This is a genomic window from Kitasatospora sp. MAP5-34, from assembly GCF_029894335.1.
GTDB lineage: Bacteria > Actinomycetota > Actinomycetes > Streptomycetales > Streptomycetaceae > Kitasatospora.
The window spans coordinates 112,270-226,422 of the sequence record NZ_JARXZC010000001.1 but is presented as its reverse complement, the minus strand read 5'-3'; the positions used below and the strand labels follow the sequence as shown (position 1 = coordinate 226,422).

At 71.3% G+C, this 114,153-nt stretch carries 98 protein-coding genes, 2 tRNA genes and 1 pseudogene (2 of these 101 cut by a window edge); 52 read left to right on the top strand and 49 right to left on the bottom strand.

The features are described from left to right. From P3T29_RS01060 to fdxA, 4 genes are all read right to left on the bottom strand, one after another. A protein-coding gene (locus P3T29_RS01060) for an aminotransferase class V-fold PLP-dependent enzyme (protein ID WP_280714266.1) crosses the window boundary here: on the bottom strand, positions 1 to 705 show its 5' portion. 429 nt of this gene lie to the left of the window's left edge; only the first 705 of its 1,134 coding nucleotides appear in the window; it begins with the start codon at positions 703 to 705; its stop codon lies beyond the left edge, outside the window. A gap of 146 nt (positions 706 to 851) precedes the next feature. Beyond that, positions 852 to 1,232 (bottom strand): cupin domain-containing protein, encoded by a 381-nt coding sequence (locus P3T29_RS01055; protein WP_280714265.1) that lies wholly within the window; start codon positions 1,230 to 1,232, stop codon positions 852 to 854. A gap of 38 nt (positions 1,233 to 1,270) precedes the next feature. Next, positions 1,271 to 2,704 carry an AmmeMemoRadiSam system radical SAM enzyme gene (amrS, locus tag P3T29_RS01050; RefSeq protein WP_280714264.1) on the bottom strand — a complete coding sequence of 478 codons (1,434 nt, stop codon included), beginning with the start codon at positions 2,702 to 2,704 and terminating at the stop codon, positions 1,271 to 1,273. Between the two features lie 89 nt (positions 2,705 to 2,793). Further along, entirely contained in the window at positions 2,794 to 3,132 is a 339-nt protein-coding gene (gene fdxA / locus P3T29_RS01045; RefSeq protein ID WP_280714262.1) for a ferredoxin, read from the bottom strand. A 313-nt stretch (positions 3,133 to 3,445) separates the two neighbouring features. Here fdxA and P3T29_RS01040 point away from each other — a divergent pair, with 313 nt between their 5' ends. After that, on the top strand, positions 3,446 to 4,204 hold the full coding sequence (locus P3T29_RS01040) for a type 1 glutamine amidotransferase (RefSeq protein ID WP_280714261.1): 759 nt from the start codon (positions 3,446 to 3,448) through the stop codon (positions 4,202 to 4,204). A 103-nt stretch (positions 4,205 to 4,307) separates the two neighbouring features. Here P3T29_RS01040 and P3T29_RS01035 read toward each other — a convergent pair whose 3' ends face one another. Further along, on the bottom strand, positions 4,308 to 5,147 hold the full coding sequence (locus P3T29_RS01035; protein ID WP_280714259.1) for a ParB/RepB/Spo0J family partition protein: 840 nt from the start codon (positions 5,145 to 5,147) through the stop codon (positions 4,308 to 4,310). A 314-nt stretch (positions 5,148 to 5,461) separates the two neighbouring features. After that, the gene (locus tag P3T29_RS01030; RefSeq protein WP_280714258.1) at positions 5,462 to 6,079 is read right to left on the bottom strand and encodes a LysE family transporter; all 618 of its coding nucleotides are present in this window, start codon (positions 6,077 to 6,079) and stop codon (positions 5,462 to 5,464) included. 320 nt (positions 6,080 to 6,399) lie between these two features. On the opposite strand from P3T29_RS01030, the gene P3T29_RS01025 reads away from it, so the two are divergent. Further along, positions 6,400 to 7,665, top strand: coding sequence for a GNAT family N-acetyltransferase (locus tag P3T29_RS01025; protein WP_280714257.1), 1,266 nt, complete (start codon positions 6,400 to 6,402; stop codon positions 7,663 to 7,665). Here the strand turns inward: P3T29_RS01025 and P3T29_RS01020 are convergent. The 4 genes from P3T29_RS01020 to P3T29_RS01005 all read right to left on the bottom strand — a co-directional run bounded on the left by P3T29_RS01020 (position 7,662) and on the right by P3T29_RS01005 (position 11,965). Beyond that, the gene (locus P3T29_RS01020) at positions 7,662 to 9,005 is read right to left on the bottom strand and encodes an MFS transporter (RefSeq protein WP_280714256.1); all 1,344 of its coding nucleotides are present in this window, start codon (positions 9,003 to 9,005) and stop codon (positions 7,662 to 7,664) included. The genes P3T29_RS01025 and P3T29_RS01020 overlap by 4 nt on opposite strands. Positions 9,006 to 9,117: 112 nt before the next feature. Further along, a complete protein-coding gene (locus tag P3T29_RS01015) occupies positions 9,118 to 10,476 on the bottom strand; it encodes a hypothetical protein (RefSeq protein WP_280714255.1) in 1,359 nt (452 codons plus the stop codon). A gap of 31 nt (positions 10,477 to 10,507) precedes the next feature. Further along, a tRNA-Arg gene (locus P3T29_RS01010) sits at positions 10,508 to 10,593 on the bottom strand. Between the two features lie 118 nt (positions 10,594 to 10,711). Beyond that, positions 10,712 to 11,965 carry an ATP-grasp domain-containing protein gene (locus P3T29_RS01005; RefSeq protein ID WP_280714254.1) on the bottom strand — a complete coding sequence of 418 codons (1,254 nt, stop codon included), beginning with the start codon at positions 11,963 to 11,965 and terminating at the stop codon, positions 10,712 to 10,714. Positions 11,966 to 12,559: 594 nt separating this feature from the next. On the opposite strand from P3T29_RS01005, the gene P3T29_RS01000 reads away from it, so the two are divergent. From P3T29_RS01000 to argS, 4 genes are all read left to right on the top strand, one after another. Beyond that, positions 12,560 to 13,705 (top strand): GNAT family N-acetyltransferase, encoded by a 1,146-nt coding sequence (locus P3T29_RS01000; RefSeq protein ID WP_280714253.1) that lies wholly within the window; start codon positions 12,560 to 12,562, stop codon positions 13,703 to 13,705. Then, complete coding sequence (locus tag P3T29_RS00995) at positions 13,705 to 14,958, top strand: MFS transporter (protein ID WP_280714252.1); 1,254 nt, start codon at positions 13,705 to 13,707, stop codon at positions 14,956 to 14,958. Before P3T29_RS01000 ends, P3T29_RS00995 begins: the two co-directional genes overlap by 1 nt. Positions 14,959 to 15,070: 112 nt before the next feature. Continuing rightward, complete coding sequence (locus P3T29_RS00990) at positions 15,071 to 17,335, top strand: hypothetical protein (protein WP_280714251.1); 2,265 nt, start codon at positions 15,071 to 15,073, stop codon at positions 17,333 to 17,335. Positions 17,336 to 17,397: 62 nt separating this feature from the next. Continuing rightward, positions 17,398 to 19,122 carry an arginine--tRNA ligase gene (argS, locus tag P3T29_RS00985; protein WP_280714250.1) on the top strand — a complete coding sequence of 575 codons (1,725 nt, stop codon included), beginning with the start codon at positions 17,398 to 17,400 and terminating at the stop codon, positions 19,120 to 19,122. 121 nt (positions 19,123 to 19,243) lie between these two features. Here argS and P3T29_RS00980 read toward each other — a convergent pair whose 3' ends face one another. The 3 genes from P3T29_RS00980 to P3T29_RS00970 form a co-directional block, all read right to left on the bottom strand. After that, positions 19,244 to 19,912: a rhomboid-like protein gene (locus tag P3T29_RS00980; protein WP_280714249.1), complete on the bottom strand. Its 669-nt coding sequence runs from the start codon at positions 19,910 to 19,912 to the stop codon at positions 19,244 to 19,246. 220 nt (positions 19,913 to 20,132) lie between these two features. Further along, the gene (locus P3T29_RS00975) at positions 20,133 to 21,128 is read right to left on the bottom strand and encodes a hypothetical protein (protein ID WP_280714248.1); all 996 of its coding nucleotides are present in this window, start codon (positions 21,126 to 21,128) and stop codon (positions 20,133 to 20,135) included. Between the two features lie 251 nt (positions 21,129 to 21,379). Then, the gene (locus tag P3T29_RS00970; protein WP_280714247.1) at positions 21,380 to 22,213 is read right to left on the bottom strand and encodes a hypothetical protein; all 834 of its coding nucleotides are present in this window, start codon (positions 22,211 to 22,213) and stop codon (positions 21,380 to 21,382) included. A gap of 110 nt (positions 22,214 to 22,323) precedes the next feature. On the opposite strand from P3T29_RS00970, the gene P3T29_RS00965 reads away from it, so the two are divergent. From P3T29_RS00965 to lepB, 3 genes are all read left to right on the top strand, one after another. After that, positions 22,324 to 22,397 (top strand) — tRNA-Cys (locus tag P3T29_RS00965). A 159-nt stretch (positions 22,398 to 22,556) separates the two neighbouring features. Further along, complete coding sequence (locus P3T29_RS00960) at positions 22,557 to 23,405, top strand: YhjD/YihY/BrkB family envelope integrity protein (RefSeq protein ID WP_280714246.1); 849 nt, start codon at positions 22,557 to 22,559, stop codon at positions 23,403 to 23,405. A gap of 152 nt (positions 23,406 to 23,557) precedes the next feature. Beyond that, complete coding sequence (lepB, locus tag P3T29_RS00955) at positions 23,558 to 24,457, top strand: signal peptidase I (protein WP_280714245.1); 900 nt, start codon at positions 23,558 to 23,560, stop codon at positions 24,455 to 24,457. A 94-nt stretch (positions 24,458 to 24,551) separates the two neighbouring features. Here lepB and P3T29_RS00950 read toward each other — a convergent pair whose 3' ends face one another. After that, positions 24,552 to 24,776 carry a DUF397 domain-containing protein gene (locus tag P3T29_RS00950; protein ID WP_280714244.1) on the bottom strand — a complete coding sequence of 75 codons (225 nt, stop codon included), beginning with the start codon at positions 24,774 to 24,776 and terminating at the stop codon, positions 24,552 to 24,554. Continuing rightward, entirely contained in the window at positions 24,773 to 25,588 is an 816-nt protein-coding gene (locus P3T29_RS00945) for a helix-turn-helix transcriptional regulator (protein ID WP_280714243.1), read from the bottom strand. Before P3T29_RS00945 ends, P3T29_RS00950 begins: the two co-directional genes overlap by 4 nt. Positions 25,589 to 25,703: 115 nt before the next feature. Between P3T29_RS00945 and P3T29_RS00940 the strand changes: the two genes are divergently transcribed. From P3T29_RS00940 to P3T29_RS00915, 6 genes are all read left to right on the top strand, one after another. Continuing rightward, positions 25,704 to 25,925, top strand: coding sequence for a hypothetical protein (locus tag P3T29_RS00940; RefSeq protein WP_280714242.1), 222 nt, complete (start codon positions 25,704 to 25,706; stop codon positions 25,923 to 25,925). Positions 25,926 to 26,094: 169 nt separating this feature from the next. Beyond that, positions 26,095 to 26,448, top strand: a complete 354-nt coding sequence (locus P3T29_RS00935) for a hypothetical protein (RefSeq protein WP_280714241.1) — start codon at positions 26,095 to 26,097, stop codon at positions 26,446 to 26,448. A gap of 333 nt (positions 26,449 to 26,781) precedes the next feature. Beyond that, entirely contained in the window at positions 26,782 to 26,964 is a 183-nt protein-coding gene (locus P3T29_RS00930) for a hypothetical protein (RefSeq protein ID WP_280714240.1), read from the top strand. After that, on the top strand, positions 26,965 to 28,149 hold the full coding sequence (locus tag P3T29_RS00925; RefSeq protein ID WP_280714239.1) for a methyltransferase domain-containing protein: 1,185 nt from the start codon (positions 26,965 to 26,967) through the stop codon (positions 28,147 to 28,149). It begins immediately after the preceding gene. A gap of 1 nt (position 28,150) precedes the next feature. Then, entirely contained in the window at positions 28,151 to 28,300 is a 150-nt protein-coding gene (locus P3T29_RS00920) for a hypothetical protein (RefSeq protein WP_280714238.1), read from the top strand. A gap of 72 nt (positions 28,301 to 28,372) precedes the next feature. Beyond that, the gene (locus P3T29_RS00915; protein WP_280714237.1) at positions 28,373 to 29,125 is read left to right on the top strand and encodes a metalloregulator ArsR/SmtB family transcription factor; all 753 of its coding nucleotides are present in this window, start codon (positions 28,373 to 28,375) and stop codon (positions 29,123 to 29,125) included. A 72-nt stretch (positions 29,126 to 29,197) separates the two neighbouring features. Here the strand turns inward: P3T29_RS00915 and P3T29_RS00910 are convergent, their stop codons facing one another. Continuing rightward, on the bottom strand, positions 29,198 to 31,219 hold the full coding sequence (locus tag P3T29_RS00910; protein WP_280714236.1) for an NADPH-dependent 2,4-dienoyl-CoA reductase: 2,022 nt from the start codon (positions 31,217 to 31,219) through the stop codon (positions 29,198 to 29,200). A gap of 110 nt (positions 31,220 to 31,329) precedes the next feature. Then, positions 31,330 to 32,712, bottom strand: a complete 1,383-nt coding sequence (locus P3T29_RS00905) for an amidase family protein (protein WP_280714235.1) — start codon at positions 32,710 to 32,712, stop codon at positions 31,330 to 31,332. Positions 32,713 to 33,110: 398 nt separating this feature from the next. Here P3T29_RS00905 and P3T29_RS00900 point away from each other — a divergent pair, with 398 nt between their 5' ends. After that, complete coding sequence (locus tag P3T29_RS00900; protein ID WP_280714234.1) at positions 33,111 to 34,052, top strand: ABC transporter substrate-binding protein; 942 nt, start codon at positions 33,111 to 33,113, stop codon at positions 34,050 to 34,052. 79 nt (positions 34,053 to 34,131) lie between these two features. Here the strand turns inward: P3T29_RS00900 and P3T29_RS00895 are convergent, their stop codons facing one another. The 4 genes from P3T29_RS00895 to P3T29_RS00880 all read right to left on the bottom strand — a co-directional run bounded on the left by P3T29_RS00895 (position 34,132) and on the right by P3T29_RS00880 (position 37,557). After that, the gene (locus P3T29_RS00895) at positions 34,132 to 34,359 is read right to left on the bottom strand and encodes a hypothetical protein (RefSeq protein WP_280714233.1); all 228 of its coding nucleotides are present in this window, start codon (positions 34,357 to 34,359) and stop codon (positions 34,132 to 34,134) included. 62 nt (positions 34,360 to 34,421) lie between these two features. Next, complete coding sequence (locus tag P3T29_RS00890; protein WP_280714232.1) at positions 34,422 to 35,333, bottom strand: oxidoreductase; 912 nt, start codon at positions 35,331 to 35,333, stop codon at positions 34,422 to 34,424. 251 nt (positions 35,334 to 35,584) lie between these two features. After that, positions 35,585 to 35,914 carry a hypothetical protein gene (locus P3T29_RS00885; protein WP_280714231.1) on the bottom strand — a complete coding sequence of 110 codons (330 nt, stop codon included), beginning with the start codon at positions 35,912 to 35,914 and terminating at the stop codon, positions 35,585 to 35,587. Continuing rightward, positions 35,911 to 37,557, bottom strand: coding sequence for a sulfite exporter TauE/SafE family protein (locus tag P3T29_RS00880; protein WP_280714230.1), 1,647 nt, complete (start codon positions 37,555 to 37,557; stop codon positions 35,911 to 35,913). Before P3T29_RS00880 ends, P3T29_RS00885 begins: the two co-directional genes overlap by 4 nt. A gap of 30 nt (positions 37,558 to 37,587) precedes the next feature. Here P3T29_RS00880 and P3T29_RS00875 point away from each other — a divergent pair, with 30 nt between their 5' ends. The 5 genes from P3T29_RS00875 (at position 37,588) to P3T29_RS00855 (ending at position 42,595) form a co-directional block, all read left to right on the top strand. Then, positions 37,588 to 37,728, top strand: a complete 141-nt coding sequence (locus tag P3T29_RS00875) for a hypothetical protein (RefSeq protein ID WP_280714229.1) — start codon at positions 37,588 to 37,590, stop codon at positions 37,726 to 37,728. A 272-nt stretch (positions 37,729 to 38,000) separates the two neighbouring features. Further along, positions 38,001 to 39,467, top strand: a complete 1,467-nt coding sequence (locus P3T29_RS00870) for a DUF4331 domain-containing protein (protein WP_280714228.1) — start codon at positions 38,001 to 38,003, stop codon at positions 39,465 to 39,467. Between the two features lie 124 nt (positions 39,468 to 39,591). Continuing rightward, entirely contained in the window at positions 39,592 to 40,953 is a 1,362-nt protein-coding gene (locus P3T29_RS00865; RefSeq protein ID WP_280714227.1) for a tetratricopeptide repeat protein, read from the top strand. Between the two features lie 175 nt (positions 40,954 to 41,128). Next, the gene (locus P3T29_RS00860) at positions 41,129 to 41,329 is read left to right on the top strand and encodes a ferredoxin (RefSeq protein ID WP_280714226.1); all 201 of its coding nucleotides are present in this window, start codon (positions 41,129 to 41,131) and stop codon (positions 41,327 to 41,329) included. Between the two features lie 36 nt (positions 41,330 to 41,365). Continuing rightward, positions 41,366 to 42,595 carry a cytochrome P450 gene (locus P3T29_RS00855; protein ID WP_280714225.1) on the top strand — a complete coding sequence of 410 codons (1,230 nt, stop codon included), beginning with the start codon at positions 41,366 to 41,368 and terminating at the stop codon, positions 42,593 to 42,595. Between the two features lie 45 nt (positions 42,596 to 42,640). On the opposite strand, the gene P3T29_RS00850 is transcribed toward P3T29_RS00855, so the two are convergent. Further along, entirely contained in the window at positions 42,641 to 44,980 is a 2,340-nt protein-coding gene (locus tag P3T29_RS00850) for a hypothetical protein (protein WP_280714224.1), read from the bottom strand. A gap of 374 nt (positions 44,981 to 45,354) precedes the next feature. On the opposite strand from P3T29_RS00850, the gene P3T29_RS00845 reads away from it, so the two are divergent. The 8 genes from P3T29_RS00845 (at position 45,355) to P3T29_RS00810 (ending at position 58,649) form a co-directional block, all read left to right on the top strand. Next, positions 45,355 to 47,274, top strand: a complete 1,920-nt coding sequence (locus P3T29_RS00845; protein WP_280714223.1) for a galactose oxidase early set domain-containing protein — start codon at positions 45,355 to 45,357, stop codon at positions 47,272 to 47,274. A 180-nt stretch (positions 47,275 to 47,454) separates the two neighbouring features. Further along, positions 47,455 to 50,379 (top strand): hypothetical protein, encoded by a 2,925-nt coding sequence (locus tag P3T29_RS00840; RefSeq protein ID WP_280714222.1) that lies wholly within the window; start codon positions 47,455 to 47,457, stop codon positions 50,377 to 50,379. Positions 50,380 to 50,410: 31 nt separating this feature from the next. Next, complete coding sequence (locus P3T29_RS00835; RefSeq protein WP_280714221.1) at positions 50,411 to 51,343, top strand: pseudouridine synthase; 933 nt, start codon at positions 50,411 to 50,413, stop codon at positions 51,341 to 51,343. A gap of 128 nt (positions 51,344 to 51,471) precedes the next feature. Beyond that, a complete protein-coding gene (locus P3T29_RS00830; RefSeq protein WP_280714220.1) occupies positions 51,472 to 54,261 on the top strand; it encodes a penicillin acylase family protein in 2,790 nt (929 codons plus the stop codon). A 183-nt stretch (positions 54,262 to 54,444) separates the two neighbouring features. Beyond that, entirely contained in the window at positions 54,445 to 55,545 is a 1,101-nt protein-coding gene (locus P3T29_RS00825; RefSeq protein WP_280714219.1) for a substrate-binding domain-containing protein, read from the top strand. A 58-nt stretch (positions 55,546 to 55,603) separates the two neighbouring features. After that, positions 55,604 to 56,383, top strand: coding sequence for an ATP-binding cassette domain-containing protein (locus tag P3T29_RS00820; RefSeq protein WP_280714218.1), 780 nt, complete (start codon positions 55,604 to 55,606; stop codon positions 56,381 to 56,383). 59 nt (positions 56,384 to 56,442) lie between these two features. After that, positions 56,443 to 57,711: a sugar ABC transporter permease gene (locus P3T29_RS00815; protein ID WP_280714448.1), complete on the top strand. Its 1,269-nt coding sequence runs from the start codon at positions 56,443 to 56,445 to the stop codon at positions 57,709 to 57,711. A gap of 155 nt (positions 57,712 to 57,866) precedes the next feature. Beyond that, positions 57,867 to 58,649, top strand: coding sequence for an SGNH/GDSL hydrolase family protein (locus P3T29_RS00810; RefSeq protein ID WP_280714217.1), 783 nt, complete (start codon positions 57,867 to 57,869; stop codon positions 58,647 to 58,649). Between the two features lie 59 nt (positions 58,650 to 58,708). On the opposite strand, the gene P3T29_RS00805 is transcribed toward P3T29_RS00810, so the two are convergent. Further along, on the bottom strand, positions 58,709 to 59,233 hold the full coding sequence (locus tag P3T29_RS00805) for a gamma carbonic anhydrase family protein (RefSeq protein ID WP_280714216.1): 525 nt from the start codon (positions 59,231 to 59,233) through the stop codon (positions 58,709 to 58,711). 215 nt (positions 59,234 to 59,448) lie between these two features. On the opposite strand from P3T29_RS00805, the gene P3T29_RS00800 reads away from it, so the two are divergent. Continuing rightward, a complete protein-coding gene (locus tag P3T29_RS00800; RefSeq protein WP_280714215.1) occupies positions 59,449 to 60,951 on the top strand; it encodes a M1 family metallopeptidase in 1,503 nt (500 codons plus the stop codon). 7 nt (positions 60,952 to 60,958) lie between these two features. Here the strand turns inward: P3T29_RS00800 and P3T29_RS00795 are convergent, their stop codons facing one another. Both P3T29_RS00795 and P3T29_RS00790 read right to left on the bottom strand, forming a co-directional pair. Further along, positions 60,959 to 61,882: a hypothetical protein gene (locus P3T29_RS00795; RefSeq protein WP_280714214.1), complete on the bottom strand. Its 924-nt coding sequence runs from the start codon at positions 61,880 to 61,882 to the stop codon at positions 60,959 to 60,961. 110 nt (positions 61,883 to 61,992) lie between these two features. Beyond that, a pseudogene (locus P3T29_RS00790) lies at positions 61,993 to 62,181 on the bottom strand (HGxxPAAW family protein); the annotation flags it as partial. 3 nt (positions 62,182 to 62,184) lie between these two features. On the opposite strand from P3T29_RS00790, the gene P3T29_RS00785 reads away from it, so the two are divergent. Continuing rightward, a complete protein-coding gene (locus P3T29_RS00785) occupies positions 62,185 to 62,472 on the top strand; it encodes a MarR family transcriptional regulator (protein WP_348532781.1) in 288 nt (95 codons plus the stop codon). A gap of 101 nt (positions 62,473 to 62,573) precedes the next feature. Here P3T29_RS00785 and P3T29_RS00780 read toward each other — a convergent pair whose 3' ends face one another. The 3 genes from P3T29_RS00780 to P3T29_RS00770 all read right to left on the bottom strand — a co-directional run bounded on the left by P3T29_RS00780 (position 62,574) and on the right by P3T29_RS00770 (position 65,973). Next, complete coding sequence (locus P3T29_RS00780; protein ID WP_280714213.1) at positions 62,574 to 63,332, bottom strand: transglycosylase family protein; 759 nt, start codon at positions 63,330 to 63,332, stop codon at positions 62,574 to 62,576. 497 nt (positions 63,333 to 63,829) lie between these two features. Beyond that, on the bottom strand, positions 63,830 to 65,128 hold the full coding sequence (locus P3T29_RS00775) for an MFS transporter (protein ID WP_280714212.1): 1,299 nt from the start codon (positions 65,126 to 65,128) through the stop codon (positions 63,830 to 63,832). A 269-nt stretch (positions 65,129 to 65,397) separates the two neighbouring features. Then, positions 65,398 to 65,973 (bottom strand): hypothetical protein, encoded by a 576-nt coding sequence (locus tag P3T29_RS00770; RefSeq protein WP_280714211.1) that lies wholly within the window; start codon positions 65,971 to 65,973, stop codon positions 65,398 to 65,400. 388 nt (positions 65,974 to 66,361) lie between these two features. Between P3T29_RS00770 and P3T29_RS00765 the strand changes: the two genes are divergently transcribed. The 4 genes from P3T29_RS00765 (at position 66,362) to thrS (ending at position 74,703) form a co-directional block, all read left to right on the top strand. Then, on the top strand, positions 66,362 to 67,309 hold the full coding sequence (locus tag P3T29_RS00765) for an ROK family protein (RefSeq protein WP_280714210.1): 948 nt from the start codon (positions 66,362 to 66,364) through the stop codon (positions 67,307 to 67,309). 72 nt (positions 67,310 to 67,381) lie between these two features. Beyond that, positions 67,382 to 71,110, top strand: coding sequence for a SpoIIE family protein phosphatase (locus tag P3T29_RS00760; protein WP_280714447.1), 3,729 nt, complete (start codon positions 67,382 to 67,384; stop codon positions 71,108 to 71,110). Positions 71,111 to 71,181: 71 nt separating this feature from the next. Next, on the top strand, positions 71,182 to 73,320 hold the full coding sequence (locus tag P3T29_RS00755) for an MMPL family transporter (protein ID WP_280714209.1): 2,139 nt from the start codon (positions 71,182 to 71,184) through the stop codon (positions 73,318 to 73,320). Between the two features lie 144 nt (positions 73,321 to 73,464). After that, entirely contained in the window at positions 73,465 to 74,703 is a 1,239-nt protein-coding gene (gene thrS, locus P3T29_RS00750; RefSeq protein ID WP_280714208.1) for a threonine--tRNA ligase, read from the top strand. 114 nt (positions 74,704 to 74,817) lie between these two features. Here the strand turns inward: thrS and P3T29_RS00745 are convergent, their stop codons facing one another. From P3T29_RS00745 to P3T29_RS00725, 5 genes are read right to left on the bottom strand one after another with little or no spacing between them, the layout of a single operon-like run. Beyond that, on the bottom strand, positions 74,818 to 75,585 hold the full coding sequence (locus P3T29_RS00745; RefSeq protein ID WP_280714207.1) for a 3-oxoacyl-ACP reductase: 768 nt from the start codon (positions 75,583 to 75,585) through the stop codon (positions 74,818 to 74,820). A 4-nt stretch (positions 75,586 to 75,589) separates the two neighbouring features. Beyond that, positions 75,590 to 76,963 carry an aldehyde dehydrogenase family protein gene (locus P3T29_RS00740; protein WP_280714206.1) on the bottom strand — a complete coding sequence of 458 codons (1,374 nt, stop codon included), beginning with the start codon at positions 76,961 to 76,963 and terminating at the stop codon, positions 75,590 to 75,592. Continuing rightward, positions 76,960 to 77,673, bottom strand: a complete 714-nt coding sequence (locus P3T29_RS00735; protein WP_280714205.1) for a gamma-glutamyl-gamma-aminobutyrate hydrolase family protein — start codon at positions 77,671 to 77,673, stop codon at positions 76,960 to 76,962. The genes P3T29_RS00740 and P3T29_RS00735 overlap by 4 nt, the downstream gene beginning before the upstream one ends. Continuing rightward, positions 77,670 to 79,028 (bottom strand): glutamine synthetase family protein, encoded by a 1,359-nt coding sequence (locus tag P3T29_RS00730; RefSeq protein ID WP_280714204.1) that lies wholly within the window; start codon positions 79,026 to 79,028, stop codon positions 77,670 to 77,672. Before P3T29_RS00730 ends, P3T29_RS00735 begins: the two co-directional genes overlap by 4 nt. Then, entirely contained in the window at positions 79,025 to 80,551 is a 1,527-nt protein-coding gene (locus P3T29_RS00725) for an amino acid permease (protein ID WP_280714203.1), read from the bottom strand. The genes P3T29_RS00730 and P3T29_RS00725 overlap by 4 nt, the downstream gene beginning before the upstream one ends. A 219-nt stretch (positions 80,552 to 80,770) precedes the next feature. Between P3T29_RS00725 and P3T29_RS00720 the strand changes: the two genes are divergently transcribed. Beyond that, complete coding sequence (locus tag P3T29_RS00720) at positions 80,771 to 81,517, top strand: FCD domain-containing protein (protein ID WP_280714202.1); 747 nt, start codon at positions 80,771 to 80,773, stop codon at positions 81,515 to 81,517. Between the two features lie 54 nt (positions 81,518 to 81,571). Here P3T29_RS00720 and P3T29_RS00715 read toward each other — a convergent pair whose 3' ends face one another. Continuing rightward, a complete protein-coding gene (locus tag P3T29_RS00715; protein WP_280714201.1) occupies positions 81,572 to 82,081 on the bottom strand; it encodes a tyrosine protein phosphatase in 510 nt (169 codons plus the stop codon). Between the two features lie 107 nt (positions 82,082 to 82,188). Here P3T29_RS00715 and P3T29_RS00710 point away from each other — a divergent pair, with 107 nt between their 5' ends. Next, positions 82,189 to 85,545 carry a hypothetical protein gene (locus P3T29_RS00710; protein ID WP_280714200.1) on the top strand — a complete coding sequence of 1,119 codons (3,357 nt, stop codon included), beginning with the start codon at positions 82,189 to 82,191 and terminating at the stop codon, positions 85,543 to 85,545. Between the two features lie 220 nt (positions 85,546 to 85,765). Here the strand turns inward: P3T29_RS00710 and P3T29_RS00705 are convergent, their stop codons facing one another. From P3T29_RS00705 to P3T29_RS00680, 6 genes are all read right to left on the bottom strand, one after another. Continuing rightward, positions 85,766 to 87,442, bottom strand: a complete 1,677-nt coding sequence (locus P3T29_RS00705; protein WP_280714199.1) for an ABC transporter ATP-binding protein — start codon at positions 87,440 to 87,442, stop codon at positions 85,766 to 85,768. Then, positions 87,439 to 88,428, bottom strand: coding sequence for an ABC transporter permease (locus tag P3T29_RS00700; protein WP_280714198.1), 990 nt, complete (start codon positions 88,426 to 88,428; stop codon positions 87,439 to 87,441). Before P3T29_RS00700 ends, P3T29_RS00705 begins: the two co-directional genes overlap by 4 nt. Then, complete coding sequence (locus P3T29_RS00695) at positions 88,425 to 89,399, bottom strand: ABC transporter permease (protein WP_280714197.1); 975 nt, start codon at positions 89,397 to 89,399, stop codon at positions 88,425 to 88,427. Before P3T29_RS00695 ends, P3T29_RS00700 begins: the two co-directional genes overlap by 4 nt. A gap of 85 nt (positions 89,400 to 89,484) precedes the next feature. Further along, positions 89,485 to 91,194 carry an ABC transporter substrate-binding protein gene (locus P3T29_RS00690; protein WP_280714196.1) on the bottom strand — a complete coding sequence of 570 codons (1,710 nt, stop codon included), beginning with the start codon at positions 91,192 to 91,194 and terminating at the stop codon, positions 89,485 to 89,487. 390 nt (positions 91,195 to 91,584) lie between these two features. Continuing rightward, the gene (locus P3T29_RS00685) at positions 91,585 to 92,244 is read right to left on the bottom strand and encodes a DUF3592 domain-containing protein (RefSeq protein WP_280714195.1); all 660 of its coding nucleotides are present in this window, start codon (positions 92,242 to 92,244) and stop codon (positions 91,585 to 91,587) included. Positions 92,245 to 92,484: 240 nt separating this feature from the next. Then, entirely contained in the window at positions 92,485 to 93,237 is a 753-nt protein-coding gene (locus P3T29_RS00680) for an AIM24 family protein (RefSeq protein WP_280714194.1), read from the bottom strand. 297 nt (positions 93,238 to 93,534) lie between these two features. Between P3T29_RS00680 and P3T29_RS00675 the strand changes: the two genes are divergently transcribed. Then, positions 93,535 to 94,305 (top strand): SAM-dependent methyltransferase, encoded by a 771-nt coding sequence (locus tag P3T29_RS00675; protein WP_280714193.1) that lies wholly within the window; start codon positions 93,535 to 93,537, stop codon positions 94,303 to 94,305. 102 nt (positions 94,306 to 94,407) lie between these two features. On the opposite strand, the gene P3T29_RS00670 is transcribed toward P3T29_RS00675, so the two are convergent. Then, positions 94,408 to 94,551, bottom strand: a complete 144-nt coding sequence (locus P3T29_RS00670) for a hypothetical protein (RefSeq protein ID WP_280714191.1) — start codon at positions 94,549 to 94,551, stop codon at positions 94,408 to 94,410. Positions 94,552 to 94,662: 111 nt separating this feature from the next. On the opposite strand from P3T29_RS00670, the gene P3T29_RS00665 reads away from it, so the two are divergent. The 4 genes from P3T29_RS00665 to P3T29_RS00650 all read left to right on the top strand — a co-directional run bounded on the left by P3T29_RS00665 (position 94,663) and on the right by P3T29_RS00650 (position 97,306). Continuing rightward, positions 94,663 to 95,043: a hypothetical protein gene (locus tag P3T29_RS00665; RefSeq protein ID WP_280714190.1), complete on the top strand. Its 381-nt coding sequence runs from the start codon at positions 94,663 to 94,665 to the stop codon at positions 95,041 to 95,043. Next, a complete protein-coding gene (locus tag P3T29_RS00660) occupies positions 95,040 to 95,747 on the top strand; it encodes a response regulator transcription factor (protein ID WP_280714189.1) in 708 nt (235 codons plus the stop codon). Before P3T29_RS00665 ends, P3T29_RS00660 begins: the two co-directional genes overlap by 4 nt. Before the next feature lie 99 nt (positions 95,748 to 95,846). Beyond that, a complete protein-coding gene (locus P3T29_RS00655) occupies positions 95,847 to 96,596 on the top strand; it encodes a Mut7-C RNAse domain-containing protein (protein WP_280714188.1) in 750 nt (249 codons plus the stop codon). A gap of 425 nt (positions 96,597 to 97,021) precedes the next feature. Further along, the gene (locus tag P3T29_RS00650) at positions 97,022 to 97,306 is read left to right on the top strand and encodes a hypothetical protein (RefSeq protein WP_280714186.1); all 285 of its coding nucleotides are present in this window, start codon (positions 97,022 to 97,024) and stop codon (positions 97,304 to 97,306) included. Between the two features lie 44 nt (positions 97,307 to 97,350). Here the strand turns inward: P3T29_RS00650 and P3T29_RS00645 are convergent, their stop codons facing one another. Both P3T29_RS00645 and P3T29_RS00640 read right to left on the bottom strand, forming a co-directional pair. Then, complete coding sequence (locus P3T29_RS00645) at positions 97,351 to 97,578, bottom strand: hypothetical protein (RefSeq protein ID WP_280714185.1); 228 nt, start codon at positions 97,576 to 97,578, stop codon at positions 97,351 to 97,353. A gap of 69 nt (positions 97,579 to 97,647) precedes the next feature. Continuing rightward, complete coding sequence (locus P3T29_RS00640; RefSeq protein ID WP_280714183.1) at positions 97,648 to 97,860, bottom strand: DUF2277 domain-containing protein; 213 nt, start codon at positions 97,858 to 97,860, stop codon at positions 97,648 to 97,650. A gap of 26 nt (positions 97,861 to 97,886) precedes the next feature. On the opposite strand from P3T29_RS00640, the gene P3T29_RS00635 reads away from it, so the two are divergent. Continuing rightward, positions 97,887 to 98,306, top strand: a complete 420-nt coding sequence (locus P3T29_RS00635) for a hypothetical protein (RefSeq protein WP_280714181.1) — start codon at positions 97,887 to 97,889, stop codon at positions 98,304 to 98,306. Between the two features lie 1,029 nt (positions 98,307 to 99,335). Beyond that, complete coding sequence (locus P3T29_RS00630) at positions 99,336 to 100,601, top strand: streptophobe family protein (protein ID WP_280714180.1); 1,266 nt, start codon at positions 99,336 to 99,338, stop codon at positions 100,599 to 100,601. Positions 100,602 to 100,661: 60 nt separating this feature from the next. Here P3T29_RS00630 and P3T29_RS00625 read toward each other — a convergent pair whose 3' ends face one another. Genes P3T29_RS00625 through P3T29_RS00615 form a run of 3 tightly spaced genes read right to left on the bottom strand, consistent with a single transcriptional unit; the run spans position 100,662 to position 104,518 of the window. After that, positions 100,662 to 101,633 (bottom strand): serine/threonine-protein kinase, encoded by a 972-nt coding sequence (locus P3T29_RS00625; protein WP_280714179.1) that lies wholly within the window; start codon positions 101,631 to 101,633, stop codon positions 100,662 to 100,664. Beyond that, a complete protein-coding gene (locus tag P3T29_RS00620) occupies positions 101,630 to 102,169 on the bottom strand; it encodes a hypothetical protein (RefSeq protein WP_280714178.1) in 540 nt (179 codons plus the stop codon). Before P3T29_RS00620 ends, P3T29_RS00625 begins: the two co-directional genes overlap by 4 nt. 12 nt (positions 102,170 to 102,181) lie before the next feature. Continuing rightward, on the bottom strand, positions 102,182 to 104,518 hold the full coding sequence (locus P3T29_RS00615) for an FHA domain-containing protein (RefSeq protein WP_280714177.1): 2,337 nt from the start codon (positions 104,516 to 104,518) through the stop codon (positions 102,182 to 102,184). A gap of 171 nt (positions 104,519 to 104,689) precedes the next feature. Between P3T29_RS00615 and P3T29_RS00610 the strand changes: the two genes are divergently transcribed. The 5 genes from P3T29_RS00610 (at position 104,690) to P3T29_RS00590 (ending at position 109,727) form a co-directional block, all read left to right on the top strand. After that, a complete protein-coding gene (locus tag P3T29_RS00610; protein WP_280714176.1) occupies positions 104,690 to 104,965 on the top strand; it encodes a hypothetical protein in 276 nt (91 codons plus the stop codon). Continuing rightward, complete coding sequence (locus tag P3T29_RS00605; protein WP_280714175.1) at positions 104,940 to 106,313, top strand: PQQ-binding-like beta-propeller repeat protein; 1,374 nt, start codon at positions 104,940 to 104,942, stop codon at positions 106,311 to 106,313. The genes P3T29_RS00610 and P3T29_RS00605 overlap by 26 nt, the downstream gene beginning before the upstream one ends. A 197-nt stretch (positions 106,314 to 106,510) precedes the next feature. Further along, complete coding sequence (gene dacB, locus P3T29_RS00600; RefSeq protein WP_280714174.1) at positions 106,511 to 108,133, top strand: D-alanyl-D-alanine carboxypeptidase/D-alanyl-D-alanine-endopeptidase; 1,623 nt, start codon at positions 106,511 to 106,513, stop codon at positions 108,131 to 108,133. A gap of 105 nt (positions 108,134 to 108,238) precedes the next feature. Continuing rightward, positions 108,239 to 109,231 (top strand): LysM peptidoglycan-binding domain-containing protein, encoded by a 993-nt coding sequence (locus tag P3T29_RS00595; RefSeq protein WP_280714173.1) that lies wholly within the window; start codon positions 108,239 to 108,241, stop codon positions 109,229 to 109,231. Between the two features lie 136 nt (positions 109,232 to 109,367). Then, the gene (locus tag P3T29_RS00590) at positions 109,368 to 109,727 is read left to right on the top strand and encodes a hypothetical protein (protein ID WP_280714172.1); all 360 of its coding nucleotides are present in this window, start codon (positions 109,368 to 109,370) and stop codon (positions 109,725 to 109,727) included. Positions 109,728 to 110,005: 278 nt separating this feature from the next. Here the strand turns inward: P3T29_RS00590 and P3T29_RS00585 are convergent, their stop codons facing one another. Beyond that, entirely contained in the window at positions 110,006 to 110,293 is a 288-nt protein-coding gene (locus P3T29_RS00585) for a dsRBD fold-containing protein (protein ID WP_280714171.1), read from the bottom strand. Beyond that, positions 110,290 to 110,460, bottom strand: coding sequence for a hypothetical protein (locus tag P3T29_RS00580; protein ID WP_280714170.1), 171 nt, complete (start codon positions 110,458 to 110,460; stop codon positions 110,290 to 110,292). Before P3T29_RS00580 ends, P3T29_RS00585 begins: the two co-directional genes overlap by 4 nt. 286 nt (positions 110,461 to 110,746) lie before the next feature. On the opposite strand from P3T29_RS00580, the gene P3T29_RS00575 reads away from it, so the two are divergent. Further along, on the top strand, positions 110,747 to 111,379 hold the full coding sequence (locus P3T29_RS00575) for a uridine kinase (protein ID WP_280714169.1): 633 nt from the start codon (positions 110,747 to 110,749) through the stop codon (positions 111,377 to 111,379). 49 nt (positions 111,380 to 111,428) lie between these two features. Further along, a complete protein-coding gene (locus P3T29_RS00570) occupies positions 111,429 to 112,373 on the top strand; it encodes a DUF2797 domain-containing protein (RefSeq protein WP_280714168.1) in 945 nt (314 codons plus the stop codon). Positions 112,374 to 112,399: 26 nt separating this feature from the next. On the opposite strand, the gene P3T29_RS00565 is transcribed toward P3T29_RS00570, so the two are convergent. Next, entirely contained in the window at positions 112,400 to 112,975 is a 576-nt protein-coding gene (locus P3T29_RS00565) for a phosphatase PAP2 family protein (protein ID WP_348532780.1), read from the bottom strand. Positions 112,976 to 113,170: 195 nt separating this feature from the next. Here P3T29_RS00565 and P3T29_RS00560 point away from each other — a divergent pair, with 195 nt between their 5' ends. Further along, a protein-coding gene (locus tag P3T29_RS00560; protein ID WP_280714167.1) for an NAD-dependent epimerase/dehydratase family protein crosses the window boundary here: on the top strand, positions 113,171 to 114,153 show its 5' portion. 73 nt of this gene lie beyond the right edge of the window; only the first 983 of its 1,056 coding nucleotides appear in the window; the start codon lies at positions 113,171 to 113,173; the stop codon falls past the right edge of the window.

Below are 114,153 nucleotides of genomic sequence, written 5' to 3'. Positions count from 1 at the left end.
CGGCAGCCAGGGAGCGAGGTCGAGCGAGTAGCTGCCCGGGGTCCAGTCGCGCTCACCCAGCCGTCGCACCGCTCGCTCGCTGAGCGCGAAGGTGGCGAGCCCGGGTGGCCCGGCCAGGCCCTTCGGCGGCCCGCCGAGGTAGACGTCCAGGCCCCAGGCGTCCAGCTCGATGTGCTCCGCGCCGATCGCCGACACACCGTCCACCAGGCAGAGCGCGTCCGACTGCCTTGCCAACCGGGCCAGTTCGGGAAGATCGGCCCGGACGCCGCTGCTGGAGTCGACATGTGCGACCAGCAGGGCCTGGTAGTGCCCACGGGACAGCAGCTTCTCCAGCAGCACGGGATCGGGCGCGCGGCCTACCGGGAACCTCGGTGCGTGCACCGGGACTTGGTGGCGCAGGCAGATCTCGCGCCAACGGTCCCCCCACATGCCGGTCGAGGCCACCAGGACGGGGACACCCGGACGCAGCAGGCTGACGACGATGCTCTCCATACCGTTGGTGCCGGTACCGGGCACCACCGCCACGCTCGCCGTCGTGGAACCGACCAGTGTGCGGAGCCTGGAGAGGCAGCGTCCGAACTCCGCGATGAACTCCGGATCGGTCAGCGGCGGTGCCGGGTCGCCCAGGCGTTCCAGGACCGAGGGCGCGGGGCGGGTGGGGCCGACCACCATCGCCAGCGGCGTCACCGGGTCCTTCAGGTCCATCCCCTGGGACGTTACGGACTCCGTTGCCAAGATTCCCCCTTCCGTGCAGGACAGGTGTCTGGATGGTTCTTGGTCAGTACTCGGAGGAAAGCCGGGGCAGTCGCCTGCCCCGGCTCCCTACGCACGGCGGACGACGGCGCGCAATGTCACGACGCCTCGTCCACCCATTCGGCGTAGTCCTCCCGATAGGGGGTGAAGATGTCCAGCGCGATCGACCTCTCGATGGCGTGCACCTGGTGCTCGATGCCGCCCCGCACCACGAAGCTGTCGCCCGCGACGGCCTCGAACTCCTCTGCACCGGCCCGCACCCGGATGTGCCCGGACACGAGGTAGGCGAGCTGCTCGTGCGGATGGCTGTGCAGGGGGAACACCGAGCCCTGTTCCATCACGTGCTCGACCAGCATCAGCTTGTCGTTGTGGGCCAGCACGCGCCGGGTCAGGTTCGGGAACGCCTCCCGGCCCTTGACATCGGCACCGTTCACGATGACGACATCGCCGAACTCCGGCGCGTTGTCGCTGGAAGTCATGATCGTCCTTTCGCTAGGGCCGCAACGCCCTCACCGGATCAGCCCCGCGTCTCGAACAGCGGCAGCGGCGTGACATCGGCGTTCAGCGAGCCGCTGTCCGCCATCGTGGTGGGGAAGTGCGCCCGGTCGAAGACCTGGTGGAGCGACGAGGTGCAGCCCGGCGGCACCGCGACCGCGACCCCGCGTTCGTCCAGCTCGGACTTGGCGGCGATGAACCGGTAGCTCTCCTTCGGCAGCAACTCCAGCACCGACCAAGGCGAGTTACTGGTACCGGAGCTGTTGCGCCGGTAGTAGACCTGCTGGCTCTCGGCGGAGTCGTTGCGCACCTGCACGTGCAGCGCGCGGACGTCGCCGTACCAGTCGAAGGTCGCCGTGTCGAAGCGGCCGCCCACCGGCAGGTCGGCGACGGTGCTCGGCCGGCGCCCAGCCCCCGGGATGCGCCGGATGTTGGCGTCCGCACCGCACTTGGTGCACCGTCCGTCAGGCGTGACGGCGAGAATCTGCGCGTTGAGGCCGTAGCGGGTGATCTGCAGTTCCTGGCAGTTGTGGCACCGGGTGCTGGTCGAGTCGGTGTCGTAGACGTTGCCCAGGTACACGTGGCGCAGACCCATGCCGAGCCCCACCCGGCGGGCGGCCTCCAGCCGGTCGACCGGCGTCCTGATCGTGTCCGTCATCTTGTAGTCCGGGTGGAACCGGACGTAGTGCGTCGGCACCTCGGGGCCGAGCCGGTCCAGCACGAACTTGGCCACGTCGGCGGCGGTCTGCTCGTTGTCGCTCAGGTCGGTGACCATCAGCGTCGACACCTCGACGTGCTTTCCGGCCCGGTAGACCTGCTCCGTCCCCTCCAGCACGGGCTCCAGCCAGCCCTTGGTGATCTTGCGGTAGTACTTGGGGTCGATCGACTTGATCGAGATCGAGAAGATGTCGATGACCGGTATCAACTCCTCGATGGCCTCCGGGGAGATGAAGAAGGCCGACTTGTACAGGTTGACGATGCCGGCCTCCTTGGCCAGCGCCGCCGTCTCCATCACGAACTCGTGCCACACCACCGGGTCGTTGTACGTCCACGAGATGACGTCGATCTGGTGCCGCTTCGCGATGTCGATGACCTCTTGCGGCGTGTAGTGGAACACGTCCTTGTCCTCGACGTACCGGGCCTGCGAGGTCTTCCAGTTGTGGCAGTAGTCGCAGTTGAGCATGCACCCGATGTTCCCCATCGAGAGAATGCGCGCACCGGGCTCGTAGTGGAACACGGCCTCGGTCTCGATCGTCTCCTCGGTGGCGTGCACCGAACGACCGTAGTTCAGGCTCACCAGACGTCCGTCACGGTTTGCCCGCACCATGCAGAAACCGTGCTGACCCGGTCTGATCCGGCAGTTTCGCGGGCTCAGATGACATTTGACGACATTGTCGGGGAGGCGCTCCTCGAGCCGCGCCGGATAACCGACTTCCTGCCACTTCTTATCCGCCATCTGATGTTCCCTTTCATCCTTCGAGAAGATGAGCGATCGATCAGGTCGATATCCGCGACCTTACCCGCCGGGCAGGGCCGGACAGGCGCCTATTCCTGGGATTGTGCCGCGAACGGCAGGTCCGCGACAGCACGGTGGTCGGTCGACTGCGGCGCTACTCCGGCAGCCCCGCCGGGGCTGCCGAGGCCGGTGACCTCGGTGAAGAACTCCCGGTTGATCTCCGCGTAGGGCGACCACTCCTCCGGCAGTTGATCAACCGGAAAGATCGCCTCCACCGGACACACCGGCTCGCATGCGTGACAGTCTATGCATTCGTCCGGGTGGATGTAGAGGGTCCTGCCGCCCTCGTAGATACAGTCGACCGGGCACACATCCAAGCAGGCTTTGTCCTTGATGTCGACACACGGTTGTGCGATCACGTACGTCACACGAAGTCCCCTATTTCCGGTAGGTCTCAGGAGGTCGGACGGATTTACGGGCCGACGCGGTCGAGCTGGCCCGACAGTACAGCGAGCGGAACGCGGTCGACAAGCAATCGGGGACGCCCCGGCCATTCCCGGGAATGGCCGATGGCGTACCCGGTTCCCGGCGGCCATGATGGCCTCCGGATCCGGCCGATTCCGGGCGGAATCGCGGTCCGGGTCCTGGCCGGACCCTGACGAATCATGGCCGAATCATGGCTGAATAAGAATCCACGAACCGGAAATCAGGGAAATCCGGACGAGTAGAGAGAAGGGCGAGTTGCGCGCACACGGCCGTACCGATGCCGACAGCCGACCGCGTATCGCGGTACTCCAACACGCGAGCTGGGAGAGACCTGGATCCTTCGGCCGACTGCTCGCCGAACGCGGCGTGACCCTGCTCCCCGTCCGGGTCGACCAGGGCGAACTGCCGCCCCCGCCGGCCTCGGTGGACGGCATCCTGGCGATGGGCGGGCCGATGAGCGTCAACGACCCGCTGGCCTGGCTCCCGGCGGAGCAGGACTACATCAGGCAGGCCGTCCGCCTCGGCGTCCCCTTCTTCGGAGCCTGCCTGGGGGCCCAATTGCTCGCAGCCGCCTTCGGGGCAGCCGTGACCCCGGGCGAACCGCACTACGGACTGCACAGCGCGCAGCTGGCCCCCGGGGCCTTCGACGACCCGCTCTTCGGTGGCCTGCCCAGAAGTCTCCAGGTCTTCCAGTGGCACGGCGAGAATCTCGACTGCCCGCCCGGCGCCACCCGGCTGGCCGGCTCACCGGGTTGCCCCAACGAGGCCATCCGGGTCGGCAGCTCCGCCTACGGGGTCCAGTTCCACCTGGAGATGGACGCGGAACTGCTCGCCGACTGGCTGCGCACCCCCGAGTGCGCGACCGAGCTGGTCGATCGATGCGGCCCGGAAAGCCCTCGGCACCTCACCGAGGAACTGCTGGCCGGCGCGGTCCGGACGGAGCGCTACGCACGGCGGATCTTCGGACGCTGGACGGACCTCGTCACCACACGGGCCGGTCTGGGCCCTGTCTGATCCGTCAGCCCCGATCTGATCCTCCGTCTACTCGGAGCGGACCGGACGTCCGGACGTCCAGCCGGCCGTCCGGTAGCGCCGGGAACCCCTGGGCTCACTGGCATCACTGGCACTCGCTCCTCCGTTGCTCAAGCCGGACGGCGAACCGATGACAGTCGTCCGCGCACTTCAACGCGAAGCCGGCGAGTGCGTCCAGGCAGTGCTCCGGGAGCATCTCGGCGATCTGGCGCAACTGGTCCGTCGCCGCCATGTGCGCGTCCAGCACCCGGAGCACCAGGCGGCCGGCTTCGGTGTACCGCAAGGACGGGTCGGTCCGCAGTCTCTGCAGGCTGGCCTTCCAGTCGGTGTCCGCCGAGGCCCGGATGCTCGCGGGCCCGGCGTCCTGCTCCGGGATGCCGGGGTTCCCGCTCGCCACGGGCAGGGCGGACCGGCGGCTCGCGATGGGCGGGAAGTCGCGGATCTCGGCACCGGGCGACTCGTCCCGTGCCTCCTCCTGCGGCCGGGCCTTCGGGCCCCGGACGGACGGCTCACCGAGCTCTCTCTTCCCCTTGCTCGTCCGCACCACCGAGCGCACCCTGCCGTCGCGGCCGACCCGGGCCTCCAAGTGGGGAACTTCCCCACTTGACCGCCGTATGGCGCCGACCGTCTTGTGCGCCAGCCCGGCCTTCGCCGCGACCGCCCGGTCCGACCAGTGCGGGTGAGTCCTGACGATCCGGAGTGCGGCGGCCTTCCGGTCGCTCAGCGAGAGCGGCAGGCCGTGTGCCGCGTTCGACTCGACGGCCAGGACGAAGGCCTCCTCCTCGTCACCGTCGAAGAATCGCGCCTTGATCGTGCGGGCCCCCCGGATCCTGGCGGCCTCCAGCCGGTGCATGCCGTCCACCACCCGCATCGTCTGCCGGTGCAGCAGAATCGGAGGCAACTCCGCGTCCGCCTCCGCGAGCACCCGCGCGTGCGCCTTACTGATTCCCGCACTCCGCGGCGAATCCGCCGGCCTGATCGAGCTTATCGGGACATCGACCGACCGGCTGTCGAGCAGGCTCCCGGGGCTTAATGGTGCCGGATCTTCCTCAACCGAATCCGCATACACCGCGCCCACCGAGAACAGCCGCACACCCTCCGACCGCAGACTTTCATGTTGATACTGCCGACAGCTCTCGACTTCTTTCACAGACACACCTCCACTGCTATGGCGGCTCAGCCGGACCTGACGTCGTGGTTGTCCAAAAATGAAGTGATACGCTGGAACGGCTCGCAAAGTCAGGTCAGCAGGAGATGGGCAGCTAGAAAGACAATCACTCCGTTACCGATGATCGCCGTCCCCAGGCGCCCCTTTTCACTGGTGAGCACTCGGCCGACCAGTGCTCCACCGATGGCCAGGACAGCCTGCCAACTGGCGGAAGCGGCAAAAGCCGCGAGAACGAAGACCACGCTGTCCATGGCTGTCCACGCGTCATTGCGCAGGCCCAGTACCAGGGCGGAGAAATAGATGATTGTCAACGGATTAAGGATTGTCAGTCCGAGAAGTTGGAGATAGGCGCGCAATGGGCGCTCCGCCCCGATCGACTTGGCCGTTCCCGAGCCGCGCGAGCGCCGCAGTGCGGCGGTAATCCCCTTGACGGCGAGGAGCACCAGCACGGCTGCGGCCACCCAGCGCATGGGTCTGGCAACGGGCTGGAGGAGGCTCGCCAACGCGGCGCCGGTCGACGCTGCGATGAGGGCATAGAGACCGTCGGCCGTCGCCGTACCCATCGCGCCGGCGAAACCGACGCGGAAGGATGTCTGAGCCGATAAGGTGACGATCAGTACGGTAATCGCTCCGACCGGCATAGCGATTCCATATCCGGCGAGCATGCCTGCGATCAGAATATCGTTCATTTCTACCCCCCTGCCGGACGGCTCATGGCGATGGAGAGCACGATATCGCACCTCGGCCGGTGACGGCTTGGCAAATTCGTGCAAGTTCGGACGGTTGCGGCGACCTGGCAATCACAGTTCGTGACCGCGCAGGCGTTGACGCTGGTCAACCGGGGTGCATCCGATCCCGCTGGGGCAAATCACCACCCGGATCAGGGCGACCACGCGTCGACTGTCGTGCCGGTGACCTGCTTCACGACCCTGATCCGGCGGCCGACCGACCGGACCGGCCGACACACCGTCAACACCCGTACTGCACAGGCCGGATAGGGTGGTGGACCATGGAGCATTCCACCTTGACGGGCAGGATCGCCGACCGTTCGGCGATCCCGCGGATCCGGCTGCGCGGCAACACCTTCTGGAGCGGGGAGTCCTGGCTTCGTTTCACCGGGAGGGCCAACAGCGAGGAGCTCAAGTTCCTGGTGGTGGAGGACGAAGACTCCACACCGTGTGCGGTCGCACCCCTGATGGTCTGCACCCGTGACCGCGGACCCTTCTTCCACAGGCTTCCCGGCATCATCGGCGACGAGCGCTCCTTCGGCGCCGTGGACCGGCTCTCGGAGGCCGAGCGGACCCGGTACGAGAAGCTCCTGCCGCAGCTCGACGGCCTGCGTCAGGTCCAGTACCCCTCGGTGGCGCTCGGCGCGCGCGGCTCCGACCACGGTGTTCGGTTCGCAGTGGACTCACCGGTCCATCCGGACCAGGTCATGCAGGCGCTGCCGCGACTGCTGGCGGACGCTGCCGCCGAACTCGGCTGTCGCAGCTACGGCATTCTGAGTCTCACCGGGGCGGAGGAACGGGTGCTGCGATCGGCCGCCGACGACGGGGGCTACCGCCGGGTGGTGCTGGGCGCCGATGCCGTGCAGTGGCCGGTCGCCGCACACACCTATGAGGAGTACCTGCAGTCGATGCCCGGGAAGACCCGGGGGAAGCGCCGCCGGGAGATGAAGCTGTACCGGGAGAGCGGACTGCGCACCGTGGTGCGGTCCGGCCCGGAGTCGGTCGGGGACCAACTCGCCGACTTCCAGGCGCGGCTGCGGGCCAAGCACGGCATGCCCGACGCCGAGGCGAGCACCCGGGCGGAGTTCGCCGACCTGCGCGAGACCGTGGGCGACCACGTCATCGTGTTCCGCGCCGAACGCGACGGACAGCTGATCGCGTTCGCCCTGTGCCTGTACGACCGGGAGCGCCGGGAGATCTACGTCCGCTCGTTCGGCTGCGACGACACGGACCCGGCCGGCCGGTACAGCTACTTCGCCCTGGTCTACCAGGAGGTTCCGGCCTGGTCCGCCCGCCATGGAATAGCCAAGATCTGGTACGGCATGTCCACATCCGAGGCCAAAAGGGCCCGTGGGTGCACGCTGGTTCCGCTCTACGGCCTCGTCCACTTCAGCGGCACAGAAGCGGACACCCTGCAACGGGTGGGCCAGCTGCAGAGCGTCGGCGAGCAACGTCGCCTGGCCGAACTCGGCTGTCACTTCGAGGAACCGGCCGATCCGTCCCGGGACGTGTCGCCCGGCGACGCCCGCCGTGAGAGGTCGGTCTAAGTGCCCGGGGACACCGGATCGGGGGTCGGCTGCGGGACGGGCGGGACGGGCGCCACCGCGTTCCGGGAGAGCAGGAGGAGGCCCGCCCCGGAGGCCAGGAACATGCCCGCCAGCATTGCCCAGCCCCAGCATCCGTGCGCGATGGCGGTGGCGGCGAACACCAGCGGTCCGAGAGTCTGCCCGGCGGCGTAGGCCATCTCCGCCACCCCCTGATAGCGGGCCTGGTTGCGCGGATCGGCCAACTCCATGGTCAGGCCCCAGGCGCCCGCCTCGCCGTACGCCTCGCCGGCGGACATCACCAGGACCGCGAGGAGCAGCAGCCCGGAGGCGAGCAGGGCGCCCAGACCTCCGGTCAGCGCGCACAGCGCGCAGGCCACCGCGATCATGACGGCACCGCGGAACGCGCCCCGGCCGGCCAGCCGGACGTCGTGGGTGCCCTTCGAGGCGGCAACCTGGAGGAGCACGATGACGACCGTGTTCGCGGCGAGCAGCACGGAGATGAGCGCGACCGGTGCCTTCGTGTGCTGACTGGTCCACAGGGGTATGCCGAAGTCGAGCAGCGTGAAATAGGTGGCGTTGATTCCGACCAGCAGGGCTACCAGCAGATACCGGAGGTCGGCGAACGGCGACCGGCCCCGGTCGGGGGCGGTGCGCCGCCCTGCGGCGGCGGCCGCAGGCGGGGCCTGGTCCGCGAACCTGGCCCCGGCCCGCCGCGACGTCAGGGGCAGCGCGCTCAGAGCGGTCAGCACACCGACGGCGACGACGGCCGCCTTGAGCGCGAGCGGGGTTCCAGCTGCGAGGGCGACCCCGGCCAGCAGCGCCCCCGCGCCGGTCGCCACGTTGGTCACCACCCGCATTCTGGCCCGGAGTTGGACCCGGTCGGGCCCGGTGAAGCCGGAGGCGATCATCGTGGCACGAGCCGTGGTGTTCGCGAATCTGAGGGCGGAGACGGCTGAGGCCAGTGCGGTGAATGTGATCACGTCGGTCGCGAGGGTGTACCCGCAGATCACCAGCCCCAGCACGGGGAGGCTCAGGACCAGGGTGCGGCGCGAGCCGATCCGGGCGGCCACCTGCCCACCGAGGTAGGCCCCGCCGACGCCGGCCACTCCGGCGCAGGCCAGCCCGGTGCCGATCTGCGCGGCGGACAGGCCGACCACGGTGGAGAAGTAGACGGCCGCGACCGCGTAGTTCAGTCCCGCTCCCAGACAGGTGACGATCGTGGCCCAGATCAGTGCCCTGGCCGCCCGGTCCGGGGCGTTCAGGGTCTCGGTGACCTCTGTTCTCGCCGTTGCGGCGAACGCACGGACCAGCCCCCGTCCTGGTCCCGCGCGGCGACTCACAGCGCACACGTTTTCGTCACAGGCCCCGACCAGGAAGTGTGGACAAGACAGTCATGACGCGCCGGGTGTCCTCGGAGGTCTGTGCCGACGTGGCGCCGGGAGCGGCCGGGTCTCACCGGGTGACGACGACGTTGGACATGGCAGAGCGCGACGCCACGCTGATGATCCCGGCGGAGTTGTCGGCGAAGAAGCGGGTGAAGGCACCCGCCGGTCGACGGCCGAAGAGCAGCGGGCTGATCACCGGGGCCACCGGCACGGTCTCCGGGACGTCGAGCGCGTCGGTCAGCACCGACTGCCAGGTGGACTGGATCGGGACGAAGCGCTGCACCACCGAGGTTCCCGCCGCAGCGGCCGACTCGACGGTCTCCCGCCAGGTGCCGACGTCCGTCTCCCGGCCGATGACCACCTGTCGGCCGTTGCTGCCGATCCCCCGCTTGACGACCAGGTCCTCCTGGTTCTCGACGGCGTAGGGAAGGAGCTGCACGTCGGTGGAGCCGACGCTCGTGCGCCGGTCGGTCAGGACACGGGTCCACGGGAGGTACCGCTCGACGAAGGCGTGTTCTGCGGCGCTCATCCACGGCCGGCCCTCGGACAGCAGTCCCAGCGCCATCTTGTTGCCCAGGAACCCGGAGGTCTGGGTGGACAGCAGCAGGCAGCCGCCGTCGAGAGCCCGACGGACCGGCTCGATGCCGATCCCCAGCGCCGACAGATCCGCGACATTGAAGTGCCGTAACCCCAGCGGGTACCGGTCCTGCGGAGCGCAGTCCCACAACTGGTCGGCGTCCTCCACCTCAACGTACTCGGCGTCGAACCCTCTGCTGTGGAGGTAGTCCGTCTCCAGGTCGAAGTACCGGGTCTCCTCGATGGGAAGCACGGATTCACGCAGCGCGCCCACCCAGGCAAGCCGACGCGGTAGGGCCAGTTCCTCGCAGACGTCGTCGAAGAGGTCGGCACGGGCGGCGAACGGGTCGTGGTGGGTGAACGGCAGCCCTTCACCGGCAGCGCCGTAGAGCGCCCGCCAGGCGGCGTAGCCGCAGTGGCTCTCCACGGTCCCGGCGAACCCGCCACTGATGTTGAGCTCCAGGAACTGCGGCCCGGTCGGCCCGATGACGATGTCCGGACGCACCAGGCAGGAGGCGTATCGCTCCTCGAGCATGGAATCGGCGAGGAACAGTGGATAGTCCTGGTCGGTGGCACCGAACGCCGCCATGCGCTGCGCCGTGGTCGGCCCTGCTTCGAGGGCGGTGCGGTGCACCAGACCCGCCATCACGTCGGCGGCCCGGAACAGCTCGGCGTAGGACGAACGGGGCAGGAGGAACGGGGCGGCCGGCAAGTACTCCTGGTGCGGGTGGCCGATGTCGCGGATCTCGTGCCGCTGCACAGTGCGGATTTCCTCGGCCGTGGCCGTCGGCGGATCGAGATAGCCGCCGAACCACGGCTGAATCCTGCTGCCAACGGCGCTCTGGGACATCCGGTCCTCTCCATCGAGGGAAGTCGACGCGCGCCGGGTGAGGGATTCGAACCCCCACTGGACCATTGGTCCGCCCGCTGAGAAGGCAGGTGCGTCTTCCAATTCCGCCACCCCGGCAGGCCCGAGTCTAGACCGGTCGCTTGGCGGAGACCAGACAACCGGACTACCGAACAACCGAGCTGTCCGACAACCGAACTGTCGGACAGCCACCCGTCGTTGCCCATGAGCCGGATCGTCAGACCGTCTCGGTCACCAGGTGCCTGGTCTCGACCAGGAAGGTGACGGACTCGGCGGCCGTACGCGCCCGCTGCAACGCCTGCTCGGCCGAGTCGCCGACGGCCCGTACGTAGAGCCCGCGCTCGCGCGACGAGGACACCCGGGAGGTGAGCGCGCCCGGCGTGAGGTGTGCGGCGACCTCGACCACACCCTCGGCCGCGCCGGCCTCCGCCACGCCCGCCACCTCGCGCAGCACGCCTTCGGCGTCCGGGGAGGCGAACCAGATGGCCGCCCCACGCGCTCGCGGCTCGGCGAGCGTGGCCCGTACGGTGCCCAACACCCGCTCGCCGATGGTCTGCCGGACGACGCACTCGATGAGGTCCACCCCGGTCGCGTCGCGCACCAGCGAGGGGATCTCGTCGCCCGCCGGGCGGATGTGCGTCTCGATCACCCGGGGGCCCTCGGCGGTGAGGACCAACTCGGTGTGCGTGACGCCGAATTCGATGCCCAGCGCGTCGAGCACGGCGGGCACGAAGCGCTCGATCTCCGCCCGGGTGGCCGCATCCAGCGGGGCCGGGCACAGGTGGCCGACCTCGACCAGGTGCTCGGGTTCGGACACCTTGCCGCAGACCCCGACGACGACGTGCTCGCCGTCCTCGCTGAGGGCCTCCACGCTGATCTGCGGACCCTGCAGCAACCGCTCCATCAGCACTGTCCCGGAGGACCACTCCGAGGCGGTACCCGCCAGTTCGACTGCGGCGGCGAGGTCGGCCGGGGACGCTATCCGGGCCACGAACGTGCTGCCCGCGCCCCGGCCGGGCTTGGCGATGAGCGGGTAACCGTGCCGCTCGGCGAAGGCGTACGCCTCGGCGAGACCCGAGACCAGCGCGGCCGGGGTCTCATCCACCCCGGCGTCCGCGAGGATGCGCCGCATCAGCGCCTTGTCGTGCACGGCCGCCACCGTGTCCGGGTGGTGCATGGGCAGGCCAAGGGCCGCAGCAATGGCGGCGGCGCGGTCCTGGTCGCGTTCGCCGAAGGTACCGACCGCCGTCACCGGGTCGGCCCGGTGCACGGCCAGTGCCAACTCGACCCACTCGGCCGTGCCGGCCTCCGGCGCCACCCCGACCACCCGCTGGTGCTCGGCAACATCGCGCAGCCCGCTCACCACCGTCAGTCTGCAAATCACCGACGTCCTGGTTTCCGCCCCGCCGATGCTCCTCATCAGGCCGGGGATCTCCTTGGCGTCGCCGACCACCAGAACGTGCGCACCCATTTTTTTCGACCTCGTTGTCATCAAGTATTCGCTGCCGCAGCCATGTTAGATGACACCCGGTTTACCTTGTCACCTATTCCGGAGACACCCGCCACCATTTCAAGATCAACCCCGATCGGCCCCCACCCACGGCATGCCCACGACAACCAACGTCGGCAACAGTCCAACCGGAACGGCAAGTCGCGACCTCCGCCCGCGCCCTGCCGCCCCTCCACCCGGCCCGTGCTGAGCTCGCCGATGCCCGTAATCGACCACCCGTCCAGTGATCTTGAAAGATCGTCAGGAAACGGCTGGTAGCAGCCAACAACTACTGGTAGCCTCCCTGGACATCGGACCGAACAAGAGCTATGACCACGACTCAGGTCGAATCGCGCACTGGGGGCAGCACCGCGCGACCCAAGCCGTGGCGGGGGACATATCGTGGGCGATATTCATGTTTTATCCGGTGTCGTCGTCGACCCGAACCGGGGCGCGGCCACCTCTGGATTCCACTCTGGATTCCACTCTGGATTCCACTCTGGATTCCACTCGGAATCGAGCCCGGAATCTACCTCGGAACCGAGCCGGGAATCGATCCGGGAATTCGATGCCGAATTGGCCGCCGATTCCTGGTGGGGTGACCCGGGCTGGTCGCGGTTCGCCCAGCGGGCCGGTCGGCACCAGGTCCGCCGTCTCCTGGTCCTGGACGGGGAGGGCGCGGTGTGCGCGGACGCGCCGCTGCTGATCAGCACGCCGGACACCGGCTCACTGTTCTACGACGCGCCGAAGATGATCGGTGACGAGCGCGCCTTCGGCGACGCGGACCGGCTGTCCGCCACCGACCGCGAGCGCTACGACAGCCTGCGGCTACGGCTGCCACCGATCCGGGCCGCGCAGCACCCGACGGTCTCCCTGACGGCGTTCGGCCCGCACCACGGCGTACGGATCGCGCCACGTTCGCGGATCCCCCGGGAGGCCGTGTTCGCCGCCCTGCCCGGCCTGTTGGCCGCCGCAGCGGACGAACTCGGCTGCCGCAGCAGCGGTTTGCTGCACCTCGGCGCTGCGGAGCACGCCGCGATGGCGGACACCGCCGCCGCACAGGGCTACACCCCGGTGCTGCTCGGCGCGGACACCGTGTTCGAGCTGCCCGACGGCGCGGACTACGACACCTGGCTGGCCTCGCTGCGCAGCAGGCGGCGGACCAGACTGCGCAAGGAGCTGCAGGACTACCGCAGTCAGGACATCCGGACGGTGGTGCGGCAGGGTCCCGAGGCGTTCACCGACGAACTGGTGGAGCTTCAGGCCCAGCTGAGGGCCAAGCACGGTGTGCCGACCGACCCGGCGGCCGTCCGGGTCGAGTTCGACGCGATCCGCGACACCGTCGGCGAGGCGTGCGTGGTGTTCACCGCCGAGAGCGACGGCAAGGTGCTCGGCTTCGTACTCGGCCTGCTCGACCCGGGCCGCCGCGTGCTGCACGCGCGCTCGGCCGGGTTCTCCCCCGAGGCCATGGCGGCGAGCTGCTACTTCGTACTGGTCTACCACGACGTGCCCGCCTGGGCGCTCGACCGGGGCGTGCGCCGGGTCCGGTTCGGGATGTCGACCTACGAGGCCAAGCGCGCCCGTGGCTGCGCCCTGGAGCCGCTGTCCGGCTACGTCCGCTTCAGCGGCCCCGACGCGGCGGTGCCGCACCTGGCCGCCGAGGTGCAGAGCCGGACGGAGGCCGGTCGGCTGACCGCCCTCGGCGCGGAGGTGCGGTGGTGATGACCCGGCTGGCCGGCCTGGTCGAGCACGTCCTGCCGCGCACCAGGCAGGCCCGCGTGCTCGCCCAGGCGGCGGCGATCGACTCGACCGGCTCGGGACTGTTCCTGGCCGGCGGGATCATCTACTTCGTCCAGTTCGTCGGGCTGAACCCGGCGGCCATCGGCGGCACCATCGCGCTGGCCAATATCTGCGGTCTGCTCAGCCCCGTCCCGGTGGGCTGGGTGGTCGACCGGCTCGGTGTCACCCGGGTGTACGTGGCCATGCTGGTGCTCCGCGCCGTCGGGTACACCGCGTACGTCTTCGCGCCCGACCTGGCCTGGTACCTGGTGCTCACCTGCGCCATCACCGCGCTGGACCGGGCGTGCTCGCCGCTGCTCCAGGTCGTGGTCGGCGAGTACGAGGCCGACGAGGACCGCACGCAGACGATGGCCCGGATCCGCGCGATGCGCAACGTCGGCCTCACCGCAGGCGTGCTGCTCGCGGGTGTGGTGATGGCCTGGAAGTCGCGGGCGTGGTTCATGGGACTGTTCTTCGCCAACAGCCTGTCGTTCCTGGTCGTGGCCTACGCCCTGCTGTCGGTGTCCCGGACGGCCGGGCCGAGGACGACCGTCCGGCCGGCACTGCGGTCGGGGTCGGGGTCGGACGACCGCCCCGCCCGGGTGGCCGGGCCGTACCGGGACGTCCGGTTCCTCCTCGTGTCGGCGGCCAACGTGGTGCTGTCGCTGCACGACTCGGTGCTGTTCGTGCTGCTGCCGCTCTGGGTGGTGGCCCAGCGCGGCCTGCCGCTGAGCATGACGTCCGTCCTGCTCGCCGCCAACACGGGAATCACCATCGTGCTCCAGGTCTACGTGTCGCGCTTCGGCCGTGGGGTGCGCAACGCGGTCCGGCTGATCTACGCGGCGGCCGTGCTGCTGGTCGCCTCGTGCGTGCTGTTCCCGATCGCCCAGTCGCTGTCCGTGGTGGCTGCCGTGGTCACCGCGAGCCTGGCCGTGGTGGTCCTGTCGGTGGGCGAGAACCTGCACTCGGTGGCGTGCTGGGAGCTCTCCTACGAGATGTCCCCGGCGGGGGCCCGCAGCCAGTACCTGGCGTTGTTCAGCATGGGCACCACCGCTCAGATGATCATCGGACCGGTGCTGATGACCTTCGTGCTCTCGATGGGCGCGGTCGGCTGGAGCGTACTGGCCGCACTGTTCGCGGCGGGTGCCCTGGTCACGGCGGTCGCGGCCCGGCCGCACCCGGCGGCGGCGCAGTGACCGGCGGGTCCGGACCCGCAAACCTGCCGACCCCGCCAGACCTGTCAGACCCACGAGACCCACGAGACCCACGAGACCCACGAGACCTACGAGACCTACGAGCGGAGATTCGATGCGCGTGACGGTGGCCGAGACGACGGGCGGGTACGCCGGCGGGGTCTCGGCGTTCCTGCGCGACCCCGGTGGGCCGGTCCCGGTGCTGCACCCGCCCGGCTCCCTGCTCCCCCACCCGGCCGCCGACGGGCAGGCGCCGCCGGAGGAGGACTCGAGCTGGGCCTCGGCGGCCGCCGAGGGCGCGGTCGGCGTGACCCGCTGGCTGGGCGGGCGCCCCCTCGGCGACGACGGGGCCGTCGTGGGTTTCGGCGACCCCGACTGGGCACTGCCCGCCGCGCTGCACGCCGCCGGCACCGGGCGGGCCCTGCACTGGTTCGACACCCCCGAGGAGCTGGTCACGGCGGTCGGCAAACTCGTCGCGACCACCGGGACGGCCCCGCTCACCATCTGCGCCCGGCCGGATCTGATCACTCGTCAACTCCAGGACGCGGTACTCGACCTGCTGTCGTTCGACGCCCCCATGGGCCCCTCGCCCGAACGGCCGGTCAGCTTCCTCACCGCCCGGACGCTGCCGATCGTCACCCGCGTGGTGGCGGCCCACCTGCGCACCCGGGCCGGCCGGGTGAGCCGGGCGGTGGGTCTGTTCGCCGACCGGATGATCGGCACCGTCGACGACGACGTGCTCACCTGCCTGGACGGCGAGGCCCTGACCGCCGACGCCGTACGGGCGCTGGGCAGGCCCGACCTGCTGATGATGTGGGGCCACACCCGCGAGGACCTGTTCCACCTGGGCCGCGACGCCCTCTGCGGACGGTCGCTGGAGTGGGCGGGCGCCGACCCGGGCGCCCACCGGCCGGCCTGCGCGGTGGACGGACGCTGCGTCAAGGACGGCGACGTACTGCCGCTCACCGCCGTCGGCGCGGACGCGGTGTTCATCGGCGGGTGCCACGTGCTGCGGATGGGGCTGCCCGCCACCTTCGCCCCGGAGTTCTCGCTCGCGTTCTCGGCGCAGGAGGCGGGGGCCGCCGTGGTCGTGTCGAGCCCGTGGGCGGTGGTCGGCTCGCCCGCCGAGTTCCTGCTCCTCTACCGGCTGCTCCGGGGCGGTGTCCCGGTCGGCGAGGCCGTCCGGCTGCTCAACGCCGCCCTGCCGTACCTGGGCCCGGACTCGCCCAGCTATCTCGTCCTCGGCGAGGGCGACACCGTGCTGTTCGACGCCCCGCCCCCGGCGGGCGAGCTGACCCGGACGGCGGTCGACGGCGGTGTCCGGATCACCGGCCGGGGCCTGGACGCCGAGTTCGTGACGGTGGCGCTGGACAGCCTGTCCTCGGCGCCGACCGTACGGTCGTCCGGGCGGGACCTGCAGTACGCCGTGGTGCCCGAGCCCGGCGGCGGCGCGACGGTCGTGCTGTTCGACCAGGCCCGCATCACGGGCGAGCTGGACGTCACCGTGGACTTCACCCCGCCCGGCCGGGACGCGGGCCGGGCGGTGACGGCCGCATTGGCCAACCTCGACGCCTATGGCAGGCTGCTGCGCGGCTACCGGCCCAAACTCAAGAGCTGGGAACAGGAGTGGCGGTCGACCGCCACCTATCTGGCCCGGAACGAAGCCCGCGCCCGGTACGACACCCAGGCCGCCGCCGCGACCGACCGGCGGGCCGCCGAGACCGCCGCCGCCATCGGCCGGGCCGACCGCGAGCTGTGCGCGCACTACCTGACCCGCACCGCGTCCAACAAGCCGTTCTCCGTCCACGAGCAGTGCCTGACCGACGACGGCACCTTCACGGTGGTCGCACACGCCACCGCCGACGCCTGCGCGTACTGCGGGGACACCGTCATGGCCCGGACGCTGGCCTCGGCCCTGGCCCCCGCGACCCGCCGGGTCCTGGGCATCTGCCGGACCTGCGGCACGGTGTGGGACCGGCCGATCCACCTCGACCCCCCGGTGGTACGGATGGACCCGCTCGTACGGCGATCCGTCGAGCACCCCGTCGACCTGCTGCTGAGCAACCCGCTGGACCGGTCACTGCACGGCTGGGCCGGCCTGGCACTGCGCAACTCCCACCGGCACGGCACCCGGGTGTGGCCGGAGACGGCCGAGGTGGAGCTGGGCCCCGGCGAACAGCGGGCGTTCCGCTTCCTGCTGACGGCTGGTGAGTCCTCGCCCACGTACGCCGACTTCCTCCGCGCGTTCTGGACGGCCGAGCTCGGCGTCGCGGCCGCGCTCCGGCTGGTGTGGGTGGGGGCAGGCCATCCGTCCGCGCCCGACGGCACCGCCTCCGAGGCGCCTCCCGCCTCTGCGATACTGCCTCATCACGGACGGTGACAGCGAGAGTGGAGGTCCGACGGATGCAGGCAGGCGACATCGCACTCCTTCTGGGAGAGCGCGTGACGACGGCGGTGGCGGTCACAACGGGTGTGCGCATCACCCCGGCCGAGGCGCTGGTACGGCCCTCGACCCGGCCCGGGGCCGACTACCAGTGCAACCTCGCCATGAGTCTGGCCAAGCCACTGGGCCGGCCACCGCGCGAGGTCGCGGCGGCGATCGTGGCGGCCCTGGACGCCGACGACCTGGTCGAGACGGCCGAGGTGGCCGGGCCGGGCTTCGTCAACTTCGTGCTGCGCTCGGACTGGCTGGCCGCCCGGGTGGCCGCGATGACCGGGGACGAACGCCTCGGCGTGGCGGCGACGGCGGCGCCGCGCCGGTTCGCGCTGGACTACTCGAGCCCGAACGTGGCCAAGGAGATGCACGTCGGGCACCTGAGGTCCTCGATCATCGGGGACACCCTGCTGCGGCTGCTGCGATTCGCCGGGCACGAGGTCGTCCCGCACAATCACCTCGGCGACTGGGGCACCCCGTTCGGCATGCTCATCGAGCATCTGGTGGACGAGGGCTGGACGAACGGCCACTCGGCCAGGGGTGCCGAGCACTCCATCGGCGACCTCAACGCCTTCTACCAGCAGGCCCGCAAGAAGTTCGACGCCGACCCCGCGTTCGCCGACCGGTCACGGCTGCGCGTGGTCGCCCTGCAGGGCGGCGACGAACCCACGCTGGCCCTGTGGCGGCAGCTGGTCGCGGAGTCCACCCGGCACTTCCAGCAGGTCTACGCCCTGCTCGGCGTCTCGCTCACGCCCGAGGACACCTACGGCGAGAGCTTCTACAACCCGTACCTGGCCGCCACCATCGACGAGTTGGAGCAGCGCGGCAGCACCGAGACCAGCGACGGCGCGGTGTGCGTCTTCCCGCCCGGCTTCACCAACCGGGACGGCGACCGGTTGCCGCTGATCCTGCGCAAGCGCGACGGCGGTTACGGCTACCACGTCACCGATCTGGCCACCGTGCGCTACTGGACCGGCGAGCGCGGCATGACCGACCTGCTCTACGTCGTCGGGACTCCGCAGGCCCAGCACTTCCAGATGGTGTTCGGCGCCTCCCGCGCGGCCGGCTACCTCGACGAGGACCACACCACCGTCCACATCGGGTTCGGCACCATCCTCGGCGAGGACGGCCGGACGATCCGCACCCGCGAGGGCGGCTCGGTCAAGCTCGTCGACCTGCTCACCGAGGCCGTGCAGCACGCCGCGAAGGTGGTGGCCGACCGCTCCGAACTCGACTCCGCCACCCAGGCCGAGATCGCCCGGGCGGTCGGCATCGGCGCGGTCAAGTACGCCGACCTGTCCGGCAACCGGGAGAAGGACTACGTCTTCACCTGGGACCGGATGCTCGCCACCGACGGCAACACCTCCGTCTATCTGCAGTACGCCAACGCCCGGATCCACTCCATCCTCCGCAAGGCGGGGCAGGCGGCGGACGCCGGCGGCGGGGCCCCGATCGTCCTGGACCACCCCGCCGAACGTGCCCTGGCCCTCCGGCTGGCCCAGTTCCCGGCCGCGATCGAGGCCGCCGTCGAGGGTTACGCGCCGCACAAGCTCTGCCAGTACCTGTTCGAGACGGCCAGTGCCTTCACCGGCTTCTACGAGAACTGCCCGATCCTCGCCACCAGCACGACCGAACCCGTCCGCCGGTCCCGCCTGGTCCTCGCCCGGCTGTGCTCGCAGGTCCTCACCCGCGGACTCGACCTGCTGGGCATCGAGGCCCCCGAACGGATGTGACCGCCGCTGAGGTAACCGCCGCCGCGCGGAGACAGCCGCCGCCGGGCCCCCGGAGGTTCACCCGGACGGGTGAACTGCCGGGTGGCCCGGCGGGCACGCGGTGCCTGTTGCCGGGCCGGGTCTACGTCCGCTTCGGGTACTCGCGCAGCCACCTGGTCCGGGAGGCGAGAACGCCCAGGCCGAGGGCCACCAGGTGCCCGGCGTCGGCCAGTTGCTGGTCCAGCGCCCACGCGGTCGCCAGCGCCAGGGCGAGTACCGGCAGGCCGTAGCGGCGCAGCGGGGGCGAGCCGAGGCCGAGCAGGCCGCCGACGGTCGCCACCAGGCCGTAGCTGATGCCGACGTCGCGGGCGTGCGACAGCGCACCGGGGATGTGGGCGACGAGCATCACCCACATCGCCCCCTCGGTGAGCAGGGTCGCCCCCAGGTGGCCGAACACGAAGACCGCGCCCGCCCGGAGCGCTCCCCAGCGCCACTCGGCCAGGCCGACCGCCACCGCGACGGCGGCGATGCCGAGCCAGGCGGGCACCCCGTCGACGACCAGCCCGCTGGTGAACATCGTCCACCACTTGCCGACTTCCATGTGGTGCACGTTGCTGCTGTTGTGCCGGATGAAGCGGGCCCGGCCCGACCTGCTCTGCCCCGCCAGCCACCAGGCCACCAGCGTCAGCAGCAGCACGTACGTCGCCGTCAGCGGGACCCGGGCGAGGAACCGGACGACCGGACCACGCTCCGGTCCCCGCCGACCGGTGTCGGGACGGCTGCCCGTCGTTGCTCCGCCGCGATCTGTCATCGTGCCTCTCGCCTGCCTCGAGTCCGCCCCCGCACCGGGCCACTGCCCTCCGGTGCGCTGATCGCTTCGAGCCTAACGAGACAAAGTGAGCGTTTCCGACAGGGCGGACCGAGCCCGACGCGTGGCCTTGACACGGACGTCACCATCCGCGCCGAGGCCACGAGGCACTCACTCGGACGGGCGTCGCGACGCCGCCCGGCATGTGCCGGTCGGTCTCAGGTCAGCCGCCCGCACCGGGCGTGATGACACAGGCGTTGTCGCTGTTGCTCCAGAGCGGCTGCATCGCGAAGGTGCCCGTGGGCAGCGCCACCTTCTGGAAGTTGCTCTCGCACAGGTCGCCGATCTCCTCGCCGCTCGGGGCGACCCAACCGCTCGCGGGCTGCGGGTCGGTGATCGACTCGGCGTACTCGTGGCCCTCCACGATGCTGAACGCGTCGAGCTTGCCGCCCAGCGCCGAGTTGGGGCAGCGGCTGCCCTTGGGGGCGTCCAGCTCGTACGGCATGTTGGTGTACGAGACGCTGCCGGTGTAGTCGTGCCACGCGCAGAAGCCCGAGTTCGGCCAGCCGTCCGGCGAGGTGCCGTGCGGACTCATCACCACGATCTGCGCGTCCGGGTTTCCGGTCACTCCGAAGTGGGCGGCGGCGGCGTCCGCCTCTGCGGCGATGGCGTTCTGCGAGGCGGCCGCCGGCGCGGGCCGGCTGCTGTCGCTCCAACTACCGCCGAGTACCGAGCCGTTGAACGTCGGGGGGTTGTTGTCGCCGTCCGGGTACTGGGAGGTGGTGATCGACCAGGTGTCCTGAGCGGTGCCCAACCCGTTGAACATGTTGGCCATGTACTTCTGGATACCGTTGGTGTCCTTCTTCCACTGGGAACCCCAGAAGTCCAGGTACACCACCGGACTGTGCTGCACCGTACCGCCGTTGTACTGCAGCAGACCGGCGGCGGAGCCCGCCCGGGGTGCCGCCGCCCGCCCGGCCCCGGCGGCCGGGTAGGCACCGAAGCGGCCGTGCGTGACCACCGGCACCGAACGGCCGTGGCTCTGCACGTAGTGGACGATGCCGGCGACGGTACCGCTCGCAGCCACGGGCGCGGGCGCGGGCTGCGCGAACGCCCCTGGGGCAACAACGAGTTGCGCTGCGGGGAGCACCCCGACGGCAAGCGCGACACCCAGCCCGGTCAGTCCGCGACGAACGCTGCTCTTTCGCGTGATGTTCATGGCACTCGCAATCAGTGGGGGCATGATCGGACGGACGACCGGCCTGGGGGGACCGACGCCGGAGGCCCCGCGCCCGACCGGCACGACGGCGACCCCGGACCCGAGTGTGGGTGCGGGGCCGCTGCTCCCACCAGAGCAGGCGGATGACGTATACACGCCAATACGCGAACCCGACATCCTTCCCCCTGCAGGCGGACGGCCCGCCAACTCGACCGGAGCAGAATCAAGTTGGCACCCTTCCTGATAAACCGTCAGATCAGGGAGCCCGGCGCACCCTCCAGGCGCAGCCACGACTCGTGCCACAGCAGGCCGCACTGACGGTCGCACCCGGTCACCGACAACGGCTCACCATCGCACCGCAGACTGTCGAGGATGTACCAGCTGCCCCCGACGGGACGCTGCCACCAGGCGAGCGCTCCGTACTGGACCTGGGTGAGCACCCGCTGACGAGTACCGGCGAAGCGGGCCATCCCCGCCTGGAACGGCACGCCGTGCAGCCGCCCGGCCCGGTCCAGGGTCGCCCGGATCTCCGGGAGAGTCCGCACGGTCGCGTGCAGACCACCGATCCCGGGGGCGGCGGCCGCAGGCGTCGAGGGCTCCAGCCACTCGTCCCGGAAGAGCAACGCGCAGGCCAGACCGCAGCCTTGACCACCGTCCGCCCCCAGACAGGTCGCTCCGGCGAGCGTGGTGGTGGCGGAGAGGCTGCGCATCCGGTAGTGGTCATCCACCATCCGGCGCACGACGTGCTCGACCTGGTACGTGCGCCCGCAGAACGACCACTGGCCGGCCGTGAACCAGAGCCCCCGGTGCCGGTCCCGGTCGTCGAGGGTGGCGCGGATGCCCTCCCGGTCCTTGACCCGCACCCAGTCACCGACCGCGTAGACCGACCCTCGGCCGGGCGTCGGGGCGCCCTCACCGCGCACCCTCAGGTCCTCCCGGGCCAGGCGGGCCCGCCGGATCACCCCCAGCGGCGGCAGATCACGCAGCGGAAGGCGCTTGTACTGACATCGCCCTGAAGGTGAGACAACCATATCTTTAATAGCAATATCTGACTGGGAGTCCTTGACGGCCACGGCGAATCCCATCTGTCTGGATCGAGAGTGCTCGGCAGCAGATTACCGCCGCGACCGGACACAACTGGCGAGTCACACCCAGGATGCGAACAGGATTCCCCTATGCTCATCAACAAGCCCACGGTGGAGTGGCCGAGAGGCAAGGCAGCGGCTTGCAGAGCCGCATACATGGGTTCGACTCCTATCTCCACCTCCATTGCTCACCCGTACTGAACTGCGCCCGGAATTCGAACTGAAATCCCGCCTGGCACCTCTCCTGGAATTCGCCGCCCGTCCCCGGGAATACCGTCGGCCGGCCGCAGTCGGGCACTGTGACCGCGTCACGCCGGAGAGCAGAGAGAGGTGACGAGCCGTCATGGCGCCAGTCCCGGTCGGCCCCTCTCCCGCCCCGAGCCGGCTGCCCCGGCTGAGGACTCTCGTACGGCGCGGCAGGGAGATCGAGCTGATGCACCGGGCCATGGGGTTCGCCGCACTGGGGTTCGTCACGCTGATCCCGCTGCTGATCGTGGTCGCCGCCGCCTCACCGGTGCACGACAACGGGTTCGCCAGCTGGGTGGTCGACGGCCTCGGGGTGTCGGGCAGCTCGGCGGACTCGGTCCGGCAGCTGTTCTCCTCGCCGCGCCGGGTGCTGAACACGGCGACCGCGCTGAGCCTCGCGGCCGTGGCCGTCTTCGGCATCTCGTTCATGGCCGCCCTGCAGACCGGTTACGAACGGATCTGGCGCGTCCGCGCCGCCGCGTGGCACGCCGTGTGGCGTCAGATCATCGGCCTGGCGGTGCTGGTCGGGTTCCTGCTGGCCGCCTCCTGGAGCGGAGTCCCACTGGCCGACTCCCCCGCGCAGCCCGCCCTCCGGCTGACCATCACGGTGGGCGGCGGGGTGATCTTCTTCTGGGGACTCCAGTGGCTGCTGCTGGGCGCCAAGGTCGGGCGCCGGGCACTCCTCCCCGGAGCGGTGGCGACCGTACTCGCCCTCATCGGCCTCCGGGTCTTCTCCCAGCTGGTGTTCACGCCTCTCATCGTGTCGAGCGCGGTCTCGTACGGGACGATCGGGACGGTACTGGTGGTGCAGTCCTGGCTGATCGGGGTCGGGTTCACGGTCTTCGGCGGCGCGCTCGCCGGTAACGCCGTGTGGACCGCCGGGCGGCCGGACGCCGGGACCGACCCGCACCGTGAACCGGGCGACGACACCGACCCCGCCCGGTAGCGACGCCGCCTGACGCCTCGGGACCACCTGACTGCCTGGGACAGCTGCTTGCCGGGGCACCCCTTGGGAACTCCCGTTCGTTGGGGATGATGGCGTGGATCATCGGCCGGGTCACCGGTCCGGGGATCATCGGTTCGGAGGGGGAGCACGGGATGGGAATCTCAAAGGCCAGGGTCGGCGGCCGCCGGGGCGGCGGCGGGCCGGCGGCGAAGAGACGTCGGTCGGCGAGGGGCAAGGCCGGGAAGGGCCGGTCGGGGAAACGCCCGTTCTGGGTCGAGCTCCCGGTCCTCGTCCTGATCGCGCTGGTACTCGCCCTCTTCATCAAGACCTTCGTCGTCCAGGCCTTCTCCATCCCCTCGCTCTCCATGCAGCCCGCCCTGCAGAAGGGTGACCGGGTCCTGGTCGACAAGCTCACCCCCTGGTTCGGCGCCACCCCGCAGCGCGGCGAGGTGGTCGTCTTCCATGACCCCGGCAACTGGCTCGATGCCTCGGAGCTGCCCCCGCCCAGCAACAACGCCGCACTCCGTGATCTGCAGTCGGCCCTGAGCGCGGTCGGACTGATGCCCTCGGCCGACGAGAAGGACCTGATCAAGCGGGTCATAGCGGTCGGCGGCGACACCGTGCAGTGCGACTCGGGCGCGCCGGTCAAGGTGAACGGCGTGCCGCTGACCGAGCCGTACATCTACCCGGGCGCCTCCCCCTGCGACAACGACCCGGTCGGGAAGGTGACGGTACCCAAGGACCACCTCTGGGTCATGGGCGACCACCGGAACGACTCCTGGGACTCGCGCCACCAGCGGCAGCAGAACAACGGCGGCGGCTTCGTACCGGTGAGCGACGTGGTCGGCAGGGCGATCGTGGTCGCCTGGCCGCTCGGCAACTGGTCGACGCTGCCCGTCCCGTCCACCTTCAGCCACGTGAAGTCACCGGCGGCAGGCGCAGCTCCTGCGGCCCCGGCCGCCGCAGTCACCGCAGTCACACCGGGCGCGCTCGGCGCTGCGGGCCTTGCCCTGCCCCTGACGCTCTGGTACCGCAGGAGTCGGCGCCGCTGAGGTCTCACTGTGGGTGGTCGGCTGTTGACCACCACACCAGACCGAACGAGGACAAGGCGAAGCCCCCGTTACGACGGGGGCTTCTTCGTATGAGTCAGACCTCGAAGGTCGCTGCGAAGGCCACGAACGATGCGAACGCCTCGTTCGGGATCTCCAGGGAGCCCCCATCGGGGTTCTTCGAGTCCCGGATCAGCACTACACCGTGGGACTCGGCGTAGTTCACGGCAGGTTGGATGCAGTTGCCGCCGCCGCTACCGCTGTAGCTGCTGGACCTGAAGTCGGCTGCTTCGCGCTCCTGGGCAGTCAGGATCGTGTTCATGGTGCAAGTTCCTCCATCGCGGCTTCAAGCAGGGCAATCGAAGAATCAGCGGACAGCGCCGTCGATCTGAGCAGATCATAGATCCGCGCGCACCTGGCCACGTCAGCAGTTTTGACGATCAGTTGCCCGGAAGCGTGACCATCGACGTATCCCATGTCCGGCCCCTCCGGGAATGAGAGGATGGTGAGGGGTCCGTCCAGGCCCGCATGCGCTCCGATCGTCTTGGGGACGATCTGGATGACGATGCGAGGCTTCTTGGCTTCCGCGATCAGGCGTTCGAGCTGCGGCCTCATAACCTCTGGCCCGCCGATCTGCTTCTCGATGGCGGTCTGTTCCAGGATGACCCAAAGGTACGGAGCCCCTTCGCCCTCAAGGATTCTCTGACGACTCATCCGCATCGCGAGAGGCTGATCGATGCTGTCGAGGCGGCCAGCTTCCAGAACGGCACGGGCGTATTCCTCCGTCTGGAGAAGCCCGGGGATGACCTGCGGCTCGTACGTTCGGATCTCACTGGCTCGCCCTTCGTGATCCACGTAACTCGTGAACCACGTTGGAAGGTCGGCCTTCAGGATGAACTCCAGCAAGCCTTCGAGTAAGCCGTCCGTCTTGAACAACTCATCACAGGCCCGCGCGGTCTCGGGCTTCATGACCCTCGTCGCGCTCTCGAACTGAGAAACCGCTCCTGCGGAGTACCCGATCAATCTGCCGAAGGCGGCTCCTGAATAACCAGCAGCTTCGCGGTGCTTCTTCAGCAGTTGGCCCCAGTACTGCGCCAGTGAGCCAGCCGACACCTCGCCGTCGATCATGGCCATGTCTCCCTCTAACGATCTTTACAGTCCTGTTGTAAAGGCTGCAACCCTGGTGATCGTAGCGCTCCGTGCCGATGCTGTTACCAGAACGAGCAACCGAAGCAGACGGGCGCGGAAGATGATCGAGGCGAGAGCGGCAGCGTGGTACCCGGCATGGGACGCGGGCGCCAAGTGGTACCGGACGGCGTGGGACGGCGAGGTCTGGTACCTGCGTGCCGGACCGGACGATGACCCCTACCGCGACCCGCTCACCGAGAAGATCTCGACCTGGGACAGCTTCAACTCCTGCTTCGACGCTGCGAAGCGCATCAACCGGTCGGCAACCAGGGAGGGATCGTGATGACAATCCAGAGGCGGAAGGCGAAGTTGACCATCACGGTCTACAAGGTCACGACCACCGGTTCCCGAACACCCGTGTCCAGCCGAGACGTTGACGACGAAATCAACACCCCTCGGCCGCTCACCGACAGCTGGCCCGCCTGCGGCTGTCCTCTGCACCGCAGTCCCGCATGAGGCACGACCAGTCGTTCACCAGGTACGACTTCTGGAAGCAGCAGTTCACCGTCTCCGTCGGGTCACTCGTGGTGGACACCCGAAACGATGACGTGCTGGCGGTCGTGCACCAGGTCGTGAACGGGAGCGTCTTCCTTCGGCGCGCCGGACAAGCGGCCGGACGGCTGTGGAGCTGTCCGTTGCCTCGCCTCCGGCAGCCCTCGACGGACGAGATAGCCGAGAGCAAGCGCCTGGGCGAGCCCCTTCTTACCCAGCGGTCGGCCCTTCACCGCACCGAGGACGTAGCCGAGGACTTCGACAGATCCACCAACCCTTGGGACCTGTCAGACCTCCGCAGCAGCCTCTACTGACTCCCACTCCGGTCGTCAGCGGGCAGAAGCGGCGACCGGAGTGGGTTGGATCACCTACCCACAACCAGGCACGGAGCGAAGCACGATGCCCGACTCAACTCCACCGGCTCCGCCGTCCCCCACACCGACACCGACACCGCCGCCGGCCCCCGGCTGCCCGATCTGCGGTGGTCCCGGGAGCTGTGGCCACTTCCGACAGGTGTAGCAGTGAGGAGACCAGTATGACCACGCGGACAGGGCAACCGCCCTGACCGTCCCGATGCCGCCGGACGGCACGACGGCAGCGGGACCACGAAGCACACCAACTGACCACGACACAAAAGGAGTACGGCTATGGGCTGGGGAACCGGCAAGGGCGGAAGTGGCGGTAAGGACGGAGGCGGCCAGGGCGGCGGCTCCGGCGGCAACGACGGCGGGACGGGCAAGCACGCGGGAAACAAGGATCCGGGCAAGCACGGTCCGACTGAGGACACGCAGAGCGGTAACGGCGCCAACAGGCACGGTAAGGAGAAGTAGTTGACGGATAATCAGCACCAGCAGGAGCAGGCCGCCGTGCGCGGCCTGCTCCTGGCCGTCAGCGAGGAATTCGGCCACCCCACGGCCCCCGAGTGGGAGAAGGCCCTTGAGGCCGTCCCACGTCATCGCTTCCTTCCCGAACGCATCTGGCTGCGCAACGAGGATGGCATCCTCACGGCACGCGCCATCCAGGACGACCCGGACGGGTGGTTCGCCGCCGCGTACGCCAACGACCCCGTGGTCACTCAGGTAAATGACGGCAAGGACCCGGGTGATGACCCGTGGCCGTCGTCGTCCGCGTCAGCGCCGTCCATCGTCGTCCAGATGCTCGAAATGCTTGAACTTCGTGCCGGAATGACGGTGTTGGAGGTCGGCACGGGCACGGGGTGGAACTCGGCACTTCTCTCGCACCGGCTCGGTGAACAGAACGTCGCGAGCATCGAGGTGGACCCGGAGGTGACCGCCCGAGCGCGCACCGCTCTCACCGCCGCCGGACTGACGCCCGAGGTGGTGTGCGGCGACGGCCGCAGGGGCTGGGCGGTGAGGGCTCCGTTCGACCGGATCGAAGCCACTTGCTCAGTCACGCGCGTTCCTGGCGCGTGGGTCGAGCAGACCAAGCCCGGCGGCGTGATCCTCACGCCGTGGGACAACCCGTGGGTCTGCTGGGGGCTGCTCCGCCTGACAGTCGGCGAGAACGGCAGCGCCGAGGGGATGTTCTCCCCGTACAGCGCGTTCATGCTGATGCGCGGCCAGCGGACCGACCTGCGGATCTACCGCGACGTGGTCCACGATGAGCACGTCCCGGACGAGTCGCACACCGACCTGCCCGCGCACGAGATCGCCGAAGAGCCCTGGGACGCCGCCTTCACGATCGGGATGCGTCTGGGCAACGTCTGGCAGGCGTGGGACGAAGACCCCGACGTCGAAGGTGTCGCTCGCCGGCTCTGGCTCGCCACCACCGACACCAAGTCCTGGGCGGCCGTGGACGACTGCGGGCCGGACACCCCCGGCTTCACCGTCTGGCAGCACGGCGAGCGCAGACTCTGGGACGAGCTGGCAGCCGCGCACGCGTGGTGGCTCGCCCACGGGGAGCCCGGCCCGGAACGCTTCGGGGTCACCGTAAGCGCCAGCGGTGACCACACGTTCTGGCTGGACAGCCCCGGCTCACCCCTCAGCGATCTCTGACGTGGACAACGATCAGGAGTACTACCGGGAGGCCGCCGAGCGAAGCCGGAGGGGCCTCCCCGACCCGCACCGGCTGGTGGCGGCGTACGCGGTGTCCCTGACGGGCCTGCTGGCTGTCGTGGTGCTCCTGGTCGTCGTCTGGCACAGGTAACCCACCGCGACGTGGGTCTCAGGGGGTCTCAAGGCGTTGACATGTGACCAAAAGGTCACCTATCGTCGGAGTGTGGACGCGATATTCAAGGCCCTGGCCGACCCGACTCGCCGCAGCCTGCTGGACGAGCTGTTCCGCCAGGACGGGCAGACGCTCACCGCACTCGAAAATCGCTTCGCCATCACGCGTTTCGCGGTCATGAAACACCTCAAGCAGCTTGAGGAGGCGGGCCTGGTGGTGACCAGGAGGCAGGGCAGGGAGAAGCTCCACTTCCTGAATCCCGTCCCCATCCGGCTCGTCCACGACCGGTGGGTGAGCAAGTACACGGAACCCTGGGCTGCTGCGCTCAGCGGCCTCAAGAGCCGACTGGAGAGTCCCATGCAGAAGATCTTCGAGATCTACATCCGCACCACCCCCGAACGCCTCTGGGAGGCGATCACCGACGGCGAGATCCGGAGCAAGTACACCTTCGGAGCCCGGGTGACCTCGGACTGGACGGTGGGTTCGCGGTACGAGATGAGCCACCCCAAGGCTCCGGAGCTGCTCGGCGAGGGAGAGATCCTCGAGGTCGACCCGCCGCGCCGGCTCGTCCAGAGCATGGTCGCGCTCTGGAGCGACGAGGTGAAGAGCGAGGGGACCTCCAGGGTGACGTGGGAGATCGAGCCCGTCGGCGACTCCTGCCGCCTGACCGTCACCCACGACCACCTGCGCGAGGGCGGCAACGACGAGATCTACGGCGGTTGGCCGATGATCCTGTCCGGCCTGAAGACCTGGCTCGAGACAGGCGAGCTGCTCACCACTCCCCGGTCCCTGCGCTACGCGTGAGCCCACCGGGGGCGCCGCCAACAAGGCGTCAGGCCCGGCCGGTCCATGAACACAGGCCGGGCCTGAAACGCGTCAGATGGTCGCCGCCAGCCGGGTGCCCTGGTCGATGGCCCGCTTCGCGTCGAGTTCGGCGGCGAGGTCGGCGCCACCGATGAGGTGCGGCGTGTGCCCGGCGTCGGACAGGGCCTGGTAGAGATCGCGCCGGGGTTCCTGCCCGGTGCAGAGCACGACGGTGTCCACGTCGAGGATCCGGCGCTCGCCGTCGACGGTCAGGTGCAGGCCCTCGTCGTCGATCCGGTGGTAGGTGGCTCCGGCGGTCATGGTGACGCCCCGGTGCTTGAGTTCGGTGCGGTGGATCCAGCCTGTGGTCTTGCCCAGCCCCGCACCGACCCGGGTGGCCTTGCGCTGCAGCAGGTGGACGGTACGCGGCGGCGTACCGCGCTTCGGCTCGCGGAGGCCGCCGGGCGAGCGGTGCTCCGGGTCGATGCCCCACTGCTCGAAGAAGACCTCGGGGTTCAGGCTCGCTTCGCCGCCCGGGTCGGTCAGGTACTCCGCGACGTCGAAGCCGATGCCACCCGCACCGAGGATCGCGACCTTCTCGCCCACCTCGGCCTTGCCACCGAGCACGTCCAGGTAGCTCAGCACACTCCGGTGCTCGACCCCGGGTATCTCGGGGATGCGAGGAGTGACTCCGGTGGCCAGCACGAGTTCGTCGAAGCCCTCGCCGGTCAGCGTCTCGACGCTGACGTCCGTCCCGAGCCGGACCTCGACGTTCTGCAGGTCCAGTTGGTGCCGGAAGTAGCGGAGTGTCTCGTTGAACTCCTCCTTGCCGGGCACCTGGCGGGCGATGTTCAGCTGGCCGCCGACCTCCGCAGCGCGGTCGTAGAGGGTCACCGCGTGGCCGCGCTCGGCGGCCGCCACTGCGAAGGCCAGCCCGGCGGGCCCGGCACCGACCACGCCCACCCGCTTGCGGCGGCGGGTCGGCGACAGCACCAGCTCGGTCTCGTGGCAGGCGCGCGGGTTGACCAGGCAGGAGGTGATCTTGCCGGCGAAGGTGTGGTCGAGGCAGGCCTGGTTGCACCCGATGCAGGTGTTGATGGCGTCCGGCAGACCCTGGCGCGCCTTGCTGACGAAGTCGGGGTCGGCGAGCAGCGGGCGGGCCAGCGAGACCAGGTCCGCGTGGCCGTCTGCGAGCAACTGTTCTGCCAGCTCAGGGGTGTTGATGCGGTTGCTGGTGACCAGCGGGATCCCGACCGAGCCCATCAGCCGCTTGGTCACCCAGGTGTAGGCGGCGCGCGGGACGGAGGTCGCGATCGTGGGGATGCGCGCCTCGTGCCAGCCGATGCCGGTGTTGATGATGGTCGCGCCGGCCGCCTCGATCTCCTGCGCGAGCGTGATCACCTCCTCCAGCGTCGAGCCGCCCGGGATGAGGTCGAGCATGGAGAGCCGGTAGATGAGGATGAAGTCCGTGCCGACGCGCTCCCGCACCCGGCGCACGATCTCGACCGGGAAGCGGATCCGGTTCCGGTACTCGCCTCCCCAGCGGTCCTCGCGGAGGTTGGTGGGAGCGGCGATGAACTCGTTGATCAGGTACCCCTCGGAGCCCATGATCTCGACGCCGTCGTACCCGGCCAGCTTGGCCAGCTCCGCCGCGCGTACGAAGTCCTCGACGGTCTGCTCGACCTCGTCCTCCGTCAGCGCGTGCGGGACGAAGGGGCTGATCGGCGCCTGGACGGCACTGGGTGCCACCAGGTCCGCGTGGTAGGCGTACCGGCCGAAGTGCAGGATCTGCATGGCGATCCGGCTGCCCTCGCGGTGGACGGCGGCGGTCACGGTCGCGTGCTGCTCCGCCTCCGCCTCGGTGGTCAGCTTGGCGCCGCCCTCCCAGGGGCGTCCACGCTCGTTGGGGGCGATCCCGCCGGTGACCATGAGGCCCACGCCGCCGCGCGCACGGGTCGCGTAGAACTCCGCCATCCGCTCGAATCCGCCCGGCGCTTCTTCGAGTCCGACGTGCATCGAGCCCATCAGGACGCGGTTGGGCAACGTCGTGAACCCCAGGTCGAGCGGGCTCAGCAGGTGGGGGTAGTCGGTCATCCGGGTGCCTCCTCGCGCACGGTCGTTGCCACAAGGTAGGCCGCCCGGGCCTCCCTATGCAACAAGTTGCATAGGGAGAGAGCAAGGCCACAGGTCAACCGACAGGGCGGTCAGTCGGCCGGGGAGGGGGCCGTGCGCTGCCAGGGGCGGCGCCGTTCCAGTTCCGCCGCCAGCGCGAGGAGGCGCTGCTCGCCGCCGGGCGGCGCGACCAGCTGGACCGACAGCGGCAGGTCCCGGTCGGAGATGGGGTGCGCGCCGCCGGGCAGGGTGAGGGCGGGCCAGCCGGCCAGGTTCCAGGGGTGGCTGAAGGGGGCGTAGCGGATGTTGGACAGGATGTTCGCCGTCCAGCTGCGGGCGTGCCACGCCTCGGCGGGTGGCGGGTTCCGGGCGAGGGCCGGGGTGATCAGGACGTCGTGCCGGCTGAAGAAGCGCTCCAGGCGCTCCTGCCACCGGGTGCGCTGGCCGGGCCGGACGAGCCCGGCCCGGGTGACGGCGCGGCCGAGCGCGGCGTGGCGGCGGGTGCGCGGGTTGAGCCGGCTCGGGTCGAGGTGCCGGGCGTCGGCGGCCGTTCCGGCCAGCCAGCGGGCGACCGAGGCCGCGCCCAGCCAGAACGGGTAGGGCGCCTCAACCGGGCCGACCTGGTGTCCTGCGGAGGCGAGCACCCGGCCGGTGTCCTGGACGGCGAAGGTGTAGGCGGCGTCGACCGCGATGCCGGGCGTCGGGCAGCGGGTGGACAGGGCGATCCGGAGCGGGGCGGATTCGGGCTCGACGTCGCCACCGGGCCGGCCCGGCACGGCGGCGAGGCCTGCGAGCACGCTCAGCATCAGCCGGGCGTCGGCCGCGCAGGTGGCGATCGGCCCGTTCTCGGCCATCCCGAACCAGCCGTCGACACCGAGGCCGGCCGGCACCAGCCCGGACCCCGGCTTCAGGCCCAGCACACCGCAGTTGGCCGACGGGATCCGGATGGACCCCATCCCGTCGTTGCCCAGCGCGATCGGCACCATCCCCGCCGCCACGGCGGCGGCGCTGCCACCGGAGGAGCCGCCCGCGCTGCGGGACAGGTCCCAGGGGCTTCGGGTGATGCCGAAAACGCTGTCGGTGGTACCGAAAATGCAGAGCTCCGGGACCGCCGTCAGGCCGACGATCACGGCACCGGCGGCCCGCAGCCGTCGTACGGTCTCGTGGTCGGCGGGGGCGGGCGTCTCGGGGGTGGCGGCGGAGCCGTGCCGGGTCGCCTCGCCGGCCACCGGCAGGTTGTCCTTGACGGCGACGGGCACCCCGGCCAGCGGCAGTGTGGCGAGGTCGGCGCGGGTGGCGAGTGCGTCGGCCTCCTGGAGAGCACGCTCGGCGAGCACCTTCCGGAAGGCCCCGATGCGCGCGTCCACCGCCGCGATCCGGGCCAGGTGCTCGGCGACCACCTGACGGGGAGTCACCTTCCCGCTCCGGACCGCCTCGGCGATCTCCACGGCCGTACGCCCGACCCAACCCGTCATCGCCACTCCCCTGCCCGGTGCCGGTCGCACCGTACGCCAGCTGCCGGTACCCGGGCCCGGGCCCGGGCGCCGGCGTCAACCTAGCCAGCCGGGCACCTGTGGACAAGAGCCCGGACGCCGGGAGCCCTCCTCAGCGCCCGCCGATCCACCGACCGAACGCCCGCCGACCAGTCGGTCTGCTACCCGTCGGTCACTTACCAGAACCGAGACCCGGCGGCGACCACGACCTTCTGAAGTGCGATGATCCGAGTTCCGTCCCCGGTGGCGGACCTCCGCCGAGCTGGCCGCGCTCCATCCCTTCCGCGACCACCAGGGCACCAGAAGAGGTCCGCCCTTGCGCACCCCAGCAGCCCCCGGCGGCGCTTCCTCCCTTCCCTCCCTCAGGAAGAACCACCACCGTGCACGTCACCCTCATGTCCCCACGCGCCCGCGTGCGGTCCGTACGCGCCGTCGCCGTAGTCGGCGCGGGCGGGCTGCTCCTGTCCGGCTGCGGCACCAACGCCGCCCCGGCCGGCGGCCAGGACAACACCTCCGCCGCACTGCGCGCCAAGCTCCCGCACGCGGTCCGAGCCGCCGGAGTCCTGAAGATCGGCTCGAACCTCAACTACGCGCCGGTCGACTTCAAGGACCAGAACTCGGCGCCCGCCGGGCTCGATCCGGACCTCGCCACCGCCCTCGGCAACTACCTCGGCCTACGTGTCCAGTTCGTGGACATGCCGTTCGACAAGCTGATCCCGGCCGTCCAGGCGAAGCAGATCGACCTGGCGATGTCGGCCGTCATCGACACCCAGCAGCGCCAGAACGGCACCGACGACAGCGGCCAGCAGGCGAACCCCGGCGTCGACTTCGTCGACTACTTCGTCACCGGTACCTCGATCCTGGTGAAGAACGGGAACCCGGTCGGCATCAACTCGCTGGACGACCTGTGCGGGCACACCGTCGCGGTGCAGCGGGGCACCATCCAGGCCGAGATCGCCCAACGTCAGGCGCCGGCCTGCGACAGGATCTCCAAGCCGCTGCGGATCGACCTGCTCGACACCGACGACCAGGCCCTCAGCGAGGTCGCCGCCGGCACCGCCGTGGCCGACCTGAACGACTACCCGATAGCCGCGTACAACACCCGTTCCGCGCAGGCCGGAACAAGGTTCCAGCTCACCGGGGGCCAGCTCGAACCCGGTCCGTACGGGCTGACGCTGAACAAGACCGAGTCGGCGCTACGCGACGTGCTGGCCAAGGCGCTGGACCAGCTGATCCTCGACGGCGAGTACGACAAGATCCTCGACAAGTGGAACGCCCACCCGGGCGCCGTCCAGAGCGCAGTCGTCAACGGCGGCCTCTGACCGTCCGGACGGCCGGGGGTGGTGTGGGGTGGTGCGGCAGGCGCGAGTACGACGCCCGCCGCACCGCCCCACACCCGGGTCAGTGGCGCGGGCGGTCGGGACGGCCCGCCGCGAGGTCGTGCGGGGTCTCGCCGCCGCCCCTGGCGGCGTCGATCACGCCGTGCAGACCGGCCGTGCTCAGGACGCCCGGAGCACCCGGGAGATCAGTGCCCCGCTGCGCCGAACTCGCGTGCGCACTGGGTGCGGTGAGGGAGGCCACCACCCCGGCGGCGAGGGACGCAACGGCGAGCATGCTTCGCTTCTTCATAGCCCGCTCAACGCCGGATCGGGGGTCGAGGTCACGGGTCCACCGGCAGCAACTGCCGTCGCTCACTCATCACCCGCACCGACGGACTCCAGCTGAGCCAGCTCCTCCGACGAGAGCCGCAGCGCACCGGCGGCAACGTTCTCCACCAGGTGATCCGGGTTGCCGGTGCCCGGGATGGCCAGCACGTGCGGCCCACACTGCAACGTCCAGGCCAGCCGGACCTGCGCGGGCGAGGCACCGTGCGCCCGGGCGACGGCGAGCACCTCGGCACGCTCGGCCTCGGTCGCACCCGCCGCGCGCCCGTCACCCGCAATGGCGAAGAAGGGCACGAAGGCGATGCCCTGTTCACCGCAGCTGCGCAGGAGTTCGTCGGAACCCGCGTGGCGCGAGTCGAGGCTGTAGCGGTTCTGCACGCAGACCACCGGCGCGATGGCCTGCGCCTCGGCGAGGTGTTCGGCGGTGATGTTGGAGAGGCCCAGGTGGCGGATGAGGCCGGCCTCGCGGAGTTCGGCCAACGCGCCGAAACGCTCGGCGATCGAAGCGGTGCCGAGAATACGGAGGTTCACCACATCGAGGTGGTCGCGGCCGAGCTGGCGCAGGTTCTCCTCGACCTGGCCGCGCAGTTGCTCCGGGGTGGCATGCGGCAGCCACGCACCCGACGGACCCCGGCCCGGCCCGACCTTGGTGGTGATGACGAGCTCGTCGGAGTAGGGGGCCAGCGCACTGTTGATCAGCTCGTTGGCCGAGCGCAGCGCCGAGAAGTAGAAGGAGGCGGTGTCGATATGGTTCACGCCGAGCTCAACCGCCCGACGCAGCACGGCGATTGCGCGATTGCGATCGCTCGGGGTGCTGTCGCCCGCGAAAGCGGGTCCGTGCTGCGTCAGGCGCATCGCGCCGAAGCCGATCCGATTGACCGTCAGGTCGCCGAGCTGCCAAGTGCCTGCGGCTGCAGCGTTGATGGTCTCTGTAGTCATGTCTTGAACCTTCCGGGCGGTAGACAGGCCAGGCCTGCGGGGGCTTGCGGGATCTTGGCTTCATGTGATAACGTCGCATCAGAATGCTTTTTGCCATTGGCCGTTGATGCATGGGCAGGATAACTGCCGTTCCAACATCCGTCCAGTGTTCAGCCATGTCTTGCCGAAGAACGCAGCGCGCCGCAGACGGATACGCGCAGGGGCGATGCTGTCAGGACAGCATCGCCCCTGCCACGTCTTCGGCCAGTCAGTCAGTGCGACTGGCCGAGGTGTACCGGGTCACCGCCGAGGGTGACGTACAGCGTTGTCCAGCGCTTGTCGGCCTCGGTGGGCGGCCTGCCGTCGCAGAACACCTTCGTGCCGTTCGCCGTGTAGAACCGCATCAGCTCGAGGACGGCCAACGGGTCGGAGTTCTCGCCACCGGTGTAGCGCTTGTCGGGTGTCCCGGTCTGGTGCGCGAGGCAGGTGGGCGAGGGCGTCGACGGCTGCGCGTCGAAACTGCCGCTGCCGGCCGGGTCACAGGACGCCGTGAACGGTACGAGCAGCAGGGCCGGCGCCAGCCACAGCGCGGCGCGCCTCACAGCGCGGCCGGCAGGCTGCGGATCAGCAGACCCGTCCCCACCACCAGGACGAGCAGCGCCGTCGACGCCGCCGTGTACGGTGCGATCCGGCGCAGCCGCCGCACCACCGGCCGGTCCGCCGCCCCCGCGAAGCGGTCGCCCAGCCGCACGATCAGCAGGCCGACGGCGGTGAGCGTACCGGCCATGCCGAGCCCGTACGCAACGACCAGGGTCGCGCCGAACAGCGTCCGTCCCAGCGCGACCGCGCCCAACAGGACGACCAGCGCCGAGGGGCTCGGCACCAGCCCGCCCGCGATACCCAGCCCGATCAGCCCGCCCTTCCCGAGCGGGCGGGCGGGTTGATCGGGCTCGTGGTGGTGATGATGATGGGCACGTCCGAACAGCCCGTGGCGATGCGTGTGGCCGTGCGCCTCCTCGTGCCGTTCCTCGTGCTCGTGCCCAACCCCGTGCTCGTGGTGCTCGTGGTGCCCGTGGGTCACCGCCCCCGCCCCGGCCGCCACCAACTCGCGCTCCGCAACTGGCAACAGCGCCTCACCGCCAGCCCGTTCGCCACCCGCCCGGAGCCGCCGCACCGCGCCGAGCAGCAACCCACCGCCGACCAGTGCCACCAGTGCGCCACTGACCACCCCGAGCCAGCCGAGCACCCGATCCCCGGCCAGGGACGAGAAGGCCGTCAGGCACAACCCCAGCACCAGCACTCCGGCGGTGTGCGTCACCGTCACCGTCGCGCCGACGGTGATCGCATCGCGGGTACGGCCGCGCCGCCCTGCCAGGTACGCGGCCATCACCGCCTTCCCGTGGCCGGGCAGCAGGGCGTGACCGGCTCCGAGCACGATGGACAGCAGCACCGCGAGAAGGCCCACCGGCACGGTCAGCCGCCGGGCGCCGCCGAGTGCGACGACCTTGCTGTTGAGCGCCGCGATCCACCTTGAAGGGCCGCTCGCGGAGATCCCGAAGCCCGAACCGGACGCCGAGGCCGCGCCCGAGGACGGGCCGGAGCCGGGGGTCGCGGCGAACGAGGCCCGGGTGACGCCTCGGGGGTTGTCCAGCAGATCCCTCGGGTAGTTGGTCAGTTGGCCGGAAACCGACGTTTCCGGCACGTCGGAGTGGTCCAGCCGGACACCGTCGCCACGTGCGGTGATCTCGTTCCAGCCCACCCGCGTCGGGTCCACCCCGGTCGAGACCTGGAAGCGGGTGCCGCTCCCGGCGATCCGCAGCGGGGCCTCCAACCCGCACTCCAGCCGGCTGGTCCGCAGACCGGCCGCGCCGTCCCGGTACTCGAAGAGCTGCGACCGCACCGTCCACGGGACGGCGACGGCCCTGCCCCCGCTCTCCGCCGTCACGCTCAGGCGCTGCGCGGCCTGTGCGCACTGCGTCGCGGCCCACGCGGCGCGCTCGGCATCGTCCACCGTGCCGTTGCCGTCGCGGTCGATCTGCGCCTGCTCCTGCAGGGTCGGGATCTCGGCGGTGTCGGTGACGGCCAGGGCCTCGATCCGGTCGGTGTGCAGCGTGAAGCCGACGTAGTGGTTGACCGAGAAGTTCCCGAGCGGATGGGCCCCCGCCTCGGGAGCGAGCGCCGTCAGCAACCAGAGCGCACCTCCGACCGCAACTCCCGTGCGTGCAAGGGACTTGAGAACTGCCACGCACTGCCTCCGACTTCGATCCAGCGGGCGATGCGCGGGCTGCGGGCCTTCCGCCCGGGTGCCACGCGCCGAACGTCCACAGTGTTCGGGCCGGACGGCCGTCAGCAGGACGTCTCGGCCGCCGACATCACCCGTCCGGCGGGCCGGTTCATCCCACTGGCCTTCAGCTGATCGATCGTCAGCTCGACTCGGGATCACCCGTTCCCGTCCTGGCCCCTCCACCCGCCGACCCGCCGACCCGCCAACCCGTCCCGTCGTACGGACCCGGCTGCGGCTGCGGCTGCCCGGGTGAAGCCACTGGACCGAGCGGGTGAGCCCGGCAATCCGGCCATCGCGTGTACCCGAACTCTTCACGGCATCCGGTTCACAGTGCCCACAGCGGCCGATCGCCGGCCCCATCCCCGAGCAGACCATGCCCCCAACGGAAGCGAGCACCCCAGACGATGAAGGCCCCGCGCAGAAGCACCCACCCCAGCTCCACCATCCGATCCAGCTCCACCGCCCGCACCGCCGCGCTGCTGACCGTGATGAGCGTCGCCCTCGCCACCAGCGCCCTCGCCGGCCCCGGAGCCGGTGTCAGCACCGCCTCCAGCCACCGCGAGGCGCCGCTGATCGCCGCCGACCCGCAGGTCGACAACACCGACGTGTACGCGTTCACCAGCCCGGACAAGCCGGACACCGTCACGCTGATCGCCAACTGGTTCCCGTTCCAGGAGCCGAACGGCGGCCCGAACTTCTACCCCTGGGCCGACGGCGCGCACTACGACATCCACATCGACTCCCAGGGCACCGGCAACCCCGACATCACCTACCGGTGGACGTTCCGCACCGACGACCGGCGCGGCGACAACACCTTCCTCTACAACAACGGCGTCGTGAAGAACCTCACCGACCCGACGCTGCTCTTCCACCAGTACTACACGCTGCAGGAGCTCCGCCCGGGCTGCGAGCCGGTCACCCTGGTCGAGAACGGCAGCGTCGCGCCGTCCCGGACGGGCCCCACCTCGATGCCCGACTACAACCCGCTCCGCGACCAGGCCACCGTCCAGCTCCCGGGCGGCGGGCAGACGGTGGCGACCCAGGCGGCCGACCCGTTCTTCCTGGACCTGCGCGTCTTCGACCTGCTGTACGGCGCGAACCTCAAGGAGACCGGCCAGAACACCCTGGCCGGATACAACGTCAACTCCGTCGCCCTGCAGATCCCGAAGAGCAAGCTCGCACTCAAGGGCGACACCACCCGCAACCCGGTCATCGGGGTGTGGAGCACCACCGAGAAGCAGACCCTGAAGCTCTCCCCGGGTGAGCAGAAGCCCGTCGGTCCGCACGTCCAGGTGTCGCGCCTGGGCAACCCGCTGATCAACGAGGTGGTCGTACCGGCCGGGCTGAAGGACGCGTTCAACGCGCTCCCGCCCTCGGAGGACCACAACCAGCCCGCGCTGGTCGCCAAGGTACTGGACCCGGAGGTGCCCGAGCTGGTCCAGGCGATCTACGGTCTCAAGGCCCCGGCCACGCCGCGCACCGACCTCCAGGAGATCTTCCTGACCGGGATCGCGAAGGCCGCCGACGGCCCGTTCGCCGTGGACCTCAACTCCCAGTTGATGAACCAGGACGCCGACCCGGCCAACTTCGTGCCCGCCGAGGAACTGCGGCTGAACATGTCCACCCCCGTCACCCCGAAGCCGGACCGGCTCGGCCTGCTCAAGGGCGACTTCCAGGGCTTCCCGAACGGCCGCCGTCCCGGCGACGACGTCATCGACATCGCCCTGCAGGTGATGGAGGGCGCGACCCCGGGCCACCTGATCCCCGCGCTCGCCGCCGGTGACGGGGTCGACGGGCCCGACAAGCCGTTCGGCGCCAAGTTCCCGTACCTCGCGCTGCCGTACGCCAAGGCGGTGAACCAGCCGAAGTAGGACCACCCGCGCGGGCGGGCGCTCCGGCTGCCCCGGTTGCCCCGGCTGCCCCGGTTGCCCCGGTTGCCCCGGTTGCCCCGAGCGTCCGCTCCGCGTGCACCGACCCACGACCCGAGGACTCCGGATGCGCCGACTCCCCCTGCTGCTGACCACCGCCGCGCTCTGCGGCTGCCTCGTCGCCGTCGGCGCCCTGCGCGACGACGTGCCCCGGACCACCCCGCCCCCGAACGGCACCGCCTGGCGCGACGCCCGGACGCCCGGCCCGGACGGTACGGTCGCGCAGGCCATCGCCACCGACCAGGCCCGGCTGCGCGAACGCCCCGACGACGCGAACTCCTGGGCCGGTCTGGGCGCGCTGTACGTGGAGCAGGCCCGGCTGACCTCCGACCCCTCCTACTACCCGAAGGCCGACGAGGCACTGCACCGCTCGCTGACCCTGTCGCCGCAGGCGAACGTGGACGCGCTGACCGGTCTGGGCACGCTGGCCAACGCCCGCCACCTGTTCGCCGAGGCCCGCGACCTCGCCGGGCAGGTGATCACCGCCTCCCCCTACCACTGGCAGGCGTACGCGGTGCTGGCCGACGCCCGTACCCAACTCGGCGACGACCAGGGCGCGACCGAGGCCGTCCAGGCCCTGCTGGACCGCCACCCCGGCACGGCCGCGTTCACCCGCGCCGCCTACGACCTGGAGCAGCACGGCCGGTCCGCCGAGGCCAGGCAGGCGCTCCAGCAGGCGCTGGACGGCGCCTTCGACCCCTCCGACCAGGCGTTCTGCCGCTACCAGATGGCCGAGCTCGAGCGGAACGCGGGCAAGCCGGACGTGGCATTGGCGGGGTACCAGCAGGCTCTGAGGGCCGACCCGTCGTACACCCCGGCGGTGGCCGGGAAGGCCAGGGCGGAGGCCGCGCTCGGGCACACCGACGACGCCCTGCGGGACTACACCACCGCGATCGGGCGGATCCCGCTGCCGCAGTTCCTGCTGGAGCTGGGCGAGTTGCAGGAGTCCCTTGGGCACACCGCCGAGGCCTCCCGGCAGTACGGGCTGCTGACCGCCGAACAGCAGCTGGCCGCCGCCAACGGCGTGGTGGACGACCTGTCGCTCGGCCAGTACGAGGCCGACCACGGTGATCCGGCGGCGGCCGTCCGGCTGCTGCGCGGCGAGTGGCAGCGGCGGCAGAACGCCCTGGTCGCCGACGCGCTGGCCTGGGCGCTGCACCGGCAGGGCGCGGACGGCGAGGCGGTCGGTCTCGCCGAGCAGGCGGAGAGCCACGGTTGGCACAACGCGCTGTTCTCCTACCACCGGGGCGAGATCGAGCGGGCCCTGGGCCGGACGGACGAGGCGCGGGCCCACCTGGGCGAGGCCCTGCGGACCGACCCGTACTTCTCGCCGCTGCAGGCGCCGCACGCCCGCGCCGCACTCGACCAACTCGACCAGCACGACCAGCACGACCAGCAGGGCCAGCAGGGCCAGCACGACGCGGGGTAACCGCGCCGCCTCGGCGGAGGGTCGCGAACCGGCCATTCTGGGCCGATCCACTCGACGCCCTTCGTGTGCGACAGAGCTCGGGTTACGTTGTGATCCTCGGCGGATTTGGTTGCCCAGGGCAACCGGAACCCCGGGAACGCAGGTACGGACCCCACTCCACCCGGAGGTTCCCACCATGCTGGTGAGCGTCGATCAGGATCGCTGCTGCAGCGCAGGACAGTGCGTCCTGACTGCCCCCACCGTGTTCGACCAGAGCACCGAGGACGGCTACGTCCAGCTGCTCCAGGAGCGCCCGGAACCGGCCCTGGCCGCCGATGTCCGGCTCGCCGCCGCGCTCTGCCCCGGGCGCGCCATCACCGTCAGCGAATCCGCCTGAGTCCCCAACCCCCCACCCCGGAAGGAGCCCAGCGCCATGACCAGCCCGGACACCGACACCGCTGTTCCCCGGACCACCGACCCCGGACCCACCCTCGTCCTGCCCGCCGAGGCCGACGGCTGCCCCTTCGACCCGCCCTCGGCGTACCGGCAGGCCGCCGACCACGCCCCGGTCACCCGGACCGAGCTCTGGGACGGCTCGTCCTGCTGGCTGGTGACCGGCCACCAGGAGGTCCGCGCCGTCCTCGCCGACCAGCGCTTCAGCGCCGACGGGCGGACCCCGGGCTTCCCCTTCCTCACCCCCGGCCGGCGCGAACTGGCCAACCGGACACCCGCGTTCATCCGGATGGACGACCCGGAGCACGCCCGGCTGCGCCGGATGCTGACCACCGAGTTCCTGGTCAAGCGGGTCGAGGACCTGCGGCCCGCACTCCAGCGGATCGTCGACGACACCCTCGACCGGATGGTCGCGGGCGGCGGGCCGGCCGACCTGGTGACGGAGTTCGCGCTGCCCATCCCGTCCCTGGCGATCTGTCTGCTGCTCGGCGTGCCCTACGAGGACCACGAGCACTTCCAGCGGCAGAGCAGCATCCTGCTGGACATCACCGCCGCCGAGGAGCAGGTCGCCGGGGCCCAGCGGGAGCTGCGCTCCTACCTGGCCGCTCTCACCGCCGACAAGCGCCGCGCGCCCACCGACGACATACTCAGCCGGCTGGCCGTCCGCGAGGACCTGACCACCGACGAGGCGGCCTCGACGGCCCTGCTGCTGCTGGTCGCCGGCCATGAGACCACCGCCAACATGACGGCCCTCTCCACCCTCGCGCTGCTCCGCAACCCGGCGCAGGCCGCGCGGCTGCGATCCGGTCCCGCCGAGGCGAAGGTCGCGGTGGAGGAGCTGCTGCGCTACCTCACGATCGTCCAGCTCGGGCTGCCCCGCGCGGCCACCGAGGACCTGGAGCTCGGCGGCACGCTGATCCGCAAGGGCGACGGACTGCTGTGCATGCTCTCGACCGCCAACCGGGACGAGTCCGTCTTCCCCGGCGGCTCGGATCTCGACCTCGACCGGGACGCCCGCCGCCACCTCGCCTTCGGCTTCGGCGTGCACCAGTGCCTCGGCCAGCCGCTGGCCCGCGCCGAGCTGCAGATCGCGCTGCGCACCCTCTTCACCCGGCTGCCGGATCTCCGGCTCGCCGTGGACGAGGACCAGCTCAGCTACCGGACCACCATGGTCGTCCACGGCGTGCACTCGCTCCCGGTCGCCTGGTAGCCCGCTCCGGGGTGGGCGGGCCGCCCGCCCACCCCGGACACCGCCTCAGCTCGGCTGGGTGAGGGACTTCCAGAGCGTCACCGGGCGGTCCGGCACGACGATGGCGTCCTCGTGCGCGCTGCCGTCCGCGATGCTGATGATGCGGTACTTGTCCCGGTGGAACACCCAGTACGTGCTGACGCCGTTGACGCGCTGCAGGTCCGGCACCGGCAGGATCGTGGTGATCCGCGAGATCCCCGCGAAGCAGTCCCACTCGGAGATCCGCGCGTCGGGCCGCTCCAGCACGTCGTTGTGCCGCAGGCCGTCGGCGATCGAGATGCCCCGGTAGAGCTGCTCGCCGTTCACGGTGTGGAAGGCCCAGTACCAGCTCTTGCCGTCCTTGCGCTGCAGGTCGGGCGCGGGCAGCACGAAGTCGAGCTTGGTCACGCCGGTGAGCGACTGCCACCTGCTGATCGGCCCGTCCGAACGTTCCATCACATCGGCGCGGGAGCCGCCCACCGCGACCGTGATCACCCGGTAGACCTGCTTGCCGTCGACCGAGTGGAACACCCAGAACCAGCTCTTGCCGTCCTTGAGCTGCATGTCCGGGTACGGGATGAAGGTGTCGACCGACGAGACCCCGGCGAGCGAGTCCCACTCGGAGATCCGCTGGTCCGCCTTCTCCAGGGTGTCGGTGCGCTCCCTGCCGTCGGCGATCGAGATCGCCCGGTACAGCTGCTCGCCGTTGACCGTCCGGTACGCCCAGTACCAGCTCTTCCCGTCCTTGCGCTGGAGGTCCGGCACCGGCAGGAAGGTGTCGACCGGCTGGCCGATCTCCGGCTGCCCCTGGTCCGGGAGCCGGCCCTCGCCGAGCGCCTTCAGGGTGCTGACGGACGGCGCGAAGGCGTAGACCGTGCCCTCGGTCTTCACGAACTGCTGGAAGCTCAGCGGGACCGGGTCACCGTCCTGGTTCCAGTTGACGGTACCGGCGATCCCGACCATGGCGTCCGGGCCGGGCGGGGTCTTCCGGTTCGGCGGGAACGTGGAGCTGTCGATCCAGGACTGCTGGATGAACTCGAACTGCGTGACCAGGTCGGTCTGGTAGCTGACGAAGAGCAGACCGCGCGGCGAGTCCGGGCCGCCGGGCCCCTCGGCGGCGGGGTCGAAGGGGTGCCCGTACGGGCTGCCGCGCCGCATGATCCGGCGCCGGTCCATCACCGGGTCCTCCGGGAAGGGCTTGTCTCCGGGCTTCTCCTGCAGGCCGTCGCGCGGGTTGGTCTTGCGCAGGTGGGAGAAGAGCGGGGTGATCTTGCCGTCGAGGTCGTTGCGGAAGCTGATGTCGTTGTCGTTGGACGCGACGGTGTTGAAGGGCGTGTCCGCCACCGGGCACTTGGCGACCGGCGTGCCGGAGCGCCACCGGCCGACCAGCCGGGCCGCCAGCCACTCCACCGAGACGTCGTCGTCCACCGCCTTGCTCTTCTTCAGCACCTCCAGCTGGCGCGCCACCTGCGCCCAGAAGCCGGGCACGTCCTGGGCGAGCCGCCGGACCACCTGGAACGAGCCGTTGAACGCCCAGGCGGGCAGCTTGGTCGGGCCGCCGAGGTCCGAGCGGTCGACCTGCGGATGCCCGCAGACGAACTCGCCGGCCGGGATCAGCCGGGTACCGGGGTGTCCCTTGACCCACTCCGGCCGGAGCGGGTCGGGCTCGTCGAAGCCACGGACGCCCGGCTCGCTGACGCCGTCCTTGAAGCCGAAGTGCTCCTTGCCGCGCCGGGTGCCCGGCAGGGTGGAGCCGTTCTGCTGGAAGACCACCGAGATCTTGAACTGGGCGGCGGCCTCGCGCTGCTCGATCACGGCGGCCTGCAGGTCCTCGGCCGTGTCGGCGGCGACGGTGAGCACCGCGTGGATGAACTCCTCCGACTTGTTGTTGCCGAAGATCCACTTCGACGGGGAGCTCGGAGTGCCGTCCTTGTCGCCGAGGATCGCGGCCCGCGCCACCGGCCCCTGCTGGAAAGCGCCGAGCGCGGTGTCCACGGGCGCCGGCGGGTACGGCGCCTTGTCGATCAGCTTCTCCAGGCCCTGGTACGTGAAACTGATGCCGAGCCAGGTGGCCTTCAGCCCGGTCGGGTCACCGCCCGAGCGCTGACGGGCCGCACTGAACGCCTTGTTGAAGGCCGCCACCTGCCGGGTGGTGGCGATCCGCGGGGTCAGCCTCCCCAGCCAGGTGCGGGCCTTGAGACCGTCCTCGAACTTGAGGAAGAGCAGGACCATCTGGTCCTTCTTGAAGCCCGCCAGAATGTCGCCCTGGATCTCGTCGCTCTCGCGCAGCGGCAGATCGGTGGCGGGCGCAGAGGTCGGGGGTCGGCCGGTCGGGGGCTGGTCGGCCACCGGCAGATCGGTCGTCATACATGCTCCAGCTGTAAATGGTCATGAGTGATCATGGGGGCTGCCGCGATTGCGGAGCGTGATTTCGACCATAGGGTACGTACGCGGAGGACGCAGGGACGGCGGCCCGTGCGAGGGAACGTTCCGTCACCCGTCCGCCCGACCTGTCGAGACAACAACTCCGGCCCGCTGTGAGACTGGACACCGTCCGCCGGTGTTCGAACGGTCCCCCGCCGACCCGGCTCCGGGGCCCACCGCACCCCCTGGATCCACCTGGTCCGCTTCGGCGAAATAATCACTCTCCGTAGCCATCGGATCGGCCACCCTGCGGACCCCCGATCATCGGACCGAGCCGTGACCCGGTCCTCCCGCACCCGCTGTGCCGAAGGAGCCTCATGCCCCGCACCACCCCGCCCCGACGCGCCAGGCTGTCCGCCGTACTCTCGGCCTGCGCACTGGTCTCCGCCATCGCGACCACAACGGTGTTCGCCACCCCGCTGCACGCCGCGCCGAACCCGGCCGCCGACACCGCCGGCGGCTTCACCACCGAGCAGCTGAAGGCCGAGGTCCACCCCGGCGAGCTGGCCGCGCTCGGCCGGGAGGAGGCCGAGTACCGCGCCTGGGCCCGCCTGGAGGCGAGGGCCGCCCAGCAGGAGACCCGGGCCGCCGTGTCGGCGCCGTACCCGCAGTCGGTGCGCACCGCGCGGCTCAAGTTGCTGACCGACACTCAGGCATCACTGAACAAGGCCTTCGACCCGAAGGTCTTCGGCAAGTTCACGGACTACTTCCCCTCCCCCGACTTCGGCGTCCACATCGCGATGCTGCCGACCGGCAAAGTGCTGGTCTTCTCCTTCGAGCCGATCACCGAGGACCCGACGCAGGAGCCCGCGCCGACCCAGACCGTCGGTAAGGACAACCGGGGCCGTGCCTACATCTGGGACCCGGCCAAGGGCACCGGCCGCGACGCGTTCAAGGCCGTCCCGCCGCCGGACGTCGTCCTCGACGACGGCACCGGCGTGTCCCGGCCCGCGCCGTTCTTCTGCGCGGGGCACTCCTACCTGCCGAACGGCATGCTCGGCGTGTTCGGCGGTAACTTCGGCGGGGGCTTCGGCACCGGCGCCAAGCTGTCGCTGGTCTTCGACCCCTGGAACGAGACCTGGACCCGCAACCCCGACATGTCGGTGGGCCGTTGGTACCCGTCGGTGGTGACCGGCGAGGACGGCCGCCAGCTGATCATGTCCGGGCAGTCCGAGTACGGCTGGGGCTGGCCGACCCCGGTCGTGGAGCGCTTCCCCGCCAAGTCCTACAACGTGCCGAAGGACCCGGCGAAGGTGCCGCTGGCGCCGGTGGACAAGTTCGGCGTCGAGGCGCCGTACAGCACCGACTATCCGCAGCTGTTCTCGCTCAACGACGGCAAGATCTACGGCTTCGGCCGCACCGCGACCGAGCAGTGGAAGTTCGACCCCAAGGCGGAGACCCGGACCGACCTGCCGGCCCGCCCGGACTCCGTACAGCGCAACTACGGCTCGGCGGTGGCCCTGCCGGGCGGCTTCAACGGGCCCGACTCGATGCTGCTGCTCGGCGGCAACCGGGACAACCCGAACACCTACCAGTTCTCCGGCAACCAGTGGAGCATGCTCAAGCCCCGGGCCTTCGGCCGCACCCAGGACGACACCCTGATCCTGCCGGACGGCAAGCTCTTCACCGTCAACGGCGCCTACGACATCCGCGACTACGGCAACGGCCCGCTCAACCCCAACGGCGACCTGAAGTACCGTCAGACCGAGGCGCGCGACGCCGACGGCAACTGGAAGCTCGGGCCCGTCCAGCGCCTGGCGCGCGGCTACCACTCCAACGCGGTGATCCTCCCCGACGGCCGGATCATGATCACCGGCGACGAGTTGCAGCAGATCGCCAACAACCCGGACATCAAGTCGGGCATGAACGGCAGCATCGAGATCTTCGAGCCCCCGTACCTGCAGACCGGCAGCCGCCCCACCCTGGACTCGGCGCCGAGCGGCCCGCTCCGCTACAACACGAGCTTCACGGTCAGCACCTCCACGCCCGACAGGGTCACTCGCGCCGTACTGCTCTCCCCGATCACCTCGACCCACTCGGTGGACACCAGCCAACGGCACGTGGAAGTCCAGATCACCGGCCGCAGCGGGAACCAACTGACCCTGCAGACACCGCTGCTGGCGGCGGCGGCCCCGCCCGGGTACTACATGCTCTTCCTGCTCGACGCGGCCGGGGTGCCCAGCGTCGCCAAGTGGGTGAAGCTGGAATCCAAGGACACCGGCGGCCAACTCGGCTGAGCGGTCGGCGGCCACAGCACGGGCGCGGGGCTCTGCCTCGCGCCTTCGCTGTGGCCGCGCATGAGCGGCAAACGTAACTCCCGTGAAGTTAAACCGTGTTCACCACAGCAGTCCCGGGTCTACACTCGCGACCTGATCGGGTGGGTGCGTACGGTGCGGGGGACTTCTCGGGGGGCTGCGGTGGCACAGGGAACGGTGCGTGGTGAGGCGGGGCTCGGCGGCATGCCGACGACGGCCAAGTACGAGGTCGACGCGCTCTTCAAGGATCTGGTGGACCAGTTCAGCCAGGCCCGGCTGCCGATGCCGGTCGTGGTGCTGCACGCCGAGGAGGCCGATGCCGCACTCGACCAGGAGGTGGCGGGCCTGGTGAGCGCCGTCCAGGAGGCGCAGGAGGGCGGCGGGCTGCCCTACCGGCTGGTGGCCGGGCCGACGGGCGGCGATCCGCACCGCAACGCCATCAGCATCCTGGACGGGCTCTCGAGGGGGGCGTGGGCCAAGCGGGGCCCGTCCTGGTACCGGCACTACGCCTTCCCGCGCTCCCGCCTGGTGGCCGCGATCGAGGGCGCCGCCCAGCACGTACTGGCCGCGCCGGAGGCCGGCGCCCAGCAGCCGCTCGACGACCAGGTGGAAGCCGTGCTGACCCGGCTGCGCGATCTGCACTGGCGGCCCCAGCAGGGCGCCGCCCGGATCGGGTGGGCCCAGACGCTGTCTCCGCTGCTCAACTCCGGCACCCTGATCGGCGCGTTCGTGCTGGCCGGGCTGACCACGCTGCTGACCCAGGCGCACTGGGAGGTCGTCGCCGGTGTGGTGCTGGCCTCCTTCCTGCTGCTGATGGTGACCGGCTGGGTCCGGCGGAACACGGCTCCGCTGTCCTGGCTCGGGCAGGCCAGCCGCTGGTTCGCCACCACCACCTTCCTCGCCGCCTCCGGACGGCAGGCCGCCGCCTGGTCGATCTGGCGGCCCCGGCGCTCCTGGGACGTCACCCAGGCCCGGGCCCGGGAGGTGGCCGGCGAGATCATCAAGGCCCAGCTGGACGACCCCTCCGAGGAGCGGGACCGCTCCCAGCAGTTCCACCTGCAACTGCGCACGCTGGCCCTGCTGGAGGACCTGCGCTCGGCGCACCGCGCCTGGGCGCCCGACCTGCGCGGCCGAAAGCGCCGGGTCCCGCCGGTGGTCTTCATGCCGAGGGCGGGCACGGCCAACGGCGGGTTGAAGGTGCTCAGCGCGATCAGCGACGTCCGCAGCCGCCGCAGTGAGCAGGACCCGCTGCTGGTGCTCGCCGGGGTCGCGCAGGAGGATGTCGCGGCCTGGCTGGAGGCGGAGAACCCGGGGCCGGAGCCCGTCCACCCGGTCGGACCGCGCCGGGGCGGCCCGTACGAGAACTGGGTGAGCAACCTCCGGGTACGCCAGGCCCCGAGCCGTGGCCGGGCCCTGGCCTGGACCCTGCCCGTCCGGCTCACCAGAGTCCAGCTGAGCGCCGGGAACACCACCGGCCTCACCGCCGTGGCGGTCCGGCGGACGGCCTGGTTCCTCTGGTCGCGCTGGACGCTGCTGGCCGTGCTGGTGCTCGCGGCCTGCGCCGGTCTGCTGCGCAGCCAGCAGCTCTCCGACCAGTACTGCGAGGGGCGGCTGCTCGGCTCGAACCACGACGCGGTCTGGCGGCTGGACCAGGCCGGCAGCCGGGAGTGCATCGGCCTGGCGACCGGTGGGGTGTCCTTCGCCTCCGGCCACGACATCCGGCTGAACGGTCGAAAGCCCGGGCAGGGCGGCGACGACCAGGCCGGGGCCGCGATCACGCTGGGCACCCTGGAGACGGACATCCGGCAGGAGAACGACCGCGTCGCGTCGCTGCCCGACGTCCGGTACATCACCATCGTGTACGCCGGTTCGTTCACCACCGCCCCCGGGCAGGAGTCACGGGCGCTGAACAGCCTGAAGGAACTGGCCGGGGTCCACCTCGCCCAGCTGCGCAACAACGCGGGCGACCCGCTGAAGATCAGGATCCTGGTGGCCAACGGCGGCCAGGACCTGTACTTCCAGACCGAGATGGTCCACCGGATCGTCGGCGCGGCGAGCCGGGACCACTCGATCGTCGGAGTGGTCGGGCTCGGCCGCGACGCCACCGACAGCGACCAGGCGGTCGGCCTGCTGCAACAGGCCGGGCTGGCGGTCGTCGACACCGAGAACTCCAGCACCACCCTGGCCCAGCGGCACGTCAACTACTTCGGGCTGAGCGCCACCGACCAGGAGGAAGCCACCGCCCTCCGCAAGATCGTGGACGGGTTGGCCCTGCCACCCGCCGCCCGCTGGGCCGCCGTGCTGACCCGGCGGCCGAACAACGACCACGACCAGTACAGCTCCGAACAGGCCGACTACGGTGCCGCGATGCTGAAGAGCGCGGGTTTCCAGCTGGCCGGGGGCGGGCCGCTGGAGTACGGCCTCACCGACAGCGGCGACCCGGACTACCAGAACGCGCTGCGGCAGAGCTGCCAGTCCGGCGACCCGCTGTCCGTGATCTACCTCGCGGGGCGGGCCGACGACGTGAACCAGCTGATGAAGCTGCTGAGTTCGGAGCAGGGCTGCGACCACCCGCTCACCGTCCTGACCGGCGACGATCTGACGAAGGCCCAGTTCAGCACCGGCGCCACCGGGATAGCCCCGAATGCCACGCTCTACTACATCGCCCTCACCGACCCGGCGGTCACCGCCGGGGTGTCCGACCTGGCGGCGACCGCCGCCTCGGAACTGGGGATCACCCCGCCGCCCCGCTCGAACCCGTACGAGGACGACGTCTTCTCCGACGGCGCGCTCGCCCTGGCCTACGACGCGACGGCCGCGCTGCACGAGGGCGCGGCCAAGGCCGGGGCCTCGCAGCACGGCGGCCTGGCCGCCGTGCTGGCCGGGCTGCGGGCGGTGGACCTGACGAACCGGGCCACCGGCACGATCGACTTCCGGGAAACCCGGCCACTGACCACCGGCACCGAGCCGGGCCACGGCATCAACATCATCCGGGTGAAGCCGAACCCGCCCGGCAGCCCCCAGATCGACCTGGTCTGCCACCGCAAGGCCGGGGACACCGGCGACCTGGAGGGCTGCCGGCCCTGAGCGCCCCGCACGCTCGACTACGCTGGCCGCAATGAGACGCAGACCCGTGGTGCCGCCCGCCCCCTTGCCGCAGCGGTACGGCATCGACCCCGTGCGGCTGCGGCTGCCCTCCGACGGGGGCTGGGCGACGGTCCGCGACCACCTGGTCGAGCGGCTGCCCGTGCCGTCCGCCGTGGTCGACGCGATGTTCGGCGAGCGGGCCGTGGTCGGGGTGGACGGGCCGGTGGAGCCGGGTACGCCGTTCACGCCGGGGGTGTACGTCTGGTTCCACCGCGAGCTGCCGGACGAGGTCCGGGTGCCGTTCCCGCTCACCGTCCTGCACCGCGACGAACGGATCCTGGTCGTCGACAAGCCGCACTTCCTCGCCATGACCCCCCGGGGCCGGCACGTCGCCGAGACCGCGCTCGCCCGGCTGCGCCACGAGCTGGACCTGCCGCAGCTCAGCCCCGCGCACCGGCTCGACCGGCTCACCGCCGGGCTGGCGATGTTCGTCGTCGCGCCCGAGCTGCGCGGCGCGTACCAGTCGCTCTTCCAGGAGCGCCTGGTACGCAAGGAGTACGAGGCCGTCGCGCCGCACCAGGACGGGCTCGACCTGCCCCGCACGGTACGCAGCCGGATCGTCAAGGAGCGCGGCGAGCTGGCCGCCCGCGAGGTCGAGGGGCCGCCCAACAGCGAGAGCCGAATAGAACTGGCGGAGCGGCGCGGCCCCCTCGGCCGCTACCGGCTGCTGCCGCTGACCGGGCGCACCCATCAGCTCCGGCTGCACATGAGCAGTCTCGGCGTGCCGATCGTCGCCGACCCGCTCTACCCGTCGGTGCTGCCCGACGCCGCCCCGGACGACTTCTCCCGTCCCCTGCAACTCCTGGCCAGGAAGCTGGAGTTCACCGACCCGGTGACGGGCGCCGAGCACAGCTTCCGCAGCGCGCGCAGCCTGGCCGACTGGGACGGCCGGCCCGAGAAGTAGGACTTAGACCGACCGGCGATTGGGGGGCGGCCCAGAGCTTGAACCAAAGAATGGCATGCACGCCACTAGCCAACCGGCCAGTAACCGACCTACCGTCAACTCCCCGTAGCCTCAACGGAGGAGCTGGCATGCACCGACGCATCCACGCACTCAGGCTCCAGGCCGCCGCCCTCGCGGCCGCCCTCCTGGTCACCACCGCCCTGGCGGCCGTCCCCGCCGCCGCCACCGGGCGGGCCGCCGCCAACGACTACTGCGGCGGCCACTGCACCGACATCCTGCCGCCCGGCGAGAACGGCAACGCCACCCTCGCCGACATCCTGGGCAACAAGGTCTTCGGCACCCACCCCGCACACACCGACGACCAGCTCGGCCCGTACGCCGGACTGGCCTCCGCCTACCCGTCCCTGACGGATAGTCAGCTGACGAACTTCTTCAACGACGCCTCCTTCGGCGTCCCCGCCGACCAGGTGGCGAGCACCAGCACGCCCCGCTCCGACGTCACGATCGTCCGGGACAAGGCGACCGGCGTCCCGCACATCACCGGCACCACCCGCTACGGCACCGAGTTCGGCGCCGGCTACGCCGCCGCGCAGGACCGTCTCTGGGTGATGGACCTCTTCCGGCACGTCGGACGCGGCGAGCTCTCCGGCTTCGCCGGTGGCGCGGCCGCCAACCGGCAGCTGGAGCAGAGCTTCTGGCAGGCCGCCCCCTACACCGAGGCCGAGCTGCAGTCCCAGATCGACGCGATCTCCAACGAGGGCACCCGCGCCAGACAGGCCCTCACCGACGCGCAGGCGTACCTGGACGGGATCAACCAGTACATCAACGAGTCGTACAACGGCCGCTACTTCCCCGGCGAGTACGACCTCACCGGCCAGATCAACGCGATCACCAACGCCGGTGGCATCGCCCCCTTCAAACTCACCGACCTGGTGGCGCTGGCCTCCGTGGTCGGCGCGCTGTTCGGTGCGGGCGGCGGCGGCGAGCTGGCCTCCGCGCAGGTCAAGGAGGCGGCCGAAGCCCAGTACGGCACCGCCACGGGCGACGCGGTCTGGAAGTCACTGCGCGAGGCCGAGGACCCGGAGGCCGTCCAGACGCTGCACAACGGGCAGAGCTTCCCCTACGCCCAGCCGCCCGACAACCCGCAGGGCACCGCGATGCCGGACCCGGGCTCGGTGGTGCCCGAGCAGCTGATCTACGACGCCACCGGCTCCGCCAAGCAGGCGACCACCAAGGCGCCCGGCGTGCTCCCGGGCAACCTGCTCACCGCCAAGCACGGCATGTCCAACGCGCTGGTGGTCTCCGGCAGCCACACCGACGACGGGCACCCCGTCGCCGTCTTCGGGCCGCAGACCGGCTACTTCGCCCCGCAACTGCTGATGCTGGAGGAGCTCCAGGGCCCGGGCATCAGCGCGCGCGGCGCGGCCTTCGCCGGCCTGAGCTTCTACGTCCAGCTGGGCCGGGGCCAGGACTACGCCTGGAGCGCGACCTCCGCCGGGCAGGACATCACCGACACCTACGCCGTCCCGCTCTGCACCACGGACGGCTCACCCGTCACCCTCGCCGCCAACTCCTACCTCTGGCACGGCCAGTGCACCCCGCTGGAGCGCCTCGAACGGCAGGACTCATGGAGCCCGACCACCGCCGACTCCACCCCGGCGGGCTCGTACACCCTGGTGATGTACCGCTCCAACTACGGTCTGGTACAGGCCCGTGGGACGGTCGGCGGGAAGCCGGTCGCCTTCACCTCGCTGCGCTCCACCTACCGGCACGAGGCCGACTCCATCATCGGCTTCCAGATGCTCAACGACCCGGGCGCGGTGCACGATCCGGCGAGCTTCCAGCAGGCCGCGCAGAACATCAACTACACCTTCAACTGGTTCTACGCCGACTCCTCGCACACCGCGTACTACAACTCCGGCAGCAACCCCGTCCGCGCCCCCGGCGTCGACCCCGGCCTGCCGGTGCAGGCGTCGGCGGCGTACGAGTGGCAGGGCTTCGACCCCAGCAACAACACCGCCGACTACACGCCGCCCGCCCAGCACCCGCAGTCCGTCGACCAGGACTACTACATCTCCTGGAACAACAAACAGGCGACGGACTACGCGACGACGGGCTTCGGGATGGGCTCGGTGCACCGGGCCAACCTGCTCGACGACCGGGTGAAGGCCCTGCTGGCCAACGGCGGTAAGGTCACCCGCAGTTCGCTCGTCCAGGCGATGGAGAGCGCGGCGCTCACCGACCTGCGGGCCGAGGACGTGCTGCCGCTGCTGCTGCGGGTGATCCGCAGCGCGCCCGTCACCGATCCGGCGCTGGCCACCGCCGTACAGCAGCTGGAGAACTGGCGGGCCGACGGCGGCCAGCTCAAGGAGACCGCCCCCGGCAGCCACACCTACCTGGACGCGGACGCGATCCGGCTACTGGACGCCTGGTGGCCGCTGCTCGCCGACGGGGTGTTCCGTCCCGGCCTCGGCGACCCGCTGTACACCGCGCTCACCGGGGCGCTGCAGATCAACGAGTCCCCGTCCGGCGGCCAGACCGGTGCGACCAGCGGCGGGGTCAGCGCCAACGAGTCGATCCCGCACAAGGGTTCGGCCTTCCAGTACGGCTGGTGGAGCTACCTGAACAAGGACCTCCGGTCCGTCCTCGGGGACCAGGTGGCCGGCCCGCTGGCCCAGCCGTTCTGCGGCGGCGGCAACCTGGCGGCCTGCCGGACGACCCTGCTCAGCACCCTCGGCACCGCGCTCGCCCAGACCCCGGCCCAGGTCTACCCCGGCGACTCGGACTGCTCGGCCGGTGACCAGTGGTGCGCCGACACCATCATCCAACGCCCCCTCGGCGGGGTGACGGACGCCAAGATCAGCTGGCAGAACCGCCCGACCTACCAGCAGGTCGTGCAGTTCCAGTCCCACCGCTGAAGTTCCGACAGCAACCGGCTCGAACCCGGACGGCCCGAGGACGACCCCCTCCGCCCTCGGCCCGTCCGGTCGTTAGCCCATCCGGGTAACACCGCCGCACATTCGGCGCTGCCGGAGCGCAGTATCGGCGAGATGTTCCCAGACTCGGACTCGAAGGCCAGCCCGAGTCCGAGAGGCAACTCCGTGAACATCCGTCTCCGCCGCTTCATCATCGCGACCGCCGCAGTCTCCATCGGCCTCGGCCTGGCCTCCTGCGGCAGCGCCAAACAGTCCACCGGCTCCACCTCCTCCGGCAGCGCGGCCGGGGCGGTGAAGATCGGGCTGCTGCTCCCCGAGACCAAGACCACCAGGTACGAGCAGTTCGACCGCCCGCTGATCGAGGCGCAGATCAAGTCGCTGGCCCCGAACGCGCAGATCGACTACTACAACGCGAACCAGGACGCGACCACCCAGCAGACCCAGGTGGACACCGCGCTCACCAAGGGCGACAAGGTGCTGATCCTGGACGCCGTGGACGCCAAGGCGATCCAGTCCTCCGTCCAGAAGGCGCACGACGCCGGTGTCAAGGTGGTCGCCTACGACCGGCTGGCCCAGGGGCCGGTCGACTCGTACGTGTCCTTCGACAACAACAAGGTCGGCCAGCTGCAGGGCGAGGCGCTGGTCGCCGCCGTCGGGGCCAAGGCGTCCACCGGCAAGATCATCATGATCAACGGTTCGCCGACCGACCCGAACGCCGCCCAGTTCAAGGCGGGCGCGCAGAGCGCCATCAACGGGAAGCTGACCGTCGGCAAGGAGTACGACACCCCGAACTGGGACCCGAACAACGCCAACCAGGAAGCCGCCGCCGCCATCACGGCCCTCGGCGCGCCGAACGTGGTCGGCGTCTACTCCGCGAACGACGGCATGGCCGCCGGTATCGCGACCGCGCTCAAGGCCGCGAACCTCAGCGTCCCGCTGACCGGTCAGGACGCCCAACTGGACGCCGTGCAGCGGATCCTGGTCGACACCCAGACGATGTCGATCTACAAGCCCTACAAGCCGGAGGCCGACGCGGCGGGTTCGATGGCGGTCGCCTTCGCCCAGGGCAAGACGCCGGACGCCACGGTGACCCCGACCACCGCCACCAGCGGCAGCGGACAGACGGTGCCGTCCGACCTGATCACTCCGATCGTGCTCACCAAGCAGAACATCAAGTCCACCGTGGTCGCCGACGGCCTCTACACCGTCGCACAGATCTGCACGCCGACCTACGCCACCGCCTGCACCGCAGCCGGACTCTCCTGACCGGGATTCCAAGAGCCGGACAGCCGAACCGCTTGCGGGCAGAGGGAGTTGGTGTTCCATGATCGGTGAACCCGTACTGGCGTTGCGCGGGATCTCCAAGCGGTTCGGTGCCGTCCAGGCACTCACCGACATCGAACTGGAGGTCCACCAGGGCGAGGTGGTCGCCCTGGTCGGTGACAACGGCGCCGGAAAGTCGACCCTGGTCAAGTCGATCGCCGGGGTCAACCAGCCGGACGAGGGCGTGATCGAGTGGGAGGGCAAGCCGGTCACCATCCACCGGCCGCAGGACGCCCAGCAGTTGGGCATCGCGACGGTCTACCAGGACCTCGCGCTCTGCGACAACCTCGACGTGGTCGGCAACCTCTTCCTCGGCCGCGAGATCAAGCGCTTCGGCGTACTCAACGAGGTCGCGATGGAGAAGCGCTCGCGCACACTGCTCAACACCCTCTCCATCCGCATCCCCAGCGTGCGCATCCCGATCGCCTCGCTCTCCGGTGGCCAGCGGCAGACGGTGGCCATCGCCCGCTCGCTGGTCGGCTCGCCGAAGGTGGTGATCCTGGACGAACCCACCGCCGCCCTGGGCGTCGAACAGACCGCCCAGGTGCTCGACCTGGTCGAGCGACTGCGGGAACAGGGCCTCGGGGTGATCCTGATCAGCCACAACATGGCCGACGTGATGGCCGTGGCGGACCGGATCGCCGTCCTGCGGCTGGGTCGCAACAACGGCGTCTTCGACCGTCGGAGCACTTCGCAGGAAGAGATCATCTCGGCCATCACCGGCGCCACGGACAACGCCGTGACCCGCCGCAAGGCCCGTGGTACGGAGGGCACCGAGTGACGGACGACGGCAGCACACCACGATCGGACGACCCCAGCCGGCGCCACCCCGAGGACTTCATGTCCACGGACGGCGTCAACGCCCCCGTCCCGGTGGCGGCGCAGGCCACACCGGCCGTCGACCCCCGGCTGATCATCCAGCAGGAAGGCGTCGCCGGTTACCTCAAGGAGTTCCGCCGCCGGCTCGGCAGCGGCGAGCTGGGCTCGCTGCCGGTGGTGCTGGCACTGATCGTCATCTGGGCCGTGTTCGGCAGCCTGAACAGCACCTTCCTGTCCGCGCAGAACCTCTCCAACCTCTCGCAGCAGATCGTCGGCACCGGCATGATCGCCATCGGCGTGGTGTTCGTGCTGCTGCTCGGCGAGATCGACCTCTCGGTCGGCTCGGTCAGCGGACTGTGCGCGGCGATCTTCGCCGTCATGAACGTCACCCACGGGGTCAACCAGTGGGTCGCCCTGCTGGCCGCGCTGGTCGGCGGTGCGATCGTCGGGCTCATCCAGGGCCTCTTCTTCGCCAAGGTCGGCGTCCCGGCCTTCGTGGTGACACTGGCAGGCAACCTGGCCTGGAACGGCCTGATGCTGCAGATCCTCGGCGCCAACGGCACGGTGAACCTCTCCGGGCACGACATCGTCTCGCGGCTCTACACGACCATCTACGGACAGGTCACCGCCGCGTACGGGCTGGCGCTCGCCGGCGTCGTACTCTTCCTCGCCGCTGCTCTGCAGGAGGCGAACCGTAGACGGCGGGCCGGCGTTCCGTACCGGCCGCTGAGCGACATCGTGCTGCGGACCGCCGTACTCGCCGTGATCGCCTTCCTCGCCGCGTACACGCTGAACCAGTACAAGGGGCTGCCACTGGCCCTGCTGATCTTCCTGATCTTCATCGTGGTGCTGGACTTCGTGCTGCGGCGGACCAGCTACGGACGGCAGATCTTCGCACTGGGCGGCAACATCGAGGGCGCCCGCCGGGCCGGTATCAACATCTCCTGGATCCGGATCTCGGTCTTCATGATCGCGTCCACCATGGCGGCCGTCGGTGGCCTCTTCCTGGCGGCCCAGATCCAGTCGGCGAGTCAGACCTCCGGCGGTGGCAACCTGCTGATGAACTGCATCGCGGCGGCCGTCATCGGCGGCACCAGCCTCTTCGGCGGACGCGGCAAGACCTGGTCCGCGCTGCTCGGCGCGCTGGTGATCGGCTCGATCCAGTCCGGCATGAACATCGAGGGGCTCAGCAACGCGATCCAGTTCATGGTCACGGGTGCCGTCCTGCTGGCGGCGGTCGTCATCGACTCGCTCTCCCGCCGGACCCAGAAGGCGGCTGGCCGGGCGTAGCCACTGCACCAGCGGTCAGGGGCGCGAGGCTTGAGCCTCGCGCCCCTGACTACTGGTGCCAGGCCCGTCGATGGAGCAGCCGTGGCCAACATCACGCTGCGCACTCAGTCACCTACGGTCGCGTAGGTCACTTCATAGGGTGAAGTATCTTCGGCATGGCTGACCACCAGGAGACTCTGACCCCACGTTCCTACGCCGCCCTCGGCGACAGTTTCACCGAAGGCCTCAACGACCCGGGGCCGGACGGCCAGTTCGCCGGCTGGGCCGACCGGCTGGCCGGGTTGCTGGCCGCGCGGCGGCCCGACGGCGACTTCCGGTACGCCAACCTCGCCGTCCGGGGGCGCCTGCTCGACCAGATCATCGCCGAGCAGGTGCCGCAGGTCCGTGAGATCGGACCTGACATGGTGACGTTCTGCGCGGGCGGCAACGACATCCTGCGGCCGGGCAGCGACCCCGACGAGGTCGCGGAGCGGTTCGAGGCCGGTGTGTTGCAACTGCGCGAGTGCACCGGGACGGTACTGATCGCCACCGGTTTCGACACCCGGGGCGTGCCGGTGCTCGGGCTGCTCCGGGGCAAGATCGCCACCTTCAACGGGCACCTGCGCGCGATCGCCGACCGGAACGACTGCGCCGTCGCCGACCTCTGGTCGCTCCGGGCCGTGCACGACCGCCGCGCCTGGAGCGAGGACCGGCTGCACCTCTCCCCCGAGGGCCATCAGCGGGTCGCGCTGCTCGCCGCCCGCGCGCTCGGCCTCGCCGTCGACGAGGACCCGGACGCGCCATGGCCCGCCCAGCCCGTCCCGACCCCGGCCGACGTACGCCGCGAGAACCTCCAGTGGGCCCGCAGCCACCTGCTCCCCTGGGTCGGCCGCCGCCTGCGCGGCGAATCCTCCGGCGACCGGCTGGCGGCCAAGCGCCCGGAGCTGCTGCCGCTCTGACGGCGCCCGGAGGCCGTAGGGGCGCGCGGAGGCACGCGCGCGCCCCTACGGGCTGGTGGTCAGCGTCCCAGTTCGGCGTGCGCCTGAGCGAGCATCAGGTAGCCGTCGCCGTTGGCCTTGATGCCCGCACGCTCCTCCTCGGTCAGCTCGCGCCTGACCTTGCCCGGCACGCCGGCCACCAGCGAGCCGGCCGGGATCTGCATGCCCTGCGGCACCACCGCACCGGCCGCGACCAGTGAACCAGCCCCCACCCGGGCGCCGTTGAGCACGACCGCGCCCATGCCGACCAGTACGTCGTCCTCGATCGTGCAGCCGTGCAGCACCGCGTTGTGACCCACCGTCACCCGCGCGCCCACCACCAGCGGGAAGCTCGGGTCGCTGTGCAGCGTGCAGTTGTCCTGGATGTTGCTCCCCACGCCCACCGCGATGGACTCCGCGTCGCCGCGCAGCACCGCGCCGTACCAGACGCTCGCCCCCTTGGCCACCGCGACCGATCCGAGCACCACCGCGTTCGGGGCGACGAACGCCGTCGGGTGGACCTCGGGCACGCGGCCCGCGACTGCGGCGATCAACGGCTCTGCCATGGCTCTCCTGCTTCCGTGTGCGGTGTTGCCCTACCAGCCAGTAGGACATCACACTCCTCCACTCCGGACCAGGGCCGGCCGATCTTCGTCGCCGGGATGTCCCTCTATTTCCTAGCATGAACATTTCATAACAGGTGGCGTGAAGCCCCGGGCGGCGGGACAGGCATTCGACTTACCGTCAACTGTCCCCTTCCCCAACCGCACCGGAGGACCCCGTGCGCACAAGGTTGATCGCCGCCGCTGCCGCAAGCGCGGTACTGCTGCTCCTCACCAACCCGGCCTCGGCCGCCGCAGCGACCCCGACCCCGGGCGCGCCCGGCGCCGGCGACCCGTACTACCCGACCTACGGGAACGGCGGCTACCGCGTCTCGCACTACGACCTCAGGCTGAAGTACCAGCCCGCCACCGACCGGCTCGACGGCACGGCGACCATCCTCGCCACCGCCACCCAGGACCTCTCCCGCTTCAACCTCGACTTCGCCCTCGACGTCAGCGAGGTCCTGGTCAACGGTCACAAGGCTGCCTTCGCCAACACCGGCGTACAGGAGCTGGAGATCACCCCCGCCGCGCCGCTGGCCAAGGGCTCGCAGGCGACGGTGGTCGTGCGGTACTCGGGGACACCGTCGAAGGTGGTCCGCTACGGGTTCACCGCCTGGCTGCGCACTCCTGACGGCGCGGTCGCGGCCGACGAGCCGGAATCCGCCTGGTGGTGGTTCCCGAGCAACGACCACCCCTCCGACAAGGCGACCTTCGACGTCTCCGTCCTGGTGCCCGACGGCACCCAGGCGATCAGCAACGGCGTCCTCACCGGACAGAGCTCCAAGCTCGGCTGGACCAGGTACGACTGGCGGGAGAACAAGCCGCAGGCGACGTACCTCGCCACCCTTGCGGTCGGCAAGTTCGACCTCACCACCGGGACCACCGCCGCCGGCGTGCCGGTGTTCAACGCGTACAGCAAGGACCTCGGCGACAACGCCGACGCCGCCCGCGCCAGCGTCGAGCGCACCGGCGAACTCGTGGACTGGCTGAGCGGCCTGTTCGGCCCATACCCGTTCAGCTCGGTCGGCGGGTACGTCCCGAACGTCAGCACCCACTACGCGCTGGAGACCCAGACCCGGGTCTTCTACAGCCCGGCGCAGTTCGCCAAGGGTGCCAACACCTCGGTGGTCGTCCACGAGCTGGCCCACCAGTGGTACGGCGACAGCGTCTCGCTCGAACGCTGGGGCGACATCTGGCTGAACGAGGGCTTCGCCACCTACGCGCAGTGGCTCTGGTCCGAGCACGAGGGCGAGGGCACCGCCCAGGAACTCGCCGACTACGTCTACGCCTCCCACCCGGCCGGCGACGCCTTCTGGACCGTCAAGCCCGGCGACCCCGGCCCGCAGAACCAGTTCGACATCGCCGTCTACGACCGGGGTGCGCTCGCCATCCAGGCACTGCGCAACACCGTCGGAGACGCCAAGTTCTTCCAGATCCTGAAGGCCTGGCCGACCGAACACCGCTACGGCAACGCGACCATCGCGCAGTTCCGGGCCCTCGCGGAGCGGATCTCCGGCAAGCCGCTCGGCCCGTTCTTCCAGACCTGGCTCTACACCCCCGCCAAGCCCGCCGCACCGGCCCTGCGCTCCGCGAAGCTGGGGCTGGGGCTGCCGTCGTCGCCGCTGCCCGAGCCCCGCTCGTGGCAGCAGATCCAGGCAAGCCACACCCGCCAGCCCTGACGTCCGGTCAGTAGAGCAGCTCTGACGATCCGTCAACTCGGCTGACCGGCGGGGCCGCCGCCTCCCAGTAGCCCGGGTCGGCGGCCGGCAGGCCGCGCAGGTCCGACCGGATCCGCGCGGCCAGCTTGCGGGTGTCGCGGCGGTTGACCACCACTCCCGCCCCGGCGCCGACCAGCATCGGCGCCAGGGACGGGAGCCGCCGCAGCGTGCTGCGGGTCAGCCGCTTGCGGACCTTGTGCCGCACCTCCGCGCTCACCGCCACGGCCGCCAGACCGGCGGGGCCGATCAGCGCCGCCCGGTCGATCCCCCGCCGGTCCGCCCAGGACGTGACGTACGCGGAGGCGCGCTGCGCCCTGGTCCCGACGGGGGCCTGCCCGTACACCTCGTGCAGCTCGGCGATCAGCTTGATCTCGACGGCGGCCACCGCCAGCGTCTCCGCCGCGATCTCCAGCGGCATCGCGGGCGGCGTCGGCAGCATCGCCGCCGCGCCGACGCTCGCCCCCACCGCAGCGGACGCCCGGCAGGCGCCGAGCGCCAGCCGGAAGGCCAGCTCCTCGGGCCCGACCGCGTCCGGGTGCTGGGCGCGGAGCGTGGCGAGATCACGGATCGGGATGCGTGGGGCCGCCTCCAGCAGCCGGTCCGCGAGCGCACGACCGCCGTACCCCGCACCCTTGGCGGCGGCGAGGCCGCCCCTGCTCAACAGCCCCGCCACTGCGGACACCAATGCGGAGGCCCGCCTGCGACCGTGCTCGCGGTACCAGGCCAGGCGACCGGCGGGTGTCACGCCGGGCAGCCGGCGTTCCATCTCGCTGGAGAGCCCGGCCAGGCCCTCGATCGCCTCGGTCGCCTCATCGGCGGAGGCGGCCGGGACGACCTCGGCCGCCCGGGGGTGATCGTGGTCCGGGTGTCTGCGCCGACGGAGAAGTCCCATGAGCTGCGCCTACCCGGTGGACGCCCCCGCACTCCTCGTCCGCCCGGGCCATTCACCCTTGTGCCGAGACACCCGGCACTCCGGGGTCGGCTACCCCAGGGGCCGGTCGCCTACCTGTCGGCGGAGCCTCCCACCGGCTCGAACACCCGGAGCTCTGCCACTCGACCGGGACGGCCGAGCCTTCGCGCGACCCGGCAGCCCAGACAGTCCTGATGCCCCGTCATGGGGTCCTTGACCCGCCAACTCCACTCGCCACCCGGCCGGGGGCCGCTCGGCTTGCCCCAACCGGCGAGGTGCAGCTGGTGAACCTGACCACGGGCGCCATCACCGGGGTCATCAACCGTCTCGAACGGGCCGGGTACGCACACCGGCAGGCCGACCCGGCCGACCGCCGACGGGTACGGATCGTGCCGGAGGAGGCTGCGGTCGCCCGCGTTCACGAGGTCTACGAGCCGCACTACCGCGACCTCGCCAAGCTGTTCGCCGACTACTCCCCCGACGAGACCGCCGTCCTGGCCGACTGGTTCAGCCGGGCCACCGCCCTGATGCGGACCCACCTCGAAGCGATCCGCCGACGCGGCACCCCCTGACCGCCGAACGCCCGCAAACGCAGAAGTCCGGCCGTTCCGGTGCGGGGAGCACGGAACGGCCGGACGCTGACTCAACGCTGGAGCAACCCTGACGGGTCGGATCAGATGCTGAGGACCTGACCCGGGAAGATCACGTCGGCGTTGCCACCGATGACCTTGGCGTTGTTGCTGTAGAGGGTGTTGAGGTTGACGCCCTGGTCGGCCGCGATGGCGCTGAGGGTGTCACCGCTCTTCACGGTGTAGGTGCCAGCGACGCTCTTCGGCGCCTGGGCGGCGGGAGCCTTGGCCTCGGACTTGTAGGTCGAGGAGTTGGAGTGGCCCTTCGCGACCGTGGAGTCGGCCTTCGGGGTGGCGCTCTTCGACTCGGTGCTCTTCGACTCGACGCTCTTCGGCGTGCTGCTGCTCTTCGCACTGGAGGACGCGGCCGACGAGGAGGACGAGGAGGACGAAGTGTCGACCTGGGCGGCGGTGCCACCCGCAGTCAGGCCGGCCTTGACGGAGCAGACCGGCCAGGCGCCGGGGCCCTGCGAGGCGAGGACCTTCTCGGCGACGGCGATCTGCTGGGCCTTGGACGCCTGGTCGGCGGAGCTCGCGTACTGGGTGCCACCGTAGGCGGCCCAGGTGCTCGGGGTGAACTGCAGGCCGCCGGAGAAGCCGTTGCCGGTGTTGATGCTCCAGTTGCCGGTGCTCTCGCACTGGGCGACCGCGTCCCAGGTGGAGACCGAGGCGGCGGAGGCCGAGTTGGCCGTGACGAGGCCGGCCACCGGGAGGACGAGGACAGCCCCGCCCATGAGGGCCATCCGCACGCGGTTGCGCTTGGTGGTGGAGGTGGCAGCGGCGGTCTCGTTACGGAAGGTCATGCAGATCCTTTCGGAAGCCCCGGGCGGACAGCACGACGAAACCCACCAGGGGCTTCCTTCGGTACGTCTCACTCGACGAGCGGCCGCTCACGTGTCTACGTGGCCTGCCGCCCCGGTCACCGTCCCGTGCACCGTCCGCCCCAGGAGGGCGTGGGCTGCGGGGGTGAACCCGGGCAGTGCTCGTTGCACTGGTTACGAAGCTACGAGCCGCGCCCCACCCGCTTCAAGCATTCCGGCGACTTCCCAGCTCAGAACCCTGTTACCGAAGGTAAGGCCGAGTCTGCGGGCCCGGAAAACCAGGGTCGGCGGCGCACTCCCAAGATCGACGAACCCCCGATTGTGCCCGCGACCACACCCCCGGGCACGTGAGCCCGGGCACATGGTGCACCGTCCGTGACACCCCACACGCGGACCGTCGGATTGGATCTTGCCCACCCGGCCCTCCCGGTGGCCCCGCTCACAGCTGGTCGGCGTCGGCCGGCCGCAGGCGTCCGAGCTCAGCGGGAGCCTGCAGCGGCTACCTGGAGCCGCCGCGAACAGGCCGCCCGTTGGACGACCGAGAGCCCCGCGACCAGCGCCCCCAGCACGACCCACCCGGCCGGCCCGGCGGCCATCACCACGCCGGTCAGCAGCGGCGGCCCGGCGGACTTCTGGATGGACTGGGACATCCCGGCCACCCCCAGATACGAAGCGCGGGCCTCCTGCGGCGCGAGCGAGACCGCCAGCTCCCACGAACTCACCGAACGCATCAGCTCCGCCAGCGTGACCAGCAGCGCTGCGGCGAGCATGAGCGCCGTGGCCGTCCAGGCTCCGCCACGGGAGGCGGCTGCCATCACCAGGCAGCACCCGAACAGCAGGACCCCGTACGCCAGCACCGCCCAGGTGGCCGGGCGCGGCCCTTCGACCCTGGCCGACACGCGCAGCTGGAGCAGCACGACCAGCACGGTGTTGATGACCAGGAAGGCCGGGACGAGGGCGTGCGGCGCCGAGGTGCGGTTCACCAGCCACAGGGGCAGGCCGACGTTCAGGATCGAGTCGTCGATGCACATCGCGATGTCCAGCAGGACGAACAGCAGGTAGCCCCGGTCCCACCACGGGTTCGCCGGACGGGCGGACGGGCGGCTCCCGGCCGCAACGCCACCCGGCCGGGCCGCTTCGGCGCTGCCGTCCTGCGGCTCCCGAGTCCGCCACACCAGCGCCGCAGCGGCGGCGAACGACAGTGCGTCGCCAACGATCAGTGCCTGGTAGGCCCCGTGGGTCCCCACGGCCAGGCCGATGGCCGCGATCCCGGCGCCGAGAGCGCAGCCCGCGTTGGTCGCACTGCGGGACAGTGCCTGGTAGGCCGCGCGCTGCTCCCCCGCCGCCCGGGTGGCGAAGAGCATCTCCAGCGTCTTCGCTCCCCGGTCGCCCAGGTAGGTGACGGCGACGACGGGGAGCAGCGCATTGAACCCGTTGCACACCAGCAGCAGGCCGAGAGTCACCAACCGGAGCAGGTGACAGCCGATCAGCAGCGAGCGCACCGGAAAGCGGTCGGCCAGCCGTCCGGCCACCGGTGAGCCGACGATGCCCGCCACCCCGGCCACACCCAGCAGCAAGCCGATCTGGCGGGCGCTCAGGTGCGTCACGAAGGTGAAGTACAGGACCGAGGAAGAGGCCCACAGCCCTGATCCGGTCCGGTCCAGGCCCAGCGCGAGCAGCATGATCCGCGCGTTGCGGCCGCCCGGCGGGTTGCGCAGCTGCGCTATCAGGCCCTGTCCGCCCCTCGGGTTCTCCCCACCGCCCGTGCCGTACCGCATCGCCCGTCCCCCGGATATGTCCCGACAGCAAATACTCAAGTGATCAACTGACCAGGGGAAGCCTGCCCCGAGATAATCTCGATGTCAAGATACTTGATGTCAATAGACCTCTCGCCCCAGTCATCCCGAGCCAGGGCTGTGACCAGCACAGTGGGGCGGCCGGCAGGCAGATCCGGGCGGGGCTGCGAAGCCGATCAGCAGGCCCGGGGCAGACCGCAGGGCGCGCACCGGTTGGGTGCGCGCCCTGGTCAGGTGGATCCGACGGACCGTCAGACGATCTCGGTGACCGTACCGTCGAGCTTCGCCCGGACCTGCTTGGTGGCGCGAGTGCCGTCGACGTTGACCAGGATCTGCATGTCGGTCGAGAACGGGGTGTTCCGCTTGATGACCAGAGTCTTGACCTGGGCGCCCTCGATCTTCGAGGCGGGGGCCGCGTCGACGATCAGCTTGGCGAGGACATCGGGCTTGATCGTGGTGCTGTCGAAGATGTTCTGCTCCAGGGCCCCGGGGTCACTGCCGCTGATGTCGACCGGGCGCGGGGTCTGGACACTGCCGTCCCGGAAGGTGAAGTCGTTGACCTCGGCGGGCTTCGCGGGGTCGACGGCCTGGATGTCCATGCTGACGTTGGTCAGGTCGATCTCCAGCACCTTCATCAGCGAAGCGCCCACCTTGCCGGCTATCGCCTGCAGGGCCTGCGTCATCGCCGGCGCGGTGAACATGTCCGACTTGCTGCCCGCGGCGGAGGTGACCGACTTCGTCGCAGCGGTGACGGCCGAACAGCCGGTCAGCCCGATGGTGACGGCAAGGGAGAGGGTGAGGACGGCGACATTGGAACGGCGGGACATATGAACGTTCTCCAGTGAATTAGTACCGGCCGAGCGGGAGCGGACTCCGTGGAGCGCTCCAGTACTGGCCGAGGTCTGTGCCCCTGCCGTCCCCCGTACGAGGCAGACGGGCTCGTAGTCATGCGGATGCGACGTCACTCGAACTGACGTTCTGTAGCGTCGCGGTGCTCAGCGTAGAGCACTGCATTTCGTTGTCCAACTTCTTATTTCTCTTTGCATGACGGCCGCCAGACGAATCGTCACTTCTTGTCGGAGCCGTGGGGCCCGGCCCGAGTCCAGTAGGCGGCACCACCGGCTGCGAGAGTGCCAGAATCGGGACAGCGCACCTCCGAACGGTCGCGCTGCGGGAAGCGGCAAGCACAAGAACGGGAAGTAGGAGGAGACGCGCGTGGACACCCACACCAGGCCGATCGCCGCTGTCGACATTGGCGGGACCAAGATCGCGGCGGCGTTGGTGGACCAGGACGGCGCCCTGCTCACCCGTACCCAGCGGCCGACCCCGGCGACGGCCGGGGGGGAGGCGGTGCTGCGCGCGGTGCTGGACGTGCTCGACGAGCTGGCGGCCTCCCCGCTCTGGTCCGGTGTGCGGGCGGTCGGGGTGGGCAGTGCCGGTCCGGTGGACACCGCGCGGGGCACCGTGAGTCCGGTCAACATCCCGGGCTGGCGGGGCTTCCCCCTGGTCGAGCGGATCTCCGCGCACCTCGCGCCCACCCCGCTCCCGGTGGTGCTGGCCGGGGACGGGATCGCGATCGCCGCCGCCGAGCACCGGTTCGGCGCGGCGCGCCCGTACGACAACGCGCTCTGCATGGTGGTCTCCACCGGCGTGGGCGGCGGGCTGATCCTGGGCGGCGCGCTGCACACCGGGACGACCGGGAACGCCGGGCACATCGGGCACATCACCGTCGACCTCGACGGCGAGCCGTGCCCGTGCGGCAGCCGGGGCTGCCTGGAGCAGTTCGCCAGCGGGACGGCCATCGCGCGCCACGCCCTGCGCACCGGCTGGCGGCCGACGACGGACGACACCTCGGCGGTCGCGGTGGCCGCCGCCGCCCGGGCGGGCGATCCGCTCGCGCTGGCCGCGTACGACCGGGCCGCCCGGGCGCTGGCCGCCGGGATCGCCGCCACGGCGACGCTGGTGGAGCTGGACGCGGTGGTCATCGGCGGCGGGGTCGCCCAGGTCGGCGAACTGCTGCTCGGACCGCTGCGCGAGCACCTCACCACGTACGCGGCGCTGCCGTTCACCGCCGGTATCAAGGTGCACCGGGCCCAGCTGGGTACGGACGCGGGCCTGGTCGGCGCGGCGGCGGTGGCCGTCGCGCACGTAGGCGCGGTCTGACAAATGGAACGCCTCCCGGGCCCATGGGACGATGTCAGGGCGGAAAACTGACCCCCGGGCGGTTGCGTGACCATGCACACCGACGAGCAGCAGGGCCCTGACGCCGAGCCCCGCCGTACCACGGCGGCCGGGGAGTCGGATCGCGACGGCCTGTTGGTGGTCCCGATCGCCACGGCGCTGATCGCCGAGGACGGGCGCATCCTGCACTGGAGCCCCGACGCCGAGGCGCTGCTCGGATTCACCGCGCGGGAGGCCGTCGGCTCGCTCGCCGCCCAGATCCTGGTCGGCGAGGAGCAGCGGCCGCAGGTGCTGGAACTGTTCGACGGGATCATCGGCGGTCGGGCCTGGTCGGGGGTGTTCCCCGTCCGGCACCGCGAGGGTCACTACGTGAACCTGGAGTTCCGTACCCATCCGATCGCCGCGCCGGACGGCCGGTCGCTGGTGCTCGCGGTGGCGTCCGACGTGACGGCGCTGCGGCGGGTGCAGGAGGATCTGGCGGTGCTGGACGGGTTCTTCACCCAGTCGCCGGTGGGGATGGTGGTCTACGACCCGCAGCTGCGGTTCGTCCGGCTGAACGAGGCGCTGGCACGGGTGAACGGCATCCCCGTCGCCGAGCACGTGGGGCGGCGGGTGACAGAGGTGCTGCCGGGTATCAACGGCAGTGAGGTCGAGGCGGTGATGCAGCGGGTGCTGGACACCGGGGAGCCGGTGGTGGACGCCCGATCGCACGGCCGGACCCCGGGCGACCCCGAGCACGACCACGCCTGGTCGGCCTCGTACTTCCGGCTGGACCAGCCGGACGGGCAGGTGCTCGGGGTGAGTTCCACCCTGATCGACGTGACGGAGCGCTACCGGGCCGAGTCCCGGGCCGCCCGGGCGACGGAGCGCCTGACGCTGCTGGTGGACGCCATCGAGTCCATCGGCACCACGCTCGACCTGCGCCGGACCGCCCGCGAGCTGGCCGAGACCATGGTGCCCCGGGTCGCCGACGTCACCGGGGTCTTCGCGTTGGAGCGGCTGGTCTCCGGCAAGCCCGACGACGGCTCGGGCGAACGCTGGGTACGCCGGCTCGCCCTCTCCACCGTCGACCCGGAGTACCCGGTGGAGCACCTGCCGACCGAGGCGGTGTACCGGATACCGCCGGACTCCGCCTACGCCGAGGCGATGGCGACCGGCCGGACGGTGGTGGCGCCGTCCTGGGAGCTGCCGCTGCTCGCCTCGGGCATGCCGAACGAGCGGTTGCGGGCCTACCGGGGCAAGCGTTCGCGCCCGGTGCAGATCACCCCGCTGGTCGCCCGGGGCACCGTGCTCGGGATGGTGGTGTACTCGCGGCGCGGCGACCGGGAGTCGTTCGGCGAGCCGGACATCACGCTGGGCGACCAGTTGGTCTCCCGGGCGGCCGTCGCGATCGACAACGCCCGCCTCTACCAGCGCCAGCACGAGACGGTGCTGGCGCGGGCGCAGGCCCTGCGCGAGGCCAAGGCGGCGCAGGAACGGCTGGCGCTGATCAACTCGGCCTCGGCCGGTATCGGGACCACGCTCGACCTGGGGCAGACCGCCCGCGAACTCGCCCAGGTCGCCACGCCGCTGCTCGCGGACACCGTGGTGGTGGAGGTGCTGGAGTCACTGATCCGGGGCGAGGAGGCCCAGGCCCCCGGGCGGGCCGACCGCTCGGCGGTACTGCGGCGGATGGCGTTCCACAGCTCCCCCGCGTCGGCGATGACGCCGGTGGCGGCGGTCGGTTCCGTGCACCGCTTCCACCCGTCCACCCCGTACGCCTGGGCGCTGGCGCACCGCCGCCCGCTGATGGTGCCCCGGATGGACGAGGCCGGGCTGACCTGGTTCGCGGACGACCCGGCCCGGGCGGAGGCCGCCGTCCGGGAGGGGGTGCGCTCGCTGATGGTGGTGCCGCTTATCGCCCGGGGCGCGGCGGTCGGCATCGCGGCGTTCTACCGCAACGTGACGGAGCGCCCGTACGACGACGAGGACCTCACGCTGGCCGCGGAGCTGGCCGCGCGGGCCGCCGTCGCGATCGACAACGCGCTGCTGTACACCCGGGAGCGGGACTCGGCCCGGCAGTTGCAGGTGGCGCTGGAGCGGGCGAACGCCGCCCAGCAGCGGCTGGCCCTGCTGAACGAGGCGAGCACCCGGATCGGCACCACCCTCGATCTGAACCGCACCGCACGGGAGTTGGTGGAGGTGGTGATACCGCGCTTCGCCGACTTCGTGACCGTCGACCTGCTGGAGTCGGTGCTGGAGGGCGAGGAGGCCCCGCCACTGCCGCTGACCGGGCCGGCACTGATGCGGGCCGTCGCGGTCGGCGAGATCGGCGAGTCGGTCGTGATGGCGGGGGCCGCCGACGCCGTCGGGGAACCGTCCCGGTCCGCGAAGCTGTACGCGGAGAGTCTGCGGAACGGGCGCTCGATCCTGGTCGCGGAGGTGGACGAGGCCGCGCTGCACAGGATCGTCGCCTCACCGGACCGGGTGGAGCCGAGCCTCGAGGCGGGTGTCCACTCGTACCTGATGGTGCCGCTGCTGGCCCGGGGTGTGGTGCTGGGCGGCGCGGAGTTCATCCGGACGGCCAACCCCGAGCCGTTCACGGCGGCGGACGTCGCGCTGGCGGAGGAGCTGGCCGCCCGGGCGGCGGTCTGCATCGACAACGCCCGGCTGTACCGGCGTGAGCGGGACACCGCGCTGACGCTGCAGCGCAGCCTGCTGCCGCAGGAGGTGCACCGCTCGCTCGGGCTGGAGATCGCCTACCGGTACCTGCCGAGCAGTGTGGTCAGCGAGGTCGGCGGCGACTGGTTCGACGTGGTGCCGCTCTCCGGCGGACGGGTCGCGCTGATCGTCGGCGACGTGATGGGGCACGGCATCCGGGCCGCCGCTACGATGGGTCAACTCCGTACGGTGGCAAGGACCTTGATCACCATGGACATGGACCCGGCCCGGGTGATGCGACGGCTGGACGACGCCGCCTCGGCGGGCGGCGAGGGCCAGTTCGCCACCTGCGTCTGCGTGGTCTACGACCCGCTCGACCGCAGCTGCGTCGCCTGCTGCGCAGGCCATCTGCCGCCGGTGGTCGGCGACGCGACCGGCGACGCCCACCTGTTGGAGCTGCCGCCCGGCGCGCCGCTGGGCATCGGCGGAGTCCCGTTCGAGAGTGTGCACTTCTCGCTGCCCGAGGACGGCATCCTGGTGCTCTACACCGACGGCCTGGTCGAGCGCCGGGACCAGGATCTGGACGAGGGGCTGGAGTTGCTGCGCCGCACCGTCGCCGACCGCCGGCCCACGCTGGAGCAGACCTGCGACGCCGTCCTCGGCACGCTGGGCGCGCACGCGGGCGCCGGCCAGGACGACATCGCCGTGATCATGGCCCACGTCCGCCCGATCGAGACCTACCGGCTGGCCGTACTGCCGCTGGCGGACGACCTCTCGATGGTCGGGCACGCCCGCCGCTTCGTCCGCCGCACCCTGGACTCCTGGGAACTCGGAACTCTCGTCGACATCGCCGAACTGCTCACCAGCGAGCTGATCACCAACGCGCTGACCCACGCCGGAGCACCCACCGAACTACGGATCTTCCGCAACCGGCTGCTGACGGTGGAGGTCGCCGACATCGACAGCCATCCGCCGGCCCCGCGCCGGGCCGGCGACTCGGACGAGGGCGGGCGCGGGATGCACCTGATCAACGAACTCGCCCACCGCTGGGGCAGCCGCAGCACCACCGACGGCAAGGTGGTCTGGTTCGAGCTGGAGATCCCGCCCGGCGCCTCCCCGCACCACCGGAGCATCGTCACGTAGGCCGAAAGCCTGAGGCAAGCCGCATCTTCTCACCTGGAAGCATCCGCAGCACACGCATTCGGGAGTACGAGATGGACACCCGCCAAGCCCCGACCACCGCCCGTTCCGGCCGACTTGCCGCCCTGCCCTGCGGTCACCGCAGCAAATGGGTGGTCCTCCTGCTCTGGATCGTCCTGATCGCGGCGGCCGGGCCACTCGCCGGGAAACTGATGGGCGCCGAGGACAACCAGGCGTCCAGCTGGCTGCCCGGCAGCGCCGAGTCGACCCAAGTACTCAACGAGCAACGGGCGTTCCAGCCCATCGACCAGGCCCAGGCCGTCGTGGTGTACCAGCGGACGGACGGGATCACGGCCGCCGACCGGGCCAAGGCCGCCCAGGACGCGATGGCCTTCGCCACCGCGCCGCACGTCCTCGGCCGGGCCATCGGCCCGCAGGAGTCCGCCGACGGCAAAGCGCTCCAGACGGTGATCCCGGTCGACATCAGCGGCTCCGGCGGCTGGAACCAACTACGGCCAGCCGTCGACAGCCTGCGGGCCACCGCCGCCGCCAACGACCAGGGCATGACCACCCACGTCACCGGGCCCGCCGGGATCGGCGCCGACCAGGCGGCTGCGTTCGCGGGCATCGACGGCACCCTGCTGTTCGCGACCGTCAGCGTGGTCATCGTGCTGCTGCTCCTGACCTACCGCAGCCCGGTGCTCTGGCTGCTGCCGCTGCTCTCCGCCGGAGTCGCGCTGACCGTCGCCGAGGGCGTCATCTACCTGCTCGCCAAACACGCCGGTCTCACCGTCAACGCGCAGAGCGCGGGCATCCTGATCGTGCTGGTGCTCGGCGCCGGGACGGACTACGCCCTGCTGCTGACGGCCCGCTACCGGGAGGAGCTGCGCCGCCACGAGGACCGGCACGAGGCGATGGCGTTCGCCCTGCACCGGGCCGGCCCCGCGATCGGCGCCAGCTCGGCGACGGTGGTCGCCTCGATGCTCTGCCTGACGATCGCCCGGATGAACTCGACCAGGGGCCTGGGCCCGGTCTGCGCGATCGGCGTCCTGGTCGCGCTGCTGGCGATGATGACGCTGCTGCCCGCTCTGCTGGTGATCTGCGGACGGTGGGTGTTCTGGCCCGTCCGGCCCGCGTACGGTACGCCCGAGCCGACCGCCACCGGCCGCTGGGCGCACGTCGGGGCCTGGATCGCCCACCGTCCGCGAAAGGTCTGGATCGGTACCGGCCTGGCGCTGACCGCCTGCTGCCTCGGGCTGCTCTCGCTCAACGCGAACGGGCTGAGCACAGCCGGGAGTTTCACCGGGAAGCCCGACTCGGTGGTCGGCCAACAGGTGATCGACCAGCACTTCCCGGGCGGCACCGGCGCCCCGCTCTCGATCATCAGCACCGCCGACAGCGCCGCCGTCGTCCGCCAGACCGCCCAGAGCACCCCGGGCATCGCCGGGACGACTCCCCCGGTGATCCAGGCGGGCAAGGCGTTCATCCAGGCGACACCGGCCGATCCACCGGACAGCAGCCGGGCCAAGGCCACCGTCGACCGGGTCCGGACGGCCGTGCACGCCGTGCCGAACGCCGACGCCAAGGTCGGCGGCAGCACGGCGGTGATCCTGGACGCCGGACGGGCCTCCGCGAGCGACAACCGGGCGATCATCCCGCTGGTGCTCGTGGTAGTGCTGCTGATCCTGGCCGGGCTGCTGCGGGCGGTGACCGCCCCGCTGGTGCTGATCACGACCGTGGTGCTCAGCTACGCGGCGGCGCTCGGCATCAGCTCGTTCTTCTTCGCGCACGTCTTCCACTTCCAGGGGGAGGACAACGCCTTCCCGCTGTTCGTGTTCGTCTTCCTGGTCGCGCTGGGCATCGACTACAACATCTTCCTGATGACCCGGGTCCGCGAGGAGGCGCTGCACCGGGGCACCCGGGCGGGCGCGGTCGCCGGGCTGGCGGCCACCGGCGGCGTGATCACCTCCGCCGGGCTGATCCTGGCGAGCACCTTCGGCGTCCTCGGGACGCTGCCGGTGGTCGGCTTCGCCGAGATCGGCTTCGCGGTGGCGCTCGGCGTCCTGCTGGACACCCTGGTGGTCCGCTCCGTCCTGGTCACCGCGCTGACCATCGACCTCGACCACCGGATGTGGTGGCCGAGCGCGCTGTCCCGGCGCGACCGGGAAATGAATCCCCCGCCGCCGCACCACCTGCTAGCCTCGAGAACATGAAGCGCGCAGCTGTTGTGACGACGACGCCGGAGAGTGTCCCGGCGCGCTGACAGCTGTTCTGTTGTCCGAAGCCCCGGGGCGAGTGCCCCGGGGCTTCGCCATGTGGTCCCCGCTCGCCCCACCCCCCGCGAGGAGACCACCACCATGCACAACGAGACCGCCACCAGGCACGACCACCGCAAGCTCGGCCGCGAGCTGGACCTGTTCGACACCGACCCGCTGATCGGCTCCGGCCTCCCCTACTGGCTGCCCGCCGGCGCGGCCGTGCGGCACACCCTCGAGCAGTACATCCTGGGCGTCGAACGCCGGGCCGGCTACCGACACGTGTACTCGCCGGTGCTCGGCAAGCGCGAGCTGTACGAGCTCTCCGGGCACTGGTCGCACTACAGCGAGGACATGTTCCCGCCGATGGACCTCGGCGAGAACGAGCAGCTGGTGCTGCGGCCCAGCCTCTGCCCGCACCACGCGCTGATCTACCGCTCGCGGGCCCACAGCTACCGCGAACTTCCGCTGCGGATGGCCGAGTTGGGCGGAATGTACCGCTCCGAGCGGTCCGGGGTGCTGGGCGGCCTGACCAGGGTACGGGCGATCCAGCTCAACGACGCGCACATCTTCTGCACCCCGGAGCAGGCCGCCGAAGAGGCGCTCGGCGCGCTGGAGCTGATCGGCCGCGCGTACGCCGCGCTCGGCATCAAGCCCGTCCGCTACCGGCTTTCGCTGCCCGGACCCGGCGGGAAGTACGTGGCCGAACCCGCGCTGTGGGAACGGTCCTGTGCCCTGCTGACCGAGGTACTCGAGGCGTCGGGGGTACCGTACGAGGCGGTGGAAGGGGAGGCGGCGTTCTACGGCCCGAAGATCGACGTACAGATCGCCGACGGCGCGGGCCGCGAGTCCACCCTCTCCACCGTCCAGATCGACTTCCACCAGCCCGAGCGGTTCGACCTGCACTACATCGGCGCGGACGGTGCGAAGCACCGGCCGGTGATGGTCCACCGCAGCATCATCGGCAGCGTCGAACGGGCCGTCGCCCACCTGATCGAGGTGCACGGCGGCGCGTTCCCCGGCTGGCTCGCACCCGTCCAACTGGTCGCGCTGCCGGTCTCCGAGGCCGAACTCCCGGCAGCTGCAGCACTGGTGGACCGCTGCCTCGAGCAGGGACTGCGCGCCGAACTCGCCGGCCCCGAGCACGGCACCCTCGGGGCCCGGATCCGCGCGGCCCGGCTGGTGCCGTACCAGGCCGTCGTCGGCCCCCGCGAAGTCGCCTCGGGCGCCGTCGCGCTGCGGCTGCGCGACGGGCGCCGCCCGGAGGCGCTGCCCGTCGCGGACGCGCTGGCGCGGATCGGGGCTCTCACCGCTGCGCTCAGCCCGAATCTGTGGAGCTAGAGCAACCAGAACAGGGCGCGAGGAACTGCGCGCGCAACCGTGCACGTACGTCGTGCGTCGCTCGCGCAGTTCCCCGCGCCCCCATGGGTTACCCAGTTGCGTAAGGTTCGCCGATTACTCCGGGGTGACGTACGCGCCGGAGATGCCGCCGTCGACCAGGAAGGTGTTGGCGGTCATGAACGAGGAATCGTCGCTCGCCAGGAAGGCGACCGCGGCGGCGATCTCCTCGGGCTCGGCGAAGCGGCCGAGCGGGATGTGGATCAGGCGGCGGGCCGCGCGCTCCGGGTCCTTGGCGAAGAGCTCCTGGAGGAGGGGGGTGTTGACCGGGCCGGGGCAGAGCGCGTTGACCCGGATGCCCTGGCGGGCGAACTCCACGCCCAGCTCGCGCGACATCGCCAACACGCCGCCCTTGGAGGCGCTGTAGGAGATCTGCGAGGTCGCCGCGCCCATCACCGCGACGAAGGAGGCCGTGTTGATGATCGAGCCCTTACCCTGCCGCTGCATGTGCGGGATGGCGTACTTGCAGCAGAGGTAGACGCTGGTCAGGTTGACCTCCTGGACGTGCTTCCACGCCTCCAGGCCGGTCTTCAGGATCGAGTCGTCGTTGGCTGGCGAGATGCCCGCGTTGTTGAACGCGATGTCCAGGTGTCCGAATTCGGCCACGGTGGTCTCGTACATCGCGCGGACGGCGTCCTCGTCGGTGACGTCCGCCTGGATGAACAGGCCGCCGACCTCATCGGCCGCCGCCTTGCCGGACACCGCGTCCAGGTCGACGCAGACCACCTTCGCTCCCTCGGCGGCGAACCGGCGGGCGGTGGCGAGCCCGATGCCGCTGCCGGCGCCGGTGATGACGGCCACCCGGCCGTCGAGACGGTTCGTCATGGTGCTACTCCTCGGTTGAGATGAAGACGTTCTTGGTCTCGGTGAAAGCGTTGAGCGCGTCCGGCCCGAGTTCGCGGCCGAGGCCGGACTGCTTGTAGCCGCCGAACGGGGTCGAATAACGTACGGACGAGTGCGAGTTGACGGACAGGTTGCCCGCCTCCACCCCGCGCGCCACCCGGATCGCCCGGCCCAGGTCGCGGGTCCAGATCGAGCCGGAGAGGCCGTACTCGGTGGAGTTGGCGATCCGCAGCGCGTCCTCCTCGTCCCGGAAGGGGACGACGGCGACCACGGGCCCGAAGATCTCCTCGGTAAAGGCAGGCGAGGACTGGTCGACCGGCGCGAGCACCGTCGGCGGGAACCAGAAGCCCTTGCCCTCCGGCATCGAGCCCCGGACGGCGACCGTCTCGGGGACGTACGACGCGACCCGTTCGCGCTGGGCGGCCGAGATCAGCGGGCCCATCTCGGTCTTCTCGTCCCGGGGGTCGCCGACCTTGACGCCGAGGACGGCCGTCTCCAGCAGGCCCATGAACTCGTCGAACACCGTCTGCTGCACCAGGATCCGGGACCGCGCGCAGCAGTCCTGGCCCGCGTTGTCGAAGACCGCGTAGGGCGCGGTGGCGGCGGCCTTGGCGAGATCGGCATCGGCGAAGACGATGTTGGCGCTCTTGCCGCCGAGTTCGAGGGTGACGGGCTTGACCTGGTCCGCGCACCCGGCGGCGACACCCTTGCCGACCCGGGACGAACCGGTGAACACCACCTTCCGCACGTCCGGGTGGGTGACGAAGCGCTGTCCGACCACCGGACCGCGACCCGGCAGCACCTGGAACACTCCCTCGGGAATCCCGGCCTGCAGGGCGAGTTCGGCCAGCCGCAGCGCGGTCAGCGGGGTCAGCTCGGCGGGCTTGAGGATCACCGTGTTGCCCGCCGCCAGCGCGGGGGCCGAGCCCCAGGCGGCGATCGGCATCGGGAAGTTCCAGGGGACGATGATGCCGATCACGCCCAGCGGTTCCTGGAACGTGATGTCCAGGCCCCCGGCAACCGGGATCTGCCGTCCGAAGAGGCGTTCCGGCGCCGCCGCGTAGTACTCGATGACGTCGCGGGCGTTGCCCGCCTCCCAGCGCGCGTTGCCCACCGTGTGCCCCGCGTTGGCGACTTCGAGCTGCGCCAGGTGCTCTCGGTCGGCGTCCACGGCAGCGGCGAAGGCCCGCAGCAGGCGGGCGCGATCGGCGGGCGCCACCCGGCGCCAGCCGTCGAAGGCCGCCTTGGCGCGGGCGACGGCGGCGTCGGTCTCGGCGAGGCCAGCCATCGCCACCGTCTCGATCACCTCCTCGGTGGCCGGGTTGACCACGTCGAAGAGGTCGGGCTCCGGGCTGGTCATTGCTTGGTCTCCTTACGGGTGGCGAGGACGAAAGCGTCGAACAGTCGGGCGTCGGTCGGGTCGGCCTCCGGGTGCCATTGCACGCCCAACGCGAAGCTGTGGTCGGGCAGTTCGACAGCCTCGACCGACTCGTCCGCGCTCCATGCGGTCGCGCGCAGCCCGCTGCCGAGCCGGCCGATCGCCTGGTGGTGGTAGCACGGGACCTTGGCGGAGCGGCCCATGATCCCGCCGAGTCTGCTGCCCGGGCTGATCAGCACCGGCTGGCGGTTGTAGGTGCCGGGCGCGATCTTGTGATCCTCGCCGCCGACCTGGTCGGGCAGGTGCTGCACCAGGTCGCCGCCGAGCGCGACGTTGAGCAGCTGCATGCCCCGGCAGACGCCGAGCAGTGGCAGGTCCCGGTCCAGCGCGCCGCGCAGGAGATCGAACTCCCAGGCGTCGCGCAGCTCGTGCGGCAGGTCGGTGAGCGGGTGCGCCGGTGCGCCGTACCGGGCGGGGTCGATGTCGGAGCCGCCCGCGATGACCAACCCGTCGAGCCGGTCGAGCAGTCGGCCGGTGTCACCGGTCTGCGGCGGCAGCAGCACCGGGGTGGCCCCGGACCTGCTGACGGCGTTCAGGTAGCTCTGCGGGAGGAGGGCGGCGGGCTGGCGCCAGACGCCCCAGGCGGCCTCCTCGAGGTAGCTGGTGATCCCCACCAGCGGACGTACCGTCACAGCCGCTCGAATCCGCGGCGCCGCTCCCAGTCGGTCACCGCCGCGTCGAAGGCGGCGAGTTCGACCCGGCCCGCGTGGGTGTAGTGCTTGACGACATCCTTGCCGAAGGCCTGGGCCGCCACCTCGCTGTGCTCGAACGCGTCGATGGCGTCCCGCAGCGCGGCGGGTACCCGGCGGGCGTCCGAGGCGTACGCGTTCCCGGTGAACTCCGGTTCCAATTCGAGCTGTTGCTCGACCCCGTGCAGACCGGCGGCGATCAGGGCAGCCACCGCGAGGTAGGGGTTGACGTCGCCGCCGGGCACCCGGTTCTCGAAGCGCAGCGAGGGCCCGTGGCCGACCACCCGCAGGGCGCAGGTACGGTTGTCGCGTCCCCAGGCGATGGCGGTGGGCGCGAAGCTGCCGGGGACGTACCGCTTGTAGGAGTTGACGGTCGGCGCGAGCAGCAGCGAGAAGTCGGCGAGGCAGACGAGCTGCCCGGCCAGGAAGTGCTCCATCACCTTCGAGAAGCCGTGCGGCCCGTCGCCCGCCATCACCGAAGCGCCGTCGTCGTCCCGCAGACTCAGGTGGATGTGACAGGAGTTGCCCTCGCGCTCGTTGAACTTCGCCATGAAGGTCAGGCTGACGCCCTCCTGCGCGGCGATCTCCTTGGCGCCGGTCTTGTAGACCGAGTGGTCGTCACAAGTGACCAGTGCCGGGCCGTACTTGAAGGCGATCTCGTGCTGCCCGAGGTTGCACTCACCCTTCGCCGACTCGACGGTGAGCCCGGCGCCGGCCATCTCGTTGCGCAGGCGGCGCAGCAGCGGTTCGACCCTGGACGTCCCGAGGATGGAGTAGTCGACGTTGTACTGGTTCACGGGGGTGAGCTTGTTGTAGTCCTTGTTCCACGCCTGCTCGTAGGTGTCGCGGAAGACGATGAACTCCAGCTCGGTGCCCGCGTAGGCGTGCCACCCGTACGCGGCGAGGCGCTCCAGCTGCCGGCGCAGGATCTGCCGGGGCGAGACCGTGACGGGGGTACCGTCGTGGTTGTTCACGTCGCACTGGACCATCACGGTGGCGGGGTGCCAGGGGATCCTGCGCAGCGTGGTCAGGTCGGGGGTGAAGACGAAGTCGCCGTAGCCGGTCTCCCAGGACGAACTCTCGTACCCGTCAACGGTGTTCATGTCGATGTCGACGGCGAGCAGGTAACCGCAGCCCTCGGCCGCGTTCGGGACGACGTCGGAGAGGAAGAACTCGGCGGCGATGCGCTTGCCCTGAAGGCGGCCCTGCATGTCGGTCATGGCGAGCACGACGGTGTCCACCGACCCGTCGGCGACGAGGTTGTGCAGGCGTTCCAGGGTGAGGCGGGGACTGCTCATCGGGTCTCCAGTTCGCTCGGCTGGTCGGCCAGTTGCTCCGGCGGGCCCTGGACCTTGGGCCCGGTGAACCAGTGCCGGGCCGAGACCAGCCACCACACTCCGGCGAAGCCGAGGACGGCCGCGACGGCGACGGGTGTGTAGTTGAAGTTGGCTGCGGTGATGGGGTTGAGGGTGGGGAGCATGAACAGCACGGTGATCACGACGGTCCAGACCACCGCCACGATACCGATGGGTCGGCTCCAGCGGCCGAGATTCCACGGCCCGAGCTGGAAGGCGTCACCCTGACGGAGTCTCAGGAACACTGGGATGACGTAGGCGATGTAGAGGCCGATCACCGAGACGGAGGTGACGGCGGCGTAGGCGGTCGCGTTCCAGAGGTCCTGGGCGCCGAGCAGGAAGGCGCCGCCGGTGGCGAGCCAGACGGCGCTGGTGGGGGTCTGGGTGCGCGGGTTGATCCGGTGCCAGAACCGCGAGCCGGGGAGCGCGCCGTCCCGCGAGAAGGCGTAGATCATACGGGAGTTGGCGGTGACGGAGGCCATGCCGCAGAAGAACTGGGCGCCGATCACGATCAGTAGGAGCAGCTTGGCACCGGTCGACCCGACGGCGTCCAGGAAGATCTGGGCGGGCGGGACCCCGGTGGTGCTGTTGACCGCGCCGTCGTAGTTCTGGATCGCGAAGGTGATGCCGAGCAGCAGTATCCAGCCTGCGACCAGCGAGACCAGCACGGAGTTGACGATGCCCTTGGGGCCGGAGCGGGCGGCGTCGTGGGTCTCCTCCGTCATGTGGGCGGAGGCGTCGTAGCCGGTCAGCGTGTACTGGGCGAGCAGCAGGCCCAACATGGCGACGTAGAAGGAGCTGTGGAAGCCCGTCTCGTTCACGAACTTGGTGAAGACGAAGGACACCGAGGCGTGGTGCGAGGGCACGATGGCGAGCGCGCCGACGATGATCGCGACGCCGGCCATGTGCCACCAGACGCTGACGTTGTTGAGAATCGCCACCAGCCGTACGCCCTGGGTGTTGAGCAACCCGTGGGCGAGCAGGATCACGGCGAAGATCGCCACCGTGTGCCCGGGGGTGGCGGCGAATCCCCACTGCAGTTCGAGGAAGGCATTGGTGAAGATCGCGGCGCCGAAGTCCACCCCGGCGGTGACGGCCACCTGGCCCATGAAGTTGAAGTAACCGGTGAACCAGCTCCAGGCCGGCCCACGTGAGGGCGCGAGCTTGGCGGCCCAGTAGTACAACCCGCCTGCGGTCGGGTAGCTGGAGCAGATCTCGGCCATCGCGAGGGCGACGCAGAGCGTCATCAGGCCGACCACCGGCCAGCCCCAGATGATCACGGCGGGACCGCCGGTGACCATGCCGAAGCCGTAGAGGGTGAGACAGCCGGAGAGGATCGAGACGACCGAGAAGGAGAGCGCGAAGTTGGAGAAGCCCGACATGGAGCGGGCGAGCTCCTGGGTGTAGCCGAGCTCGCGCAGACGTTGTTCGTCAGATGTAACAGAGGAGGTGTCTGCCGACAACATCGCTGTGCCGGAATGGTCGACGGGTGAAGGTTCAGGCGACATGCGCACCCCTGGGGGTTCGGTGGGGGAATCCGAAACGTGCGCCCACAGCACTGTGGTCGATCAATGGCCCGAAAGCAGACCATTGACGTAGCGCGTATGTTTCACCCCCGGCGCCCCCCACGTCAAGAGCCTCTTCGGGCCCCGCCAAAGCGAACCGCACCTCGGTACGATTCCCTGGTGGACCAAGCAGGCGAGCGCGACACACGGATGGACTGGCAGGGCGGCGCGATCTTCCGCCCCGTCCGGACGGGCAACGCGTTCGAGGAGACGGTCGAACGGATCCTGGAGGCGGTCAAGCTCGGCGTCTTCGGGTACGGCGACCGCCTGCCCGCCGAACGCGAACTCGCCGCCCGGCTGAACGTCAGCCGGGAGACCCTGCGCGACGCGATCCGCTCACTCCAGCAGGCCGGGTGCGTCGAGTCGCGCCGGGGACGCTACGGCGGCACCTTCGTCACCTACCGCCTCCCCCCGCCCGACCTCGGCGAACTCCGGCGCGCCGTCCAGGACATGGGCACCGAGCTGGAGGACGCGCTCACCTTCCGGATGGTCCTGGAGACCGGCGCGGCCGAACAGGCCGCCAGACGCACGCTCACCACCGAGCAGCGCGAGTACCTGCTGGAACGCCTCACCGACGTGGAGGACGCCGCCCCTGACGCGTACCGCCAGCTCGACTCCCGCTTCCACCTGGCGATCGCCGAACTGACCGGCTCCCACTCGCTGGCCGCCGGCGTCGCGGAGAGCCGGATGCGGCTCAACGACCTGCTCAACGCAATCCCCATGCTGGAACGCAACATCGCCCACGCCTGCGAACAGCACCGGGCGATGGCGGAGGCGATCCTCAAGGGCGACATCGACAACGCCCGCCGGTCCACCGAGGAGCACCTGGAGGCGACCGCCGCCCTGTTGCGCGGCTTCCTCGGCTGACCTGCGCGGGCCGGCTCGTTTCGTCGGCCGGACGACTCCTGGTGCTTCGAGCGGCTACTCCGGGGCTGAACCGGATTCGAGCGTGTCACGGAAGTCGAACGCCCACTGCCGCTGCTCGCCGGTGTCCGGGACGGCAAGGCCGCGCGCGCGTTCGATCCCGCTCCAGGCGGTGTCGGGGTCGGTGCCGTTCAGGATTAGCAGCGCGGCAGCGAGGAGCGAGGAGCGTCCGATGCCCGCCCGGCAGTGGGTGACGATGTGTGCGCCCGCACCCAACTCTGCGGCGAGCCCGCGCAGGGCGGGCAGGATCGTGGCGGTGTCGGGGACGGTGCGGTCGGGGATGGGTATCGCGACGAACCGCAGCCCGGCCGCCGCAGCCGCCCGGGGTTCCTCCGTGAGCGCGAGCTCATGGAGTTCCGGCCCGGTCAGGGCGCAGACCAGGACGTCCACGCCGTGCTCGTGCAGAGCGGTCATCTCGTCCGCGAGCCAGTCGCCGCCACGCGGTCTGGCCATGGTGCTCAACTGCCCCGGGCCCGGACGGTCGATGGTGAAGAGGGCGGGTCGCATGGCACCAGCGCTTTCGGTCGGGGTGAGTGCATGAGGGCCACAGGCACTGGGCGGCCCACGCGATATATCAGTGGGCCGCTGAGTCCGGTCCGGGCAGAATCTACGCCATGTCCCGTACTGTCGATCAACTGCTCGAGTCCCTCGATCCGCTCCCCCACCCGGCCCGCCAGCAGCAGCTGGCCAAGGCCGTGCGATCGCTCGCCCACACCGGGGACCTGCCCGCCGTCCTGGCGGAGCTGGACGGGCGCGGCCTGTACGAGAGGCGGCTCGCGGCGCTCGCCGCGCTGATGGGGCGGCAGACGGACTACCTGGCGGAGCGGCTGGCCGACCGGGACCAGGTGGTGCGGGGCTACGCGCTGCGGGCGGCGCGGACCCTGCCCGTACCGGACTCGGCGATCGAGGCCGCGTACGAGGACGCCTCCGCCGTCGTCCGCCGGCAGCTCACCAGGATGGTGACCGCCAGCCACCGCACCGCGCTGGCCGAGCGGTTGGTCATCACCCTGCGTGCGAACTGGGGTGACGGCGAGGCCGTGCGGCTGCTCCCCGCCTGCTCGCCGGAGTTCGTGGCCCGGCTGCTGCCGGAGCTCGGCTATGCCGTCAACTCCTGGACTCCGCTCGGCCGTTGCCATCCCGAAGTACTGCTGGACCTCGCCGAGCGGGAACTCGCCGAACGGCCGCGTCAGCAGCGCGCGATGTGGTGGCAGCAGCGCGCGGACGGCGTTGCCGCAGCCGCCCCGGCGCACCCCGAACGGGTCCTCGGCCTGCTGGAACGGTACTGCTCGCCGCAGCTGATCGGCCCCTTGCACCGCCTGCTCGGCGAGCTCATCACGGCCGACGCCGAGCGTGCCGTCCGGTGGATGATCAACCCGGAGCACGGCGAGCAGACCTACCTGCCGCTGCCGACGCGGTCGATGCTGCGTCGGCTGGTGGCAGCCGACCCGCCGTCGCTGGTGGCGCTGGGCCGGCACTATTTCGGCCACCCCGCGCACTTCGCCGTCCTGTTGAGGGTCCTGCCGCCGAGCCGCCGAGCCGCCTTCTTCGAAGCGGCGAGCGAGGGGCTGAACACCGACCGGTTCAGCGAACTCGACCTGCTGCCACGCGAGTTCCGCTGGGCCCGGGCCCGGGCGGACGTCCGGCGCCACACCGCCGCCGGCGCCGACCGGCACACCGTCCTGACCTCGCTGGCCCACCTCCCGGCGGCCGAGGCGCAGCCGGAGCTGCTCACCGCGATCCGCCGCCCCGAGGCGGGCGACCGGGCCCGCGCCTGGCCGCTGCTGGTCGCCAACGCCGGCCGCTCCGGCGACCCGACAGTAGTGCTCCAAGTGCTGGATCTGGCAGTCAAGTTGCGCAACGAGCAGGACCCGGTGCGCTCCGCCGCCCTGGAGGCGCTCGCCCAACTGCCACCGGTCCTGTTCACCGCAGAGAGCACCCCGCTGCTCGACCGCATCCTGACGGACGCGCTGGAGGCCCGCGACAGCTCCCACCGGACCAGGCAGGCACTGCGCCGGCTCGCCGTCGCCCTACTGCGAGAGAACGCGGCGGACGGCGAACCAACCCTCCTGGCTTGGGCGTTGCACGCCCTCGAGCGGATCACTGGCTACACCGGCGGGGCCGATCTCGGCCAGCTGCACCGCACCCTCCGGCGCGGCCAGGAGGACCAGGTGCTCGAAGCACTCAGCCCCTGGCTGGCCGCCGCCGCCAAGACCCGGGACTACGAGCTGCTCTTCTCGCTCACCCGGTCCCTCGGCGACCGCGCCCGCCGGATGCCCGCCCTGCAACAGCTGCTCTGGGACGCCATCAAGCGCGGCAAGAACGACGCGCTCCGCACCGCCGCCCAGCTCTGGCTGGACGAGCCGTCCACCCGGGGCGCACGGGTGGCGGAGCTGCTCGAACGCGAGCCGTCCGCAGTGGTACTGCCATGCGTCCAGCAGGTACTGACGTCCCGCCGGACGGATCTGCTGGACCGGCTGATCGCCGAACAGCCGCCGTACGGAAGGTTCCTGAAGAAGGGCACCCGCCTGCCGCTGCCCTCCTTCCGGGACGCGCACCGCTGGCTGCCCCGCCAGCAGGAGGCCGCCGCCCGGCTGGTCGCCGCCGCAGTCGCCGACGAGTCCCAGACCCTCTATGCGCGGGCGGCAGCCCTCCGGGCGGCGGCGTTCCTCCCGGTGCACGGCCGGGTGCTCGCGCTGCGCTACGCCGACTCGCCGGAGGTGGTCCTCGCGGAGGCCGCGCTGGGCGCGCTGGTCTGGACGGAGTACCCGGCCGAGGAGCTGCCGACCCTGCTCGCGCACGTCGGGGGCGACCGGGCGCGGGTGGCCGTCTACGCGGCCTCGCGCGCCGCGCGCTTCGCCTCGCCCTCCGAACTCGCCGTAATGGTAGGAGAGTTGCTGACCGCCACGCAGGGCGTGAAGGTGACCAGCCGCAAGGAGGCCGTCCGGCTGGCGGCCCAGTACCTGCCGCTCGGCCAGGCCGCCGAACAGCTGGTGGCCGCCTACCACGCACCGGGCCAGCACCTGGACGTGCAGGCGGCGGCAGTCGTCTTCTCGGCCACGCTGCTGGGCTCGGAGCAGGTCTGGACACTGCTCGCCGACGCCGCTCACGGGGCGCCGCAGTCCTTGCACGCACTGCTGCGGACCAACCCATGGGAGCTCACCGAAGCCCACCGCCCGCGCTACGCCCACCTGGTGGCCCAGGTCTGCGGGGCCGCCGACCGCGAGGTCGCCGACGTGGGCCTGCAAGTGCTGCCCCGCTGGGCGGCGTACGCCCCCGAGGCCCTCGAGGTGATCACCCGGAGCATCACCGACCTCGGCAACCGTACGACCTGGCGGTCCGCCGCCCGCACCCTCGGGACGCTCGCCACCTCCGGCGCGGCGCACCCGCTGGGCGGCGCGGACCCGGGCAGCCTGCTGCACACGGCCGTCACCGGGCTGCTCGCGGCCGTACGGGCCGGGGAGTACGAAGCGCTGGCCGACCGGGACCTGCCGGCCCGGCAGCGGCTCGTCGAACTGCTCTCGGTACGGCCCGATCGCCGGGCCCGGCCGGTGCTCACAGCGGCGGCCGCGCTGCTGGCCGACGAACCGTCACTGACACCGACCCGGATCGACCTGCTCCGCCGTACCGTCGATCTCGACGCCGACCCGGCCGACCTCGACGCGCAGCTGTCCGCCTTGGCCGCCGCGCACTCGGGGCGTCCGGCCCTGGCCTCCGCGACCGCCGGCCGCCTGCGGTCGGACCACACCCACGGACGGCTCCCGCTCACCCCGGAGAGCGTCCTCGCGGCAGCCGAACGGCTCGCCACCGAGGGCGGACCGGCAGCCGGGCTGCTCGCCACCGCCCTGGTCGCGGCGATCGGCCCCCGCCTCGGCTGGCCCGAGCAGTGGCGGACGGCCCTGCGCTCGCTGCGTCGCCACCCGGCGGCGGACGTCCGGGACGCCGCACTGGCGGTGACGACCGAGGGCGAGTAGGCCGGTCCGGGAAGACCGTCCTGGGTCCACCGGCAGGGTGGGCCCAGGACGGTCAGAAGGCCGGTCCCGAACCGCCCGTGACGCAGACGACCGTGGACCGGGTCTCAGTGGCCGCTCCGGTGGTGCCGGTGATGGTCGCGGTCGCGGTGACGAGCGAACTCAGGACATCCCGGACTCGGGCAGAACGGAGTCGGGCAGAACGGAGTCGGGCAGAACGGACTCAGGCCGTCAGGGCCGCCGCCCGCTCCCGGCCGCGCAGTTCGGCCCGGGCCGCCCGGCGGCTGTCCGCCTCGGCGGGGTCGAGGACCGGTACGGCCGCCAGCAGCCCCCGGGTGTAGGGGTGTTGTGGCGACTCGTACACCTCGTCCACCGTGCCGAGTTCGACGATCCGGCCGTGCCGCAGCACCGCGACCCGGTCGCTGACCTGGCGGACCACGGCGAGGTCGTGCGCGATGAAGACCAGGGTCAGCCCGAACTCGGCCTGCAGGTCGGCCAGTAGGCGGATCACCTGGGCCTGGGTGGTGACGTCCAGGGCGGAGACCGGCTCGTCGCAGACGATCAGCTTGGGCCGCAGGGCCAGCGCCCGGGCGATGCCGACCCGCTGGCGCTGGCCGCCGGAGAGTTCGTGCGGGTAGCGCTGGTACCAGTCCGGCCGGAGGCCGACCCGGTCGAGCAACTCGCCTACTTCAGCCTTGAGTTGCTGGCCGGAACGGCCATGAACCCGCAGCGGGTCGGCGACCGACTCGCCGATGGTACGGCGCGGATTGAGCGAGGAGACCGGGTCCTGGAAGACCATCTGCAGGTCGCGGCGGAGCGGCCGCAGCCTGCGCTCGGAGGCGCGCGCCAGGTCCTCGCCCTCGAACCGGATCTCGCCGGAGGTGGGCTCGGCCAACCGTACCAGCAGCCGGCCGAGCGTGCTCTTGCCGCTGCCGCTCTCCCCGACCACACCGAGGGTCTCGCCGCGCCGGATGTCCAGGCTGACCCCGTCGACGGCGCGCAGCTTCGCGCGCGCGCCGAGCAGCCCGCGCCAACCGGCGGTCCCCCCGGCCGGTGCCGGGTAGTGCCGGTGCAGGTCGGTGACGCTCAGCAGGACGTCCTTCGGCCCGTCCGGCCGCTCGCGCGGACTGTCCAACCGGGGTACGGCCGCCAGTAGTTCACGGGTGTACGGCTCGCGCGGCGCGCCCAGCACCTCGGCCACCTCACCGCGCTCCACGGCCCGGCCGTCCCGCATCACCAGCACCCGGTCTGTGTTGCCCGCGACCACGCCCAGATCGTGGGTGACCAGTAGCAGCGCCATGCCGTCCTCGGCGCGCAACTCGTGCAGCAGGTCGAGGATCTGGGCCTGGACGGTGACGTCCAGGGCCGTGGTGGGCTCGTCCGCGATCAGCAGTTTCGGCGAGCAGGCCAGCGCCATGGCGATCAGCGCGCGCTGCCGCATACCGCCGGAGAACTCGTGCGGGTGGGACTTCGCCCGCCGCGCGGCGTCCGGGATGCCGACCCGGTCGAGCACCTGGACGGCGCGCTCGTGTGCGGCCCGGCGGGAGGAGCCGGTGTGCACGCGGTGAACCTCGGCGATCTGGTCGCCGATCGCCCAGTAGGGGTCGAGCGCGGACAGCGGGTCCTGGAAGACCATCGCGGCCCGCGCGCCGCGCAGGGCGCGCAACCCGGCCTCGGTCGCGGCGAGTACGTCCGTCCCGTCCACCCGTACGGCGCCGGTGACTTCGGCGCCGCTCCCCCGGTGCAGGCCGAGCAGGGCGAGGGCGACGGTGCTCTTGCCGGAGCCCGACTCGCCGACCAGGCCCAGCGATTCGCCCGCGCCGAGGTCGAAGGAGAGCCCGTCGACGGCCGCGACGCCGTCGAAGGCGACGCGCAGGTCCGCCACTTCCAGCAACTTCATGCCACGCTCACTCTCGGGTCGGCCAGCGCGTACAGCACGTCGGCGACGGCGTTGGCGATCACGATGAAGAAGCCCGCGAACAGGGTGACCCCGACCACCACCGGCAGGTCGATCTGGTTGACGGAGTTGACCAGCAGCCGGCCGAGCCCGTCGAAGCCGAACACCGACTCGGTGAGCATCGCCCCGCCGAGGATCTGGCCCACGTCGATGGCGAGCATCGTCACCACCGGCACCAGCGCGCCGCGCAGCGCGTGGCCGAAGACGATCCGGCGCTCGGAGAGCCCGTACGCGCGGTTGGTCCTGATGTGGTCCTCGGCGAGGGTCTCCAGCAGGCTGCTGCGGGTCATTCGCGCGTACGCCGCCGACATGATCAGCGCCAGCGAGAGCCAGGGCAGCACCAGGTTGGCCGCCCACTGCCCGGGGTCGTCGGTGAACGGGACGAAGCTTGGGAAGGGCATCCACTGCAGGTAGGCGCAGAACAGCATGACCAGCATCAGGCCGATCAGGAAGACCGGCGTGGACATCCCGGCCAGGGTGAGCGCGGTGAGCGCCCGCTCCGCCAGGCGGCCGCGCCGCAGCGCGGAGAGCAGGCCGGTGCCGACGCCGAGCACCAGCCAGATCACCATGGCGCCCACCGTGAGCGAGAGGTCGACCGGGATGCGCTGGGTGACCATCTGCAGCACGGGCTGGTCGGTCTGGAACGAGTAGCCGAGGCAGGGCGCGGCGCACCGGGTGAGGTCGGTGCCGGAGTCGAAGCTGCGCCCGGCGACCAGCCCGTGCAGGAACTGCCAGTACTGCTCCCAGACCGGCAGGTCGGTGCCGAGCTTGTGCCGGACGACGGCGAGCCGGGCGCCGTCGCAGCCCTTGCCGCAGACCAGGACGGCCGGGTCGTGCGGGGCGGCGAAGAAGACGACGTAGATGACGGCGGACATGGCGAGCAGCACCAGCACGGTGCTGACGGTCCGTCGCAGCAGGAACCGGATCATGCCTGGGCCTCCTCGGGCCGCTTGCGCCGCCGCTCGATCCCGGCCCGCAGGCGGGACTTGGCCCGTGGGTCGAGCGCGGTGCGCACGCTCTCGCCGAGCACGGTGAAGGCGAGGACGGTGACGAACAGCAGCGCGGCGGGTAGCAGCACGTAGCTGGGGTCGGCCTGGAACCAGTCGGTGGCGCTCGCCAGCATCTGCCCCCAGGAGGGGGTCGGCGGGCGGACGCCGACGCCGAGGAAGGAGAGCCCGGCCTCCTGCGTGACGTTGGCGGGCAGTTGCAGCACGCCGTACGTGATCACCGGTCCGGCCAGCGCCGGGAGGATCTCCCGCCGCGCCACCCGGTGCCGCCGGGCACCGGTCAGCCGGGCCGCCGCGACGTAGTCGAGGCCGCGCAGACTGAGCACCTGGCCGCGTACGATCCGGGCGGTCTGCCCCCAGCCGAGGATGCCGATGACCAGCATCAGCAGCAGCGGGCGCGGGAAGCCACCGGGCACGACGGCCATCAGCGCGACTGCGAAGACCAGCGAGGGGAAGGCGATCACCAGGTCCATCGCCCGGCTGAGCACGGTGTCCACCGTCCGGGTCCCCAGGCCGGCCGCCAGGCCGACCAGGACGCCGAGCGCGATCTGGACGACCGTCGCACCGAGCGAGACGGAGAGCGAGACCTGCGCGCCGTCGACCAGCCGGGCGAGCACGTCCCGGCCGGTCCCCGGCTCGACGCCGAGCCAGTGGTCGCCGCTCGCCCCGCCGAACGGTCCGATCGGCACGCCGCCGGTCGCGGAGTCGATCAGGTTGTTGTGGAAGGTGGTCGCGTTCTGGCCCTCCAACGCGCAGATCAGCGGCGCCGCGACCGCCATGAGGACCAGCAGGACGACCACGACCAGCGCGGCGACGGCCGCGCGGTCGGCACGCAGCCGCCGCCATACCTGGTTGCGGTCGGGCCGGGGCCCGGACGGTTCACGTCCGGGCACCGGGGCGTCCGGACCTTCAGAGCCTGGCTCTGAACCGTCCGGGCGCTGAGCGACCGTCGGGGTCTCGCTCATCAGTCAGCAGTCCTTACTTGACCGAGATCCGGGACAGGTCGTAGAGCCCGTTCCACTGGCTGACGTAGGCATTCCTGACGTCCTTGCCGTAGAGCCGCTTGTAGATCGGGTGGAACAGCGGCACGGTGTAGGCCTGCTTGCCGAGTTCGGCGTCCAGGCCGCCCCAGGCCTTGGCCGCCTGGGCCTGGTCGGTGAGCTTGTTGGCGGCGTCGATCTCGGCGTTGACCTTGGGGTCGTTCAGCTGGAACGAGTTGTAGTTGCCACCGTCGGCGAGGATCTGCCGCCCGTCGAACACCGGTGCCAGGAACGGGCCACCGGACGGCCAGTCGGCACCCCAGCTGGCCAGGAAGAGGCCGGGCTCGGTGGCCGGCTTCTGGTACTTGGTCTGGTAGTCGTCGTCGGCGGTGCCGTCGAGCTTGACGGTGATCCCGGCCTTGCCGAGCGCCTCCTGCACGGCCGCCGCGACCTCCGGGCCGCTGCCGTCGCCCGTCACGGTCGAGTGGCTGAGCGTGATGGTCAGCCCGTTCGGGTAACCGGCCTGCGCCAGCAGCTCCTTGGCCTTCACCGGGTCGCCGCTCTGGCCGGCCGGGAAGTAGTCGTACGGCGAGTACCCGAATGCGGGCTGGTCGGGCAGGAAGGTGGTCGCGGGCTTGGCGACAGAGCTGCCGCCGACCGCGTTGACCACCGACTCGCGGTCGATCGCGTACGAGACCGCCTGCCGCACCCGGACGTCGTCGAAGGGCTTCACCTTCGGATTGAAGGCGAGGTACTGGGTCTCGCCGAAGAAGCCGGTGACGACCCGGCTCTTGAGCGCGGAGTCACTGTTCAGCCGGGCCAGCACCGAGGCGTTGACGTTGGTGTCGCTGGTGACGGCGTTGGCGTCGTCACCCGTACCGGCGGCCAGCCGCTGGTTGATCACCGACTGGTCCAGCCCCGAGTTCACCACGACCTTGTCGGGGCACGCGAGGCGCTGATCGTCGGCCGAGCGCGCCCAGTTGGGGTTACGGTCCAGCACGATGGTCTTGCCGCCGTCGTTGCTGACCACCTTGTAGGGGCCCGACGAGATCGGATGCTTCTGGTAACTCGTGCCGGTGTCCTTGGACTTGGGAACGGGCGCGAACTGGGTGGCGGTCGCCAGGAACGGGAAGTCGCCCTCGGGCTTGCGGAGTTCGAAGACGATGGTGAGGTCGTCCGGGGTCTCGATGGAGGCGAGGTCGCCGCCCTTGTACGGCCCCTGGTACACCTCGCCGCCGACCAGCCAGTCCCGCAGGTACGGCGGGCCGCCCGGCAGCTCGGGCGCGAAGGAGCGCTCGACGCCGTACTTGACGTCGGCGGACTTGATCGGGCTGCCGTCCTCGAACTTCAGCCCCGGCTTCAGGTGGTAGGTCCAGACCGTCGCGTCCTGGTTCGGCTTCCCGGTGTCGGTGGCCAGGTCGGGCACCACCTTGGCGCTGTCCGGACCGTCCGTGGTGTGGTCACGGGTGGTCAGCGTCCGGAAGACGAGCGTGGGCACCTTGCCGCCGCCGGAGGTGTAGAGCTCGGCCGGGTCGAAGTTCCCCTGCCCCCGGTGGTTCAGCACCGTGAGGGTGCCGCCCTGGCAGGTCGCGGGATCGAACGCGGCGGCCGCCGACGAGCTCTTGCCCCCGCCCGCACCGCAGGCGGCGGTCAGCCCGGCCAGCAGCGCGACGGCGGAAACCGCGACAGCGGCCCTGCTCTTGCTCATGATTACCTCTCGGGAATGCTTCGGAGACCGCCGGATCACGGCGGCCGACAGGTCGGACGGAAGGGCACGGCAAGGGGCGGCGGACGGTTCGACGCCGCGACCGGGCTCGGGGAACGCCAACGCGATACGGACCGTCAGGACCGCAGCGTCAGCGTCTGCTCGTCACCGACATCGACAGGTGACGTCATCCGGGAGGGCCACGGGCACGCCGAGGGGCGCCGGCTCAAGGGCGGCGCAGCGGCGGGACGGACCATTCGGGGACATGCACAAAACTTTGAGGCCCTATAAGAAAATAGTCAAATTGCCTGTCGGGTATCCGTCATATCCGCTCGTGGTAATCAGCCAACCGCAGAAAGTGACGGCCCGCAGGCGTCGAACTCCCGGCCCTCGTCAGCGCTCGCCGTTCTCCGGTCGGCGGCTGCGCCCCGACCAGACCGGCTCCACCAGCTCCCAGGCCGGCTCCCAGGCCCGCTCGGCCCTGCGGTCGAGGGCACTGCGGCGCGCGACGTACCCGACCCGGACCAGCACCAACGTCCCGCTCAGCGCACCGAGTCCGTAGATCGCGGCGGACACCTGCAGTTCGGAGTCCGGGCGCGGCGGCGCCGCCGGGTTGCCGCTGTCGTCGACCCAGATGGCCACCGGCGTACCCGCCACCGCGCCGCTCGGCACATCGATCACGGCGCTGTGCCCGCCGGTCTGCCCGCCGGTCTGCCCACCGGCCGGCGGGTAGACCCAGCGGGCCTGCGCCTGCGCCGTCGTCCCGACGGGGTTGTCGACCGCTGCGGCGACGGTGGTCGCGGTCACCTGATGACGGTGCTGCGCCGTCTGCCGCGCGTCGGCCCGCATGCCGGCCAGCAGCGCCAGCGCTACCAGCGTCGCCAGGGCCAACGAGAGGGCCGCCGCCAGTGGAACGCTCAGCAGCAGCCTGCTGCGCGACCGGTCCACCGGGCGGCAGAGCGGGTTGGGCTCCCGCCCGACGGCCCGCCGCAGGTGGGCGGCGACTGACCCGTGCGAGCCCGGCCGACTGTGCGAGACGAATGCGGCGGACATGACGCGCCTCCTCGGGCCAGGAGCTGCGACCTCCGGCCGGACCGGGGGCACCGGTCGGAGGGTTCACTGTCAGTCTGCCCCCGAAACCCGGTCTTCCCCCAGCATTCGGCACCCCACTCCGACGCCGCGCTGCGGCCTTCGGCTCCGGTGCGTCAGCGGTCGGTGCTCCTGGGTATCAGCCGTGCGGGTCAGCCGGCCGTACCAGGCGCGCGGGTCAGCCGGCCGTACCAGGCGCGCGTGTCAGCCGCGCAGTATCCCGCCGACGATGGAACCGAGGGCGCCGCCCTCACCGGCGGCCACGGCACCGTCGCGGGCCAGGTACGGCTCCAGGGCGTGGGCCAGGCCGGACAGCGGCATGCTCTGCAGCCAGATCCGTCCCGGTCCGGTCAGGGCCACCAGGAAGATCCCGTCGCCGCCGAAGATCTTGTTGGCGATGCCGGGTATCCGGGTGACGGTGAACTGCACCGACTCCTCGAACATCCCGACGTGGCCGGGGTGGACCAGCATCGTCTGGCCGGGGGCGAGGTTGTACTCGGTGAGTTCGCCCGACAGCTCGACCCAGGCCCGGCCCTGGCCCTGCAGCCGCTGGAGCACGAACCCCTCGCCGCCCCACAGTCCGCCGCGGAAGGTCTGCTGGAGGCCGACCGTCGGGGAGATCCCGGGGGTGCCGCAGATCCAGCCGTGCCGGTGCACCACGACGCCCCGGCCCGGCGCGATGTCCACCGGGAGGATGTGGCCCGGCACCTTGGCCGCGAAGGCCACCAGGCCCGTCCCGCCCTGCGCCTGGTACTGCGTCAGGAATATCCCGCCACCGCCGACCGCGCGCTTCAGGGTGTTCATGAAGCCGCCCTTGCCACCGGCGTTCGTCGTCTGCGACATCTGCATGTTGGACGACATCCACGACAGCTCACCGTGGGGGGAGATCACCGTCTCGCCCTGCGCCAACTCGATCTCCAGCACCGGCATCGTGCTGCCCTTGACCACAGCCTGCATACTGCCCACTCCCCCAGTCGAGCCCGGCCGCCAACGGCCGAACCCCGTCGAACCCTGTAGAACCTGTCGAATCCGGCCGAAGACGGCCGTTACCGGGCGGCCCGTTGCGCCGCCCTCGCGCGCACGGTATCGCGCCTCCCCGGCTCCGACCAGGGCGGGGGCCGTAACGGGCGGTCGGCCCGGCCACCCCCGTCCGCAGGACTGTCAGCAGGTGGGGCTATGCTTCCCCCCACCGCGAAGCGGTGACGGGCGACCAGGGGGAGTACAGACGTGCAGAAGTCCGAGAGAGCACGGGACATGACGGGACTTCAGACCGACCGTCCGCACCCCGCCCGGATCTACGACTACTGGCTGGGCGGCAAGGACAACTTCGCGCCCGACCGGGCCGCCGCCGAGCACGCCATCAGCGTGTCGGCCGACATCCCGGCCGCAGCCCGCGAGAACCGCGCCTTCCTGCAGCGCGCGGTCCGGATGTGCGCCGAGGCCGGTATCCGGCAGTTCATCGACATCGGGGCCGGCCTCCCCTCCCCGGGCAACGTCCACCAGGCGGCTCAGGGCATCGCGCCCGACGCCCGGGTGGTCTACGTCGACAACGATCCGATCGTCCTGACCCACGGCCGGGCACTGCTCGCCGACAACCGCTCGACCACCGTACTGACCGGGGACGTCCGCGAGTTGGACGAGCTGCTCGACCGGCCGGAGCTGCGCGCCCTGGTGGACCTCTCGCAGCCGGTGGCCGTACTGCTCGTCGCCGTCCTGCACTTCGTCAGCGACGACGAGGCCAGGGAGGCGGTGGAGAGGGTCCGCAGCCGGGTGGCGCCGGGCAGCTTCCTGCTGCTCTCCCACAGCACGTTCGAGGGAAACCCCGAGCGGGCCGCAGCCGCCGCCAAGACCTGGGACAAGACCGAGTCGGGCATCAACCTGCGCGGTCGCGCCCAGGTCGAGACGTTCTTCGACGGCTGGGAACTGCTCGAGCCAGGTGTCGACTTCGTCCCGCTCTGGCGCCCGGAGGGCCCCACCGAGAACAGCACCCGCTGGATGTACGCGGGAGTCGGCCGCAAGGCCTGACGAACAGGCGCACCCGGCCTCCGGAGGCTCTCCGGAGGCCGGGTGTTCTGCTGCGCCCGGCCGTGGTGCTGCCGGAGTTGGCCCCTACTCAGCGGCCGAACGTCAGCTGCCGTACGTCAGCTGCCGGGAATCCGGCTCCGGCTCGTGCACCCGGTACGGCGGCTGCGGCTGACGGTGGCCCGCGCCGCGACCCGGGCGGACCGGCCACCAGATGCCCCGGCCGAGCAGCGCGGCCAGCGCGGGCACCAGGATTTCTGGTGGAGAATCCGGTCAGGGCGCGGATCAAAGTGTCCTCCGGGGTGGGGAGTTCGGCGCCGGGTTCCCGGGCCGTCTCCAGACCATCACGCGGCGGCCCCCTTGTTCGTCCGAGCGCAGGATGAACGCGCCCGGGGCCCAGGGCCCTCCGGAGGGCCGCTGGCCAGGACCGTACTCCTGGTCCCGGACCCACCCCAGGGCCCTGCTGCGGCCGGCCGGGCCAGGGCCCAATTCCAGCTGACGCACCGTCCGGACCGGGTCACCGTCGAGGTGCGCGACGACGGCGCGGGCGCCGCCGGGACGGGGCAGGGCGGGGCAGTGGGTGGAGCGGCGGACCGGACCGGGTACGGTCTGATCGGCATGCACGAACGCGTCGCCCTGCTGGGCGGCACCCTGGAGGCCGGCGGGCTCGACACCGGTGGGTTCGGGGTGGCCGCCGGCCTGCCACTGACACCGGGCGAGGGAGAGGGGCTGCTCCGATGAGCGGGGCCACCGAGAAGATCACCGTCCTGATCGCGGACGACCAGCCGCTGGTGCGACGGGGTATGGCCCTGATCCTGGCCCCCGACCCGTCGTTCGAGGTGGTGGCCGAGGCCGAGAACGGCGAACAGGCCGTCGTCCTCGCCCACCGGTTCCGGCCCGATGTCGTCGTGATGGACATCCGGATGCCCGTCCTGGACGGAGTCGCGGCGACCGAGCGGCTCGCGGCCGAGCTGCCCGCGTGCCGGGTGCTGGCCCTGAGCACCTTCGACATGGACGAGTACGTCGTCGCCGCCCTGCGAGCGGGCGCCTACGGATTCCTGCCCAAGGACATCTCCCCGGAGGAGCTGACGGCGGCGATCCGCACCGTCCACACCGGCGAGGCCGCCGTCGCCCCGCGCCTGCTCACCCGCCTGATCTCCGCCTACGTCAGAACGCCCCAGCGCCCGCAGCCACCCACCCCGAGCCTGGGCGAACTCACGCCCCGCGAGCTCGAGGTGTGGCTCCTGATCGCCACCGGCCTCGACAACGCCGAGATCTCGCGCACGCTGGACATCAGCGTCTCCACGGTCAAGAACTACATCACGAGCATCTTCGGCAAACTCCAGGTACGCGACCGCGCCCAAGCAGTGATCGCCGCCTACGAGTCCGGCCTGGTCGAGGCCCGCGCGGCGGCCGAGCACCACGCCGGGCCCGGCACGGCGTAGCGGCGGCAGGCCCGCACCGCCCGGTCGGACACCATGTCCCGCGCAGCACGGACCGGAAAGCATTGGCGATCGCCCGCCGGCCGCTGGCATGCTGACCAGGTGGAGAGACCGGAGATCTGGATCAGCTTTGCCCCCGAGCTGCATGTTTTCGTCGCTGCGGCGCAGCGAACAGCACGTTCGGCGGTACGTACCGACGGCGCCTCGACGCTCGGACACGTCGTGGAGTCCCTCGGGGTTCCGCTCACCGAGGTCGGAGCGCTGACGGCTGACGGGCAGACGGTGCCGGCCTCGCACATCCCGGCCGGCGGCGACGAGATCGCCGTACTCGGTGTGACGCGGCCTCAGCCGCTCCCGGGCCCGGCCCGGTTCCTGCTGGACGTCCACCTCGGCACGCTCGCGAGGCGGCTGCGGCTGCTGGGCGTCGACACCGCCTACGAGAGCGTGGACATCGGCGACGCCGCCCTGGCCGCCCGGTCGGCCGCCGACCAGCGCGTGATGCTCTCCCGCGACCGGGGGCTGCTGCGCCGCCGGGAACTCTGGGCGGGCGCGTACGTCTACAGCCACCGGCCCGCCGAGCAGCTCAAGGACGTCCTGTCCCGCTTCGCACCGCCCCTCACCCCGTGGTCCAGGTGCACGGCCTGCAACGGAGTCCTCCACGCCACCACCAAGGAAGCCCTGCACGACAAACTCGAACACGGCACCGAGCGCTCGTACGACACGTTCGCCCAGTGCACGGACTGCGGCCAGGTCTACTGGCGGGGCGCCCACCACAGCAGCCTGAACGCGATCGTCGAGGAGACCCTCCTCGAGTTCGGCGGACAGCCGTCCACAGCGCCCTCGGACACCTAAGAGTCACGACACCGGAGCAGTACCGGCATCTCGCCGACGAGCTCAGCCGCCCGCTGCACGACCTGCTCGCAAGCCCCCCGAACGGGTCACGACGGCAACAGTAGTTCGAATAGGATGATCAAGATCGCCATCTTGGCGGTCACCGGCGCCCGGCTCGCGATCGAGGTATACAAAGAGGTCCCCGAGATCCCCGCGCGCGCCGGGATCGCTTTGCTGTGTCGCCCGCGCAATCCACCGCCTCGTCGCATGCCCCAACGCCGGCCCGAGAGGCCACTCGTCGACGACTTGCAATCCGTAGGGGCACCAAGCGGGCCTACTGCCGAGTAGGTGGTCATCCGGCTCGGCTCATGATCGCCAGGGCACGGCCTGGCCCGCTGCCCGCTGTGTGATGGGCCAGCGGGAGCGGCCCGGCCTAATCTGGGAACATGAGCAGGTACCACGGGCCCGCCAATGTGCTCTGCGGCGGCCAGGCAATTCCCGTCGAGGTCGACCTGTACGCCGACCACCCCGCCAACGACCTTTCCCGCTGGTGGGGCACCGTGCAGGCCGATCGGAGCGCGGATCTCGACGACAGTTTCTGGGCGGTCCCCGGCAATCGCTGGGGCAAGCTGCGGCTGCCGGACGGGCGGGACGGGAGCTTCGTCGCTGTTGAGCATGCTGCCGGAGCATTTCACATGGAGATCAACGGTCGCGGCACCGAGCCGTTCTGACCGCCCGGCGTGATGGTCGTGCGCGCCGACGGTTCAGCGCGCCCCTACGCGCCGTAGCACGATGGAATGCTGTCCGTCTCCCACTCGATCCGGGCGACCATGTGCGGCGGGTACGAGACGAGGGGCCTCCCGTCCTGCTTGACCCACACCCACCCCCGGCTGTCCACGTACACGCTGCCCGTGGGTGCGCCGGAGGCCGTGACACCGGGATTGACGTGGCCCTCCTCGTTGACGAGCCGGACTGTCGCCGGGCTTCCCTCTTGCTGCTTCATGCCAGGATGCTCCAAGCCGGGATTCGATCCCGCCACCGGGCGAAGCGCCGGAGCTGCGGGGCAGACGTACTACTGAGCGCCCCGGACCACCAGGTCGGCGAGCAACTCGCGGGTGGCGTCCGCGATGGTGTCCACCGCGCGGTCGAACGCGTCACGGTTGTGAGCGGCGGGTTGCCGGAACCCGGAGACCTTGCGGACGTACTGCAACGCCGCCGCGTGGATGTCGTCCTGGGTGACCTCCGGCGTCACCGGTGGCCTGAGCGTCTTGATACTTCGGCACATGTCCCCAGTCTGCTCCCTACCCGGCCGTGGACGAGCCCGTAGCTTACGAAGCAGTGGACGATTGCGGCGAGAGGGAGCCGGACGGCGATCCGGACCGCCGTGCCAATGCCGAGCCCGAGCCCGAGCTGGAGCTGGAGCCCGAGCCGGATGGCGCGGAGGACGAGGCGGCTGCAGAGGACGCGGACGACGCGGCGGACTGCGACGACGACACCGAGCCCGAACCCGACACCGAACCCGAGGTCGAAGCTGAAGCCGAGCCGGACGCAGATCCCGACGCCGACCCCGACGTAGACGTAGACGCCGACCCCGACGACGACGGCCCGGAAGCCGAAGCGCTGACACTGAATCCTCCGACCGGGGCCGCGAAGGACTGGCCGCTCGACGGGTCGACCACCACGATCCTGTCCACCGGGGTCGGGGCCGGGATGACCACGACGACGGTGTAGACCTTGAAGTCCTGCCACGGCGTGCCGGTGAAGGTCGGGGCGGTGCTCAGCACGGCGGGCGGCAGCAGCGGGTTTCCGCAGGCGCAGCGGACCCTGGGCAGACCCCGCGAATCGACGAGCACCGCCGTCCCCGTCTGCAGGACGGACTGGAAGGGCGCCGCCGCGCCGTTTCTGAAGCCGTGGTTGGTCACGCGGGTGTCGGCCCGCAGGACCACCGGTGTGAGGGAGCGCAGGTAGTCGGCGATGGAACTCGGGTCGATGCCCTCGGCGCCGGCCCAGGCCCGGGCCTTGGCCTCGTTCGCGGCGCTGGCGAGGAACCCCGACAGCTTGGGCACGTCGCAGCTGGCCGTCTGCGTGCTTCCGCCGTAGAGGCCCACGTCCGAACCCTGGACGGTCCGCTCGCCACCAGCGGTGCTACTCGCCGACACGGACGCAGCCGACGGAGTGACAGGGGCCGCCGCGACCGAACCGGTGAACGGGTCCGGCCCGGTTGCGGCCAACGGTTGCAGGGCGACCTGCGAACCGGCCTGGACGGTGCTCTTGCCGCTACCGCTCTGGTTGGTCAGCACCACCGTCACGGCGGCGGCAGCCACCAGCACGCCTGCCCCCAACGCGAGGCCGCGCGGGCCACGCCACCACGGCCGCCGGGGCCGCCCGCCGGAGGCGACGACCAGCGTCCGGGGCCCACCGGGCGGCTGGGAGGGCGGTTGGGACTGGAGCGGCGGCTGGGAGGGCGGGCCCGCCGCCCCGCCGGAGGGCCCGGACAGCGGTCCCGACGGTGGTCCCGAAGCCGCACCGGAGCCTCCCCCGGACGGCGGACCGGACGGCGGCTCGGGGAACGGCTCCGACGGCGGCAGGGAACTCACGATCGCCTCCACGACTCTGCTGGCTCCCCCGTCGGCCTCATTGTCTGCGCAGCCGCACACCACTCCGCAACCGCTGACCCGCACCCCGGACCCACGCCGACCTGCCCTACCGCAAGCACCGGAGAGGTCGCCGAAGCCGCCCACGTCACCCAGTCTGGAGAGCGTGTACCGGAACGCCGATCCCCCGACCCCCACCCCCGGAGCCCTCGCCCCCGGCGCCCTGCGCGCCTGGGCCGAGGCCCTCGTGGTCGCACTCGCGGCCCTGCTCGCCATGACGGCGGTGGCCGCGCTGGGCCTCTGGTCCGCGCATGCCCGCGAGCTGCCGGGCGGCTCGTTCCCCGCCGTGCTGGCCGTCACCGTGCTGACGGCCGTCGGAGTACCGGTGGACCTGACCGGCAGCGCCGCGTTCGTGGCCGAGGCGCACGGCGGGATCACCGTGCTGCCGCTCTCGGTGGCGTTGGTCGGCGCGCTGACCGCCGGGGCGGTGTTCCTGTGGCCGCTGCGCCTGCACGCGGTCGTGACGCCCGGTGATCTGGCCGGACGGGTCATCCGGACGGCGTTGCTCTGGACGGGCCTGCTCCTGCTGGTCCGGCTGGCCGCCCAGCACACCTTCACGCTCTCGACCGGCAACCCGCTCCTCGACGAGCTGGGCGGCGTGTTCGGCGGCGCGCCGACGGTCGGCTTCCGTACCGAGCCGCTGTCGACCCTCGCCCACGCGCTGCTCTGGGTGGTGGTCGTGCTGGTCCTCACCGTCGCGGTCTCCCGCCGGGCGCCGCTGCCGAGCCCGCTGCTCCGTTACCAGGCCGCCGTACGCCCGGCCGGGCACGCCGTGCTGGTACTGCTGCTCGGGTACGTCGGCATCGGGCTGCTGGCCGGGCTCGCCTCCGCCGCCACCGACGGGCACGCCCGCAACACCTTCTCCGTGCTGCTGCTCGGCCTGCCCAACCTCGCCTGGCTGGGCCTCGGCCTCGGCCTCGGCGCCTCCTGGCACGGACACCTCGGCGGCAGCCTCGGACTCCCGATGCCCGAGGCGCTCGCAGCCGTGCTGAAGACCTCAGGCTCGCGCGACACCACCCTGAACCTCGGTTCGCTGGCCCAGCAGGACGGGCGGGCCTGGCTGCTGCTCGTCCTCGGCGCCGTTCTGCTGCTGCTCACCGGGGTCGTGGCGGCGCTGCGCTCGCCGTCCGGGCTGCGCCTGTGGCAGTACGCGGCGCACCTGGGCGTGGCCCTGGCCGCCGCCATGCTGCTGATCGGGCTGCTCACCCGGCTCTCGGCCTCGTACGGGCTCTCCCTGCTGGGCCTCGGCGGGAGCGGCGGGGTGTCCCTGCAGCCCGACCTGCTGATCTCCGTACCGCTGGCCGCGCTCTGGGGCGCACTGGCCGGCGCGCTGGGCGGCCTGATCGCCGACCGCATCCGGCCCGATCGCTGAGGCCCGGATCCCTGAACCCAGTCGCTGAGGCCCGACAGCCGATGCCCGACCGCATCCGGCCTAATCACCGACCACGAAGACCGGCAGCGCCCAGGCGGGCGGCATCGGGGGACTCGCCGACCGCTCGGGCAGCGCCGGGATCACCTCGGTCGGGGTGGGAACGGCCGCCCGACCGTCCGCCGTCTCGCCCGCCGCCCGGAGCGCCGCGACGAAGCCGAGGCAGCTGTCGTAGCGCTCGCCCGGGGTCTTGGCGAGGGCCTTGGCGAGCACCGCGTCGAGGGCGGCGGGCAGGTCGGGGCGGAGCGTGGTGGGTGCCGGGGCCGGGTCGTTCAGGTGGGCCCAGAGCAGCGCCAGGTCGTCGTCACGGCGGAACGGCGGCGCTCCGGTGAGTTCCTCGTGGACCACGCAGGCCAGGCTGTAGACGTCGCAGCGGCCGTCCACGGGCTTGCCGGAGATCTGCTCGGGCGCGACGTAGTCGAGGGTGCCGACGAACTGGCCGACCGTGGTCAGTCCGGTCAGTGAGAGCGACTTCTTGGTCAGGCCGAAGTCGGTCAGGTAGACGTGCTCGGGGTGCTCGGCGTCGGTGCCCTCGGCGATCAGGATGTTGCCGGGTTTGACGTCCCGGTGGACCAGGTCGTGGGCGTGCGCGGCGTCGAGCGCGGAGGCGACCTGGGTGGTGATCCGGACGGTCTGGCGGACGGACAGCGGGCCCTGGCGGTCCAGCAGCGCCCGCAGGTCGCGTCCGCGCACGTAGCGCATCGCGATGTAGAGCATGCCGTCCGCCTCGCCCGCCTCGTAGACCGGGACGATGTGCGGGTGGTCGATGGCCGCCGCGATCTTCGACTCGCGGGCGAACCGCTGCCGGAAGACGTCGTTGCGGGCGAGTTCGGGGGCGAGCAGCTTGACGGCGACGATCCGGCCGAGCCGCAGGTCCTCCGCCTGGTAGACCACCGCCATCCCGCCGCGCCCGATCACCTTGTCCAGCCGGTAGCCGGCGAGTTGCTGCCCGCTCAGGTCCAGCGGCGCGCTCATGCGTCACCGGCCTCGGTCGGCACGTGTTCGGTCGGCACCGGCTCGACCGTGGCGTACGTCTGGAGCCGGGCGCCGTCGCAGAAGTACCAGCGCCCCTGGTCGAGGTCGAGCAGCCAGGCGGCCGGGCCGTCCAGCACCGCGCCGACCCGCAGCCCGTGGCTGCGCCGGCGGAAGGTCTCCAGGTCGAGCCGCCCGTCGGCGAGTTCGTCGACCAGCCGCCGGTAGGAGGCGAGGGAGCGTTCCAGCTCGGCGAGCAGCGGGCGCGGGTCGGCGGTGGTGGTGAGCGGACGGGCGGTGCCGGGCGGGTGGTGCGGGAGGGCGACCAGGAGGCGGCCGTCCACCCAGGCGGACCAGCCGTTCGAGCAGACCACACAGGCCCAGTCACCGCTGGTCTCGGCGAGCCGGACGGGGAGCAGCGGGTCGAGCCTGGCCGTCGGGTGGGAGGGGTCGGGCGCGGCCCAGGTCGGCAGCCCGTCCTCGGGGACGACGTGGGTGGGCCGGAAGCCTGGACCGGCATTGGCGTACGGGTCGTCCATGGCCACAACCGGCTACCGGCGCATGATGGCGGGTTCGTGCCGCCGGAGCAGCCGGATCACCAGGAAGCCGAACAGCACGGAGAGTCCCACCAGCAGGCCCATGTCGAGCAGCCAGGTGGACTGGGTGGGCCGGAACAGCGGGTCGGTGGTGAGCTTGGTGGGGAAGATCCGGTGCAGGTCGACGCTGGCGGACATCGCCCCGAGCGCCCAGCGGGAGGGGACCAGCCAGGAGAACTGGTTCAGGCCGGGCACCCCGTTCAGCCGGAGCAGCGCGCCGCAGAACACCACCTGCACGATGGTGAGCAGCACCAGCAGCGGCATGGTGACCTCCTCCTTCGTCACCAGGGCGGAGACCAGGAGGCCGAGCATCAGCGAGGTGAGGCAGAGCATCGCGACGGCGAGCGTGATCTCCGGCAGGGGCGGCAGGAAGACCCCGCTGCCGCCCTGTGGCCGGAGTTTGACGCCGGTCAGGCCGACCATGGTGAGCACCACCGCCTGGACGACCGTGATGGTGCCGAGCACGACGATCTTCGACCAGAGGTAGGCCGATCTGGACAGCCCCACGGCCCGTTCACGCTGGTAGATGACGCGCTCCTTGACCAGTTCGCGCACCCCGTTGGCAGCTCCGACGAGGACCCCGCCGACGCAGAGGATCAGCAGCGCGTTGAGGGCCGTGAGCTGGGTGAACGTGCTGCCGGCCAGGGCCCGGGTCATCGCGCCCATCGCGAACGGCAGAACGATCATGGCGGCGAGGAAGATCCGGTCGGCGGCGAGCGCGCTGGCGTAACGGCGGACCAGGGTGCCGAGCTGCGCGAACCACCCCTGTGGCGGGGGAGGCGCGACGGGCGCCGGGGCGGTGGCGGGGGTGCGGTGCGGTCGGTCCATCGCGTCGGCGATGTAGCGGCGGTGCTCGTCGGAGTTCCGGTAGTCGCCCGCCCAGTCCCGCGCGGTGTCGTTCTCGAAGGCTTCGAAGGCCGCCGGCCACTCGGTGAAACCGACGAAGCCGAGCGTTTCGCCGGGCGGTCCGTAGAAGGCGGTCCTGCCGCCGGGGGCGAGCAGCAGCAGGCGGTCACAGAGGTCGAGGCTGAGCACGCTGTGGGTGACGACGATGACGGTGCGGCCGTCGTCCGCCAGGTTGCGCAGCATCTGCATCACCGAGCGCTCCATGCCGGGGTCCAGGCCGGAGGTCGGCTCGTCGAGGAAGAGCAGCGAGGGCTTGGTGAGCAGTTCCAGCGCGACGCTCACGCGCTTGCGCTGGCCGCCGGAGAGGCTGGAGATGACCTGGTCTGCGCGCTGTTCCAGGCCGAGTTCGCCGATCACCTCGTTGACCCGGGCGGCCCGTTCGGCGGGCGCGGTGTCGCCGGGGAAGCGTAGTTCGGCGGCGTAGCCGAGGGCGCGGCGGACGGTGAGCTGGGTGTGCAGGATGTCGTCCTGCGGGACGAGGCCGATCCGGCGGCGCAGCTCGGCGTAGTCGCGGTAGAGGTCGCGGCCGTCGTAGCGGACGGTGCCCTCGTCGGCGGGGCGCAGTCCGGTGAGGGCGTTCAGCAGGGTGGACTTGCCCGCGCCGCTCGGCCCGGCGACGGCGAGCAGGCACTTCTGGCCGACCGGGAAGGTGATCCCGTCGAGCAGCTTCCGGCCGTCGGCGACCCGGACCACCAGGCCCTCGACGTCCAGGTCGACGTCGCCGGTGTCGACGAACTCCTGCAGCTCGTCGCCGACCAGGCAGAACATCGAGTGCCCGATGCCGATCAGGTCCGTTCCGCCGACCACGGCCCGCAGCACGGGCTGGCCGTTGAGGTAGGTGCCGTTGTGGCTGCCGGTGTCGACGATCTCGTACCGGCCGTCGGGCCTGGCCCGCAGTTCGGCGTGGTACCGGGAGACCGAGAGGTCAGGGACGACCAGATCGTTGTCGGTGGCGCGGCCGATCCTGGTGACCTTGGCGGGCAGCGGGCGGACGGTGGTCGGAGCGCGGTAGGAGCCGGTGAGCGAAGTGAGGGCGGAGGGCGTCTGCGCGGCGGGCGGGGTCGGCTCCGGGAGGGCGGTCACGGTGGCGCGGGGCCCGTCGGGGCTGCCGAAGCTGACGGTGGTGCCGGGGTCGAGGTCGAGGTGCTGGACGCGGTGGCCGTGGGTCCAGGTGCCGTTGGTGGAGCCGGTGTCGTCCAGAGCCCAGTGCCCGTCGTCCACATGCAGTAACGCGTGATGCCAGGAGACCCGGGGGTCGGCGAGCACGATGTCACCGGTCGGGTCCCGGCCGACGTTGTACGAACGGCTCGGGCTCATCACCTGCGAGTCGCCGTCGGTCTCCAGTACGAGCTGCGGCGCCCTGGGGGCGACCTGTCGGGCTCCCATACGGTCGATGCTAGTCCCGGCCAGGGGCGGCCGCTCGGGCGGCGGACCACCGTCCGCGCCCCGCCCGGCAACCGCTCGTACAGGTGACATGGGGAGTCGCGGGGTACCGTGTCGGGTAGCTCTTGACGCATGCTCACTCATTGGCCGTCGGCCGCACACCGGGGAGGCGTTGTGAACACCTGGGCGACCTGGACCACACAGGGGATTCTGGCAGGGCACGGTGGCGTGCAGACCGCAGAGGTCGGCATCATCACCGGGGACGTCACGCTCCACACGATGTGGATCGACGGTGAAGCGCGGCTGACGGTGCAGTACTCGGGGTCACTGGACTGGTACACCGTCGACGGCAGTCCCGTCCCGGCGGCCGACGAGACGACGGCCCGCAACGTCCACCAGGCCATGGTGGAGGCCGCGAAGGCCGGTGGCGGTGCCCGGGCGCCGCACTGACGCGGTCGCCGCCGCACTGGTACTGCTGCTGGCCGGGTGTACCTCGGGCAACAGCGGGCCGGTCCCCGCCCAGGCGGTGACGGCCGCGCGGAGCGCGACCCCGTCGGCCGCCGGGGACTGGCCCACGTACCACCGGGACCCGGCCCGTACCGGCGTGGTGTCCGGGCTGCCGGCCGTGCGGTCGCTGACCAGGACGTGGTCGGCCGCGCTGGACGGCGCGGTCTACGGCCAGCCGCTGGTGGTCGGGTCGCGGGTGCTGGCCGCCACCGAGAACAACACCCTCTACGGCCTGGACGCGGCGAGCGGCGCGGTGCTCTGGAGCCGCCACCTCGGGCCGCCCGCCCGGGCCGCCGAGCTGCCGTGCGGGAACATCGACCCGCTGGGGATCACCGGCACGCCGGTCTACGACCCGTCCGGCGGGCTGGTCTACGCCGTCGCCGAGCTGTCGGGCGGGCGGCACGAGCTGGCCGGGCTGGACGCCGGCACCGGTGAGCTGGTGGTCCGGCGGGAGGTCGAGCCGCCGAAGGGCGATCCGCTCGCGCACCAGCAGCGGGCGGCGCTGGCACTGCTGGACGGGCGGGTGGTGATCGCGTACGGCGGCCTGTTCGGGGACTGCGGCGACTACACCGGCAGCGTGCTGTCCGTCCCGGCGACGGGGGCGGGGCCGGTCCTCACGTACTCCGTGCCGACCGGCCGCGAGGGCGGCATCTGGGCCGCCGGCGGGCCGGTGGTCGACGGGGGCCGACTGCTGGTGTCGGTGGGCAACGGGGCGGAGACCAGCGGAACGAACCAGGGCTCGGACTCCGTGCTCGCGCTCACCCCGCAGCTGGTGCGGACGGACTTCTTCGCGCCCGCGAGCTGGCAGCAGGACAACGCCGACGATCTCGACCTGGGGTCGCTCTCCCCCGTCCGGGTGGGCCGGTTCGTGCTGACCGTCGGCAAGCGGGGCACCGGGTACCTGCTGGACGCCGGGCACTTCGGCGGGGTCGGTGGGCAGCTGTCGCAGGCGGCGCTCTGCCCGGCGTACGGCGGTGCGGCCGTCAGCGGCGGCACCGTGTACCTGCCGTGCCAGGACGGGCTGCTCCAGGTCACCGTGGGTGACGACGGCAGCCTGCGGTCGGGGTGGCGGTTGCCGCTGCACGGCGCGGGCTCACCGGTGGTGGGCGGCGGGGCGGTCTGGGTACTGGACTACGGCGCTGGGCAGCTGTACGCGCTGGACCCGGTGGGCGGGCAGGTGCTGCGGCAGACCTCGGTCGGGGCCGTCCCGCGCTTCGCCTCGCCGGTGCTGACGGGTGGTCGGGTGCTGGTCGGCACCATGGCGGGGGTCACAGCCTTCGGAACTGGCTGATCCATAGCTATATGACGGTATGTCCCTTTTTCCCGGGACAATCTGACTGATCATCACTGTTATTCTCTGTGGACAGACGGGGGCGTTTCAGCCGGCCGGCACCGGCCTTGCGGGGGGCTGACGCTTCGACCTTCCGCGTGCCAGGTGCGGGTGGGGCGATCCATGCTCCCGCCCGCCCCCCGACGCGAGGAGCCACCTTGCCCCTGTCCGCACGCCTACGCCGCCGCACGCTGCCGTTCGCGGCCGTCGCGCTCGCCGCGACCCTGCTCGCCGGGTCCGCCCAGGCGGACTCGCCGAGCCCGGCCGACCCCAAGCTGACCGGCGACCTCGACACGATCCTCGCGGACGCCAGGCTGGCCGGCGCCCAGGCCGGTGTCGAGGTCATCGACACCACCACCGGGCAGGTGGTCTACCAGCACCAGGCCGACGCCCTGCTGACCCCGGCCTCCACCCTGAAGAACGTCACCTCCGCCGCCGCGCTCGACCTGCTCGGCCCGGACCACGTCTTCACCACCGAGGTCCGCACCACCGGCGATGTCAACGGCGGCGTCCTGAACGGCGACATAGTGCTGCGCGGCGGCGGCGACCCCACGCTGCTGACCCAGGACCTCGACAACCTGGCCGCGAAGGTCGCCGACTCCGGCATCACCACCGTCACCGGCCGGGTGCTGGCCGACGGCAGCCGCTTCGACAACGTCCCGCTCGGGCCGGGCTGGGCCTGGGACGACGAGCCGGTCTCGTACAGCCCGCAGATCTCCGGCCTCACCGTCTCCACCGACGCCGAGTACACCATGGACAACGTCCAGGTGACCGTGACGCCGGGCGCCCAGGGCGAGGCCGCGCAGATCACGCTCAACCCGGCCGAGACCCCCGTCCAGCTGACCGGCCAGGTCACCACCGGCGCGGCCGGCAGCCAGCTGACCTCGTACGCGACCCGGCTGCACGGCGTCAACCAGATCGCGCTGTCGGGCAGCATTCCCGTCGGGGCCGCTCCGGCCACCTACTGGACCACCGTGGCGGACCCGACCAGCTTCACCGGCGCGGTCTTCGCGGGCGCGCTCGCCCGGCACGGCGTGACTGTGGGCAACCCCGTCCAGACCGCGACCGGCACCGAGACCTCGCAGCTGCTGGCCTCGCACGACTCGCAGCCGCTCTCCACCCTGATCCTCCCGATGCTCAAGGTCAGCAACAACGGCATGGCCGAGAGCCTGATCAAGGAGATCGGCAAGGTCAAGGGCGGGCAGGGCAGTTGGGCCGCCGGTGTCGCCCAGGTCAAGAGCTTCCTGGCCGCGAACGGGCTGGCAAGCCCGGCCGGCCGCCAGGTCGACGGCTCCGGTCTCTCCCGCTACGACCTGATCACCCCGGCCAAGATGACCGCGCTGCTGAAGCTCGCCGTGAACAAGCCCTGGTTCCAGAGCTGGTACGACGCGATGCCGGTGGCCGGCAACCCGGCCCGGATGGTCGGCGGCACCTTGGCCGCCCGGATGGTCGGCACCGCCGCCGCGAACAACGTGCACGCCAAGAGCGGCTCGATGAGCGGCGTCGACAACCTGACCGGCTACGCCACCACGCCCGACGGGCGCCGGCTCGCCTTCACCGTGATGACGAACAACTTCGCCGGTACCAACCCCCGGCCGCTGCTGGACGCCATCGCGGTGCGGCTGGCCGCCGGACCGGCCGCCGCACCCGCCATCGCCAAGTCGCTGAAGGCCCCCGCGCCCCTGCTGGCGCCCTCCCGGGCGCGCGCGCTGCACAACGCGCCGGTCGATGACTCCTTCACCACCCGCTGGGACGACTGCGAGACCCTCAGCCACTGCTGAACCCCGCCGCTCGGGCTGCTCGTTGACGAACCACCCCGACAGCCGCCCCCGTAACCGGGCCCTGCCGACAGTCGTTGGCAGGGCCCCGGCACTTTTGGAGGCACCATGTCCGGCGCGAGGGCCATGATCGAGAAGGCCGAGAGCTACCTCGGCTACCGCGAAGGCGCGGCGAACAGCAACCGTTTCTCCACCGAGATGGGACGCCCGGCCGAGGCCGGGTGCGCCGACCTCGTCTCGGCCGTCGCCCTGGAGAGCGGCAACGCGGACCACTTCCCCGACACGGCCTCCTGCTCCGCCGCCCGGGGCTGGTTCGAGCAGCGCGGACGGCTCTCCGCCTACCCCGCGATCGGCGCGCAGGTACTCTTCGGCGCCCCCGGCAACCCCTACGGCCCGGGTGGCGAACACACCGGGATCTGCGTCTCGTACACCGCCGACACCCTCACCGTGTTGGCCGGCAGCATCAACACCAACGACAGCGGCTCCACCGACGGTGACGGCGTCTACAGCCGGATCTACCAGCGCCGCTCCGCGTACGTGGACTCCTACGGCTACCCGGACTACCCCGAGGGCCTGGTCTGCGCCGACCCGGCCTGGCGCGGCCGGCCGGGCGTCACCTACTTCGGGCAGGAGGCGAGCGTGACGGACCTGCCCACCGCCGGACTCACCGCCACCCTCCCCGTCGGCGTCCCCGCCCAGAACAGCGGCCAGGTCGTCATCGACGGGCAACCGTACGGACCCGGCGCGAGCGGCGCCCATCTCGCCACCATGCGCGAGCTGCTGGTCGCCGCCGGCTGCTCCCGCTACCCCGACACCCCCGCACTCGGGCCGGACTGGAGCCAGGCCGACACCGAGAGCTTCCGGCAGTACCAGCTGCGGATCGGCGACACCGGCCCCGACGCGGACGGCATCCCCGGCCCACGCCAACTCCACCACCTGGAAGAGGAGTACGGCGGCCGCCCCTACACCGTCCAGCCGGGCGACACCCTCTCGGCCATCGCCGCCGAGTTCGGCACCACCGTCGAACGCCTCGCCCGGGCCAACGGCCTGCCGGACCCGGACCACATCGAGGCGGGGCAGATCCTGCGGATCGTCGGGTAGGGCGGCGGGCCGGCCGGCGGCGTAACTCCCGCAAGGTTTCCGCAAGTTGCCGGTATGCCTTTCGCCAGGGACCCCGGCATCCCTTCGGCACGGCCCGCAGCGGCGCGGCCGTGAGCCGATCACAGGGGGATGGCTGATGTCGTCGAAGTCGTCGAAGTCGCCGAAGTCGTCGATACCGTCAAGGTCGTCGAGGTCGTCGAAGCGGAGCACCCGAGGCCGGACGCACCGCGACCAGGACCACTGGGGGACACTTCCCGACTGCAAGCGGGTGCTGGTGGTGGTGCACACCCTGGTGTACGGGCAGCGGCTGCAGGACATCTTCACGCTGCTCCGCGCCGACCTGCGGATCCACGTGGTCTTCACGGTGGCGCCGCACGCGTTCAACGGGGGTGTCGAGGACTTCCTGCGCGGGCTGGGCGGGACGGTACTGCCCTGGCGGGAGGCAGTGAGCACCGAGTTCGACCTCGCGCTCGCCGCCGGGTCGCAGGGCATCTAGCAGATCCGCGGCCCGCTCGTCCGGCTGCCGCACGGGGCCGTCCGGCGCCGGTCAGGTACTCTCCGTGTCCTGGAACGCGCCGCCGGGAAGTGCCGCGATTCGCTGGGCGAGCCGGACCATGTCAGGCGCCCCCACCGACCGGCTAGATCTCCAGAGCCTCCCGGAACGAGCCCAGCGCGCTCTCCGTCTCCCCTTCCACCTCCGCGAGTTCGCCCAGCACTTCCAGGACTCGCGCCTCCTGAAGGCCGCCGCTCCGTCGCGTGTCAGGGGCCGTCGCTTCAGGCGTCGTCCCGGCGGCGGGCGGACTCGGCCGACTCGGCGGCCACCGACCCGGCGCGCACCAGGCGGTGGCCCAGGTCGAGCAGGGCGCGACCGGCGGCGAGTTCGTCGCCGATGCCGGCTACGGGCGGGTCGTGCGGGCTTCGGCGGGCCCGTGCGTCGGACTCCAGGACGGAGACTCCGGTGTCCAGGACGACGTGGGCCTCGGTGATGTCGCCGTCCTCGGTCAGCCGGAGCTTCACCTGCCACTCGGTGTCGTGCGGTGGCGTTGCCAGGTTGCCGCTCATTTGGCGCTGTCTTCCTGCTTGTCCTCGTACGGAGCCCCCTCCGCTGCGGGGTGGTCCCCCGCGTGGACGGTCTGGTACGAGGTGATGCCCTCTTCCGGGTCCGCCGCGCGGACGTCCTCGGCGTCCCGTTCGGCCTTGTCGGTGAACCGCTCGTGCATGTCGGACATCGCCGGCTCCCTGGGTGCTCGGGCCCCGGCTCCGGCCACGCGGCCACGACGGCGCGCGGTCGGCCGGGCGCGTCCTGACTCCAGCGTGCGCCCGACCGGCCGGGCAGTCCAGTCACGCCGGGCCAGTCACGCGGGGGCAGCGGGCCAGTCGCCGGCAATCCGTCGCGCGGAGCGGTAACGGTCGGCACGGCGGCGGCGTTCGGACTCTGGGAGCCGTCGGGCCGGGGCGGCTCCGGACCCGGCCGACTGCGGCAAGCACGACGATCTGGAAAGGACACCGAGGGTCTTGCAGGTGAACCCGATCTCCCCCGACCGGTTGGTCCAGCTGCTGACCGACCGGATCGAGGCACTGCCCACCGACGACGGCCGGTGGATCCGGGTCGCCGTGGACGGTGCCCCCGCCGCCCGGCCGGGCGAGCTCGCGGACGCCCTGGTCGAGCCGCTGCGGCTGCGCGGACGGCCGGTCCAGCGGGTGTCGGCCGGCGACTTCCTGCGGCCCGCCTCGGTACGGCTGGAGTACGGGCGGCACGACCCCGACGCCTTCCACGACCTGTGGCTGGACGACGGCACGCTGCTGCGCGAGGTCCTGGACCCGCTGGAGCCGGGCGGCAGCGGGTTGGTGCTCCCCTCGCTCCGCGACGCCGCCACCGACCGGGCCATCCGGGCGCCGTACCTCCGGCTGCCGCCCGGTGGCGTGCTGGTCCTGGACGGGGCGCTGCTGCTCGGGCGCTGGCTCCCCTTCGATCTCACCGTGCACCTCACGCTCACCCCGGCAGCACTCGCCCGCCGCACTCCGGCGGACCAGCAGTGGACGCTGCCCGCCTTCGCCCGCTACCAGGCGGAGACCGACCCGGCCTCGGCCGCCGACGTCACCGTACGGTCGGACGACCCGCGCCACCCGGCACTGGTGGTGGCCTGAGACGGGCGCCGGAGCCGGCTGTCACAGGCAGGACGTACGCTCACGTACCGTGGCGATCTCAGGAGAAGCGGGACAGGGCTGGACGGCTACCGGCCTGCGCTGGCACGACGGCCTCCCGCACCTGACCGCCACCAACGGCCGGCGCTCGCACGAGCGCGTCGTCAGCAGCGGTACGCGGGTCAGCTGGCTGGTCACCGGGCCCCGGCGCTGCGGCGGGGTGCGGACCAGTGGCGGCCACTACCCGTGCCCGTACCGGGCGGTGGTCGAGCCGGGCGCCAAGGCCGCGCAGTGCGGGCCCTGCCAGGGCGCGGACCTCGGGCTGGCCCTGGCACGGGACCAGATCCTCGACGACGGCCGGACGTACCGGCTCTACCTCGCCTGGTTCGGCGAAGGGCTCCTCAAGGTCGGGCTCACGGCCGAACAGCGCGGCACCGCGCGCCTGCTGGAGCAGGCGGCCCTCGCGTTCACGTTCGTCGCACGCGGCCCGCTGCCGGCGGTGCGCCGGGCCGAGCTGACGGTCGCCCAGGCCGGCCTGGCCCGCGAGCGGCTGACCGCACGGGTGAAGACCACCCGCTGGTGGGCCCTGCCCGGTGAGGCGCCCCGGCGACAGGAGCTGCTGCGGCTGCGGGCGGCGGTACTGCGGCTCCTGGACGGCCACGCCGTCGAGCTGCTGCCGGACGGCCCGCTGGCCGACCACGTGGAGCTGTTCGGGCTGGCCGGTGACGCGCCACCGGCCTACCGCGAGATCGCCGCCCTCAACTGCGGCGCCACCGTCACCGGGACGCTCCGCACACCGGTCGGACGGCACCTGTTCATCGACACCTTCACCGAGGACGACGCCACCGGTGACGGCCAGGACCCGCCGCTGCTCCTCGACACCCGCCTGCTGACCGGCTGGACCTTGGCACCCGCCGAGCCCGGCCCGCCGACCGGTCTGGAGCTGCGCCTGTGCCGGCAGCCCACCGAGACCGCCGCGCAGGACGCGCTCTTCTGAGCCGGAGCCGGGCAACCGTCCTCCGGTCAGGCCGGGGCCGCGTCAGCAGTGCGGGCCGCAGAAGGCGGGGCGGCGGCGAGGCGGGGCCACCAGCGCAGGGTCAGCGCGGCGACCGCCGCGCCCAGGGCCGCGCCCGCCAGTACGTCCCCCGGGTAGTGGACGCCGACGTAGACCCGGGAGGCCATCACCCCCGCTGCCACGGGTGCGGCGACCACCCCGAGCAGCGGTGACTCCAGGGCGAGCCCGGTCGCGAAGGCCGCCGCCGAGGCGGAGTGCCCGGACGGGAAGGAACTGCTGACCGGCTGTCTGAGCAGCCGTCGGACGACCGGCACCGGGTCGATCTCCGGCCGGGGCCGCCTGGTGGCACCCTTCGCGAAGATGTTGGCCGTCGCCGAGGCCAGCAGCACCGAGCCGACGCCGCGCAGTGCGGCCCGGCGGGCGGTCCGACTGCCGGTAGCGCCCAGCACCGCCGCCGACGTCAGCCAGAGCACCCCGTGGTCGGCGGCCCGGCTGAGCCGGGGCAACCACGGGTCCGCGCCCCGGAGACTGCGGACGGCCACCCGGACGAACAGCTCACGGTCGAGGTCGTTCAGCGCTCCCATGGACTGAGGTTAGAGCTGCCCACGGCGGTCCCGCCCGTTCTGGGCAGTGGAGCGGCACCGTTCGCCCGGAGGGCAGCGGCACCCCGGTGTTCGGAGCCGTTCTGCCGGGTAGTCGCGTGCCGAGGTGCTTACGAACCCCTGACGGCGCGTCGGCGAACGGGTCCCGGCCGGACGAGTGCGGCTAGCGTCGCCGGTATGGAGATTCTGCTCACCGGCGGTGCCGGGTTCATCGGGTCGGCCGTCGCGGCGCGGCTGGTAGAGGCCGGTCACGGCGTACGGGTGCTGGACGCGTTGCTGCCCGCCGTTCATCCGTCCGGGCGGCCGACGGTGCTGCCGGAGGGTGTCGAGTTCCGGCAGGGTGACGTCCGGGACCGGGAGACCGTGGAGCGGGCCCTGAACGGGGTGGACGCGGTCTGCCACCAGGCGGCGATGGTCGGCCTGGGCCTGGATCTCGACGACGCGCCCGACTACGTGGGCTGCAACGACCTGGGGACATCCGTCCTGCTGGCGGCGATGGCGCGCGGTGGGGTACGGGAGCTGGTGCTCGCCGGGTCGATGGTGGTCTACGGCGAGGGGAGCTACCGCTGTGCGACGCACGGGGACGTCGCGCCGGGCCCCCGCCGTCCGACCGACCTGGACGCGGGCCGGTTCGAGCCGCCCTGCCCGCAGTGCGGCGCGCCGCTCGCGCCCGGGCTGGTGGGCGAGGAGGCTCCGGCCGACCCGCGCAACGTGTACGCCGTGACCAAGCTCGCCCAGGAGCAGCTGGCCGCCGCCTGGGCGCGGGCCTGCGGCGGGCGCGTCCTGTCGCTGCGCTACCACAACGTGTACGGACCGGGGATGCCGCGCGACACGCCGTACGCGGGGGTCGCGTCGCTGTTCCGTTCGGCGCTGGCCCGGGGGGAGGCGCCCCGGGTGTTCGAGGACGGCGGGCAGCGGCGCGACTTCGTCCATGTGGGTGACGTGGCGTCAGCCAACCTGGCCGCGCTGGCGGCCGTCGCCGCCCGCCCGGCGGGCAGCGCGCGGACGTACAACGTCGGCAGCGGGAGCGTCCACACCGTCGGCGAGATGGCGCTCGCGCTCGCGGCGGCCTACGGCGGTCCGGCGCCGGTGGTCACCGGCGAGTACCGGCTCGGCGACGTACGCCACATCACCGCCGACTCGGCGCGGCTGCGGGCCGA

What these genes read in the sequence shown, in the direction of transcription:
- P3T29_RS01055 (WP_280714265.1), bottom strand. Translation starts at nt 1,232, where the DNA reads ATGACTTCCAGCGACAACGCGCCGGAGTTCGGCGATGTCGTCATCGTG.
- amrS (WP_280714264.1), bottom strand. Translation starts at nt 2,704, where the DNA reads ATGGCGGATAAGAAGTGGCAGGAAGTCGGTTATCCGGCGCGGCTCGAG.
- P3T29_RS01030 (WP_280714258.1), bottom strand. Translation starts at nt 6,079, where the DNA reads ATGAACGATATTCTGATCGCAGGCATGCTCGCCGGATATGGAATCGCT.
- P3T29_RS01025 (WP_280714257.1), top strand. Translation starts at nt 6,400, where the DNA reads ATGGAGCATTCCACCTTGACGGGCAGGATCGCCGACCGTTCGGCGATC.
- P3T29_RS01015 (WP_280714255.1), bottom strand. Translation starts at nt 10,476, where the DNA reads ATGTCCCAGAGCGCCGTTGGCAGCAGGATTCAGCCGTGGTTCGGCGGC.
- P3T29_RS01005 (WP_280714254.1), bottom strand. Translation starts at nt 11,965, where the DNA reads ATGGGTGCGCACGTTCTGGTGGTCGGCGACGCCAAGGAGATCCCCGGC.
- P3T29_RS00995 (WP_280714252.1), top strand. Translation starts at nt 13,705, where the DNA reads ATGACCCGGCTGGCCGGCCTGGTCGAGCACGTCCTGCCGCGCACCAGG.
- P3T29_RS00990 (WP_280714251.1), top strand. Translation starts at nt 15,071, where the DNA reads ATGCGCGTGACGGTGGCCGAGACGACGGGCGGGTACGCCGGCGGGGTC.
- P3T29_RS00980 (WP_280714249.1), bottom strand. Translation starts at nt 19,912, where the DNA reads ATGACAGATCGCGGCGGAGCAACGACGGGCAGCCGTCCCGACACCGGT.
- P3T29_RS00975 (WP_280714248.1), bottom strand. Translation starts at nt 21,128, where the DNA reads ATGAACATCACGCGAAAGAGCAGCGTTCGTCGCGGACTGACCGGGCTG.
- P3T29_RS00970 (WP_280714247.1), bottom strand. Translation starts at nt 22,213, where the DNA reads ATGGGATTCGCCGTGGCCGTCAAGGACTCCCAGTCAGATATTGCTATT.
- P3T29_RS00960 (WP_280714246.1), top strand. Translation starts at nt 22,557, where the DNA reads ATGGCGCCAGTCCCGGTCGGCCCCTCTCCCGCCCCGAGCCGGCTGCCC.
- lepB (WP_280714245.1), top strand. Translation starts at nt 23,558, where the DNA reads ATGGGAATCTCAAAGGCCAGGGTCGGCGGCCGCCGGGGCGGCGGCGGG.
- P3T29_RS00950 (WP_280714244.1), bottom strand. Translation starts at nt 24,776, where the DNA reads ATGAACACGATCCTGACTGCCCAGGAGCGCGAAGCAGCCGACTTCAGG.
- P3T29_RS00945 (WP_280714243.1), bottom strand. Translation starts at nt 25,588, where the DNA reads ATGGCCATGATCGACGGCGAGGTGTCGGCTGGCTCACTGGCGCAGTAC.
- P3T29_RS00940 (WP_280714242.1), top strand. Translation starts at nt 25,704, where the DNA reads ATGATCGAGGCGAGAGCGGCAGCGTGGTACCCGGCATGGGACGCGGGC.
- P3T29_RS00935 (WP_280714241.1), top strand. Translation starts at nt 26,095, where the DNA reads ATGAGGCACGACCAGTCGTTCACCAGGTACGACTTCTGGAAGCAGCAG.
- P3T29_RS00930 (WP_280714240.1), top strand. Translation starts at nt 26,782, where the DNA reads ATGGGCTGGGGAACCGGCAAGGGCGGAAGTGGCGGTAAGGACGGAGGC.
- P3T29_RS00910 (WP_280714236.1), bottom strand. Translation starts at nt 31,219, where the DNA reads ATGACCGACTACCCCCACCTGCTGAGCCCGCTCGACCTGGGGTTCACG.
- P3T29_RS00905 (WP_280714235.1), bottom strand. Translation starts at nt 32,712, where the DNA reads ATGACGGGTTGGGTCGGGCGTACGGCCGTGGAGATCGCCGAGGCGGTC.
- P3T29_RS00895 (WP_280714233.1), bottom strand. Translation starts at nt 34,359, where the DNA reads ATGAAGAAGCGAAGCATGCTCGCCGTTGCGTCCCTCGCCGCCGGGGTG.
- P3T29_RS00890 (WP_280714232.1), bottom strand. Translation starts at nt 35,333, where the DNA reads ATGACTACAGAGACCATCAACGCTGCAGCCGCAGGCACTTGGCAGCTC.
- P3T29_RS00875 (WP_280714229.1), top strand. Translation starts at nt 37,588, where the DNA reads ATGCGCGGGCTGCGGGCCTTCCGCCCGGGTGCCACGCGCCGAACGTCC.
- P3T29_RS00870 (WP_280714228.1), top strand. Translation starts at nt 38,001, where the DNA reads ATGAAGGCCCCGCGCAGAAGCACCCACCCCAGCTCCACCATCCGATCC.
- P3T29_RS00865 (WP_280714227.1), top strand. Translation starts at nt 39,592, where the DNA reads ATGCGCCGACTCCCCCTGCTGCTGACCACCGCCGCGCTCTGCGGCTGC.
- P3T29_RS00860 (WP_280714226.1), top strand. Translation starts at nt 41,129, where the DNA reads ATGCTGGTGAGCGTCGATCAGGATCGCTGCTGCAGCGCAGGACAGTGC.
- P3T29_RS00855 (WP_280714225.1), top strand. Translation starts at nt 41,366, where the DNA reads ATGACCAGCCCGGACACCGACACCGCTGTTCCCCGGACCACCGACCCC.
- P3T29_RS00850 (WP_280714224.1), bottom strand. Translation starts at nt 44,980, where the DNA reads ATGACGACCGATCTGCCGGTGGCCGACCAGCCCCCGACCGGCCGACCC.
- P3T29_RS00845 (WP_280714223.1), top strand. Translation starts at nt 45,355, where the DNA reads ATGCCCCGCACCACCCCGCCCCGACGCGCCAGGCTGTCCGCCGTACTC.
- P3T29_RS00835 (WP_280714221.1), top strand. Translation starts at nt 50,411, where the DNA reads ATGAGACGCAGACCCGTGGTGCCGCCCGCCCCCTTGCCGCAGCGGTAC.
- P3T29_RS00830 (WP_280714220.1), top strand. Translation starts at nt 51,472, where the DNA reads ATGCACCGACGCATCCACGCACTCAGGCTCCAGGCCGCCGCCCTCGCG.
- P3T29_RS00820 (WP_280714218.1), top strand. Translation starts at nt 55,604, where the DNA reads ATGATCGGTGAACCCGTACTGGCGTTGCGCGGGATCTCCAAGCGGTTC.
- P3T29_RS00815 (WP_280714448.1), top strand. Translation starts at nt 56,443, where the DNA reads ATGTCCACGGACGGCGTCAACGCCCCCGTCCCGGTGGCGGCGCAGGCC.
- P3T29_RS00810 (WP_280714217.1), top strand. Translation starts at nt 57,867, where the DNA reads ATGGCTGACCACCAGGAGACTCTGACCCCACGTTCCTACGCCGCCCTC.
- P3T29_RS00805 (WP_280714216.1), bottom strand. Translation starts at nt 59,233, where the DNA reads ATGGCAGAGCCGTTGATCGCCGCAGTCGCGGGCCGCGTGCCCGAGGTC.
- P3T29_RS00795 (WP_280714214.1), bottom strand. Translation starts at nt 61,882, where the DNA reads ATGGGACTTCTCCGTCGGCGCAGACACCCGGACCACGATCACCCCCGG.
- P3T29_RS00780 (WP_280714213.1), bottom strand. Translation starts at nt 63,332, where the DNA reads ATGACCTTCCGTAACGAGACCGCCGCTGCCACCTCCACCACCAAGCGC.
- P3T29_RS00775 (WP_280714212.1), bottom strand. Translation starts at nt 65,128, where the DNA reads ATGCGGTACGGCACGGGCGGTGGGGAGAACCCGAGGGGCGGACAGGGC.
- P3T29_RS00770 (WP_280714211.1), bottom strand. Translation starts at nt 65,973, where the DNA reads ATGTCCCGCCGTTCCAATGTCGCCGTCCTCACCCTCTCCCTTGCCGTC.
- P3T29_RS00760 (WP_280714447.1), top strand. Translation starts at nt 67,382, where the DNA reads ATGCACACCGACGAGCAGCAGGGCCCTGACGCCGAGCCCCGCCGTACC.
- P3T29_RS00755 (WP_280714209.1), top strand. Translation starts at nt 71,182, where the DNA reads ATGGACACCCGCCAAGCCCCGACCACCGCCCGTTCCGGCCGACTTGCC.
- thrS (WP_280714208.1), top strand. Translation starts at nt 73,465, where the DNA reads ATGCACAACGAGACCGCCACCAGGCACGACCACCGCAAGCTCGGCCGC.
- P3T29_RS00745 (WP_280714207.1), bottom strand. Translation starts at nt 75,585, where the DNA reads ATGACGAACCGTCTCGACGGCCGGGTGGCCGTCATCACCGGCGCCGGC.
- P3T29_RS00740 (WP_280714206.1), bottom strand. Translation starts at nt 76,963, where the DNA reads ATGACCAGCCCGGAGCCCGACCTCTTCGACGTGGTCAACCCGGCCACC.
- P3T29_RS00730 (WP_280714204.1), bottom strand. Translation starts at nt 79,028, where the DNA reads ATGAGCAGTCCCCGCCTCACCCTGGAACGCCTGCACAACCTCGTCGCC.
- P3T29_RS00725 (WP_280714203.1), bottom strand. Translation starts at nt 80,551, where the DNA reads ATGTTGTCGGCAGACACCTCCTCTGTTACATCTGACGAACAACGTCTG.
- P3T29_RS00715 (WP_280714201.1), bottom strand. Translation starts at nt 82,081, where the DNA reads ATGCGACCCGCCCTCTTCACCATCGACCGTCCGGGCCCGGGGCAGTTG.
- P3T29_RS00710 (WP_280714200.1), top strand. Translation starts at nt 82,189, where the DNA reads ATGTCCCGTACTGTCGATCAACTGCTCGAGTCCCTCGATCCGCTCCCC.
- P3T29_RS00705 (WP_280714199.1), bottom strand. Translation starts at nt 87,442, where the DNA reads ATGAAGTTGCTGGAAGTGGCGGACCTGCGCGTCGCCTTCGACGGCGTC.
- P3T29_RS00700 (WP_280714198.1), bottom strand. Translation starts at nt 88,428, where the DNA reads ATGATCCGGTTCCTGCTGCGACGGACCGTCAGCACCGTGCTGGTGCTG.
- P3T29_RS00690 (WP_280714196.1), bottom strand. Translation starts at nt 91,194, where the DNA reads ATGAGCAAGAGCAGGGCCGCTGTCGCGGTTTCCGCCGTCGCGCTGCTG.
- P3T29_RS00685 (WP_280714195.1), bottom strand. Translation starts at nt 92,244, where the DNA reads ATGTCCGCCGCATTCGTCTCGCACAGTCGGCCGGGCTCGCACGGGTCA.
- P3T29_RS00680 (WP_280714194.1), bottom strand. Translation starts at nt 93,237, where the DNA reads ATGCAGGCTGTGGTCAAGGGCAGCACGATGCCGGTGCTGGAGATCGAG.
- P3T29_RS00675 (WP_280714193.1), top strand. Translation starts at nt 93,535, where the DNA reads ATGACGGGACTTCAGACCGACCGTCCGCACCCCGCCCGGATCTACGAC.
- P3T29_RS00660 (WP_280714189.1), top strand. Translation starts at nt 95,040, where the DNA reads ATGAGCGGGGCCACCGAGAAGATCACCGTCCTGATCGCGGACGACCAG.
- P3T29_RS00650 (WP_280714186.1), top strand. Translation starts at nt 97,022, where the DNA reads ATGAGCAGGTACCACGGGCCCGCCAATGTGCTCTGCGGCGGCCAGGCA.
- P3T29_RS00645 (WP_280714185.1), bottom strand. Translation starts at nt 97,578, where the DNA reads ATGAAGCAGCAAGAGGGAAGCCCGGCGACAGTCCGGCTCGTCAACGAG.
- P3T29_RS00640 (WP_280714183.1), bottom strand. Translation starts at nt 97,860, where the DNA reads ATGTGCCGAAGTATCAAGACGCTCAGGCCACCGGTGACGCCGGAGGTC.
- P3T29_RS00625 (WP_280714179.1), bottom strand. Translation starts at nt 101,633, where the DNA reads ATGAGCGCGCCGCTGGACCTGAGCGGGCAGCAACTCGCCGGCTACCGG.
- P3T29_RS00620 (WP_280714178.1), bottom strand. Translation starts at nt 102,169, where the DNA reads ATGGACGACCCGTACGCCAATGCCGGTCCAGGCTTCCGGCCCACCCAC.
- P3T29_RS00615 (WP_280714177.1), bottom strand. Translation starts at nt 104,518, where the DNA reads ATGGGAGCCCGACAGGTCGCCCCCAGGGCGCCGCAGCTCGTACTGGAG.
- P3T29_RS00595 (WP_280714173.1), top strand. Translation starts at nt 108,239, where the DNA reads ATGTCCGGCGCGAGGGCCATGATCGAGAAGGCCGAGAGCTACCTCGGC.
- P3T29_RS00590 (WP_280714172.1), top strand. Translation starts at nt 109,368, where the DNA reads ATGTCGTCGAAGTCGTCGAAGTCGCCGAAGTCGTCGATACCGTCAAGG.
- P3T29_RS00585 (WP_280714171.1), bottom strand. Translation starts at nt 110,293, where the DNA reads ATGAGCGGCAACCTGGCAACGCCACCGCACGACACCGAGTGGCAGGTG.
- P3T29_RS00580 (WP_280714170.1), bottom strand. Translation starts at nt 110,460, where the DNA reads ATGTCCGACATGCACGAGCGGTTCACCGACAAGGCCGAACGGGACGCC.
- P3T29_RS00565 (WP_348532780.1), bottom strand. Translation starts at nt 112,975, where the DNA reads ATGGGAGCGCTGAACGACCTCGACCGTGAGCTGTTCGTCCGGGTGGCC.